Source organism: Pseudomonas grandcourensis (genome assembly GCF_039909015.1).
Classification (GTDB): domain Bacteria; phylum Pseudomonadota; class Gammaproteobacteria; order Pseudomonadales; family Pseudomonadaceae; genus Aquipseudomonas; species Aquipseudomonas grandcourensis.
Window position 1 is genome coordinate 2789535 of record NZ_CP150919.1, and the last position, 113883, is coordinate 2903417.

Below are 113883 nucleotides of genomic sequence, written 5' to 3' on the forward strand. Positions count from 1 at the left end.
CGATCACAACTGGCAACACGCGCTGCAAAAGACCTCTGCCGAGCGCCGCATCGCCCTGAATTGGGTCGCTCGCCTGCGTGAAGAACAGCTGGAACTGACCGCCACCAGCGAAGAGGGCATCAGCGCCAGCGTTACCCTGGCCGGCCCGTTCGGCGCCGCCAACAAGCCGGAGCAGGCGCTGGAGCAATTGCAGGATCTGCTCGGCCAATTGGGTACCACGCAGTACCACGCCATCGATATCAAGCTGGACGCGCCGCAGGCGTACTTCATCCCGAACTCGCAGCTCAAGGCCTTGCGTCGCGAAGTGATTGAAGCCTTGACCGAAGCGCGGATCGCCGCCCACCCGCGGGGCAGCCGCAAGGCCGAAACCACGCCGCCGCCGGTGTACCCGGATTCGCACCTGTCGTTCCTGGCCAACGTCTACAACCAGAAGGCCCGCGACTTCTATCACCGCCACGGCGTCAAGCTGATCGACGCGGCCTACGAGGCCCACGAGGAAACGGGCGAGGTGCCGGTGATGATCACCAAGCACTGCCTGCGGTTCTCCTTCAACCTGTGCCCGAAACAGGCCAAGGGCGTGACTGGCGTGCGCACCAAGGTCGCGCCTATGCAGTTGATCCACGGCGATGAAGTGCTGACGCTGAAGTTCGACTGCAAGCCTTGCGAGATGCACATCATCGGCAAGATGAAGGGCCACATCCTCAACCTGCCGCAACCGGGCAGCGTGGTCGGTCACATCAGCCCAGAAGACCTGCTCAAGACCATCCCGCGCTCACCGCACTGAGTGACCGGTGAGTGCGCCGCAACGGCGCGCTCACCTGTTCCGGCTTGAAACCTGCTTTTGCTCAAGTCTGGACGCTGGCGACAAACCTGGAGCTGGCGGTCGACACTATCCACAGGTTTCGGCGACGGCCTTTTCAGCTCGTTTGAATTCCTGTTTGACGTCGGTGGGGATGCGTTGCTTTTTCATTTCCTGACCGAGAAAGGGTTGTTCGCCTCGAGACTGGACCTCAGCGTCCTCGGCGGTTATCTGCGCCTCGATGGCAGCGGCGTGCTTGTCGATGACGGCATCGACCTCGGCTTCATTCCTGGCGGTATCGAGTGCCAGGACCAACTGGCCAGCCTCGGCTTTTTCGGCTTCGGCATAGGCTTCGACCGTCAACCCGGAGGCCAGGGCTCGCGCCTGGGTTTCCAGGCCATTGAGATGCTCCCGGGCGGCCTTGCAGACCGCTTCCTGTCGCTGGTCCTGGATGTGTTCCCAAGTGTTCAACCCATACATCGCTGTCCCGAGTACCAGAAGGGTTGCAGCGGCCCCCATTAATTTGCCTTTCACTTTTGGCGCCCTCAAATGGCAAGGGAAGGGTGTTGCACAAACGATTCCCGATTCAATTCGAGTTAGGAAAAGCGTAGCAGAGCTGTTCGGGGTGAATGTGCGCCGATAACTCCCCGGGATCCGGCTCGACACTAAGCGCCTGTTTTAATGAACAATTTTTTTTGATTGGGCTTCCCATAAGAGGAAAAGGTTGGTAAATTTGCGCCCACTCTTGCACCGGCCCTCAGGGAGCCAGTCGCGAGGGCAGGCAACAGGTCCTGTTGCCACTCAAGAAAGCGAGTGCCAGGCACTCATCGCAACAGATACAGGGGCGTCGCCAAGCGGTAAGGCAGCAGGTTTTGATCCTGCCATGCGTTGGTTCGAATCCAGCCGCCCCTGCCATTTTTTATTCCCGCATAACCAGATAACACTCGACCGACGGTGATTATTCGTCGATTCGCTAGTATTTGCGTTCGTTCTCCCTCTCCCGGATGTTCTCTCGCCAACCAGACTCCAGCCAAGGCTCGCGGGCGTTTTTTGGCGCGCTTGAAAAATATTTTCTGAGTTGATCTGGCCGTCCGTCACTGTTCCAGAGCAGCGCTGTAGTTGTTTCTACATAGCGCTTACACTGATGATGCCCGCCGTTTCCTAACTTTAAAGTCAAGAAAAGGACGCCTCACATGAAAGTCAGTGCACGTAACGTATTCAAAGGCAAAGTCAGCCAGGTCCAGCCCGGTGCGGTCAACGCCGAAGTGGTTCTGACCCTGGCGGGCGGCGAGCAACTGGTTGCCGTCGTCACCATGGAAAGCATCAAGAACCTGGGCATCGCCGTCGGCAAAGAAGCCGTCGCGCTGATCAAGGCGCCTTGGGTGATGTTGATGACCGAATCGAGCGACATTCGCCTGTCGGCACGCAACTGCCTGGAAGGCAAGGTACTGAGCGTTACCGATGGCGCGGTCAACGCAGAGGTGATCATCGAGTTGGCAGGCGGTTCGAAGGTCTATTCGATCGTGACCCGCGATGCCGTGGCAGAACTGGGGTTGGCAACCGGCGTCAGCGCCACCGCAGTGATCAAGGCTTCCCACATCATCCTGGGCGTTCCGGCCTGATCAAACGCAAGCATTGTTCACTGATCCCCGTGACCCATGTCCTGATGGTTCACGGGGATTTTTCGTTTTGGCCTTTCGATCATCATTACCGAAAGCGCTCCGGGATGGCTTCGGCAAACGGATACCAGGAAAAATATGGCCTTGCCTCGTCGATCACCCGCTTGACCGAGGGTCTTTGGGTCAACCTGTCGAAATAAGCACTCAAGTGGCGATGATCGTCGGGAAAGGGTACGAGGGTGCTGGCATAGAACAGCGCCGGGGCGGCGGCGCAATCGGCCATGCTGAAGGAGGGGCTGGCTGCCCAGGTGTTTGCGGCCAACTGGCGTTCAAGCATGCCGTACGCCGTCATCAGCGCAGCGCGTTCGCGAGTCAGGTCGCCGTTTGCGGCATTGATTCGGTCAGCGACGATCTTCTGCATCGGCACCTGGACGTGCAGGTCGAAAAAACGATCCCACAGGCGGACTTCCAGCGCGGCTTGCCAATCGTCCGGAATCAGATGCGCCTGGCCGGGATGAAGCCGGTCCAGGTACTCAATGATCACACTCGACTCGGGTACGTCCCGTTGACGGTCGTGATCACGGATCACCGGGAATTTGCAGAGTGGCCAAAGTACTTGTAGCTCGGCCCGGTCAGCCTCGTTACTCAGGTCGATGATCCTTTTTTCAAACTCGATTTCCAGTTCATAGAGCGCGATCAGCGCTTTGTGGCAGAACGATGAGAGCGGATGGAAATAAAGAGTCAGCGGCATCCTTCAATTCCTCGGTGAGATGGAAACCAGTTGATTATCCGTCGCCATCGGCCAATGCGCGAGGTGCTCCACTCTGGTGTCCGACGCCTGCTGATCGGGTTAGAGTACAAGTCTCTGGCCTGAACTTCAGGCATGCCACGTTTAGGGTCATATCGCCATGCACCAGATCGGACTCATTGTTTACCCCGGCTTCCAGGTTCTGGGCCTGGCCATGTGTGCCGCCTTCGAGTTGGCCAACAGTGCCGGTGACGAACCGTTGTACCGCATTGCCTTGCTGTCCGAGCCGGGTGGCCTGGTGCAAACGTCCGCCGGTTTTGCTGTGCAGACCGAAGCGTTCGACCAGCGCAGGTTCGATACGCTGCTGGTCCTGGGCGACAACCTTATCCGCCCGACCACGCCGGGCATGCTGGAGTTTCTGCGCCGCGCCAGCCTCAGCACCCGGCGTCTGGGCTCGATTTGCACGGGGGCGATTGCCTTGGCGGAGGCGGGTTTACTCGACGGGCGAAGGGCGACCACCCACTGGGCGCATGTGCCGGCGTTTCGCAAGGCGTACCCGAACGTGAAGGTCGAGGAAGACCGGATCTTCATCAACGACGGCAACGTCTGGACGGCTGCCGGCATGAGCGCGTGCGTGGATCTGGCGCTGGCCCTGGTGGAGAACGATCTGGGCGCCGATGTGGCACGCAAGGTAGCGCGGCAATTGGTGGTGTACCACCGGCGTTCGGGCGGGCAGTCGCAGTTTTCGGTGATGCTGGAACTGGCCCCCAAGACCGATCGCATACAGGCCGCGCTGAACTACGCCAAGCAGAATCTCAAGTCCGCGCTGTCAGTCGAAGAACTGGCCAACGCGGCCAACCTCAGCCCTCGGCAATTCAGCCGGGTGTTTCATGCCGAAACCGGCCAGTCTCCGGCCAAGGCCATCGAAAACCTGCGGGTCGAGTCGGCCCGGCTGATGATGGAAACCGGACGGCACTCCATCGATGTGGTAGCGACGGACACCGGCTTTGGTGACCGGGAACGTATGCGTCGGGCTTTTATTCGCGCGTTCGGGCAGCCGCCGCAGGTGATTCAGCGTGCCAGTCGGGGCTGAATCGTGATGTCCTGAAAGGTGGTGTATACGACATTCGGGTCTTTATATTATTGGCGTAATCTTAATCTCGTTGAAACTTTTCCCTCAATGAGATCACCGCCATGACCCTCGTCAAAGCCGCCGCCGTACAAATCAGCCCTGTTCTTTACAGCCGTGAAGGCACCGTCGAAAAAGTGGTGCAGAAGATTCTCGAACTTGGCGAGAAGGGCGTGCAATTCGCCGTGTTCCCGGAAACCGTGGTGCCGTACTACCCGTACTTTTCCTACGTGCAGTCGCCTTTCGAAATGGCCGCCGAACACCTCAAGCTGCTGGACCAGGCGGTCACCGTGCCTTCGGCCGCCACCGATGCCATCGGCGCTGCGGCCAGGCAAGCGGGCATGGTCGTTTCCATCGGCGTCAACGAGCGCGATGGCGGCACGCTGTACAACACGCAGTTGCTGTTCGATGCCGACGGCTCGTTGATCCAGCGTCGACGCAAGATTTCCCCGACCTACCACGAGCGCATGATCTGGGGCATGGGCGATGGCTCCGGCCTGCGGGCCGTCGACAGCGCGGTCGGGCGCATCGGGCAACTGGCCTGCTGGGAGCATTTCAACCCGCTGGCCCGTTATGCCTTGATGGCCGATGGCGAACAGATCCATGCGGCAATGTACCCGGGGTCGTTTGCAGGTCCCCAGTTTGCCTCGCAAATGGAAGTCAGCATTCGCCAGCATGCCCTTGAGGCCGCGTGCTTTGTGGTCAACTCCACGGCATGGCTGTACCCCGAGCAACAGGCGCAGATCATGGCCGACACCGGTTGCGCCATCGGCCCGATTTCCGGCGGTTGCTTTACGGCAATCATCAGCCCGGATGGCTCGGTCCTGGGTTCGTTGCAGGAAGGTGAGGGCGAGGTGATCGTGGACCTCGACATGGGCCTGATTGACAAGCGCAAGCGCATGATGGATTCCCGCGGCCACTACAGCCGCCCGGAACTGCTGAGCCTGCTGATCGACCGCACCCCGCAATCCCATGTGCATGAGCGCAGCGTGCATCCGAAACTGGCCGAGCAGTCCGGTCTGGAAGAAGTGATGGGTTAGTTCCGGGTAAACAAAAAGGGGACTTCATGGAAGTCCCCTTTTTGTTTGTCTGCGTTGCAGCTTTCGTTTCAGCGACGCCAGATGAAACGCGCCAACAGCGCATCGATGCTGAACTTGCCGGCACCCGACAGCAGCAGCGGCGTGAGGGCCACAAGGTAGATCAAAGGCAGCTTGAAGTTGCCATAACCCTTGTTGCTGATGGCATAGCCTTGAGCGAGTTCACTGAGGCTGTGCCAGTCGGCGGGCCAATGCACGGCGGCGGTTGCGACGAGGGTCACCACCATCAGGCTCAGCGCCGAAAAACGCGTACCCAGGCCCACCAGCAAGGTAATGGCGAAGATCAGTTCGGCCCACATCGACAGTTCCCAATTCAGCGTCGCTGGCAGGTGGTCAAACGGAAACGGGAAGCGCGCCTGGATATCGGTGAACCAGTTCTGGCCGTTGAATTTTTCCAGGCCGGACTCAAGGAATTCCCAGGCGAGGAACACCCGTAGTGCCAGAGGGGCAACCCAGTCGCCGGCACGGTCGAGGTTCAGGTGCAGGCCTTTGACGGCCGAAGAAATGGAGGTGCTCATGGACGTTGCTCTCTTTCAGGTCAGGGCGGCGGGGCAACGGCATGCCCCGTGGGTTGAGCGTTTTGATCGGCGTGGCCAATCGACAGGCGTATTTCATCAATGGGGTGTATCTGCGGTGTGTCGTTGTGGCGGGGTTTTGAGTGCGGGGTGTGTCTGGGGCGGGGCTGTATACATTGAGATACGTAACCGGTACCCCTGTGGGAGCGAGCTGTGGCGAGGGGGCTTGCCCCCGTTGGGCTGCGAAGCAGCCCCAAAACTTCTGATGTATCGAAGATCTTGTGAGTGCTGCGCACTCAAACGGGGGCAAGCCCCCTCGCCACAGCTCGCTCCCGCAGGGAAATTGCTATACATTTTCCGGCCGCCCACAGCATGGTGATACCGCTTCATGTCCCTCGCGCTCGAACGTCTAGTCGCTGGCACGCCGATCCCTTTTGCCGGTAATCGTGTCACTGTCGTCAGCCCCGAACTGGCGCAACGCTTTCAGCCCGGTGACCACCTGCTGGTGGAGCAGGTCAGCGGCGAGTTGCTGTTGATCCCCGTGGCGGACCAGCAAGCGGCCAACGTAGCGATCGAGCGCGCCCAGGCGGCATTTACCGCAATGTCGGCGGTTTCCGATCAAGCCATCAGCGCCTTCTTCGACCTGTTTGCCCAACGCCTGGAGACCCCGGAATGCTGGGCCTTGATCGAAGCCGCCAACCTGGCCGACATCGAACGGGCCAAGGCGCGCGGTCGCTCGACCACCCGGTTGCTGGCCGATGAGCGCATGCGTCGCGACATGATCGCTGGTCTGCGTGCTTGGCGTGATGCAGCCGCCAGCCGTGGCAAGGTGATCAGTTGCGTCGAGCACGATGGCTGGAAGGTCGAGCAAGTGGTCTCGCCGCTGGGCATCGTCGCGTTCGTCTTCGAAGGCCGGCCGAATGTGTTTGCCGACGCGGCCGGTGTATTGCGCACCGGCAACACCGCCGTGCTGCGCATTGGCAGTGATGCGTTGGGCACCGCCCAGGCGATCGTCACCCACGCACTGAACCCGGCACTGAGCGACGCCGGCTTGCCGGCCGGTGCCGTGTCGCTGGTGGAAAGTGTCAACCACGCCGCCGGTTGGGCGATGTTCGCTGACCGGCGCCTGTCATTGGCGGTGGCCCGTGGTTCGGGTCGCGCCGTCAGCCAGTTGGGCAGCATTGCGCAACAGGCCGGCACGGCGGTCAGCCTGCACGGCACCGGTGGCGCGTGGCTGATTGCCGACGCCGATGCCGACGTCCCTCGTTTTGCCGCGGTGGTGCGCAACTCCCTGGACCGCAAAGTCTGCAATACCCTGAACGTCTGCCTGATTCACCGCGACCGTGCCGCTGAGCTGGTGCCGCTGTTCCTCGACGCACTCAAGCAGGCTGGCACCGCACGGGGGCAGGGCTGCAAGCTGCACATCGTCGAAGGCAGCGAGTCGTATCTGCCGCAGGACTGGCTGGCTGCAACGGTCCAGGTGTACCGCGCCGAAGGCTATCAGAGCGAGGCGCAGGCCGAGCCGCTGCCGGAAGATCAATTGGGCCGTGAATGGGAGTGGGAAGAAACCCCGGAAGTCAGCCTGAAGATCGTCGACGACCTGGACGGTGCCATTGCCTTGTTCAATCGCTATAGCCCGCAATTCACGGTGTCCTTGATCAGTGAAAGTGCCGAGGCCCAGGAGCGTTTCTACAACGCGGTCAACGCGCCTTTTGTCGGCAATGGCATCACCCGTTGGGTCGACGGCCAGTACGCGCTGAACAAGCCGGAACTGGGGCTTTCGAACTGGGAGAGCGGACGCCTGTTTGCTCGCAGTGCGATTCTCTCCGGTGATGGCGTGTTCACCATTCGTAGCCGCATGACCCAGGTCGATCTGGGCGTCAAACGCTGAGATGGCCGAGTCTGTGACCGCTGCAAGGGCGGTCACTTTTTTGCAATGGCGGCGGTTCTGATCAAGCGGCCTTGATCGCTTTGGCCGATACGGCGCAAGTGCCCGGGTGCTCGACCAGCGACACGAAACTTCGGCTGTCGGCATCCAGTGCATCGATCGAACCGGTCTCGATGTCGTACACCCAGCCATGCAGGTTCAACAGGCCTTTTTCCTGGGCCAGTCGCACGCTCGGGTGCGTCTGGATGTTGGCCAGCTGGGCGATGACATTTTCCCGAACCATCGAACTGACCTTGGCCGCTTCATTGGCGTGAGACCGACCGTCGTTGATCACTTTCGCCGACTCGGCGTGCTGCAGCCAGCCGCTGACGGCGGGCAGGTGATCCATGCAGGTGCACTTGGCCACTGCCGTCATGGCGCCGCAGTCCGAATGGCCGCAGATCACGATGTCGGTGACGCCGAGCACAGCGACGGCGTATTCGACCGTGGCCGACACACCACCCGGATGGGGGCTGTAGGACGGCACGATGTTGCCGGCGTTACGGATCACGAACAGTTCACCGGGCTCTTGCTGGGTCAGCAGTTCCGGCACGACACGGCTGTCGGAACAGGTGATGAACAGTGTGCCTGGATGTTGAGTGGTGGCCAGGTGTTTGAACAGGTCGGTGCGTTGCGGAAAGGCTTCTTTCTGGAACTTCAAAAAACCGTCGATGAGCGCTTTCATGATCGCTTCCTCAGGGGTGAGCAGGGGCGGCCCGCACGGGGCGTGCGGGCCGGTATCAACTTAGAAAGGACGCAGGGGCAGGAACTTGCCGTCGAGGGTGATGACGGCGCGGGAGCCGCCTTCCGGGTCTTCGACTTTCTTCATGTCGAGCTTGAAGTTGATCGCGCTGATGATGCCGTCGCCGAACTGCTCATGAACCAGGGCTTTGAGGGTCGTGCCGTAGATCTGGATCATTTCGTAGAAGCGGTAGATGGTCGGGTCGGTCGGTACGCCCGAGAGGCTGCCACGCAGGGGGATGATCTGCAGTCGGGCCACGGCGTCGGCGTCCAGTTCGAGTTTGTCGCCGACCACTTTGGCGGCGGTTTCCGGCAGCGGGTGTTGGCCGAGCAGGGCGGCGGTGACGTAGGCGAGGCTCAAGCCGGTGCCGTCGGCCAGGTCCTGCCACGACAGGTTTTTGCGCGCCTTGGCATCAAGGACAGAAGTGGTCAGGGCCAGGCTAGGGTCGTTGTAGGCATGGGACTGTTGCATGGTGATTCTCCTATCGGAAGGGGTGTCGCTTGGGTGTGGGGCCATCTTCTGCCGATCAATCCATAGCGTCCAAGACCGATATACAATGCAAGCCATAAGCACTGCCTATAGATGGAGAATCCCATGTTGCTTCGACATTTGCGTTATCTGCTGGCGGTGGCCGACCACGGCGGTTTCACCCGCGCCGCCGAGGTGCTGCACGTGTCCCAGCCGACCCTGTCGCAACAGATCCGGCAGCTGGAAGAATCACTGGATGTGAGCCTGTTCGACCGCACCTCGCGCACGGTCAAGCCCACCGATGCCGGCGTGGCTTACATTGAATGTGCGCGGCGGGTGTTGGTCGAACTGGAAGCGGGCAAGCGTGCGTTGCATGACGTGAAGGATTTGTCCCGCGGGACCTTGCGCCTGGCCATGACGCCGACGTTCATGGCCTATCTGGTAGGGCCACTGGTGCGCGACTACAAGGCGCGTTACCCGAACATCCACCTGGAGATTTACGAGTTGTCGATGGACGAAATCGAGGCCGGGCTGGCGGATGATTCGCTGGATATCGCGATTGCGTTCGATCAGGTGAGAAATGCCGATATCGAATCGATCCCGGCCTTTACCGAAACCCTGGGGTTGATGGTCGGACGTGATCATCCGCTTTATGAACATCAGCACGCGTTGTCCGCCGAAGAGGTGGCCGAGCTCGAGTTTGCCCTGCTGACCCCGGACTACATCACCCGCACCTGCATCGATGAGTATTTCACTCAGGCGCAGATCACGCCCAAAGTGGTGATCGAAGTGAACTCGGTCAACACACTGCTGGAAGTCATCCGGTATTCGGCCATCGCCACCATCCTGCCGGAACCTATCGCCACTCAGGATCGGGCGTTGCGCAAATTGTCCATGCAGGGCGCAGCGCCTGAGCGCGGGGCCGCGCTGCTGCGGCGCAAGAACAACTATCACAGTGCGGCGGCGGTGGCGTTTGTAGAGCTGGTGTCGGGAATGGGGTTTTCTTGACTACTACAACTCCCCCTGTTGATCTTCGTTCAGATATAAAAAAGCCTGCTCCTTATCAGGAGCAGGCCTTGTTTATCAATGAGTCAGTAATGACTCATTTCAATTAGTAGAACCGGTCAATCACCCGAACTTCGTTCTGGTTCTGCATCGAGGCCCAGGCCTGTTTCAGGGTTTGCAGAACATTACCGATGAAGTCCTTGTCGGCCGCGGCTTTCTTGCCGACATAGCCCTGGCCGCGACGGTACATCTTCAGTCGGGCCAGCAGGTTCTGGTTGTTCTGGTCGAACTCTGCTTCATGGGCGTGCGGCGACAGGCAGTCGATATGAACCTGGCCACACTTGCTGATCCAGAGAATATGGTTGTCATGGCTGTCTTTCTTTGCAGCGAAGATACGAGCCAGTTCATCGATAGTTGGTTGATTGTTCAGATTCATCATAAAGCCCCTTGACCAATTGGTGATCTTTCAAAGTTGATTCGCTAATACAGGTAGCCCATCGGTTAGTTGATCCCTGGCACCGAAACCAGGACGTCAGCGTTCGACCGCCTTATCGGGCGGGGTCCTGCGTCTGTTGCATGTAGTCGTGTTGAATAACTGCTACGCAATAGCGTCACAACGAAGAGAAGCGGCGAAAACCTTAAGGCCACTGCCGACGCTTTCAGGGTCGGCCACAAGCTTCATGAGGATTGCTCGCCAAGTCTTCTCGCCCTTGTACTGGACGTTCAGGCCAGGTCAGCTTCTTCAATCTGCCTTGTGGGCAGCGTGTATCCGGGAAAAACAGCTCGGCGGTCAGACGAGCTTGCTCAAACGTGTTGCCTGTACTCCCGATCGGGGAGACGTCTGCATCATGCAAGGGCAAATCGGAGGCGTCAACGGTTTTGTAGTGAATATTTTCAGTCACTACATATTGTCGGACAAAGCTGTTGGGAATTAGCGCGGGGGGCGAGGTCGTGTCGGTCAGGACGACAAAGGCGGACACTCAAAGCGGTAAAAAGTGCAGGAATAGCGGTCAACTACCTGCTGATGCAAGGTGAGCCCACCAACGTTGAGCCCCGGCATCACGGCGGCCCAGAACCGGTGTGCCGGCTGGTTTGCCTCGATGTGGAAAATCTGCCATTGACCGGGGAATTGACTCAATAGGGTGGAAACGACAAATCGCGCGACACCCTGGCCACGGAAGCGTCGACTGACAAACAGATAGCCGATGTTGTAGTCGGCACCGGGTAGATGGACCTGGTTATCCACGGTCACGAATCCGGCCAGTTCACCGTCGACCTTGATCAGGAATGGTCGGGTGGCCGGGTTTCGCCAGTAGTCGGGCATGGGCAGGATGTTGAACAAACCGTATTCGCCCAGCTTCAGCGGCAACCATTCGCTGAAGTCGTAGGTGTAGAACTGCATCAGGTTCTCGATGGTTTCCAGCTCATCGCGTTGGGCGGCGTGCAGTTCTATCGAGGACATGCGGGTTGGCTCCTGTCTCGGCCACACAAGGATAGATCGTGCGATGAGTCTCTGTGGCGAGGGTTAAGTTTTGCTTGCCGGTTTTGCCCTGCGCTTGGTGCCGCTCGCTGCTTTGCGCGGGGTGCCTTTACGTTTTTTCTTCCATGGGGCTGCGGCGGAGCCGCCGGGTGGCGGGCCGCTGATGGTCAGGCTCAGCCCGGCACAGCGACTGACCTGTTTGCTCATCCACGCCGCCTGTTTGGTGACGAACTCTTCCAGGCTCATTTCCCCGCTTTGCACCATGTCCAGGGCTTGCTCCCAGATCGCCGTAGTGCCCGGATCGGCGATGGCCCGCGGTACGGCGTCGATCAGGCTGAACGCGGCCGGCGTGGCGGCCAGGGCCTTGCCGTTCTTGACCAGATAACCACGGTCGAGCAGGCCCTGGATGATCGACGCACGTGTCGCTTCGGTGCCGATGCCGGTGGTGTCCTTGAGCTTTTGCTTGAGCAGCGGGTCTTCCACCAGTTTGGCGACATTCTTCATGGCCTTGATCAGGTCGCCTTCCGTGAACGGCTTTGGCGGTTGCGTCCACAGGTCCTTGAATTGCACGCCGGCCACTGCGCAATCGATGCCTTCGGCCAGGTTGGGCAGAGTCTGCGGTGCCGGGGCTTCGCGCCCCTTGGCCGGAGCCAGTGCTTCGGGCAGGGCGCGTTTCCAGCCCGGCTCGATGATCTGCTTGCCGACAGCGCGCAGGGCCTCGCCAGCACAGTCGAAGTCGGCCTGGGTGCGATCGTATTCGTGATTGGGCAGGAACTGCGCCAGGTATCGGGCGCGGATCAGCGTGTAGACCGCTCGCTGTTTGCCCGCCAGGCGCTCGAGGTTCTTTGCCGCAGCGGTGGGGATGATGCCGTGGTGCGCGCTGACCTTGGCATCGTTCCAGGCCCGTGAGCGCCGTTGCGGATCAAGGTGATCGTGCAAGGCGTGCAACGCCGGATCGGCCTGGCGCAACGCCGCCAGAATGGCCGGTGCCTCGCTGTGCTGACTGAGGGGCAAGTAGCCGCAATCACTGCGCGGATAGGTAATGACCTTGTGGGTTTCGTACAGCGCCTGGGCGATGTCCAGGGTTTCCTGAGCGCCGAGGCCGAGCTTCTTCGAGCAGACCTCCTGCAGGGTGCCCAGGTCGAACGGCAGCGGGGCCACTTCGCGCATCCGTTCGGTGCGCAGCTTGATCACCCGCGCACTGGCCGCGCCGCTCATGGCGGCCGCCGCTTGTTGTGCCAGCGCCTGGTTCAGGCAGCGGTCCTGATCGTCGCAAAGCTCCGATGCCGCGCGCCATTGAGCGGTGAACGCGGTGCCGTTGTGCCGCAGTTGCACGTCGATGGCCCAATAGGGGACGGGCACAAAGTCGGCGATGCTGCGATCGCGATCCACCACCAGACGCAAGGTCGGCGTTTGCACCCGGCCCACCGGCAACACGCCTTGATAGCCAGACTGGCGCCCCAGCAAGGTGAACAGCCGACTCATGTTCATGCCGATAAGCCAGTCGGCCCGGGAGCGCCCCAGAGCCGAGTGATAGAGGCTGAAGGTCTCGTTCCCCGGTTTGAGGGCCGCGAGGGCCTTGCGGATGGAGGCATCGTCCAGTGCCGACAACCAGAGACGGCGGATCGGCCCGCGATAGCGGCAATGTTCCACCAGTTCCCGGGCGATCATCTCGCCCTCGCGGTCGGCGTCCGTGGCAATGATCAGTTCGGACGCTTCACCGAGCAGGCGCTTGACCGCCTTGTACTGGCTGGCGGTGCGCGGCTTGACGGTCATTTTCCATTTATCGGGAATGATCGGCAGGTCGGCCAGCACCCAGCGCTTGTAGCGCGCGTCGTAGGCATCCGGCGGTGCGGTTTCCAGCAGGTGGCCGATGCACCAGGTCACCGTGACGTCCGTTCCCAGCCAGCAGCCATCGCCCCGGCGCCGGGCGCCGAGGACTGCCGCAATGTCTTTGGCCTGGGAAGGTTTTTCACAGAGGTACAGCCGCATAACCACCATCGTCGATCAATATGCCAAGGGTGCACAGAATGGCGCTTGATGGGCGATGGAGCAATCTTTATCTGTATGGATGTACAGCTTGGTGTGTCGCACCCGTTCGGCTGCGAAGCCGTCGCGAGGGTAAAACTTGGGTTATACCTGATAAATCGTGGTTTCAGGTTTTGGGGCTGCTGCGCAGCCCATCGCAGGCAAGCCACGCTCCCACAAGCGATTTGCAGGTCCATCACCGTCATGAGGAACGTTTTCCATGAAAAGCTCCGGTCCTAGTCCTGTCATCACCATCGCCGAGCAGCCTGGCTGTCTGCTGGTGAGATTTCACGGCATTCAAGTGGCCGCCTCGGCGCGGGCCCTGGTGTTGCTGGAGGCCAACTACCCGCCGGTGTACTACGTGCCGCGAGAGGACATCGACGAGAAGTATTACGCACGCACCGACCACACCAGCTATTGCCCGTACAAGGGCGATGCCAGCTATTTCAGCCTGCAGGTGCCGGGGCATGAAAGTGCCAACGCGGTATGGAGTTACGAGGATCCCAAGGTGTCGGTGGAGCAAATCCGCGGATACCTGGCGTTCTACCCGGATCAGGTGAAGTTCGAGTTGCTTGATGCCGAGGTCTGATAGGGGTTGATCGGCGCGACGAGGGAGCCAGCTCCCTCGTCGGCAGGCATAACCTCAGTTCTTGTCGAGATCCACGTTGCGCGTCTCACGCAGGCAAATCATCCCCACCACCAGGCTCACCCCAGTGATCACCACCGGATACCACAGCCCGTAGAAGATGTCCCCGGTGTATACCACCAACGCGAACGACACGGTCGGCAGGAAACCGCCGAACCAGCCGTTGCCGATGTGGTAGGGCAGGGACATCGAGGTGTAGCGGATGCGCGTCGGGAACAGTTCGACCATCAACGCCGCCAGCGGGCCGTAGCACATTGCGGAGATGATGATCAGCGCGACGATCAGCGCCACGATCATCGGTTTGTTGATCTGCTGCATGTCCGCCTGTGATGGATACCCGGCCAACGTTACGGCACCGCGCAGGGCGGCTTCGTCGAAACCATCGATCTTCACGTCACCGACGCTGACCTGCACGCCGCTGCCGGCCGGGGCCGCTGCGCTCTGGTACGGCAGGCCCTGCTTGACCAGGAAGGTCTTGACCTTGTCGCACGGGCTGTCGAATTTCGCCTTGCCCACCGGGTCGAACTGGAAGGTGCAGGTGGCCGGGTCGGCCATCACGGTGATCGGTGCCTGGCGGCTGGCCTGGTCGATGGCCGGGTTGGCGTAGTGGGCCAGGGTCTTGAAGATCGGGAAGTACAGCGCGGTGGCCAGCAACAGGCCGAGCATCAGCACCGGTTTACGCCCGACCTTGTCCGACAGCCAGCCAAAGAAGATGAAGAACGGCGCACCGATGGTCACGCTGACAATCAGCAGGCCGTTGGCTACCGCCGGGTCCATTTTCAGGAACTGGGTGAGGAAGAACAGCACATAGAATTGCGCGGCGTAGAAGGTCACCGCTTGCCCGGCATTGATGCTGAACAGCGCGATCAACACCACCTTGAGGTTTTCCCACTTGCCGAAGGAGTCGCGAATCGGCTGTTTGCACAGCTTGCCTTCTTCTTTCATTTTCACGAAAGCCGGCGACTCGTGCAGGCTCATGCGAATCCAGGTCGAGATGCCCAGCAGCACGATGGAAAACAGGAACGGAATGCGCCAGCCCCAGACTTCGAACTGATCGCCGGTGAAGTAACGACAGCCCAGCACCACCAGCAGCGAGAGCAGCAGGCCCAGGGTCGCGGTGGACTGAATCCAGCTGGTGTGGAAGCCACGCTTGCCGATGGGCGCGTGCTCGGCGACATAGGTCGCGGCGCCGCCATATTCACCGCCCAGGGCCAGGCCCTGGAGCATGCGCAGTACCACCAGGATGATCGGCGCGGCGATGCCGATGCTGGCGTAGGTCGGCAGCAGCCCGACGCAGAACGTCGCCAGGCCCATGAGGATGATGGTGGCGAGGAAGGTGTATTTGCGCCCGATCATGTCCCCCAACCGCCCGAACACCAGCGCGCCGAACGGCCGGACGATGAAGCCGGCGGCGAAGGCCATCAACGCAAAGATAAACGCCGTGGTGTCGTTGACCCCGGCGAAGAACTGCTTGCTGATCACCGCCGCGAGGGCGCCATAGAGGAAAAAGTCGTACCACTCGAAGACCGTCCCGAGGGACGAGGCGAAGATGACTTTCTGGGTTTCCTGGCTGGTGCCCGCGCTGCGCACGGCTTCCAGGGTTTGAACGTTCTCTGACATACCGGTATCCCTCACAGTGATTGTTTTTGTTGTTCCACTGGTGTTGCGTGTTCCTTTTAGGGGTGATGCTTGATGTCCGTGAATCAAGAGCTGTCCTTGTGGGAGCGAGCTTGCTCGCGATGACGGTGGGTCAATCAACAATGATGTTGAATGTCACACCGTCATCGCGAGCAAGCCCGCTCCTACAGGGATTGTGTTTGCAGCGGAGTTGAGGATCATCTGCGCAGCCTTCTCGGCAATCATCAGCGTCGGCGAGCAGGTGTTGCCCGAGGTGATGCGCGGCATGATCGAGGCATCGGCAATGCGCAGGCCGGGAACGCCATGGACCTTGAGTTGCGCATCGACCACGGCGTCGGCGTCATTGCCCATGCGGCAGGTGCCCACCGGATGGAAAATCGTGGTGCCGATCCGTGCGGCGGCTTCGTGCAGTTGTTCTTCGCTTTGCAGGTTGTCGCCGGGCAGGTATTCCACCGGATTGAAGGCGCGCAGGGCCGGGGCGGCGACGATGCGCCGGGTCAGGCGAATGGCGTCGGCGGCGACCCGCAGGTCCTCCGGATGGCTCAGGTAATTGGGCTGGATCAGCGGGGCTTCCTGCGGATCGGCGGAGCGGATTTCCACCCGGCCACGGCTTTGCGGACGCAGATCGCAGACCGACGCAGTGAACGCCGGGAAGGCATGCAGCGGTTCGCCAAAGCGCTCCAGCGACAGCGGCTGCACGTGGTATTCGAGGTCGGCGGAAGTCTGTTCCGGCCCCGAGCGGGCAAAGGCGCCCAACTGGCTCGGCGCCATGGACAGCGGGCCACTGCGGTCATACAGGTAGCGCAGGCCCATGCCCAGCTTGCCCCACAGGCTGCCGGCAATCTGGTTCAGGGTGCGGGCGTTTTCCAGCTTGTAGATCAGCCGCAGTTGCAGGTGATCCTGCAGGTTGCCACCGACGCCGGGTAGCTCATGGGCGACGCCAATGCCAAGCCGCTCAAGCAGTGGACGCGGGCCGATACCGGAGCGTTGCAGGATGCTGGGCGAACCGACGGAGCCGGCACACAGGATGATCTCCTTGCGCGCCTTGAAGGTTTTCGCCTGGCCTTGCCAACGAGCGCTGACCGCCGAGGCGCGGCCATTGTCCAGCAGCACGCGGTCGACTTCGACACCGGTCAGCACGGTGAGATTGGGGCGCTGGCGAATGGGTTTGAGAAAGGCCTTGGACGCGTTCCAACGGATGCCGGCCTTCTGATTGACCTGGAAATAGCCGCAACCTTCGTTGTCGCCCTGGTTGAAGTCATCGATGCTGGCGATGCCGCTTTGCTCGGCGGCACTGCGGAACGCGTCGAGAATCGGCCAGGACAGGCGCTGGCGTTCGACCCGCCATTCGCCCGCGGCACCGTGAAACTCGGCGGCGCCGGCAAAGTGGTTTTCGCTCTGCTTGAACAGTGGCAACACCTCTTGCCAGCTCCAGCCAGGGTTGCCGTCGGCGGCCCAGCGGTCGTAGTCGCCGGCCTGGCCGCGCATGTAAATCATGCCGTTGATCGAGGAGCAGCCACCCAGTACCTTGCCGCGCGGGTAGCTCAGGGCGCGGCCTTGCAGGCCCGGTTGCGCTTCGGTCTTGAAGCACCAGTCGGTGCGCGGGTTGCCGATGCAGAACAGGTAGCCCACGGGGATGTGAATCCACGCATAGTTGTCGCGGCCGCCGGCTTCGAGCAGCAACACGCGATGTTGAGCATCGGACGATAGTCGATTGGCCAGCAGACACCCGGCCGGCCCGGCCCCGACCACGATGTAATCGTATTCATCTAGGGAAGCCTGCATCCCTGACCTCGTGTTGTTGTTCTTGTTGTCTGTCATCCTAGTTGTTAGCTTTCGTCAAAAGAATGTTAGTTTTTGCGCAGCCGCTGTGCGTTTTTAAACAGCATCCCGAACGGCAAAGAACAAGGACGCTTCATGTTCGACTGGAATGACCTGCGGTTTTTTCTCGAATTGCAGCGCAGCGGGCGTTTGCTCACGGCTGCCCGTCGCTTGAACACCACCCACGCCACCGTAGCGCGGCACATCGAGGCCATTGAGAAGAGCCTCGGCACGGCGTTGTTCGTCCAGCATGCCCAGGGTTACGAGATGACCCCGGCGGGCGAGGCACTGCTTAAGCACGCCGAAGCGATGGAGAACGTGGCGCTGCTGGCCCAGGAGGAAATCACCCAGTCCACCGCGCCGCTGGGCAAGATCCGCGTCGGGGTGACCGAAGGGCTGGGCATTATGTTCCTGGCCAGTCGCATGAACGGCTTGTTCGAGCGCTATCCGGGGCTGGAGGTGGAACTGGTGGCAGTGCCGCGTTTTGTCAGCATCCTCAACCGCGAGGCGGAAATCAGTATCCATCTGGAACGCCCGGCCGCCGACATGCTGGTCACCCGCAAACTCACCGACTATCGCCTGGCGCTCTATGCCAGCCAGGACTACCTCGACCGCTCGCCGCCGTTGCGCAGTCGCGAGGACCTGGGGCGTCATGCGTGGATTGGCTATGTCGACGACCTGCTGTTCAGCCAGGAACTGGTGTTTCTCAACAGCTTTTGCCGCAACCCGCAGGTGGTGTTTCACAGCACCAGTGTGATCGCCCAACAGCAGGCGGCGCGCTCAGGCCTGGGGATTGCCGTGCTGCCGTGCTACATGGCCAGTGCCGATCCCGGTCTGGTGCCATTGCTGCCGGACGAAAGCATCCAGCGCAGCTACTGGATCAGCACCCGCCGGGAGTTGCACAAGTCGGTGCGGTTGCGGGTGTTGTGGGATTATGTGGTGGAGTTGTGTGAGCGGGAGCAGGGGTTGTTGCAGGGGGCTGTTGCTCAGGGTGCCTGAACTGACGCCATCGCGAGCAAGCTCGCTCCCACATTGGATTAGCGTCGTTCGCAATATATGTGGCAACACTACCCCCTGTGGGAGCGAGCTTGCTCGCGATGGCGGCGGCACATCCAATATCCATCTTGAGGTTTAACCAACAATCTCGAACGCCGTGCTGGCCAACCGCTCACCGTTAACCATGACATGCACCGCATGGCGCCCCGCATAATGCCGGCGGGTGGTGAGTTCCTTGATCTGTTGGCCACGGCTGACGGCTTCGATGGCGTTGCCCGGCAGCGTCAGCGTCTTGAGCTTGAACACCTTCGCCGAGGTGCTGCCGTTGGCCTTGACGTAATCGATGGCGTAGTCGATCACCAGGCGCTGGCTGCTTTCAACGGTGGATTTGACGGCAAACGACAAGGTGATCTTTTCTCCCAGGCCAATCATCGGCGGTTCGACTTTCACATCAATAATCTCGACTTCAGGCTTGCCGCCCGCGCCGATGATCGCCAGTGCCCGCTGGTTGCCCTGTTTGATCAGGCTGCGCAGGGCGTGTCTGGCGATCCATGCGGTGTGCCGGTTGTCCAGCGACCAGCCTTCGATCAGGCCGAGTACCCAGTCGGGATGATCCTTGGTGATGTCGTTGAGGTGGTTGGCCACGGATTTGCGTACGTACAGACTGGTGTCGGCCTTGAGGTTGTCGAGGATGTTCGCGGCCAGTGTCGGATCGGCCTGGATGCCCTCCAGCCGGAATGACCAGGGCAGGCGTGGCCGGCATCCTTCGCTGGCCAGGCGCCGCACGTGCTCGTTGTCGTCCAGGGACCAGGCATGCATCAGCTTGAGCGAACGCTCGAGGTCACTGCGCAGAAAGTGACGGATTGCGAATTCCGAAGAGCCAAAGGCGGTGAAGTATTTCAGTGCGTCCATCGACTGCTCGAACGCATGGGCGCCGTAGCTGGCGACATAGTGCGGCAGGCACATGCTGACAAAGCCGCTGTTCAGGCGCGGGGCGAGGGCGCGCAGCACCTGCAGCGACGCCTCGTAGTCCAGCGGGAGCACGGCGTGCAGGCACTCGCTGACCCGGGCCATGCGCTGCATGACGCTGAGGTCTGCCAGGCCGGTTTGGGCCAGCTTCAGGAAGCGCCTGGCCTCGAATGGCGGATAGACCGCGGTCATTTCGCTGGCGATGTGCTGTAGGCGCTCGGTGTTGAAGATTTCCTTTAGCGCCGGAGATTGTTGGTCAGCCATGGTGGCTCCTTGGCAATTGTTGTTGATCCATCACACCGCGTTATCGTTCTTCGCGAGCAAGCCCGCTCCCACAGAAAGGCGTGTTAGCGACAAAGATCCAATGTAGGAGCGAGCCTGCTCGCGAAGAGGCCCTCGAAGTCACCTCAATTTTTGCCCGCTTGCTCCTGCAGTTGATCCGACTCGAATAACCTGCCCAGCTCGACCCGTGCTTCCTGCGCGGTCTGCATCACTTTCACGGCGTCGTCATACACCGCATGCTGGGCTTCAAGCACCTCTTCGTCGTGCTGCTTGAAACGCTTGATCCGCGCATCCGCCTGGGCCTGGGTCAATCCCAGGCCGATCAGGGTTTGCCGGCTCATTTCCAGGCTCGAATGGAAGGTTTCGCGCACGGCGTGTGCGCCGACGTCCATCAGTCGGTGCACATGCTGGCGGTTACGGGCGCGGGCGATGATTTTCATGTGCGGGTAGAGCTTGCGCACCAGTTCGGCGGTCTTGATGTTGGTGTCCGGGTCGTCGGTGGCGATCACGAAATACTCGGCTTCCCCGACCTTGGCCGCGTTGAGGATTTCCGGGCGCATCGGGTCGCCGTAGAACACCGGCACGCCACCAAAGCTGCGGGACAGTTCGATGGTTTCCACTGAGGTGTCGAGGGCCACGAACTTGATGTTCTGCGCACGCAATATCCGCGCAACGATCTGGCCCATGCGACCCATACCGGCGATCACCACCCGTGGCGCGTCGGCGTCGATTTCGCGGAACTTCTCCGGCACTTCCACCGGTTGCACTTTCGGGCTGACCAAGCGTGCGCAAAGCAGCAGCAACAGCGGCGTCACGGCCATGGACAGGGTGATGGTCAGCACCAGCAAGTCATATAGCTCTGCGGCGAACAGCCCGTGATCGCGCCCGATCTTGAACACCACGAAGGCAAACTCACCACCGGCCGCCAACACGATACCCAGACGGATCGCACTGACCTTGTTCAAGCCCCCGGCCAGGCGACCGACAATGAACAGCAGTGGCAGTTTGATCGCGATCAGCAGCAGGGTCAGGCCCAACACCGCCACCGGCATGCTCAGCAACAGGCTCAGGTTCGCGCCCATGCCGACGCTGATGAAAAACAGCCCGAGCAACAGGCCCTTGAACGGTTCGATCTGGGCTTCCAGTTCATGGCGATATTCGGAGTCCGCCAGCAGCAGGCCGGCGAGGAAGGCGCCCAGGGCCATGGAAATGCCGACCAGCTCCATCAGCCAGGCCGTGCCGATCACCACCAGCAACGCCGTGGCGGTGGAGACCTCTGGCAGCGCGGTTTTGGTCACCACGCGAAACACCGGCCGCAGCAGATAACGCCCGCCGATCACCACCACGGCGATGCTGGCCAGCACTTGCAGGCCGTGGTTCAGGTCTTCGCTGGCGGTGGTGCTGTGATCGCCACCGGCAAGCAACGGCACCATGGCGATCAAGGGGATCGCGGCGATGTCCTGAAACAGCAGAATCGCGAACGCCAGCCGCCCGTGGGGGCTGGTCAGTTCCTTGCGTTCAGCCAGGCTTTGCAGGCCGAACGCCGTGGACGACAGCGCCAGGCCCAGGCCCAGGACGATCGCGGTATTCAACGGCTGGCCAAACAGCCACAGCGCCACCACGCCAATCACAGTGCCGGTGAGCAACACTTGCGCCAGACCCACGCCAAACACTGATTTGCGCATCACCCACAGGCGTCGCGGCGACAGTTCCAGGCCGATGATGAACAACAGCAACACCACGCCGAGTTCGGAAATGTTCGCGACGCTTTGTGGATTGTCGATCAGGCCCAGCACCGACGGGCCGATGATCACCCCGGCAAACAGATAGCCCAGCACCGCACCCAGTTGCAGGCGCTTGGCCAAGGGGACGATGAGCACGGCCGCCATCAGAAACACGACAGCGGTTTGTAGCGGGTTGCCTTCATGGGGCATGAGAAAACTCCAGGACTCGGTACTGCGGGGGTGACAAGAATAAAGGCTGAGCCCTCCGGCGTCAGCAAAACGCTCGGGCCCGGATGTTACAGTTTGCATTAATTGGTTACATTTATAGAATTAGCTGATCAATCCAGCTGTCCTTCTCGAGTAGTCCCCATGGCGATCAACTTCGACCTCAACGATCTGCAGGCTTTCCGTGCCGTGGTCGAGCAGGGCAGCTTTCGCAAGGCCGCCGATACGGTGCGCATTTCCCAGCCAGCCTTGAGCCGGCGCATCGAAAAGCTTGAGGACGCCCTCGGCGTGCGGCTGTTCGAGCGCACCACACGCAAGGTCAGCCTGACCCAGGCCGGACGGGGTTTCATGCCCAGCGTCGAACGCCTGCTGGACGATCTGGACGTGGCATTGCTGGGCATCAGCGAAGTCGCTTCGACCCGGCTCGGCCATGTCACAGTCGCCTGTGTGCCCTCGGCGGCCTACTACTTCATGCCGCGGGTGATTGCGCACTATCACCGGCAGTTTCCACGGATCAAGGTCAAGGTGCTGGACTCCAGCGCCCACGACGTATTGAGCGCGGTGGTCAATGGCGAAGCGGATTTCGGCCTGAGCTTCATGGGCACGCTGGAAGCCGAAGTGGATTTCGAGCCTTTGGTGCAAGAAGGGTATGTGGTGGCGTGTCGGCGCGATCATCCGCTGGCGGGGCGAAGCAGTGTCACCTGGGACGAGTTCTATCAGCAGGACTACATCTCGCTGGATAAAACCTCGGGCAACCGTTTTCTGCTGGATCAGGCGCTGACCGGCGTGGTGCCGCAGCGGCCGAGTATCTGCGAAACCCGTCACGTGACCACCATGATCGGGCTGGTGGAGGCCGGGTTGGGCGTGGCGGCGGTGCCGTTGATGGCGATGCCGGCAGCGGACCATCCGATCCTGACGCGGGTGCCGTTGACCGATCCGCAGGTGATGCGCAGCGTCGGTCTGATCAAGCGCCGGGGTCGAACGCTGACCCCGGCGGCATTGGAGCTGGAACGGCTGGTGGTGGAGATGAAAGTCCTGCAGCCGTCGGTCAGTGGCTGACTGAGTCCAGCCCGGTCGCTTTCACGTCCGGTTGAGCCTGGGCCGAGGCCATGTATTGCAGCAAGGCCCTGGCTTCGGCCGGGTGCCGGGCACCTACCGGGATACCGGCGGCAAACCGGGTGACCGACTGCACTGACTCCGGAATCTTCGCCACGAAACTGACCCCCGGCACCGGCAACAATTCGCTGACCTGCTGGAAGCCCAGTTGATAGTCGCCAGTGGCAACCACCGAGCCCACGGGGATTTTCGCCACCATGGTCGACTTGGGCTTGAGCTGGTCTTCGATCCCCAGGCGTTTGAACAGCTGCTGCTCGATGTACACGCCGCTGGCGCTGTCGGAGTAGGCCACCGATTTGGCGTCGAGCAGGGTCTTTTTCAGGCCCTCGACGTTGCTGATATCCGGTTTCGGCGCACCTTCGCGCACCACCAGTCCAATGCGCGAATCCGCCAGTTCGACACGGGAAGCCGGGTCGACCTTGCCCTGCTTGATCAAGTCGTCCAGTGCGTAGCCGACCATGATCACCACGTCGGCTTGCTCACCCCGAGCCAGGCGATTGGGGATCGCTTCCGGGGCCTTGCCCATGGAGGGGCCGAGCGCGGTGTCGAGGGTGTTGCCGGTGGAGGCGGCGAATTTCGGGCCGAGGATCTTGTAGGCCGCCGTGAAGCCGCCGGAGGTCATCACACGGATCTCTTCAGCCTGGGCAATGCCGCTCAAGCCCAGGCTGGCCATCAATGCGAGGGCGGCAAGATTGACGGTTTTTTTCATGGTCATGTTCTCAATGAAGGGCCGGTTCACGACGCCACCGGTTGCAGATGATTCGAGGCGCGGCGATAGAGCATGAGCGTGGCGCACAGCGCGCACAGTGCTGCAAAGCTCATCCAGTAACCCGGCGCCGCCTTGTCGCCGGTGTACTGGATCAACAAGGTCGATATCGCCGGGGTGAACCCGCCGAACACGGCCGTGGCCAGGCTATAGGCGAGGGAGAAACCGGCCACCCGGACTTCCACGGGCATGATCTCCGTCAGCGCCGGGATCATCGCGCCGTTGTACAGGCCGTAGATGAACGACAGCCACAACAGCACCAGCAGCATGTGGATGAAGCTGGGCGCGTTCACCAGATAGGTCAGCACCGGGTAGGTGGTGGCGATGGCCAGCAAGGCCATGGTGATCAACACCGGGCGTCGACCGATGCGGTCCGAGAGTGCGCCGCCAATCGGCAGCCAGATGAAATTCGAAACGCCCACCAGCAATGTCACCAGCAGCGCATCGGACGTGCTCAGGTGCAGCACGGTTTTACCGAAGGTCGGCGCGTACACCGTGATCAGGTAGAAGGCGGTGGTGGTCAGGGCGACCATCATCATGCCAGCGAACACGGTCAGCCAGTTTTGCCCCAGGGTACGGAACACCTCACCCATGCTCGGGCGGTGTTTGCGGGTGGCGAACTCTTCGGTTTCCTCCAGGTTGCGGCGCAGCAGGAAGATGAACGGCACGATCATGCAGCCGACGAAGAACGGAATCCGCCAGCCCCAATCGGCTATCACACTCGGTGCCATCCACTGGTTCAAGGCGTAACCCAGCGCGGCGGCGACGATGATCGCCACTTGCTGGCTGCCCGACTGCCAACTGGTGAAAAAGCCCTTGTTACCAGGTGTGGCGATCTCGGCGAGATACACCGATACGCCGCCCAGTTCCGCACCGGCGGAAAAGCCCTGCAGCAGCCGCCCGATCAGCACCAGGGCCGGGGCGAACAGACCGATGGTTTCGTAACCGGGCACCAGCACAATCAGGATCGTGCCGCTGGCCATGATCGACAGGGTCACGATCAACCCTTTGCGTCGACCCACATCATCGATATAGGCACCCAGCACCACGGCACCCAATGGGCGCATCAGGAAGCCTGCACCAAACACCGCGAAGGTCATCATCAGCGAGGCGAATTCGCTGCTGGCGGGAAAGAACACGGCAGCGATCTGCGTGGCATAGAAACCGAAAAGGAAGAAGTCGAACTGTTCGAGGAAGTTGCCCGAGGTGACCCGGAAAATGGCGCTGGCGCGAGAGCGTCCGCGCGGGATTGAGGCTGTCATCGATAAATACTCCACCGCTTTTATGACGTGCGCCGACTGGACGCGGCGCACGGTTCTTATTGGGGCGGATAGTGGAGCAGGGGCATCGATATGTTAATTGCATTGTTGGCATGCATTGATGTGCAAAGTGGATCAATGCATCCAGGGATAGGGCTGTGCCTGCGTCAGGCTGGATGGCTCAACGATCAGATAAACGCCTCGATATGAGCCATCCCCCGGGCCACATACTCATCCTTCTCACCCACCGGGGCAAAATTGTTCAGCACTTCCCGGGCTGTTTCGCGGCCTTTCAACCGGGCCAGGATCCAGGCCGCGAGGTACGGCGACGCCAGGCAGCCACCGGCGGTGGCAATGTTGCCGTTGGCGTAGAAGGCCTGGTTGACGACATTGACCCCGGCTTCCACCACCCAGGGCTTGCTGATTGCGTCGGTGCAGGCCGGGGCATCGCCGAGCAACCCAAGCTTGGCCAGCAGGAAGGTGCCGGAACACTGGGCAGCCAGCAGTTGGCGTGCGGGATCGAATTGCAGTTGCTCCATGATCCCGGGAGTGGCAGCCACTTCCCGGGTCTTGCGGCCACTGCCCACCAGCACTGCATCCGCCTGACAGGCCTCGGCGAGATCGATGTGTGCATCGATGGTCAAACCATTCATCGACGTGACCTGCGGCGTCGGCGACGCGATGCTCACGCGCCAGTCCTTGTCCCCGAGCAGGGAAACCCTGCTGAGCATGCCGTAGGCGATCAGCGAATCCAGTTCGTTGAAACCGTCAAAGGTCAGAATGGCGATGTGCATGGCGAAATTCCGCTGAGTTTTCGACCAGCCTACGCGGGTGCAACTCAACGTAGCCGGTACAGTTCGAAAGATTATTATGATAACAGTCATGTAACGCGCCCCGGCACCAGGCGACGAAACGCTATTCGCTATGTGCCCGCACCACGCTCACGGTGCCCAGCCGATACTGATTGTTCCCGCTGCGCTTGGCCTCATACATCGCCAGGTCGGCAATGTGCAGCAAGCGGTCAATGCTCGGCGCATGATCGGGGAACACCGCGACCCCGAGGCTGGTGCCGATGTGGCGCTGGTCGTTGCCGATGGTCACGGGCGGGGAGAGTTCGACGAAGATTTGCTGGCAGATGCTGCGCGCTTCGTCTTGCAGGTTTTTGCCCTGGGGCAGACCCTGGAGAATGACCACGAATTCGTCGCCGCCGATCCGGGCGACGGTGTCGGTGCCGCGCAGGATGCGCTTGAGCCGTGTGGCGGTCGTGACCAGCACCCGGTCGCCGGCGGCATGACCATAATGGTCGTTGATGGCCTTGAAGCCATTGAGATCGACAAACACCAGCGCCACCCGCGTGGCACTGGCGCGCGCCAGCTCCAGGGCTTCGGACAGGCGCTCCTCGAGCACCAGGCGATTGGGCAGGCCGGTCAACGGGTCGTAATGGGCCAGGTGCTTGAGGTAGTTGGCCGAGGCCTTTTCTTCAGTGATGTCGCGTACCACGCCCATCATCTTGATCGTTTCGTCGTGGTCATTCTTGACCACGTTGCCGGTTTCCCGCAGCCAGCGGATCGTTCCGTCGGGCCAGACCACGCGGTATTCCTCGTCATGGTTTTCGCCGGTTTCCAGGCAACGCAGTTCGCCGGCCCGAACCCTGAGCCGGTCGTCCGGATGCACGCAGGAGCAGAACAGGGCGTAGGAGGGCGTCACTTCGCCGATCTTGAAGCCAAACATGCCGAAAATCGCGTCTGACCAATACAACCGGTCGGTGTCGACATCCCAATCCCAGGTGCCGATGCGGGCAAAGTACTGGCTGCGTTTGAAGCGCTCGGCGTCGCCGTCCTGGTGGATGTTCCGGCTTTCGGACAGGCGGGTGACGATGCTGCGATATTCGGCCAGTTGCTTTTGCAGCGAACGTTCGCGCCAGACCAGCGCGACGATCAGGGTGAGCGTCGTTGAACCAAGGATGACGCTGGTCCAGAGCAGGATCATTCGGGGATGGCCATCAGGGCGGTGAACCGTACGGGTAATTGTTGATTATTTTAGTTCAGCAAACAGCTTTGAACGCCGCGCGGGAGTCAGCAATGGTTGCCAATCGAGGGCAAATCTGGGAAAACGGCGCCCATCAGGCCCTTGAGGGCGAGAGAGCATACGAGTGAATTCAATGAATGACGAGCTTCAGGTAATCGATCTTCAGGTGGGTGACGGAAAAGCCGCCGTAAAAGGCGCGCTGATCACCACCCAGTACCGTGGCTGGCTGGAGGACGGGACCGAATTCGATTCTTCCTACAGCCGGGGCAAACCCTTCCAGTGCGTGATCGGCACCGGTCGGGTCATAAAGGGCTGGGACCAGGGCATCATCGGCATGCAGGTCGGTGGCAAGCGCAAGTTGCTGGTGCCGGCGCACCTGGCCTATGGCGAACGCACCATGGGCAAGATCACGCCGAATTCGAACCTGATCTTCGAAATTGAATTGCTGGAAGTGCTGACGCGGGATGATTGATCCTCAGGCCTGAAAGGTTTCCCGGTACGCGTAGAGGCCGGGCGTACCGCCGGTCATGACGAACAGCACGTTGTCCCCGGGGGCGAAGCGCCCTTGCTGCAGCTCGGCCAGCAAACCCGCAAAGGCTTTGCCGGAGTACACCGGGTCGACCAGCAGGCCTTCGGCACGCGCCATCAGGCGTACCGCGTCCTGCATGGCGGCGGTTGGCAGGCCATAGCCGGCGCCCAACTGGCTGCCGTCAATCACCATCTCATCAGCCTGCACCTCGGCGCTGCTGCCCAGGAGCGCCAATGTCTCTTGGGTCAATTGCAGAGTTCTCGCCGCTGATGAGTCCTGGTCGGACAACACCGAGAACGACTTGACCAAGGAAGTACCCCGGCCAAGCAAATGGAAACCCGCCGCGAGCCCGGCATGGGTCCCGGCGCTGCCGTTGGGGACCACCACTTGATTGAGCGTCAGATCCAGCTCCGCCTCTTGCAGGGCGATTTCCGCTGCACAGCGGGCATAGCCGAGGCTGCCCAAGGGGGTCGAGCCACCCGTCGGCAGCACCATGACCTTGCGTCCGCAATCCCGAAGCTGTGCCGCCCTGGCCTCGGCTTTGGCCAGTGAGTCGGTACCGCCGGCAAACACCTGCATCTGCGCGCCGAATAGCTGGTCGAGCAGCACATTGCCGTTGAGTTCGTAATCCACCTCGGCTTTGGCCACGGCCCGGGTCAGGAACAGCTCGCAGGCGATGCCCAGCCGGGCGCACACCGCGGCAGTCAGGCGCGCATGATTGGACTGGATGCCGCCCACGGTAATGATCGTATCGACCCCGGCTTGCAGCGCCGCGCCGATATGGAATTCAAGCTTGCGCAACTTGTTGCCGCCCGCGCCGATCAACATATGGTCGTCGCGTTTGAGAAACAGGCCGATACCCTGCTTGTCCAGCCCCAGCAGTTGTTCGATTCGCGCAGCCCGCTGAATGGGCGTGGGACCTTGCAGCAGGTCTGCCCGCGCAAAAGCACTCAGGGACTTGTCCAGTTGGGTCTGCATCGATCGAGCCTCGTTGTTCACCATGATCAGGCTGACTTTATGGAGAAAGGCCGGTGGGATAAACGCACTGCCGGTCATGACTGTTTTAACACGGTGTAACTAATCGGCCGGGCGGCGGGACTTTCCAGGCTGCTTTGGATAGGCTGGCCGGGCTTGAAACCACGATCTGAAGAGGAGAAGGCGGGTTGCCAATCAACGAATACGCCACGGCGATCGAACTGCTGGACGAGTCCTATCGGCACTGGACCGGTGAACCCCTGCCAGCCCCGCAGTTGCTGACCGGGCCTGAACGCCTGCACTGGCTGCACGCCCACGCGCCTTACAGTCTGCTGGCCCACGGCACGGAGGACGACCCTCTGTTCTTCTACGCCAACGAACAGGCGCTGGCCTGCTTCAAGTACCCGCGCCCGGAGTTTCTGGGCATGCCGTCACGGTTCAGCGCCTCGCCACTGGACCGCGCCGTGCGCCAGACCCTGCTGGAACAAGTCACGGCCCATGGCATTGCCCACGGTTACAGTGGCTATCGGGTGGACCGGCAGGGTAATGCCTTCATGATTCATGAAGGCAAGGTGTGGACGCTCATTGATCAACAGGGTGTGCGAGTAGGGCAGGCGGCGTTGTTCTGGCCGGATGCAGAGCGGGTCGGGCAATTGGGGTGTTGAACCAAGTCCTTTAGCAACTAGCTGGCTGGCGAATATTGATGTCAGGCCGACCTGTCATCGGGTTGTGACTTGCCAGGCTCCGCTCTATCGGTGAACATACGCGCCATATAGGGGTAGGGGGTATAGGTATGTCGCACATTCACGAACATAAAGATGACTTGATCAAGCGGGTCAGACGGATTGCCGGGCAGGTGGAAGCGGTAGAGCGAGCGCTTGAGACCGATGCCGATTGCGCCAAGACCCTGCACCTGGTCGCGGCCATTCGGGGCGCGGTCAATGGTCTGCTGGAGCAATTCATCGACGCCCATGCCCGCGAGCACGTGGCCCATCCGGACTTGAGCGATGAGGATCGCGCCCAGGGCGTGGAAGACTTGTTGCTGGCCATCCGCCGTTATGCCAAATAGAGGCCTGAATTCCATGAAACAGACACCCCAGGCTTCGCGTTTTGCCCACGACCATGTGTTTCTCGGCGCATCCCATGATGAAAACGCCCGTCGCACCTTATGGGTGGTGGCGCTGACGTTCGTGATGATGATTGGTGAAATTGCTGCCGGTTACATCACTGGTTCCATGGCGCTGCTGGCCGATGGTTTTCACATGGCCACCCATGCCGGGGCCTTGGGCATCGCGGCGGCGGCCTATGGATTCGCACGGCGCAATGCCAACAACGCGCGCTACAGCTTCGGCACCGGCAAGGTCGGGGATCTCGCGGGTTTTGCCTCGGCCATGGTGCTGGGGCTGGTGGCGATCGGCATTGCCGGTGAATCCGTTTATCGCCTGTTTCAGCCGACGACCGTGGCATTCACCGAAGCGACGGTGATTGCGGTGGTCGGGTTGGCAGTGAACATCGCCAGTGCCTTTTTGCTGGCGGGCGACCACGGTCATCATGGCCACGATCACGGACACAGCCATGACCACGGCCATCATCACCATCACGACAACAACCTGCGCTCGGCCTATGTCCATGTGTTGGCCGACGCCTTGACCTCGGTGCTGGCGATTGCCGCATTGCTGGCCGGGCGCTATCTGGGATGGGTGTGGCTGGACCCGGTGATGGGCATTGTGGGCGCCATCGTGATCGCGAAATGGGCCGTTGGATTGATGCGTGACAGCGCTGCGGTGTTGCTCGATGTCACGGATGAGCACGTTGCCGATGAAATTCGTGAACTGCTGGAGTCATCGGACGATGTGCGCATCAGCGATCTGCATGTCTGGCAGGTCGGCCCCCAGGCGCGGGCCGCGATTGTCAGCGTTGTGGCCGCGGCCAATGTCAGTGCCGACACCATTCGCGAACGCCTGGCGCCGGTCCATGAACTGTCGCACCTGACCGTCGAGTACCGCACGGCTTGAGCGGCTTTCGCTCAATCACTGAATAACGGAATCCGTCCATTCGTGGATGGGCGGTATTGCCGTTTCAGTTGCTCCAGTGCCGGTCGCATCGCCAGAAATTGCTTGAGCGTGGCACCTGCAATGCTCATCGCCAGGCGCTGCCCCGGGCATTGATGACGCCCCGCACCGAAGGTGAAGCTGCGCCGGTTCGGGCGGTCGAGCAGGAAGGTGTCGGGGTTGTCGTTGAGCTGCGGGTCGCGATTGGCCGAGGCCAGCAGCACCAGGATCACGTCGGTGGCGTTCAGCCTCACCCCGTCAACCTCGCAGGGGGCGGCGACGAAACGGCGGGTGTTCTGTACCGGCGGGTCGAAGCGCTGCACTTCGGCCAGCAGGTCTTCGACAGAGGTTGATTCGCTGCGCAGCGACGAATGATGAATCAAGGCCAACACGGTGCTGCCGATCAGCCCGGCAGTGGCCTCGAAGGTCTGGGAGCACAGGCCGATCAGGTTGGCGATCAGGGTTTGCGGTGCGCCGCAGGCGAAGCGCTGGCCGATACCTGCCAGCAAAGGGCTGTGGTTGTGCGGATCGTCGAGCAATTCGATGAAGTAACCGCTCAAGTGTTCGGCGGCAGCGTTGGCGGCGGTCAATTGTGCCGCGTCGCTCAAGGGCGACAGGCAGGCGACGAAATCCGCCGTCAACTCGCTGATGGCGCGGCCCTGGGCCGGGGTGAACCCCAACAACGCCGCCACCACGCACACCGGTCCACGAAACATGGCGTTGTACAGGCCAGCGGCATCCGCAGTCATCAATCGGGCGTTGACCAGAGCTTCGACTTCCCGTGTATCGATCAACTCCAGCCCCGGCGCAATCGCCGACCGTGGACAATGCTGGCGTTCACCTTCATTCATGCGCATCAATTGGCCGAACACCTGGCCGGCCATGCCATCGGCAATCACCCTGGGGACTGGCTCCTGCGCGGGGCGAACGTGGCAATCGGGATGGGCCAGCACGGCGGCCACCGCCCGGGCGCTACTGGCCACCCACAGGTTCAGCACCGGATGAAAAGCCAGCCCGCCCTCGGCACGCAGTTGTGCGTAGTAGGGATAAGGATCGGCATGGGTCGCAGCGATGATCGGGTCCATGGGTCACAGCCTTTTGTTGTTGGAAAGTGTTGCTACTATCTCCAGTCCGAAAGGGCATTGATTCGTCCGGGAGCGAAATATGAGCGCAGAACAACACGACATCGGCGTCTCGCAGGTGGCGGCAGCCATCGCTGAGCCGGCGCGGACGAAAATCCTCTGTTCGCTGATGGACGGCCACGCCCGTACCAGTACCGAACTGGCGGCGGTGGCCGAAGTCAGCGCGTCGACCGCCAGTGCCCACCTGGCCAAACTCAAGGAGCTGGCGCTGGTGCGGCTGCACGTCCAGGGACGTCACCGCTATTACAGCCTGGCGGACAAACGCGTGGCCCAGGCCCTGGAGGCACTGATGGTGATCGGCCAGTACGCCGCGCCGGGCTTCCGTGCGCGGACCCCGGATCGCCTGCAATTTGCCCGCACCTGCTACGACCACATGGCCGGCACCCTGGCGGTGCTGATGCATGACCGGATGCTCGAAGCGGGCTGGCTTGAGGAAACCGACGAACAGGCCTATCGCTTGAGCGACAGCGGTACGGCAATGTTTCAAGGGCTCGGGATCGAGGTGCAGGACTTGAGCACCTTGCGCCGCCGCTTTGCCTGCCCGTGCCTGGACTGGAGCATGCGCCGGCCACATCTGGGCGGGTCGCTGGGGGCGGCGTTGCTGCAAACGGCGCTCAAGCGCAAGTGGGTGACCCAGGATCTGGACAGTCGGGCGTTGGCGTTGACGGCGTTGGGGCGCAGGGAGATGGCAGGGCGGTTCGGGGTTGAGTTGCCCATTGAGCGCGATGGCAAAAGATCGCAGCCTGCGGCAGCTCCTACGGGGGTTGGGCGGCGGCCATTGTAGGCGCCGCCGCAGGCTGCAATCTTTTCATTCGGCCATGAAAAAGCCCCCCATCGGTCACCCGATGGGGGGCTTTTGTGCGTCTGGTGTCAGGTCAAACCTTGACGATCCAGCCCGCTGGCGCTTCGATATCGCCGGTTTGCACGCCGGTCAGCTCTTTGTAGAGCTTCTGGGTGACCGGGCCGACTTCGGTTTCGCTGTGGAACACGTGCAGGTGGTCGTTGTAGTCGATGCCGCCGATTGGCGTGATCACCGCGGCAGTACCGCAAGCGCCGGCTTCCTTGAAGTCGGAGAGCTTGTCGATGAGCACGTCGCCTTCGATCACTTCCAGGCCCAGACGAGTCTTGGCCAGCTCGATCAGCGACAGACGGGTGATGCCCGGCAGTACCGATGGCGAGTTCGGGGTCACGAACTTGTTGTCGTGGGTGATCCCGAAGAAGTTGGCCGAACCGACTTCCTCGATCTTGGTGTGGGTCATCGGATCCAGGTAGATGGCGTCGGCGAAGTGGGCTTTCTTGGCCTTGGAGCCCGGCATCAGGCTGGCGGCGTAGTTGCCACCGACCTTGGCGGCACCGGTGCCTTGTGGCGCGGCGCGGTCGTAGCTGGAGATCTGGAAGTTGTGCGGGGTCAGGCCGCCCTTGAAGTAGGCGCCGACCGGAATGCAGAAGATCGAGAAGATGAACTCGGGGGCGGTACGCACGCCGATGTTGTCACCCACGCCGATCACGAACGGGCGCAGGTACAGCGCGCCGCCGGTGCCGTAAGGCGGGATGAAACGTTCGTTGGCGCGGACCACTTCCTTGCAGGCTTCAATGAACTGCTCGGTTTCCACCTGCGGCATCAGCAGGCGGGCGCAGCTGCGCTGCATGCGCAGGGCGTTCTGGTCCGGGCGGAACAGGTTGATCGAGCCGTCCTTGCAACGATAGGCCTTCATGCCTTCGAAGCATTGCTGGCCATAGTGAAGGGCTGTGGAGCCTTCGCTGATGTGCAGCACGTTATCTTCGGTCAGGGTGCCTTTGTCCCACTCGCCATTGCGAAAGTACGACAGATAGCGCTTGTCGGTCTTGATGTAGTCAAAACCCAGCTTGTCCCAATTGATGCTTTCGTTACCCATGACACCCTCTATCACTGAACAACCGTCGAAACGGTTCAAGGCTTCTGACGTTTTTTGGATGGGGACAACAATACTTCATTCTTGGGCTAAATCGCAGCCCAGACGATAGGGGGAGAAGCAGATTTATTAGCCTGCTTATTAAACTTCCCGGTTATTCGTCGAAAAGATCGCAGCCTGCGGCAGCTCCTACGGGATCGGCGGCTACCTGTAGGAGCTGCCGCAGGCTGCGATCTTTTGATCTTTACAGATGCAACGCATGCCCCAGCGCGCGCAAGGCGGCTTCCTGCACCGCCTCACCCAGGGTCGGGTGCGCATGGATGGTGCCGCCGATGTCTTCCAGCCGCGCGCCCATTTCCAGGCTTTGCGCGAACGCCGTGGACAACTCCGACACCCCAACGCCCACCGCCTGCCAGCCGACAATCACATGATTGTCCCGACGAGCGACCACGCGCACGAAGCCGCTTTTCGACTCCAGGGTCATCGCCCGGCCGTTGGCGGCGAACGGGAAGCTCGACACGATGCAGTCCAAACCTGCGGCGTTGGCCTCGTCCGGGGTCTTGCCGACCACCACCAGTTCCGGGTCGGTGAAGCACACGGCGGCGATGGCGGTCGGGTTGAACTCGCGGGATTTACCGCTGATCAGCTCGGCGACCATCTCGCCCTGGGCCATGGCCCGGTGCGCGAGCATCGGTTCGCCGCTCAGGTCGCCGATGGCATACACGTTGCGCATGCTGGTCTGGCAACGGTGGTCGATCTTGATCGACGAACCGTTCATGTCCAGGTTCAGCGCTTCGAGGTTCCAGCCCTGGGTGTTCGGCTTGCGACCGACGGCCACCAGCACCTGATCGGTTTCCAGGTTCAGGGTCGCGCCGTTCGGGGCCAGTACTTGCAGGCTATTTTCTTTTGAATCGAAGCCTTGCACGCTGTGCTTCAAGTAAAGCTTCACGCCGAGTTTTCTCAGTTCGTCGTGCACAGGCTGGGTCAGTTCGGCGTCGTAGGCCGGCAGGATGCGCTCCTGCGCTTCCACCACGCTGACCTCGGCGCCGAGCTTGCGATAGGCAATGCCCAGCTCCAGACCGATGTAACCGCCACCGACCACGATCAGTCGTTTCGGCACGGAGGTCGGCGCAAGCGCTTCGGTGGACGAAATGATCGGGCCGCCAATCGGCAACATCGGCAGGTTCACGCTTTTCGAACCGGTGGCCAGCACCAGGTGCTCGCACAGAATGCGCGTGTCGCCAACATCGATGGTTTTACCGTCAACCACCTTGGCCCAGCCTTGAACGACCTGGACCTTATTCTTTTTCAGCAGCGCCGCGACGCCGGTGGTCAGGCGATCGACGATGCCGTCTTTCCATTCGACGCTCTTGGTGATGTCCAGCGTCGGCGCGGAAACGCTGATGCCCAGGGGCGAAAGCTGATGGTGGTGCCGGGTCTGATGAAATTGCTCGGCGACGTGAATCAGTGCCTTGGACGGAATGCAGCCGATGTTCAGGCAGGTGCCGCCCAACGATTGGCCTTCCACCAGAATGGTCGGGATGCCCAACTGACCGGCACGGATCGCCGTCACATAACCGCCAGGGCCGCCGCCGATGATCAGCAGCGTGGTGTTCAGAGTTTGCATGACTTACTCCACAAACAGGGTGGCGGGTTGTTCGAGCAGACCACGAATGGCCTGGATGAATAGCGCCGCATCCATGCCGTCGACCACGCGGTGATCGAAGGAGCTGGAGAGGTTCATCATCTTGCGGATCACGATCTGGCCTTTGATCACCATCGGCCGTTCGACGATCTTGTTGACGCCGACAATTGCCACTTCCGGCAGGTTCAGCACCGGCGTGCTGACGATGCCGCCCAAGGCGCCAAGGCTGGTCAGGGTGATGCTCGAGCCGGACAGCTCGTCGCGGCTGGCCTTGCCATTGCGTGCGGCAGTGGCCAAACGGGAGATTTCGGCCGCGTTGTCCCACAGGCTGCGGGCTTCGGCATGACGCACCACCGGCACCATCAAACCGATGTCGGCCTGGGTGGCGATGCCGACATGCACTGCACCAAGGCGAGTGATGACCTGGGCTTCGTCGTCGTAACGGGCATTGATCTGCGGGAAGTCGCGCAGGGCGACAACCAGGGCGCGGACCAGGAACGGCAGCAAAGTCAGCTTGCCGCGAGTCGCGCCGTGTTTTTCGTTGAGGTGCGCGCGCAACTCTTCCACGGCGGTGACGTCGATTTCTTCGACGTAGCTGAAGTGGGCGGCGCGTTGGGTGGCGTCCTGCATGCGCTGGGCGATCTTGCGGCGCATGCCGATCACCGGGATCTGCTGTTCGTCGGTGCGCTGGGTGTAGCCGCTGCTGACCGTCGATGCATTCGACTGACCCTGGGCCAGGTAGACGTCGAGGTCTTCATGCAGCACACGACCGGCCGGGCCGCTGCCACGGACCAGACGCAACTGAATGCCCAGGTCCAGCGCATGCTTGCGTACGGCCGGGGAAGCCAAGGGGCGTTCATCGGCTGCGCGAGCGACCATCGGGCCCTGGCATACGGCAGCTTTCGGCGCTGGGGCGGCAACCGGTTTGCTTTCCACCACGGCTTCGACTTTCGGCGCTGCGACTGGCGCTTGTTTCACAGGTGCCGGTTGCGCCGACTCCTTAACGTTGCCCGCGCCTTCGACTTCAATGCTGATCAGTACACTGCCGACCGCCATGACTTCGCCCGGCTGGCCACCGAGGGCAATGACCTTGCCATGCACCGGCGACGGGATATCGACCATCGCTTTGTCGGTCATGACATCGGCCAGCACCTGATCTTCGACGACCATGTCGCCGACCTTGACGTGCCATACCGACAATTCAACTTCTGCAATGCCTTCACCAATGTCCGGCATTTTAATAACGTGCGTGCCCATTCAGACCTCCATGACCCGTTTCAACGCCGCGCCCACTCGGGACGGGCCTGGGAAATACGCCCACTCTTGCGCGTGCGGGTAGGGGGTGTCCCAACCGGTGACGCGTTCGATCGGCGCTTCCAGGTGGTGGAAGCAATGCTCTTGCACCAGCGACACCAGTTCGGCACCAAAGCCGCAGGTACGGGTGGCTTCGTGCACCACCACGCAACGGCCGGTCTTTTTCACCGATTTGACGATGGTTTCCAGGTCCAGCGGCCACAGGCTGCGCAGGTCGATGACTTCGGCATCAACGCCGCTTTCTTCAGCAGCGACTTGCGATACGTACACGGTGGTGCCGTAGGTCAGCACGGTGACGTCCTTGCCCGGACGGGTGATAGCAGCGACGTCCAGCGGCACGGTGTAGTAGCCATCCGGCACTTGCGCGGCGGGGTGCTTCGACCACGGGGTTACCGGGCGGTCGTGGTGGCCGTCGAACGGGCCGTTGTACAGGCGTTTCGGCTCGAGGAAGATCACCGGGTCATCGTTTTCGATGGAGGCGATCAACAGGCCCTTGGCGTCGTACGGGTTGGACGGCATCACCGTGCGCAAGCCGCAGACCTGGGTGAACATCGCCTCGATGCTCTGGCTGTGGGTCTGGCCGCCGTAGATGCCGCCGCCGCAAGGCATGCGCAGGGTCATCGGTGCGGTGAACTCGCCGGCCGAGCGGTAACGCAGGCGGGCGGCTTCGGAAATGATCTGGTCGGAGGCCGGGTAGACGTAGTCGGCGAACTGGATTTCAGCTACCGGACGCAGACCGTAGGCGCCCATGCCCACGGCGACACCGACGATGCCGCTTTCGGAGATCGGCGCGTCGAACACCCGGGAGGTGCCGTACTTGTTCTGCAGGCCTTCGGTGCAGCGGAACACGCCGCCGAAGTAGCCCACGTCCTGGCCGAAGACCACGACGTTGTCGTCACGTTCAAGCATCACATCCATGGCCGAGCGCAGGGCCTGGATCATGGTCATGGTGGTCGTGGTCATGGCGGTTTCCAGCTCGATATTGTTGTTGTGATCGTTCATGTCAGATCCCCAACTCTTGGCGCTGGCGCTTCAAGTGCTCCGGCATCTCTTTGTAGACGTCTTCGAACATGGTCGCGGCGCTCGGAATCTGGCCGCCGGCGAGGGTGCCGTACTGCTCGGCTTCTTTCTGTGCGGCGATCACTTGGGCTTCGAGTTCGGCGCTGACGGCGGCGTGCTCTTCTTCGGACCAGTGACCGGTCTTGATCAGGTGCTGCTTGAGGCGCGCAATCGGATCACCCAGCGGGAAGTGGCTCCAGTCATCGGCGGGACGGTATTTCGACGGATCATCAGAGGTCGAATGCGGGCCGGCGCGGTAGGTGACCCATTCGATCATGGTCGGGCCGAGGCCGCGGCGCGCACGTTCGGCGGCCCAGGCAGAGGCGGCGTAGACCGCGTAGAAATCGTTGCCGTCGACCCGCAGGGAGGCAATGCCGCAACCGACGCCGCGACCGGCGAAGGTGGTGGCTTCACCACCGGCAATCGCCTGGAAGGTGGAGATCGCCCACTGGTTGTTGACCACGTTGAGGATCACCGGCGCGCGGTACACGTGGGCGAAGGTCAGGGCGGTGTGGAAGTCCGACTCGGCGGTGGCGCCGTCGCCGATCCAGGCCGAGGCGATTTTGGTGTCGCCCTTGATCGCAGAGGCCATGCCCCAGCCCACACCCTGGATGAACTGGGTGGCGAGGTTGCCGGAGATGGTGAAGAAACCGGACTCCTTGACCGAGTACATGATCGGCAACTGACGTCCCTTGAGCGGATCGCGCTCGTTGGACAGCAGCTGGCAGATCAGGCCGACCAGCGGAACGTCGCGGGCCATCAGGATGCTTTGCTGGCGGTAGGTCGGGAAGCACATGTCGTCGATGTTCAGGGCCAGGGCCTGGGCACTGCCGATGGCTTCTTCGCCAAGGCTCTGCATGTAGAACGACATCTTTTTCTGACGCTGGGCAACCACCATGCGGTTGTCGTAGATGCGGGTCTTGAGCATGGCACGCATGCCCTTGCGCAGGATCTCGCTAGAGACGCCTTCGGCCCAGGGGCCGAGGGCGTTGCCCTGGTCGTCGAGCACGCGAATCAGTCCACGGGCCAGGTCAGCCGTGTCAGCCGGTTCAACGTCGATTTGGGGTTTGCGCACCGTGCCGGCATCGGTCAGATGCAGGTAGGAGAAGTCGGTTTTACAGCCGGGACGGCCCGAGGGTTCGGGGACGTGCAGGCGCAGCGGTTCATACGCTTGGGTCATGGCTTCTACGCTCGATCTTGTGAATTTCTTGTAGTGAGCTGACAGTTTTCCTTCGGTAGAAGAAATCTTGTCCTACAACAATCATAGGCCCGGCCAAGAAGAATATTTCTCTCTGTTTCGTTGCGCTAAAGATCATTTGCAGATAAAAAACCTGCATAAGCACAAAAAACAGGTGGTTTTGTCTCATGCGTAAACTTGACCGTACCGACATCGGCATTCTCAACAGCCTTCAAGAGAACGCACGCATCACCAACGCCGACCTGGCGCGTTCGGTGAACCTGTCGCCGACCCCGTGTTTCAACCGGGTCAAGGCCATGGAAGAACTGGGGGTGATTCGCGAGCAAGTGACGCTGCTCGATGCCGACCTGTTGGGGCTGCATGTGAACGTGTTCATTCACGTCAGCCTGGAGAAGCAGGTGGAGGAGGCGTTGCAGCATTTCGAAGAGGCGATTTCCGATCGCCCCGAAGTGATGGAGTGCTACCTGATGGCCGGCGACCCGGACTACCTGATCCGGGTGCTGGTGCCGACCATCCAGTCGCTGGAGCGTTTCATGATGGACTTTCTGACCAAAGTCCCGGGGGTGGCGAACATCCGTTCGAGCTTTGCGCTCAAGCAGGTTCGGTACAAGACTGCGCTGCCGTTGCCGGCCAATGGGTTGACGCTGGGTAATTGAAGGTCAAAGGATCGCCGCTTTAGAGCTTGTTGATCGGGATTTTCAGGTAGGTCACGCCGTTGTCCTCGGCCGGCGGCAAGCTCCCCGCCCGCACATTCACCTGGATCGCCGGCAGTAATAGTGTCGGCATCCCCAACCCGGCATCGCGTCGGGTGCGCATTTCCACGAAGGCGTTTTCGTCGATGCCGTCTCGTACGTGGATATTGCTTTTGCGCTGTTCACCGACGGTGGTCATGCATTGGGACGCGCGTCCCTCGGGCGGATAGTCGTGGCAGACGTAGAGGCGCACGCTGGCGGGAAAGGCCAGCAGTTTCTGGATCGAGGCGAACATCTGATTGGCATTGCCACCGGGGAAGTCACAACGGGCAGAGCCGACGTCGGGCATGAACATCGTATCGCCCACCAGAATCACATCTTCGTCGATCAGGTAAGCCATGTCCGCCGGGGTATGGCCGGGCACGTGCAGAGCGGTCGCCTTGAGGTTGCCGATCATGAACGATTCGTTGGGGGCGAACAGGTGATCGAACTGGGAGCCGTCGACGCGAAAGGATGGCTCGAGATTGAACAGCGCCTTGAACACGTCCTGGACCTTGCTGATCGACTCGCCAATGGCGATTTTGCCGCCAAGCACCCCGCGCAGGTACGGCGCGGCGGACAGGTGATCGGCGTGGGCGTGGGTTTCCAGCAGCCATTGCACTTGCAAGTGACGGGCGCGGACGAAGGCGATGATTTTATCGGCCTGGGCGGTCGCGGTACGCCCGGCGGCTGCGTCGTAGTCGAGCACCGGATCGACAATCGCACACTGCCCGCCATCGGCCTCGTAGACCACGTAGCTGTAGGTCGAGGAGGCGGGGTCGAGGAAAGCTTCAATCAGCGCGGGCATGGACACGAACCTGTGCAGGGGGAGAAAAGTCAGTCATGGGTTGCAACACTTTATGTTTAAACATAATGTTCGCAGCTTAAGTGACGTTGAAGGCATCCTGCAAATGCAATCCAGTCTGAACGAATGTGAAGTCGCCCAACTGCGCGCCTCGGCCTCCAAGGCCTGTGCGCTGCTCAAGGCCCTGGCCAATGAGGATCGCCTGTTGATCCTGTGCCAGTTGACCCAGGGCGAACGCAATGTAGGCGAACTGGAAAAAATGACCGGCGTGCGCCAACCGACCCTGTCCCAGCAATTGGGGATCCTGCGCGATGAAGGACTGGTCGCCACCCGTCGTGAAGGCAAGTACATTTTTTACGGTCTCGCCAGTCACGAAGTGATCCAGGTGATGAAAACCCTCTCCGGGCTTTATTGCGGGGCGGTGCTTAAAAGCTGGGTTCAACCCTGAATGCAAGCCAGCACACAAATCCAATGAGATTTCGCTTCGACTAGCCTCAATCCTTGCGTGCAGTAAAAGGAACAAGCAATGAACGATCAACACTGGGGCCCATCCATCAGTGCAGATATCGTGGTCATCGGCGGCGGCACCGCAGGCATAGGCCTTGTCGCCAGCCTGCTCAAGCGTAGCCCGCACCTGAACATCACCGTGATCGAACCCGACTCCCGGCACTACTATCAACCGGCCTGGACGCTGGTCGGCGGTGGTGCCTACAACGTGGAAAACACCGTGCGGCCTATGGCGTCGGTGATGCCGCGCGGCGCCCATTGGCTGCAGGCGGCCGTGACGGGCATCGATCCCGACAAGCGCCAACTCACCCTCGGTGACGCGCGTACGGTCGGCTATCAAAACCTGGTGGTCTGCCCTGGCCTGCGCCTGGCCTGGGAGAAAATCGAAGGCCTGGAGGACACCCTCGGCCAGCACGGCGTGACCTCCAATTACAGCTATCGCCACGCGACCTACACCTGGGATCAGGTGCAGAAACTGCGCGGCGGCAAGGTTTTGTTCACCCAGCCGGCCATGCCGATCAAATGTGCCGGCGCCCCACAAAAGGCGCTGTACCTGTCCTGCGATCACTGGCGCAAGGCCGGTGTGCTGAACAACATCGACGTCGAATTCAATCTGGCGGGCGCGGCGCTGTTCGGTGTGGCGACCTTTGTCCCGCCGCTGATGAAATACATCGAGAAGTACAAAGCCCGGCTGGCCTTCAACTCCAACCTGGTCAAGGTCGACGGCCCGGCGAAAACCGCATGGTTCGACGTCAGGGATGCCGATGGCAATGTCACCCGCCAGGCAAAGACCTTTGATCTGCTGCATGTCGTGCCGCCTCAGGTGGCCCCGGATTTCGTTGCCCGCAGTTCGCTGGCCGATGCCGCCGGCTGGTGCGAGGTCGACCCCCACAGCCTGCAGCATCCGCGTTATCCCGGCGTCTTCGCGCTGGGTGATATCTGCGGCACCACCAATGCAAAAACCGCCGCGGCGGTGCGCAAGCAGATCGTGGTGGTGGCCGAAAACCTGCTGGCCTTGCGCAAGCAACAGCCGCTGCCGCTGAAGTACGACGGTTATGGCTCATGTCCGCTGACGGTGGAGAAGGGCAAGGTGATCCTTGCCGAGTTCGGTTACGCGGGCAAGTTGCTGCCGACCTTTCCCCTTGACCCGACGACCCCGCGTCGCTCGGCGTGGTGGCTGAAGGCGACACTGCTACCGTGGTTCTACTGGAACGGTATGCTCAAGGGCCGCGAGTGGCTGACACGTGTGTCCAAGGTCGACTGAGAACTCCCTATGTTACTGGCAAGTCTGTTTGGTGTAGTGATGGGGTTGGTGCTCGGCCTGACTGGCGCCGGCGGCGGTATCCTTGCGGTCCCGGCCCTGGTGTTGGGGTTGGGCTGGAGCATGACCCAGGCCGCTCCGGTGGCGTTGTTCGCGGTGGGCAGTGCGGCAGCGGTGGGTGCCATCGACGGCTTGCGCCATGGCCTGGTGCGTTATCGCGCGGCGCTGCTGATCGCCGCGCTCGGTGCGGTGTTTTCGCCGGTGGGCATCTACTTTGCCCACCAGTTGCCGGAAAAAATCCTGATGATCCTGTTCAGCCTGCTGATGGTCGTGGTGGCCGGGCGGATGTTGCGCCGCGAGCGCAAGGACGAGGGTCCCAGCGATCACGGTCAGGCCAACTGGGGCCAGAAGAACTGCATGCTCGATCAACAAACCGGGCGCTTTTCCTGGACCGCTAAATGCACCGCGACCCTCGCCGCGCTCGGGGCAGTGACCGGCGTGGTCTCGGGATTGCTGGGGGTGGGCGGCGGTTTTCTGATTGTCCCGGCCTTCAAACAACTGACCGATGTGCAGATGCGCGGGATCATCGCCACCTCGCTGATGGTGATCAGCCTGATTTCGGCCATCGGCGTGATCGGCGCGTTCCATGCCGGGGTGCGCATCGATGGTTTGGGCATTGCCTTCATCGTTTCCAGCATCGTCGGCATGATCATCGGCCGCAAGCTCTGCGCCCGGGTGCCGGCGCGGGCGTTGCAGATCGGGTTCGCCAGCATCTGCGTCGTGGTCGCCGGCTACATGCTGTTTCGGGCCAACGCCTAGCCGGTACCGGTTCCTGTGGACGCCAATGGGGTCCACAGGCCTACACCCTAAGTGGCGAGCCTCGCCGACCAGCGGTCTTACGCCATAGCGGTCACGCACCGCCGGCCCCTCCAAAGCACCTGAAAACCAGCCCCAAGGCAGCGTATGGCGCCGCCGGTCTGGTTTCGATAATCGCCTCCGACACTCAGTCCCCCGTTTCGGAGCGCGCCATGCACAACAATAAGAACGTCACGCATCGTTTTCTGCCTGCCATTATCGCCAGCCTGTCTGCCCTCGGCCTGAGCCAGGTGGCCCAGGCGGATATCATGCTGTACGACAAGGACCAGACCACGTTCTCCACCGACGGCTACATCAACGCCTTCTACGTGAACAGCGATGTCGACCGCGCCGGCGATCAGTTCGACCGTCGACAGGCGCGGGTCAAGATGGGCTTCTTGCCCAACTACCTGGGGTTCAACATGGGCAAGCAGGTCGACGATCTCAAGCTCGGCGCCCGTGCCTCGTTCTGGGTCACCATCAACGACAGCCAAACCAATGGCACCGACACCGCCATCGATGTGCGGCAGTTCTACGGCACCGTGGCCAACCCGGAATGGGGCGAAGTACTGATCGGCAAGGACTTCGGGCTGTTCGCCCGTTCCAACATCCTGCTCGACGAAATGCTCGCCGGTTATGGTCAGGTCAGCGATACGTTGGGGCTGGTGGATGGCGGCGGGGTGTCGTTCGGCAACATCGGCACCGGTTACCCGTATCCGTTCCCGACCTCGCAGATCACCTATCGCACCCCGGTGATGGACGGTCTGCGCGTGGCGGTCGGCATCATGGACCCGGTGGACACCAACGACAGCAGCCCGACGGGCAAGGCCTATCAGGAAAACCCGCGTACCGAGAGCGAAGTCACCTATCAGTTCGACCTGGCCGGGGCCCAGATCTACAGCTGGGTCAACGGCAGCTACCAGACCTCGGACAACACCGACTCCACGGTCGAGACCGTCACCTCCAAGGGCGTCGGTTATGGCGTGCAGGCGAAGATGGGCGGCTTGTCCCTGACCGGGTCCGGTTTCCAGGCCAAGGGCATCAACCCGTTTTTCACCAACAATGCCGGCGAGCCGACCCTGCGCAACGTCGACAGCGACGGCTACCTGTTGCAGGGCTCCTACAAACTGGGCAAGAACCGCCTGGCCTTGTCCTACGGCAAGACCAATGACGATGGCAACGGTGTGGTCGGCAGCGGTGCGGACTACGAGACCCGTGGCATCGCGTTGTTCCATGACGTGAACGACAACCTCAAGCTGGTGGCCGAGTACAACCAGTTCGAAATCAACGGCCACGACACCGACGAGCAGAACGAAAACACCGACACCTTTGCCGTGGGCGCGGTGCTGACCTGGTAACCCCGGGAGGTGGCCCTGGCCGTGCGCATCGCGGCGAGGGTCGCCAACCGTCTCATCCCATCGAAGCGGCTACCCGCTACCCAAGTAGCATTCGTCGCCCCCCACAGACTTCGTACACTCGTGCCTCATACACACGCACCTGCGGGAGGTAAGGATGCAGCAGAGCAATGGCGTCGTCAGTGCAATGTCCCAGGCCACCGATGCCCGGCAGGTCGCGCAGGAACTGGCACGACAGTTGTTGCATCCGCACCTGGGGTTCGTGCTGTTCTTCTGTTCCGCCGAGTACGACTTGCAGGCGCTGGGCCAGGCCTTGCAGCAAAGCTTCGGCGGTATTCGCCTGGCGGGCTGCACCAGCGCCGGAGAAATCACCCCCCTGGGCTACGGACGCAATTGCGTGACAGCGGTGGGCTTCGATCACCGGCACTTTTCCATCGCGGTCGAGCTGATCGACCAGATGGAGCACTTCAGCCTGATCGACGCCCAGCAAATGGTCGAGCGCCTGGTCAGTGGCTGTCGCAGCAACACCCTGGCGCCGATCAAGGGCAACAGCTTTGCCCTGACCCTGCTCGATGGCCTGTCCAGCCGCGAAGAAATGGTCCTGGCGGCCTTGAGCGCGGCATTGGGCGACATTCCGCATTTCGGCGGCTCGGCCGGCGACGACAACTACCTGACCCATACCCATGTGTACTTCGATGGCGAGTTCCACAGCGGCGCGGCCGTGGTGGTGCTGGTCAATACCTGGCTGGATTTCGAAGTGTTCACCACCCACCACGTGCTGCCCCGCGCCGAGAAGCTGGTGGTCACCGGGGCCGACAGCACCTTGCGCCGGGTCTTCGAGCTCAATGCCGAGCCGGCTGCCGAGGAGTACGCCCGGCACATCGGCGTGCCGGTGGCGCAACTCGATCACAAGGTCTTCGCCGCGCACCCGTTGGCAGTGCGGATCAACCAGCAGTACTACGTGCGGGCCATCCAGCAGGTGCATCCGGACCTGAGCCTGAGTTTCTACTGCGCCGTGGAAAACGGCATCGTCCTCACCGCCATGACCCCGGGCCCGATGCTGCCGAACCTGCAGAGCCTGTTCGAGGGGTTGCAGGAGCGCCTGGGCGATTTGCTGCTGACCATCGGTTGCGACTGTTTCCTGCGGCGTCTGGAACTCGAAGACGACGGCAGTCTTGATCAGATCGGCACGTTTTTGCGTGAGCAACGGGTGATGGGTTTCAACACCTACGGAGAACAGTTCAATGGCATGCACATCAACCAGACCTTCACCGGCGTTGCCATTGCCCGTGGCCGTGCCCCAGGACATCGCTGAACTGCAGGCCGAACTGGCCAGGCTGCGCCTGGAAAACCACAAACTGCAGCGCATCAATGGCGCGCTGATCGAACGGGTCGAGTCCGGGGGAACCCGCGGCAATGACCCGTACGCGGCATTCCAGCATTCGGTGGTGCTGGCCGAGCAAGTGCGCGAACGCACCGATGCCCTGAACCAGGCCATGGCCGAACTCAAGGCCGGTAATCATCTGCTCAGCGAAGCCCGCCAGCGCGCGGAAACGGCGCATCAACACCTGATCGATGCCATCGAAAGCATTTCCGACGCCTTCGTGCTGTTCGATGCCGAGCAGCGCATCGTGCTGTTCAACAGCCGCTTCAAGGCGTTCTGGCGCAACAGCCGGGTGCGGATCAACGCCGGCATGCGCCTGACCGAGGTCAAGCGGCTGATGCTGAACAACGGCCTGTTCACCGAAGAGCCACGGGGGCATGCCGACGAAAACCTGCTTTACCGCCTGCAGAACGGGCGCTGGCTGCAAGTCAGCGAGCGGCCGACCCAGGAGGGGGGGCGGGTGATTCTGTTCACCGACATTACCGACGTCAAACTCAGCGAAACCATGCGCCGTGAGCAGGCGGTGGCGCAGAAGTCGCACCTGTTGCAGCGGGCGGTCGACAACCTGTCCCAAGGGGTGGCGATGGTCAGCGCCGAAGGCATCCTGGAGTTGTGGAACCGGCGCTTCCTGGAGTTGAGCGGCCTGGCGCCGGTGGCGGCCCATCGTCCGTTTGCCGAAGTGATCGCCGACAGCGAGTTGAACCTGCTGACCCCGGCCAGCCGCGATAGCAACGGGCGACCGGTACGCGAATGCGAGCAGCGCCTGTACGATGGCCGGGTCCTGGAAATCCGCACCCATCCGCTGCCCACCGGCGGTTTCGTCAACACCTTCACCGACATCACCGAACGCTACCAGCACGCCGAGGCGCTGAGTGAAAGCGAGCACTGGATCCGCCTGATCACCGATCACGTACCGGCATTGATTGCCTACCTCAATGCCGACCTGGTCTACGAGTTCACCAACAAGGTCTACGAAGAATGGTACTGCTGGCCCCGCGGCGTGATGCTCGGCCAGAGCCTGCGCGAAGTGCACAGCGAGCAGCATTACCAGCGGCTGGAGTCCTACGTGACCAGGGCACTGGCCGGTGAGAGCGTGACCTTCGAGTTCGCCGAAACCAACGTCAACAACCAGGAGCGCTACATGCTGCGCTCCTATGTGCCCAACCGTCTGGCCAGTGGCGAGGTGGTGGGGATTTTCGTGCTGATCCGCGACATCACCGAACGCCGCCGCACCGCCGAAGCGCTGCATCAGGCTTATCAGAACCTTGAGCTGCGGGTACGCGAGCGCACGGCGGAATTGACCACCCTCAACGACCAGCTGCTGCGCGAGATCGATGAGCGTCGCCTGGTCGAGTCACGCTTGCGCGAGGCCAAGCAGGAAGCCGAGCAGGCCAACCTGTCGAAGACCAAGTTTCTCGCCGCCGTCAGCCACGACCTGCTGCAACCGTTGAATGCCGCGCGCCTGTTTACCAGTGCCTTGCTGGAACGGCGCGAGCCGATGTCCAGCGAGGTTCTGGTGCGCAACGTGAGCAATTCCCTGGAAGACGTGGAGAACCTGCTCGGCACCCTGGTGGATATTTCCAAGCTCGATGCGGGGGTGATCAAGGCCGACATTGCGCCGTTCGCCCTCAGTGAACTGCTGGACAACCTGGCCGCCGAATACACCCAGGTGGCGCGCAGTGAAGGCCTGCAACTGCACTTCATCGGCTGTTCGGCGCTGGTGCGCAGCGACATCCAGTTGCTCGCGCGGATTCTGCGCAACCTGCTGAGCAATGCGATTCGCTATACCTACAGTGGCCGCGTGGTGCTCGGTTGCCGGCGGCATCATCAGTGCCTGACGATCGAAGTCTGGGACAGCGGCATGGGCATTGCCGAGCATCGGCTGGAGGAGATATTCCAGGAGTTCAAGCGCGGTGATGTGCAACGACCCGATCAGGATCGCGGCCTGGGCCTGGGACTGGCGATTGTCGAGAAAATCGCCGGTATCCTCGGGCATCCCATTCATGTGCGCTCGTGGCCGGGCCGGGGTTCGATGTTCTCGGTCGAAGTGCCCTTGAGCGCCACCGCGCCGACACCGCCACCGACGTTGCAGATGAGCGAGCCGATGCTTGAGCGCCTGCGGGGTGCGCGGATATGGGTGCTGGACAACGACGCGACCATCTGTGCCGGCATGCGCACCTTGCTGGAGGGGTGGGGGTGTCGGGTGGTGACGGCGCTGTCGGAGGAAAACCTGGCACGGCAAGTGGACAACTACCACGCCGAGGCGGATCTGCTGATCGCCGACTATCACCTGGATAACGATCAGAACGGTGTCGATGCGGTGGCAAGAATCAATGCCCGTCGTGCCTCACCGATTCCGGCGATGATGATCACGGCCAACTACAGCAATGAACTCAAGCAGCAGATCCGCGAACTGGGCCACACCCTGATGCACAAGCCGGTGCGGCCGATGAAGCTGAAGACGGCGATGAGTCATTTGCTTGGCAGGCCTTGATATCTCGGCGTTTTTGCCACCGCTATCGCGAGCAGGCGCCTCGGTCTTGAATCAACGCCGCAGATAAGACCCGAAATCAATATCCCCGGCACTCAGGATCGCCTGCACCCGGTTGTGCACGTTGAGTTTGCGCAGGATCGCCGAGACGTGGGCCTTGACCGTGGTCTCGGCGATTTCCAGGGTGTAGGCGATCTGCTTGTTCGATTCGCCCTTGGTCATGCGTTCCAGCACCTGCAGTTGCTTGCGGGTCAGGGCCTGGAGCAGCTCGGGCGGGAAGCTCGGGGTGTCGTTCATCCGCCGGTGGGTGCTGCTTTTGCCGGTGCGGATGATGTCCGGAGGCAGGTAGACATTGCCATTGAGAATCTGCTGGATCGCATCGGTCATCTGGGCGCGGGGTGACGACTTGGTGATGAAGCCCACTGCACCGTAGGTGATGGCTTGCAGCACGATCTGTTTGTCCTGCTCGGCGGAGACAATCACCACCGGAATGGTCGGCGCTTCGTTACGCAGGTTGATCAGGCCATTGAGCCCGTGCATGCCGGGCATGTTCAGGTCGAGCAGGATCAGGTCCAGGTCGTCGTGTTCCTGGGTCAGGGCCAGGGCGCTGTCCAGGTCGGCGGTTTCCATCACTTCGCTGCCGGCAAAACCGTCGCTGATGACGTTGTGAATGGCTTCGCGAAACAGCGGGTGATCGTCGGCAATCAGGATTTTGTACATGGCCTTTCACCTCATTATTTTGATTATGGTGTGGCAACAACACGCACGCGTAAAGCTCAGGGAAAGGGTTCGGGCCGGGCTGGCGAAACCGGCAGGTTGGCCGCTTGCCAGGCGTCCAGGCCATCGCGATACCAATACAGAGTCTTATAACCCATGGTGGCTGCGCGCTTGACCGCATTCCAGCTCAGCCAGCAGTCGGAGCGGCAATAGAAGACCAGCGGTTGCGTCGGGTCGCCGGCGGTCAGCTTTTGAAGGTTGGCTGCGAAATAGTCCTGCCATTGCGGCGTCAGGTCGCCATCCCCGGTATTGGCCAGCCAATGGCTGCCGGGCAGGTTTTCATGGGGTTGGTCTTCGATGAATTGCCCTTGCAGCCACTGACGGCGGTAGACGTCGATCAGCACCGGGCGCGGGGTTTGGCTGAGCAGGGTTTGCAGGGCGGGGGTGTCGATGATGGTTGCGCCTTGCAGCTTGTCGGGCGTCGGGCTGCGGTACAGGCCGATGCGGTAGCCATCGGCGGAGAACAGCGCTGTGTCGGCCTGCGCAGTACTCAGCAGCAGGCCCAGGGACAGGGCGGCGAGAGCAGGGCGCAACAGGCAACGTCGGGCACGTGGCATGGGTCAGGTCCTTATAGTTATGGACCTATTACATGCCAGTCGGGGGGCGTTGGGAATGCGACGATAGACAGGGAAACCAGTACTAAAGTAGTAATTTCATCCAGTTCAATGAAGCTCCCCTGTGTTGTCAGTTGGCTTTGCGCAAGGCCGCATGCTGCGGGTTGAAGGTCAGCACGGCGAGCAACGCAAACAACAGCGTCAGCCCCGTGCACACCACCAGCGCCAGCGGATTGAAGCGTTCATACAGGGCGAAACGCACCAGCTCCACTGCGTGGGTGAATGGGTTCACCGCACACAGCCAACACAGCCACTCGCTGGCCTCGCGCATCTTCCACAGCGGATACAACGCCGAAGACAGGAAAAACAGCGGGAAGATCACGAAATTCATCACCCCGGCAAAGTTCTCCAGCTGGCGGATCGCGTTCGACAGCAGCAGGCCCAGGGCGCTGAGCATCAACGCCACCAGCAGCAGGGCCGGCAACGCCAATAACAGGCCCATGGCCGGTGGCTGCACGCCGTAGACCCAGGCAATCGCCAGGAACGCATACACCTGCAACAGCGAAATCAGCGAGGTGGCCAACAGTTTGCTGCACAGCAGAAAGGTGCGGGGCAGGGGGCTGGTCAGCAGCACGCGCATGCTGCCCATCTCGCGGTCGTAGACCATCGACAGTGAGCCCTGCATGCCGTTGAACAGCAGGATCATGCAGGCCAGGCCGGGGATGATGTAGACCTCGTACGGGATGTAGGTGTCGTAGGGTTCGATGATCGCGATCCCCAGCGCTGCGCGAAAACCGGCGGCGAACACCAGCAGCCACAGCAGCGGCCGCACCAGGGCGCTGAGAAACCGCGTGCGTTGCAGCACAAAGCGCAGCCATTCGCGCAGCACGATGCCGCTAAAGCATTGCCAGTAAGCGTTCATTGGGCAGCTCCTGATGTTGTCAGGCGGGTGAAGGCCGAACCGAGGTCACCGCCGTGTTCCAGGCTCAGGGCATCGGCCTGCCCACTGGCCACCAACCGGCCTTGATGCAGAATCAGCAAGTCATCGCTGGGCTGTACTTCGTCGAGCAAATGGGTGGTCCAGAGCACGCTGATGCGCTCTTCGCGACACAGGCTGCGGATGTGCTGGTTGAGCGCCAGGCGACTCGCCGGGTCGAGGCCGACACTGGCTTCGTCGAGCAGCAACAGGCGCGGCTCATGCAACAGGGCACGGGCAATTTCCACCCGGCGACGATGGCCGCCATTGAGCTCGCGCACCCGTTCGCGGCGGCGGTCGGTCAGGGCCTGGCGGGCCAGTTCGGCGTCGACCCGAAGGTCGGTCTGACGCCGGGACAGGCCATGCAATGCAGCGTGATAACGCAGGTTCTGCTCGACGCTGAGGTCCAGGTCCAGGGTGCTTTGCTGGAACACCACGCCCAATTGCCTGAGTGCCGGGCGTGCCGCGCTGCGCAATGAATTGCCACCGACGCGGATCTCGCCTTGCTGCAGATCATAGAGCCGGGTCAGCAGGGCAATCAGGGTCGACTTGCCCGCGCCGTTGGGTCCCAGCAGCGCGGCGAAACGCCCGGGCTCCAGGCCGAAACTCACTTTGCGCAAGGCCTCTCGGGCGCCGTAGGCAAAGCTCAGGTCACTGACTTCAAGGGCGTTCATGGTGTCACCACCACGCCCCAGGGGTAGCGCCCGACCTTCACCGATTTGCTGACCTTGAGGCTGTCGACATCGATCACCGAGACATCGCCGCTGACGCCATTGGTGGCCAGCAACTGTTTCTGATCCGGGGTGAACGCCATCTGCCAGACCCGTCGACCCACCAGCAAGTAATCGAGAATCTCGAAGGTCTTGGCATCGATCACGGCCACATGGTTGGCCGGGCCGAGGGCGACGAAGCCGTACTTGCCATCGGCGCTGAGCTTGATGCCGACGGGCTGGACCTTGTCGGGGTGCACGCCCTTGATCTGGAAGTTCAGGGTCTTGAGCACGGTGCGGCTGGCTACATCGAGAATGGTCACGGTGCCGCCGATTTCCGCCGAGGCCCAGAGCTGGGCGCCATCGGGGGAGAACTCGACGAAGCGCGGGCGCTGGTCCACCAGGGTGCTGTCGGCCAGGGTCTGGGTGCCGGTGTCGATCCAGTGCAGCATGTTGGTGGTCTCGCTGGTGTTGACCGCCCACTTGCCGTCAGGGCTGACGGCCATGCCTTCAGGTTCGACGCCGACGTTGATCTGGCCGAGCACCTTGGAAGTCTCGGTGTCGATCACCGTGACCAGCGCATCGTCTTCGTTGGAGACGTACAACCAGCGATTGTTCGGGTGCAGGGCGAATTGCTCGGGGTCTTTGCCCGAGGGCAACTCCTTGATGATCTTGCGCGTGGCCACGTCCATCACCTGGACCCGGTCCGAGTCACTGGCGCAGATGTACAGCAGCTTGCTGTCATGGGACAGCAGCAGGCCGCGTGGGCGCTGGCCGACGGGCAGGGTGTCGGTGACTTGCAGGGTCTGCAGGTCGATCAGGCTCAGGCTGTTGTCCTTTTCGTTGGAGACCCAGGCAGTGCTGGCAACGGCATGGCCAGCGGCGAGCAGCATGATGCAAGAGAGCAGGGTGCGGCGCATGGCGGATTCCTTGTTGTTGTGATGATCGGATCAGGGAAAACGGCAGCTGACCTCGGGTTTGTCGTAGCCCAGGCTGTCCATCTCGTTGAACGGGTGCAAAAAGCCATCCTGGGGTGAGGTGCTGACCAGCGCCCGTGGCTGGACGATGGGAATCGGCTGGCGCAACTGGCCGTTCCACGGCCGGTAGCTGAGCTTGCGGCCCTTGAAACCGTCGAGGGGCAACTGGTCGCTGATTTCCAGCGTACGGATCGCCATCGGCTCGGCCTGGCGCAGTTTGCTCACGGCGCTGGCGATACTGCGCACGGCCATCCAGGCGGCGAAATCGCGGTCATTCATCCAGCGCCCGGTCAGGGCTTCGAAGCGTTTTTGCAGCTGCGCGGCGCCGTAGGTTTCCACGGTCTTGTGCCAGCCCACCGGGGTCAGGCCCTGAGTGCCGGCGACCGGGCGCGGGTACCAGGTCTGATAGGGCACGTATTCACCGAAGTCGCCGCGTTCATCGGCCACCAGTACCACGTCGTACTCGGCGGTCTGGGTGAACAGCGGCATATCCGCCTGGGCGCTGCGGCGTTGGTCGTTATCGAAGCTCCAGGTTTTTTCCGCCACCAGTTGCAAGCCGAAGCGCTTGGCCCCGCGGCGCAGGGCGGCGGCATAGGCTTGATCGTCCGGCGTCGGGCCGACAATCAGCAGCGCCCGCTGCCATTTGCGCAGCACCAGAAACTGCGCCAGTGCATCGGCGAGCATCGCCCGGCTCGGCAAGGTGTGCAGCACATTCGCCAGGCAATCGGTGGTGCGCAGGCTGTCATCGGGGCTACCGGCGTTGAACAGCAAACTGTCGGGCAGCGCCGCACTCAATTGGCGCAGGCTGGTGGCGGGGGCATTCACCACAAACAGGCGCAGGCCTTGCTCATGCTGCACCTTTGCCGCTTCGAGCAAGGCCTCGGGGCTGTCAACACTGGCGCTGACCAGGCTGTAGCTGTGGTTGAGAAAGCGCCCGGTGCTGTTGCTGTCAGTGATCGCCAGTTCAGCGCCGCGCAGCCCGGCATCGCTGGGCTCCGGGATGACGTTCGACAGCAACGGGCCGGGGTCGGGGCGATAACCCAGGTAGCCGATCCGCACCTGCAAGGGCGCATCGGCGGCCTGGCTCTGGGTGGCCAGGCCGGCGGCGCAGGCAATCGCCAGCAGGTAGATCAGGGCGTAAGGGATGAGCGGGCGCATAGGGCACTCCATTACAGGTAGCGCCAGCTTAAGTAGCCCGTGAGGTTGAGGAAATATGCAGAAAGTACCGGTGGTGTCCATCCAGCGCCTTACTACCAAGGGACTAGGTGGCGACCACCAAAGCAGCATGGGGCGAGTGCAATGCCGTTTCTAAGATAGCTGCCATAGCCTCTGCCAAGAGGTTTTGCGTGCAATCCAGAGGGCATAACAATGACAACAAAACGCAACGCCTTGCTCGTGACCGGGCTATTGGCCAGTTTGATCAGCGCAGGTTCCGTCTGGGCCCACGGCAACGTGGTCCCACAAGCCGTGGCCACCCCGGGGCTGACCCCGATCAAGGACGCCGGTGTGCAACTCGATGCCGATGGCTGGGCCGCGGTGAACCCGTATCGTACCGCTCCAGAACATGACAAGGCGGTGGAGATCGGCGCCTCGGCCTACAACCAGAACTGCGCGGCCTGTCACGGCCTGGAAGCCAAGTCCGGCGGCATCGCCCCAGACTTGCGCATGCTTGATGTCGGCGAGTCGGGCGATGAGTGGTTCGTCGAGCGTGTCCGCCATGGCGCGGTGCGCGACGGTCGGGTGTACATGCCGAAGATGGCCGACTACCTGAGCCAGGAGGCCCTGTGGGCGGTGCGCACTTATCTGGACACTGTGCGCGTCGAGGAGTGACCCATGCGCCTGCTCGCGGTGTTGATCAGCGCTCTGTGGCTGTGCTGCCAGGCGGCGCAGGCGCAGGTTCGCAACTACGACGAAATGATCGCCGCCGGGGAGCTGAAGGTGGCGGTCTACAAGGACTTCGCCCCCTACAGCTTTGAAAGCGCCGGCAAACCCCAGGGTGTCGATGTCGAACTCGCCGAGGCCCTGGCCAGGGCGCTCGGCGTGCGCCTGACACTGATCTGGGCACCGGCCGGGGAAAGGCTCGACGACGACCTGCGCGACTACATCTGGCGTGCCAGTGCCTTGCACAACCAGCAACTGGCCGACCTGATGATGCGCGTGCCCTACGACCGTGACTACGCGCAGAAGCGCAATGAGTTCGGCGAACTGGTCAACGGCCAAGTGGTGATGTTCGGTCCGTACCAGAACGAACAATGGCAGGTTGCCTATGACCGCCGGCGGCTGGACAAGGTCGCCAGCGTCGCGGTGTTCGAGCATCACCCGATTGGTGTCGAAGTCGACAGCGTGCCGTCGTTCTACCTGACCTCGGTGTTCAACGGCATGCTCGCCGGCAAGACCCATCACTATCCCGGCGTGCCCCAGGCGTTTGCCGCGATGAAGGCCGGAGAGGTCGACGCGGTGATGGCCATGCGCGGCGAGATCGACTGGCAGGTCCATGAAGCGGCCGACCCGCAAGTGGCTCTGGCAGAAAATGCCTATCCGAACATGGGCAAGCAGCTCTGGGAAATCGGCATGGCGGTGCACGAAAGCAACCGTCAGCTGGCCTATGCCGTGGAAGAGGCGCTGGAAAGCCTGATCCGCGAGGGCTCGGTGAAGACCATCTACGGCCATTACGGCCTGCAATACGACGTGCCCGAGATGTATCAATAAGGAGCAGGCGATGAAATGGCGAGGGAGTTGTCTGTTGGCCTGCTGGTTGAGCCTGGCGGCACAGGCTGGCGCTATCGATCCCGGTAAAGACCCGGTGCCATCGGTGATGTGGGCCTTCTATCACCAGCAGTTTCTCGGCAATGCGCCGTTCGTTTTCGATGAGCGAGTCAAGTTGCTGGCGCCGCCGTTTGCCGAAGATGCCCGGCAGGTGCCGCTGGAAATCGACGCCCGGGCGTTCAAAGGCGAGGTGGTGAAAATCCTCGCCTGGGCAGAGCTGAACCCGTTGCCGAAAATCGTCGACTTCCAGCCGCTGAATTCGGTTTTGCCCTGGCTGTCGTTGCGCATTCGCATCGAACAGGCCACGCCCTTGCGCGCGGCGGTGTTGACCCGTGACGGGTTGTGGCATGTCGGTTCGACCCTGATCGACGCCGCAGGTGGCGGCTGCACCGCGCCGAGCGTGGTGCGGACTCAACCGGGCTGGGAGGAGCACATCGGCGAAGTGCTCGGCGGCCGCTATCCCCGGGGTGAATTCAGCCGTTTGCGATTGCAGGTGGCCCATCCCATGGACAACGGCATGGTCAGCGGCATTCCGGAATTCTTCATCAACCATGCCGAGCTGCGCGACCACAACGAGCAAGTGCTGGCCCGGCTGGAGCTGTTTCCCGCGGTCAGCGAAAACCCCAACCTGGCCTTCGACATCGAGGGGGCAGGGCAAACGCGCCTGCTGCTACGGGACAACAGCGGCAATGAGTTCGATGCGTCGATCCTCTGACCCAAAGAAGCGTGACCCCAAGAAGCGTGACCCCAAGGAGCGTGGCATGCGCTGGATCCTGTTGATGGTGCTGAGCGTCAGTCTGCCGGCCCTGGCCGATCTCGAGTACTCACTCAAGCCCCGGCAGATCGCCCAGGACACCTGGCTGCTGGAAGGCAGCACCGATAATTTTGCCAAGGCCAACGGCGGCAATATCGTCAACACCGCGTTCATCGTCACCGAGCGCGGAGTGGTGGTGATCGACACCGGGCCGTCCCGGCGTTACGGCGAAGCGATGCGCAAGGCCATTGCCGCCACGACCGACAAGCCGGTGATCGAGGTCTTGCTGACCCATCACCACCCGGACCATGTGCTGGGTAATCAGGCCTTCAGCGACGTACCGATCGCTGCCTTGGCCGGCACCACCGAGCTGCTGCACCAGCAAGGCGATGCCATGGCCGAGAATATGTACCGCATGGTCGGCGACTGGATGCGTGGCACCGAAGTGGTGCTGCCGACGCAGACGCTGACACCCGGCGTGAAAAGTTTTGGGAATCACGATCTGCGTCTGCTGAGCCTGGGTGGGCATACGGGCGCGGATCTGGCTATTCTCGACCAGCAAACCGGCGTGTTGTTTGCCGGGGACCTGGTGTTTTATCAACGGGCCCTGACCACGCCCAACAGTCCGGGGCTGGCGGTGTGGCTGGCGGACATCGCGACCCTGCAAGGCTTGCCCTGGACGCAGGTCGTGCCGGGCCACGGGCCGGTGTCGAGCGATCCACAACCCTTCGAGCAGATGCACGATTACCTGACCTGGCTTGATCAGCTGATGCGCGACGGCGCCGCCAATGGCAGCGACATGGCCGAGATGATCCGCAGCCCCATCCCCGAACGCTTCGCCGGGATCAACCTGAGCCGCTACGAACTGATCCGCAGCGTCAGTCATCTGTACCCGCGCTACGAGCGCGAGCGGATGACGCGGGTGGATTCCAACGCAAAAAAATGAGCAAACACAGCCCTCTGTGGGAGCGAGGGGGGTTCACAATCCTGCGTTTTCTCTCCCACCCTGTACCAAGGAACTAGCAATCTCCTCATTGCGGTCAATTGTTGCCAGGGCGGCGGCGCTCAAGAATCTGCTCCAGACCGGGAAAATTTTCCGGACATAACAAAAAATCCGCAGAGGAAGCCGTCATGACCCAACCCGCACGTCGCCAGCCCTTCGTCTTGAGCCTGCTGCTCAGTGCCATGCTGTTGTCCGGCCAGGCATTGGCCGGGGTTTCCGACCAGGACATTCTCCAGGACCCGAAGAACCCGGAACAGGTCGTGACCAACGGCCTCGGCGTTCAAGGGCAGCGCTATAGCCCGCTGGATATTCTCAATGTCGACAACGTCAAGGAGCTGCGTCCGGTCTGGGCGTTTTCCTTCGGCGGTGAAAAACAGCGTGGCCAGCAAGCGCAGCCGATGGTCAAGGACGGCGTGATGTACATGACCGGTTCCTACTCCCGGGTGTTCGCCGTGGATGCACGCACCGGCAAGAAACTCTGGCAATACGATGCACGCCTGCCGGATGACATCCGTCCTTGCTGCGACGTGATCAACCGTGGCGTCGCGCTGTATGGCGACCTGGTGATTTTCGGCACCCTCGACGCCAAGCTCGTGGCGCTGAACAAGGACACCGGCAAGGTGGTCTGGAGCAAGAAAGTCGCCGACCATAAGGAAGGCTACTCGATCAGCGCCGCACCGCTGGTGATCAACGGCAAGCTGATTACCGGCGTGGCTGGTGGCGAGTTCGGCGTGGTGGGCAAGATCGAGGCCTACGACCCGAAAAACGGAGATCTGCTGTGGACCCGGCCAACGGTCGAAGGCCATATGGGCTACGTCTACAAGGACGGCAAAGCGGTGGAAAACGGCATCTCCGGCGGCGAAGCGGGCAAGACCTGGCCGGGCGATCTCTGGAAAACCGGCGGCGCGGCCCCTTGGCTGGGCGGCTATTACGACCCGGAAACCAACCTGCTGCTGTTCGGTACCGGCAACCCGGCGCCGTGGAACTCGCACCTGCGCCCTGGCGACAACCTCTATTCCTCGTCGCGCCTGGCGCTCGACCCGGACGACGGCACCATCAAGTGGCACTTCCAGAGCACGCCCCACGACGGTTGGGACTACGACGGCGTGAACGAACTGGTGTCGTTCAACTACAGCGAAGGCGGCAAGGAGATCAAGGCGGCGGCCACTGCCGACCGTAACGGTTTCTTCTACGTGCTGGATCGTACCAACGGCAAATTCATCCGTGGCTTCCCGTTCGTGGACAAGATCACCTGGGCCACCGGCCTGGACAAGAACGGCCGGCCGATCTACAACGAGGCCAGCCGTCCCGGCGCCCCGGGCTCGGAAGTCAAGGGCAGTTCGGTGTTCGTAGCACCGGCGTTCCTCGGCGCGAAAAACTGGATGCCGATGGCTTACAACAAAGACACCGGGCTGTTCTATGTGCCGTCCAACGAATGGGGTATGGACATCTGGAACGAAGGCATCGCCTACAAGAAAGGCGCTGCGTTCCTCGGCGCAGGCTTCACCATCAAACCGTTGAACGAAGACTACATCGGCGTGCTGCGGGCCATCGATCCGAAAACCGGCAAGGAAGTGTGGCGCCACAAGAACTACGCGCCGCTGTGGGGCGGGGTGCTGACCACCAAGGGCAATCTGGTGTTCACCGGCACGCCTGAAGGCTTCCTGCAGGCTTTCAACGCCAAGACCGGCGAAAAGGTCTGGGAATTCCAGACCGGTTCCGGCGTGCTCGGCTCGCCCATCACCTGGGAAATGGACGGCGAACAGTACGTCTCGGTGCTCTCCGGCTGGGGCGGTGCGGTACCGCTGTGGGGCGGCGAAGTGGCCAAGCGCATCAAGGACTTCAACCAGGGCGGCATGCTCTGGACCTTCAAGCTGCCCAAGGACCTCGTTGCCAAGCACTGAGAAAAGCATTGCACATACTGTGGTGAGGAAGCTTTTGTGGCGAGGGGGCTTGCCCCCGTTGGGTCGCGAAGCGGCCCCCTGCATTTTTCCAGATTCACCAGGCTGCCTGGATTGACGACTGCTTCGCAGCCGAACGGGGGCAAGCCCCCTCGCCACAAGGATCACCTGTCCCGTATGGGAAAACCTACGACCAAATAACGAGAGCCCCTCCTGCCAACGATGCATTCGTCTGGCACGCGGGGCTCTCTAGTATCGGCTCATCGCCTGTCAGTACGACAGGCATCGACCCAGACAGAGGCCCACCATGATCTACGCACAACCCGGAACCCCAGGCGCCGTCATTACTTTCAAACCACGCTACGGCAACTTCATCGGTGGCGAGTTTGTCGCTCCGATCAATGGCGAGTACTTCACCAACACCTCGCCGGTCAACGGTGAAGTGATCGCCGAATTCCCGCGCTCCAGCGCCGCCGACATCGACAAGGCCCTCGACGCCGCGCATGCCGCAGCGGATGCCTGGGGCAAGACCTCGGCCCAGGACCGCTCCCTGGTGCTGCTGAAAATCGCCGATCGCATCGAGCAGAACCTTGAGGTGCTGGCCGTCACCGAAACCTGGGACAACGGCAAGGCCGTGCGCGAAACCCTGAACGCCGACGTGCCGCTGGCGGCCGACCACTTCCGTTACTTCGCTGGCTGCATCCGCGCCCAGGAAGGCGGGGCTGCCGAGATCAACGAACTGACCACGGCCTATCACTTCCACGAACCGCTGGGTGTGGTCGGGCAGATCATTCCGTGGAACTTCCCGCTGCTGATGGCCGCCTGGAAACTCGCCCCGGCCCTGGCCGCCGGCAACTGCATCGTGCTCAAGCCTGCCGAGCAAACGCCGCTGTCGATCATGGTCTTCGCCGAGCTGATCGCCGACTTGCTGCCAGCGGGCGTGCTGAACATCGTCCAGGGCTTCGGTCGCGAAGCCGGCGAGGCCCTGGCCACCAGCAAGCGCATCGCCAAGATCGCCTTCACCGGCTCGACCCCGGTGGGCGCGCACATCATGCATTGCGCCGCCGAGAACATCATCCCGAGCACCGTCGAACTGGGCGGCAAGTCGCCGAACATCTTCTTCGAAGACATCATGAATGCGGAGCCGGCGTTCATCGAAAAAGCCGCCGAAGGCCTGGTGCTGGCGTTCTTCAACCAGGGCGAAGTCTGCACCTGCCCGTCCCGGGCGCTGGTGCAGGAGTCGATCTACGAGCCGTTCATGGTCGAGGTGATGAAGAAGATCGTCAAGATCAAGCGCGGCAATCCGCTGGACACTGAAACCATGGTCGGTGCCCAGGCGTCCGAGCAGCAATACGACAAGATCCTCTCGTACCTGACCATTGCCCAGGAGGAGGGCGCCGAGCTGCTCACCGGCGGTGCGGCTGAACGTCTGGAAGGCGACCTGTCCAGCGGCTATTACATCCAGCCGACCCTGCTCAAGGGGCACAACAAGATGCGCGTGTTCCAGGAAGAAATCTTCGGCCCGGTGGTGGGTATCACCACCTTCAAGGATGAAGCCGAAGCCCTGGCGATTGCCAACGACAGCGAGTTCGGCCTCGGTGCCGGCCTGTGGACCCGCGACATCAACCGCGCCTACCGCATGGGTCGGGCGATCAAGGCCGGGCGCGTGTGGACCAACTGCTACCACCTGTACCCGGCGCACGCCGCGTTCGGTGGCTACAAGAAGTCCGGCGTTGGTCGGGAAAACCACAAGATGATGCTCGATCACTACCAGCAGACCAAAAACCTGCTGGTGAGCTACGACATCAATCCGCTGGGCTTCTTCTGATTCCTTAAAAACACTGAAAAACCTGTAGGAGCGAGCCTGCTCGCGATAGCGGTCAGCACATTCAACATTAATGTTGACTGTCGGACCGCTATCGCGAGCAGGCTCACTCCTACACTGTTTTGTGGCGTGCAAAACATCTGCGTAACACCCCCTACCAAATCACCCCGCCAACTCCTTCGAAAGTAGCATTCGGGCGCTCATCGCCCCGTGCATTAATGGCTCTACCGGAATCACCCGGGCACAAGAAGAGGAATGACCCATGTGGACTAAACCCGCGTTTACCGATCTGCGCATTGGCTTCGAAGTGACGATGTATTTCGCCAACCGTTGATTGATCACCCGGCCAGCGGATGCGTTGGCCGGGCCTGCCTTCTGGAGCATCCGCCATGCACATCCGCGTTCTCGGTTCCGCCGCTGGCGGTGGTTTCCCGCAGTGGAACTGCAACTGCCGCCAGTGCGCCGGTGTGCGCAATGGCAACCTGCGGGCACAGCGCCGTACGCAGTCGTCGATTGCCCTGAGTGACGACGGTGTGGAGTGGGTGCTGTGCAATGCTTCACCGGACATTCGCGCGCAACTCGAGAGTTTTGCGCCATTGCAACCGGCGCGGCGCCTGCGTGACAGCGCCATCGCCGGCATCGTGCTGCTGGACAGCCAGATCGACCATTGCACCGGTTTGCTCAGCCTGCGCGAAGGCTGCCCGCATGAGGTGTGGTGCACCGAGCGCGTGCATCAGGACCTGAGCAGCGGTTTCCCGTTGTTCAACATGCTTGGGCATTGGACCGGCGGATTGCTCTGGCAACCGCTCGGCCTCGATCGCCAGCCGTTCAGCATCGCGGCCTGCGGACATTTGCAATTTCGCGCGATTCCCCTGGTGAGCAACGCGCCGCCGTATTCGCCCAATCGCGGCAACCCGCAACCGGGCGACACCATTGGCCTGTTCATTGAAGACCTGCGCAACGGCGCCTCGCTGTTCTATGCCCCGGGCCTTGGCCGAATCGACGATGAAGTGCTGGGCTGGATGCAGCGTGCCGATTGCCTGTTGCTGGATGGCACCCTGTGGCGCGACGACGAGATGCGTATCTGCGAAGTCGGCCAGAGCATGGGCAGCGAAATGGGGCACCTCCCACAAAGCGGCCCCGGCGGGATGCTTGAAGTGCTGGAGGGCTTCAATCGCCAGCGCAAGGTGCTGATCCACATCAACAACACCAATCCCATTCTCGATGAAGACTCGGCCGAGCGGGCGCTGCTGGAGCGGCGGGGTATTGAAGTGGCTTATGACGGCATGAGTATTGAGCTGTAGCCGATGGCCTCTTCGCGAGCAGGCACCGCAAAAAGTCCCGGAGAACAAAATGACTGACACCCCCATGTCCCCCACAGAATTCGAAGCCACCCTGCGCGCCAAGGGCGCCTACTACCACATCCACCATCCCTACCACCAAGCGATGTACGCCGGCCGCGCCAGCCGCGAGCAGATCCAGGGCTGGGTCGCCAACCGCTTCTACTATCAGGTCAACATCCCCCTGAAGGACGCCGCGATTCTCGCCAACTGCCCGGACCGCGACGTGCGCCGGGAGTGGCTGCAACGGATTCTCGACCACGACGGTGTCCCCGGCAGTGAAGGCGGTATCGAAGCCTGGCTGCGCCTGGGCGAAGCGGTGGGGCTGGATCGCGAGCAGATCCTGTCCCAGGAACTGGTGCTGCCCGGCGTGCGTTTCGCCGTGGATGCCTACGTCAATTTCGCTCGCCGCGCCTGTTGGCAGGAAGCGGCCAGTAGCTCGCTGACCGAGTTGTTCGCGCCGCAGATCCATCAGTCGCGACTCGACGCCTGGCCGACCCATTACCCGTGGATCGACGTCGCCGGCTACGACTACTTCCGCACGCGCCTGAGCCAGGCGCGGCGCGATGTCGAGCATGGCTTGCGCATCACCCTGGCGCACTACGTGACCGCCGAGGGGCAACAACGCATGCTGGAGATCCTGCAGTTCAAGCTCGACGTGCTGTGGAGCATGCTCGATGCCATGAGCATGGCCTACGAGCTGGAACGCCCGCCGTATCACACGGTCACCGGCAACAACGTCTGGCACCGGGGGATCGCCCTGTGAGCCTGATCGATCGCCAGCAGTCGCCGGCCTTGCGCCGCGGTTTTCGTCTGCAGTGGGAGCCCCGTCAGGACTGCCACGTGCTGCTGTACCCCGAAGGCATGATCAAGCTCAACGCCAGTGCCGGACAGATTCTCGACCTGGTGGATGGCCAGCGCAGCGTGGCGGCGATCATTGATCGATTGAGCGCCAGTTTCCCCGGGGTTCCGGGGATCGACGAAGACGTGCTGGCGTTTCTGGAGGTGGCCCATGCGCAATTCTGGATCGAGTGAGACACTGCCGGGGCCGCCGTTGTGGCTGCTCGCCGAGCTGACCTACCGTTGTCCGCTGCAATGTCCCTATTGCTCCAATCCACTGGATTTTGCCCGGCACGGCGAGGAACTGAGCACGCAAGAATGGATTCGCGTATTCCGTGAAGCGCGGGACATGGGCGCCGCGCAATTGGGCTTTTCCGGTGGCGAGCCATTGGTTCGCCAGGACCTCGCCGAACTGATCAAGGCCGCCCGGGACATGGGCTACTACACCAACCTGATCACCTCCGGCATCGGCCTGACCGAGCAGAAGGTGCGCGACTTCAAGGTGGCCGGGCTGGACCATATCCAGATCAGCTTCCAGGCCGCCGACGAAGCGGTGAACAACATGCTCGCCGGCTCGCGCAAGGCCTTTGCCCAGAAACTCGCGATGGCCCGTGCGGTGAAAGCCCAGGGCTATCCGATGGTGCTGAACTTCGTCACCCATCGGCACAACATCGACCGGATCGCGCAGATCATCGAGCTGTGTCTGGAGCTGGAAGCGGACTTCGTCGAATTGGCCACCTGCCAGTTCTATGGCTGGGCCGAACTCAACCGCGTCGGCCTGTTGCCCACCCGTGAGCAACTGCAGCGTGCCGAGCGCATCACCAATGAATACCGCCAACGCCTCGAAGCCCAGGGCCACCCGTGCAAGCTGATCTTCGTCACCCCGGATTACTACGAGGAGCGTCCCAAGACCTGCATGAACGGCTGGGCCAACCTGTTTCTCGACATCACCCCCGACGGCACGGCCCTGCCTTGCCACAGCGCCCGGCAGTTGCCGGTGCAGTTTCCCAACGTGCGCGAGCACAGCCTCTCGCACATCTGGAACGACTCGTTCGGCTTCAACCGTTTTCGCGGCGATGCCTGGATGAAGGAGCCGTGCCGCTCCTGCGATGAAAAGCACAAGGACCTGGGCGGGTGTCGCTGCCAGGCTTTCATGCTGACTGGCGATGCCAGCAATGCCGACCCGGTGTGCAGCAAGTCCCCGCACCACGGGGTGATCCTCAAGGCCCGCGAGGAAGCGGACGCGCCGGGGTTGGGGATCGAACACCTGACGCTACGCAACGCGAAGGCTTCGCAGCTGATCTATCGCGGCTAGCCTGGCGATACAAATCACTGTCTGGGTCAATGACCTTGGTCTGATTGCATTCACAGCTGGATGGTTTAGTGTGGTTTCTACCTTCCAAAACAATAAGAACAGGCTTTCCAATGAGCCAGAGTCTCAACCAGCTGCGCAAGTTCGTTTCACCTGAAATCATCTTCGGTGCCGGTAGCCGGCACAGTGTCGGCAATTACGCGAAGACCTTTGGCGCACGCAAGGTCCTGGTGGTCAGTGATCCCGGCGTGATTGCCGCCGGTTGGGTCGCCGATGTCGAGGCCAGCCTGCAAGCGCTGGGCATCCAGTATTGCCTGTACTCCGATGTCTCGCCCAACCCTCGGGTCGAAGAGGTGATGCTCGGCGCCGAGATGTACCGGGAAAACCACTGCGACGTGATCGTCGCCGTCGGTGGCGGCAGCCCGATGGACTGCGGCAAAGGCATTGGCATCGTCGTTGCCCATGGCCGCAGCATTCTCGATTTCGAGGGCGTGGACACCATCCGTGTGCCCAGCCCGCCGCTGATCCTGATACCGACCACCGCCGGCACCTCGGCCGACGTCTCGCAATTCGTGATCATTTCCAACCAGCAGGAGCGCATGAAGTTCTCCATCGTCAGCAAGGCGGTGGTGCCGGATGTTTCGCTGATCGACCCGGAAACCACCCTGAGCATGGACCCGTTCCTGTCGGCCTGTACCGGCATCGACGCGTTGGTGCATGCCATCGAAGCCTTCGTGTCCACCGGCCACGGGCCACTGACCGATCCCCATGCGCTAGAGGCGATGCGCCTGATCAATGGCAACCTGGTGCAAATGATCGCCAACCCGACCGACATCGCCCTGCGCGAGAAGATCATGCTCGGCAGCATGCAGGCCGGGCTGGCGTTCTCCAACGCCATCCTCGGCGCCGTGCATGCCATGTCCCACAGCCTCGGCGGCTTTCTCGATCTGCCCCACGGCCTGTGCAACGCGGTACTCGTCGAGCACGTGGTGGCCTTCAATTACAACTCGTCGCCAGATCGCTTCAAGGTGATCGCCGAGACATTGGGCATCGACTGCCGAGGCCTGAATCACCGGCAGATCTGCGGGCGCCTGGTCGAACACCTGATCGCCCTCAAGCACGCCATCGGCTTTCACGAAACCCTCGGCTTGCATGGCGTCAGGACCTCGGACATTCCGTTCCTGTCGCAGCATGCGATGCACGATCCGTGCATCCTGACCAACCCGCGCGAATCCAGCCAGCGTGATGTCGAGGTCGTCTATGGCGAAGCCCTCTGACGAGCAACAACGGGCCCTGACGGGGCTGCTGGGGCTGGGCAGCCACTCGGCGCGCAAGAGTCATTACCCGGAGCTGGCCGCGCGCCTGGATGAGCTGGAAGCCGAGCGTAACCGCTACAAGTGGCTGTTCGAAAACGCGGTGCACGGGATCTTCCAGGCCAGCCTGCACGACGGCATGCGCGCCGCCAACCCGGCGCTGGCACGCATGCTCGGCTACCAGGACCCGCAGGAGGTGCTGTTCTCCCTGACCGACCTGGGCAGCACCCTGTTCGTCGACGGCGCGCAGGAGCTGGAAACCATTGGCGAAATCCTCAGGCACCAGCGCAGCCTGCACGGCTATGAAACCCGCTTGCGGCGCAAGGACGGCAGTCACCTCGATGTGTTGATGAACCTGCTGCTCAAGCCCGGTCAGGAAGGGCTGGTAGAAGGGTTCGTCTCCGATATCACCGAGCGCAAGCTGGCCCAGCGACGCCTGCAGCAACTCAATGACGAACTGGAGCAGCGCGTCGTCGCGCGCACCGATGAATTGCTCGAAGCCAACCGTAACCTTCAGCAGCAGATCACCCAGCGTAAACAGATCGCCCGGGCCTTGCGCGACGCCCGCGATGCCGCCGAGGCCGCCAATCACAGCAAGGACAAATACCTCGCCGCCGCCAGCCACGACCTGCTGCAACCGCTGAACGCCGCGCGGTTGCTGATTTCGACCCTGCGCGAACGCAAACTGCCGGAAGCCGAGCAGGTGCTGGTGGAGCGCACTCACCAGGCGCTGGAAGGGGCTGAAGACCTGCTGACGGATCTGCTCGACATTTCCCGGCTCGATCAGGCCGCGGTCAAGCCGGACGTTGCCTTGTACCGCCTTGACGAACTGCTCGGGCCGCTGGTGTCGGAGTTCCAGTCTGTCGCCCAGGCCGCCGGCTTGAACCTGCGGGTGCGTATGGCCGATTACGCCATCAGCACCGACTTGCGCCTGATGACGCGGATCCTGCGCAACTTCCTCAGCAATGCCTGCCGCTACACCGATGAAGGCAGCATCCTGCTGGCGGCAAGGCGTCGGGGCGAGATGTTGCGCCTGGAGGTCTGGGACACCGGGCGTGGCATCGCCGCCGACCGGCTCGATTCGATCTTCCTCGAGTTCAACCAGCTGGACGTCGGCCGCGCCGCCGACCGCAAGGGTGTGGGCCTGGGGCTGGCGATTGTCGAGCGCATCGCCAAGATCCTTGGCTACAGGATCGGCGTGTACTCGATGCCGGGGCGGGGTTCGATGTTCAGCATCGAGGTGCCGATATCCGACGAGGTTCCGTTGCCCGTGAGTCAGGCGGTGCCACAACCGGGCACCGGCAACCCGCTGCCGGGCCGCCGTTTACTGGTGATCGACAACGAAGTGAGCATTCTCGACAGCATGAGCGCGTTGCTCGGGCAGTGGGGCTGCGACGTTCTGGTCGCCACTGATGAAGAGGCTGCGTTGGCGGCGCTACGCGGGCAGGCGCCGGAACTGATTCTCGCCGACTATCACCTCGATCACGGGGTGGTCGGCTGTGATGTGGTGCGACATTTGCGCGAGCATTTCCACCAGGACATTCCCGCGGTGATCATTACCGCCGACCGCACCGACCATTGTCGGCGTGCGTTGCAGCGGCTCAACGCACCCTTGCTGAACAAACCGGTGAAGCCCGGCAAGTTACGAGCGGTGTTGAGTCAATTGTTGGGGGTGACTGCCTGAAACGGTCGGTACTGCAGGGTGAAGGCCAGTTCGGTGGATTGACCCTGTTCCAGCAAGCGTAATCCTGGTCGACCGGGCAGGTGGTGCGCATTGACCGGGTGGCTGACCGGTTCGATGCAGAAAAACCCCAGGCCCACAGGGCAGTAGAGCAGGTAGTAATCGCTGCCGGTAGCCTGGCAGTCGAGAGCGTAACCAAGATCTGCTTGCTCGATCAGGCAGTGGCCGTTCCATTCACAAAAACCGTTGTCCACCAAGGATTCGGGCAATGCCTTCGGTTGCTGGAAATCCCACTCGACCGGCAATGCGCTGAGTTCCGTCGGCAGTTTTGCCCCGTCGCACATCCACACGTGCCGGGCGGGTGCCTGTAGTCGGGTGTTCGGTGTGCGCGGCAGATAGGGATGCAATCCCAGACCATGCCACGCAGCGTGTTCAGCCAGGTGCGTGACGTGCATCTCGATGCTCAGCTTGCCCGCGCTCAAATGGAAACGTTGCCGGGCGCGATAAGCGAAGGGGGTTGTGCTGTCGAGTTGCAGGACCACTTCATTTTTCGACCGGGAAACCACGTCCCACGCCTGCTGCCAGGCGCTGCCGTGAATCGGCAGGGGATCGGTGAGGCTGTTGGGCGCCAGTGCCAGCCAGCCATCGGGGCAATCGAAACCGCCATCGGCGATGCGGTTGGACCAGGGGATCAAGGGAAAGCAGCCGAGCTTGCCGGGCAGGCCGCTGTTCAGGGCATGCTCATCTGCGTGGCGCAGCAAGGGCTGGCCAGTGCTGCGCACGGTCCAGTTGACGATGCTGGCGCCGAGTTCCGGGGCGAGGGTGAGGTGGGTGAGTTCGTCTTCGAGTTCGAGGAGTGTTGGCGTCATGTTGACCTGCTTCAAAAAGGTTGTGGCAAGGGAGGATGCGCCTCCCTTGCCTTGAACGTCACAACACCAAATGCGGCAACCACAGTGAGATTGCCGGAATGTAGGTCACGGCCATCAGCACCAGGAACAGCACGCCATAGAACGGCAGCAGGGCTTTCACGGTGGATTCGATGCTGACCTTGCCCACCGCCGACCCCACGAACAGTACCGCACCCACGGGCGGTGTGATCAAGCCGATGCCCAGGTTCACCAGCATGATCATGCCGAACTGCACCGGGTCCACGCCAATACCGAGGATCACCGGCATCAGGATCGGTGTGAGGATCAGGATCAGCGGCGCCATGTCCATGACCGTGCCGAGCAACAGCAGCATGACGTTGATGCACATCAGGATCACGTAGCGGTTGTCCGACAGGGTCAGGAACAGCGTGGTGATCTTCGCCGGGATCTGCATCAGGGTCATGATGTAGCCGAAGCTGGCGGCGAAACCGATCAGGATCATCACGATCGAAATCGTCCGCACGGTGCGGTGCATCAGTTTTGGCAGTTCGCTCCACTTGTAGTCGCGGTAGATGAACATGGTCACGAAGAACGACCACAGCACGGCAATCGCCGCCGATTCGGTCGCGGTGAAAATACCCGACAGGATGCCGCCGAGGATGATCACCATCGCCATCAGTCCCCACAGCGCTTCGCCGCAGATCTTCAGCGCTTCGCGCATCGGAATGACTTCCCCTTTCGGGTAGTCACGCTTCTTGGCGAAGATCAGGCACAGCACCATCAGGCACGCGCTCATCAACAGGCCCGGCACTACACCAGCCATGAACAGCGAGGCGATCGACACCGTGCCGCCGGCGGCCAGGGAGTAGAGAACCGAGTTGTGGCTGGGCGGTGTCAGCAGCGCTTGCACCGAACCGCTGACGGTCACCGCCGTGGCGAATTCCCGTGGATAGCCACGGCGCTCCATTTCCGGAATCAGCACCGAGCCGACCGAGGCGGTGTCCGCCACCGAGGAGCCGGAGATCGCGCCGAAGAAGGTCGAGGCCATGATGTTGACCAGCGACAAGCCGCCGCGCACGAAGCCCACCAGCACCCCGGCAAACGCCACCAGGCGCCTGGACATACCGCCCTCGGCCATGATCGCGCCCGCCAGGACGAAGAACGGAATCGCCAGCAGGGAGAACTTGTTCACGCCCCCGGCTACCTGAATCATCAGCGCCTGGAACGGGATGTCGATCCACCAGGCGCCGATCAGTGCGGCAAACCCCAGGGCGTAGGCGACCGGCATGCCGATCAGGATCAACGCGATAAAACTGCCCAACAGAATAAAAGCGTCCATTCAGGCAGCCCCTTCGTTTTCTTCAACGAGGTCGAAACGCACGACCCGACGGTTGCTCTGGTCACCGAGCAAGAGTTTCTCCAGGACAAACACCAGCGTCAGCACGCCACCCACCGGAATCGGCATGTACGTGATGCCCACCCGCAGGGTCGGCAGGGCGCTCATGAACTGGTTCCAGGTGGACAGGCACAGCTTGCTGCCCCAGATGGCCATGAACAGGCAGATGGTCGCCATCAGCAGTTGCGCGACAATGGCCGCGGCCTTGCGCAGGTGCGGCGGCATGCGGTCGGTGAGCATCGCCACCGCCATGTGCGAACCGGAGCGGTAGCTGGCGGCGGCGCCGATGAAGGTGAACACCATCATCAGCAAAATGGCCGTGGGCTCCGGCCAACTGGAGCCGGTGCCGAGCACGTAACGGGCAAAAATGCCCCAGGGGATCATCAGGGAAATGGCCAGGACCGACAGGCCGGCAACCCAGATGCAGGCCATGTAAATCCTGTCGTTGATACGCAGCAGCAGATTCTTCATCGGGTTCCACCGTAACCGGGCGCGCACTGACGTACACCAACGTCAGCGGCGCCGGGCCTTTCTTGAATGCAGGGAGGGTTACTGAACGGCTTCGATGCGCTTGATCAGATCGGCGTAGGGCGCGCCGTATTTCTCGCGGATCGACGCGGTGGCCTCGTAGAAAGGTTTCTTGTCGACGGTGATGAACTCGACGCCGGCGGCCTTGAGCTTCTCTTCGCTGCTGGCCGATTTCGCATCCCACAGGGTGCGTTCCTGGGCCTGGGCCGCCTTGGCGGTTTTCTTCACCAGGGCTTGTTGCTCGGGGGTGAGCTTTTCCCAGGTGATTTTCGACATCACGATCGGCTCGGGCAGGATCAGGTGGCCGGTCAGGCTGTAGTACTTGGCATTCTGGTAGTGGTTGTGTTCGAGCAGGGTCGGCGGGTTGTTTTCCGCACCGTCGATCACGCCGGTCTGCAGGGCGCTGAAGATTTCGCCGGTGTCCATCGCAATGCCGTTGCCGCCCATGGCGTTGATGGTCTCGATGAACATCGGGTTGCCTTGCACGCGGATCTTCATACCCTTGAGGTCTTCAAGGCTGCGCACCGGTTTCTTGGTGTAGAGGTTGCGCGTGCCGCCGTCCATCCAGGCCAGGGCGACCAGGTTGAATTCGGAGTTGGTGATCTTGTCGAGGATTTCGTCGCCGACCGCCCCGTCGATGACCTTGCGCATATGCGCCTGGTCACGGAACACGAACGGCATGTTGAACACGTTCACGTCCGGCACCACCGGCCCGACGATGCCGAGGCTGACCCGGGCCATCTGCACGGCGCCGACCTGGGCCTGTTCGATCACTTCTTTTTCCGAGCCGAGCACGCCACCGGCGAACATCTTGAAGGTCAGCGCGCCATTGCTGTCGGCCACCAGGGTTTTGCCCAGTTGTTCTTCAGCCACCACGGTCGGGTAACCGGCGGGGTGGATGTCGGCGAATTTGATTTCCAGTGCCTGGGCGGCACCGCTGAGGGAGAAGGCGAAGGGAAGTGCAGCGGCGAGCAAGGTGCGTTTGAAGTCCATGGGGGGTGTCTCCAGTTTTATTGTTTTTTTATTCAAGGCACAGCGATGCAGCAGGAGCGCTTTTTCTTTCGAGAAGGGTCAGTCGTTGAACAGGGGTTCGGGTAAACCTTTGACGCCGGGGTCGAGGGCGAACACGCCACCGGCCAGTGATTGCGGGTCATGGTCGTCGCCGGGGCGGATCGAGGTCACGAACAGCGTGTCCAGTCGAGGGCCACCGAAGGCGCACATGGTGGGTTTTTTCACCGGTACGGCGAGGGAACGGTCAAGTCGGCCGTCGGGGGTAAAACGGTGGATCAAGCCTGCGTCGTTGGCGCAAATCCAGTAGCAGCCATCGGCGTCGACCGCTGCGCCGTCGGGGCGACCTTCATACTGGTTCATGTCCACGAACACGCGGCGATTCGAAGGCGTACCGCTGTCGATGTCATAGTCGAAGGCCCAGATCTGCTGGACCTGAGGGTGAGAGTCGGACAGGTACATTGTGCGCCCGTCCGGGCTGAAAGCGAGGCCGTTGGGCACGATGAAACCGCTCAGTCGGGCCTCGAGCGGCCCGCGCTGCCCGGCGCTGTAGCGATACAACGCACCCTCGGCGGCGTTGGCGCCCATGTTCAGCACCATGCTGCCGGCCCAGAAGCGTCCCTGACGATCGCAGCGGCCGTCGTTCAAACGCATGTCGGTGCGGGCATGGTCGACCTGGGCCAGCCGTTCACTGTCGAGGCTGCCGTCGGTGCGCGGATGCAGGCGGAAGAACCCGCTCTCCATGCCGGCGACCCAGCCGCCGTCACGATGACGTGCGATGCAAGCGAGCATCTCCGGGGTTTTCCAGGCATCCACCTGTCCGGTTGCGGCACTCCAGCGCTGTAAACCGCCGGCGGGAATATCGACCCAGTACAGGGCGTTTTCCTCAGGTACCCAGACCGGGCTTTCACCGACCGCGTTGCGGGCGTCGACAATCAATTCAGCTTGCATGGCAACTCATTCCCTTGGTTTTTGTTGTGGGGATCAAGCAACGCGCGAAGGCTCAGTCACCGAACGGCCCGGCTGCACAGAAGGCGCCGCCCTGATAGAGCCGCGCCGGATCATCGGCGGCTGGCATCGGCTGGGCTTCGACTTTTTCGCGGAACACTTCGGAGCTGTCCTGCGGGGCAAAACCCAGGGCCGTGGCGTAGCGGTTGTCCCACCAGATGTCCTTGTTGTCGGACATGCCATAGACCACGGTGTGGCCGACATTCGGCGTGTACAGGGCGCGCTCGAGCAGTTGGGTCAGGTCGCCGAAGCTCAGCCAGGTGCTCATCATCCGGCGGTTGTGCGGCTCCGGGAACGACGAGCCGATGCGCACGCTGACGGTCTCGATGCCATAGCGGTCGAAGTAGAAGGTGGCCATGTCTTCGCCGTAGGACTTGGACAAACCGTAGTAACTGTCCGGGCGGCGAGGGGAGTGGGCGTCGATGACCTCGTCCTGGCTGTAGAAGCCGATCACATGGTTGGAACTGGCGAAGATCACCCGCTTCACACCGTGGCGCCGCGCGGCTTCGTAGATGTGGAACACGCCGCAGATGTTGGCGCCGAGGATCTCTTCGAACGAGCGCTCGGTCGACACGCCGCCGAAGTGCAGGATCGCGTCCACGCCTTCGACCAGTTGATGCACCGCCTGCTTGTCGGCCAGATCGCAGGGCACGACTTCTTCGCGGTCATCGATGGCCGGCGCGATGTCGACGATGTCCGACAGGCGAATGACATTGGCGTAGGGGCGCAGGCTTTCGCGCAGGACTTTACCGAGGCCACCGGCGGCGCCGGTCAGCAGCAGGCGATTGAAAGGGGGGCGGGCGGTTGCAGTGGTCGTCATGGGAATCCTGGGCGCGCGGTTATTGTTATTGATTCGTTGTAGGTTGTCGTACGACTAAGGCGAAGTATTGTTAGGGTTTCCGGGTCTTGTCAACGCGACATTGGTGGTAATTGACGGAGGGTCGTTTCCTGGAGGTCTGATGCAGTTCTTAAAGTTCCCGCGCACCTTGTGGGAGTGAGCCTGCTCGCGATAGCGGTCTGATTTTCAACATCGAAGTCGACTGACATTCCGTCATCGCGAGCAGGCTCGCTCCTACATTGGCATTGTGTTTACAGCAGGCTGATCGGATAGCTGATGAAAATCCGGTTCTCATCGAATTCGTTGGTGCTGAAGCTCTTGCGAATAGTCGCGTTACGCCATTTCACGTTGAGGTTTTTCAGCGCACCACTCTGCACGGTGTAGGCCAGCTCCGATTCGCGACCCCATTCCTCGCCGTCGGTGATTTTTCCCGTGTGCACGTTGTCACCGCTGATGTAGCGGTTCATCAGGGTCAGGCCCGGAACGCCGAGAGCGACGAAGTTGTAGTCGTGGCGCACCTGCCAGGATTTCTCCCGGGCGTTGTCATAGCTGGAGTTGTAGCTGTCGTTGGCCAGGGTGCCGCCGCTGGTGCCGTTGACCCGCATCCAGACGTCATCGCCGGTGAGTTTTTGCAGGCCGACGGAGAAGGTGTTGCCGCCATATTTGGCCGAGAGCAGGGCGAACGCGGTCTTGTTGTCGAGATCACCGGCCTTGGCGCTGCCGTCTTCCTTGCCGATGAAGTAGCCGAGGTTGGCGCCCAGGGTCCAGTCGCCGACGGGTTGGCTGTGGGTCAGGTTGAAGTATTGCTGCTGGTAGATGTCACTGAGTTCCGAGTACCAGACGCCGACCTGCGTGCGCTTTTCGTTGAACGCATATTCACCGCCGCCGAAGTTGAAACGGTCCGAGGTGAACGCCGCTTTGCCGTTCATGAACATGTCTTCCATACTCGCGTCGTTACGCGGGCTGTTTTTCCGGAATTGACCGCCATAAAGCGTCAGGCCGCTGATTTCGGTGGAGGTCACCTGAGCGCCCTGGAAGGTCTGCGGCAGCGAGCGGCCATCGTCGGAACGCAGGATCGGCAGCACCGGCATCCATTCGCCGACTTTCAATTCGGTTTTCGAGATCTTGCCTTTGAGCGCCACGCCGAGCCGGCCGAAATTGTCGGCGGGGCGGCCATCGCCGTGGATCGGCAACAGCTGCGTGCCACCGGTGCCTTTGCCGCCATCGAGCTTCTGCGAATACAGGCCCAGTACATCGACACCGAAACCCACAGGACCCTGGGTGAACCCGGAGCGGGCATCGAGAATGAAGTTTTGCGTCCACTCTTCAGCCTTGCCCTGAGGGTAGGCCGGGTTGGTGTAGTTGCGGTTGATGTAGGCGTTACGCAGGTTCAGCGTGGCCTTGGCGTCGTCGGTGAAACCTTCGGCCTGGCCAGTCATGGGCAGGACGAGGGCCAGGCCGCTGCAGCCGATCAGGCTCAGGGCATGACGACGGGCAAAGTCTGGACGCGAAGGACGGGCGGAGGAATTGCGGACGAGCTTGCTCACTGTGACGCTCCCTTGTTTCTTGTTTTTATTGTTGTCATACGTCGTCGTACAACATTGGGGGCGATATTTACGGGATTTTCGAGGGTTGTCAATCGGAAGTTATACGATGACTTGATGCAGGCTTCGGGATATCCGGGAACCTGTGGGATAAACCTGTGGGAGCGGGGTTGTCAGCTGGAAATCATGGGGGGCAGGGTGCCCAGCAGCGAGACCGCCGCGACCGCGCCAAGCCCCAGCATCCACTCCAACATCACGCTGGCGCGCAATGCTTGCAGACGCTGCTCGCAATCATTGATCCGCAAGCGATTGAACAACGCCAGGCCCAGCATCGTCGCCACCAACGTAGCCTTGATCAACAGGATCAAGGCGAACCCGCTGAACAACGGTGTCGGCCAGAACGCTCCGGTGAGCACCCGCACATTGATCAGCCCGGTGATCAGCAGCCCGGCGACCAGGCCGTAACCGACGCCGCTGAAGCGCTGCAACATCACGCGGATCGAATGCCCATCGGGTTGACGCAAGATCATCACCAGCAGCATCAGGCCGCCGAGCCAGGCGCCCACGCAGATCAAGTGAATGAGTTGATTGAGGATCAGCAACCGGCCTGCGGTGCCATCGAGCATGGCGCCGTGGCCGACCGGGGCCAGGGTGGCCAACAGCAAGCCGCTGAGGATCAGGCGCAGCGCAAGGCTGGCGCGCAGTGGTGTCAGCAGCAACGCCAGCAACAGCAGGTTGATCAGCAAATGCCAGCGCCAGACCTGACCGAAAAAGGTATTGCCCAGCACCAGGCCCAGGGTCGACGGATCGAAGGCCGCGTCCCAGGCCCCGGCCATGCTCGCGGTAATCAGCAACAACCAGCAGACCCCGCTGGCCAGCGCCACCACGGCCAGCCAACGGCAGGTGCGTGTCAGGCGCTGATCCAGTGCGGTTTCGCCATTTGCCAGCAAGGGCTTGAACAACCAGCCCCCGAACAGCATCAGCACCACGATGAAATGCAGGAAGCGGCACAGCACCAGCGCGCTCGCCATGAATTACTGGCCAACCTTGAAGGCGTAGGCACCTTCGCTTTTGTGGGTGTCGACGGACACGGCGTGCCATTCGACTTTGTAGGCGCCGGCGGTCAACGGCGCGGCCGGGGTGACGATCAGGGTCTTTTTGTCGCTGCCTTCGGTGGTCAGCGCTTTGACCGCCACTGGTGTGCCTTCGCGGGTCAGCGTGACTTTGGTGAAACTGGCCTCGATACCCTCGGAGAACTCCAGGCGCAATTGCGTCGGCGCGGCCACGGTGCTGTCGGCGGCCGGTGTCTGGCTTTTCAGGTGGGCATGGGCAAACACCGAAGAAGCGGCGAGCAGCGAGCCGAGCAGGGCAGTGACGGTCAGGGTTTTCTTGAGCAGCATCGTGGGGACCTCAGGCAGTTTCCAAGTGCGCAGAGTTTAGCTTTACGACAGCGCCAGTACGAAGTTTCGTTTTCCCCTGTCGCCGCGGTCCAGAGCGGATGCTAGTCTTGCTCAACGTTGTTGTCGGGGATCCGCATGGGCAATCACAAGATCGAGATTCGTCGCAGTAACGTCGAAAAAATCCTGCTGGGGGCGGAAAAGGTCTTCGCTGAAAAGGGCTTCGGCAGCACCGCCATGGCCGACATCGCCGCTGAAGTGCAACTACCGCGTTCCAACCTGCACTACTACTTCAGCACCAAGACCGAGTTGTACAGCGCCGTGCTGTTCGACTTGCTGGAAGTCTGGAAGCAGGACGCGCTGTGCTTCGAGATGTTCGATGACCCGCGTGTGGTGCTCAGCAGCTACATCCGCGCCAAGATGAACCATTCCCGCAGCCGGCCTTACGGTTCGAAAGTCTGGGCCAACGAAATCATCCACGGCGCGCCGACCCTCGGCGCAGCACTGGACGCGAGCCTGTACGACTGGGCCAAGATGAAGGAAGCGAAAATCCGTCAGTGGGTGGACGACAAACGCATCCTGCCGGTGGAGCCCTCGAGCCTGCTGTACATGATCTGGGCCTCGACCCAGCACTATGCCGACTTCGATCACCAGGTGAATATTCTCAATGATCATCAGCCGCTGTCCGATATGCAGTTCGAGAAGGCGGTGCAGACGGTGACCAGTGTGATTTTGCGTGGGATTGGGTTGGAGCCGTAGGGCATTATCATGATGCTGCAGTGCTTAGTTAGTTTCTGATTTGTTGTGCCGGATTTTTTGTTTTTTCATGAATTTCGACACTGTATCGCTTTATGGCAAGGATAGTCCTTTTTCTATAAGTTTTCAGGTCTTCAAGTTCGTGTCTCTTTCGGTTGGATGTATGAAAGTTATCTATTTTGTTGCTGAGTTGGTTGTATCTTATTCGTAGTCTTGGAGTTACGTAGGTTTTGAAGTTTTTATCGGCGACTTTTAGGTTGTCATATTTTATTCCGTAGGCCAATTCTCTTTGATATTGTGTCTCGGGTTTTTTAGATTTGTAAACGAGATTGATGGGGAGTTCGTGCTCGAATTCCTCTGGTTGAGAGCCTAACCTTGATATGCCGTGATTGCTCCCTGGTGGTTCTTTGCTTGTTGATTGTTTTGATAGATGGTTTGATCACGCATTAGGTGGTGCTTTTTTGGTTTTCTGAATAGTGGTAGCTGTTGGGTTAATATTATTAAACGGGTTTTTGGTGATTACCGAGGCTCGATAGAGTGGGTTTTTGACGATTATAGGCCTGTGACCTAAAAGCATTCTAATGCGACTGCTACCGCTCGGATCGCTAAAGTTTATTGGGTCATTTTCACAATACGCATACGAATTAATTCCCCCATCACCAAAAGGACTCAATTCATCCGGATTGTTAAAACGCATCAATGCCGGATTAAAAACCCGCTTCCCTTGTCCCAGCAAATAATGACCTGTAATACCGTCAAGGCACTCACCGTTAAACCCGAGCAAGCTGCTCAATCCACTTTCAGCCGGACGGTGTCCGTACGCGGAGTAAGCCATGCGCTCGCGACGGGTCGCTGAAAGGGTTTGCAATACCGAATGCGCCTGATCCGTTGCCAATAGAAGGGTGTCGGTGGCGCCGGCCAGGGTCTGCCGTTGCCCCAGGGGTTGTTCCCCATGGCGAAAGATCGTTTGCTGATCCTCTTCTCCCAGTTCCGTCACCAGGTCGTTCTCTTGATAGAAGCGTTGTGTGAATGTCTGCTCTTGGGCCTGCAAGCCCGCCAGGCGGTCCAGTGGATCGTATTTATAGCGACGCAGAATTTTCATGGGACGAATTCCCTTCGGCTATTTGACGGAATCAGCCTCTGACTTTTTTTGTGGGGCGTCTACTAGCAGAACTGATAGGCAGTGAGGTGTGTTGGCGATGATCGGGGGATATCAGCGCTGGGTGCGGTCGCAAGAGAATGGATTGAAGCTTTGAGGTTTGTGGTGGCTGTACTGGCCTCTTCGCGGGCAAGCCCGCTCCCACAGGTATCTCTGGTGTACACAACATTTGCGTACGACATAAACCACTGTGGGAGCGGCGGTGCGGCGATCCGACTTGCCCGCGAAGGCGCCGGATCAGGCGCCACTCATATCAAGGACTGACGTGATACGGATTCCTCGGATCATGATTCCAGTCCAGGAACGGCTTGCCGTTCTCCACAGGCACCATCTCGATACAGTCCTGCACCGGGCAGGTGATCTGGCACAAGTTGCATCCCACGCACTCCTCATCGATCACTTGATACTTGTGAGTGCCGTCCGCTTGCTTGAGGCTGGCCACGGCCTGGTGCGAGGTGTCCTCACACGCGATATGGCAGCGACCACAACCAATACACGCCTCCTGGTCGATTTTCGCGATCACCTGATAGTTGATGTCCAGGTACTTCCAGTCCGTGGTGTTGCCCACCGCGCGGCCGGAAAACTCCGAAATGCTGGCGTAGCCCTGACTGTCCATCCAGCGCGACAAGCCGTCCTTCATCTCCTCGACAATCCGGAAACCATGCAGCATCGCCGCCGTGCACACCTGCACCGAGCCACTGCCGAGCGCGATGAATTCCGCGGCGTCGCGCCAGTTGCCGATGCCGCCGATGCCGCTGATCGGCAGGCCCTGGGTCTGTGGGTCGCGGGCGATTTCGGCGACCATGTTCAAGGCAATCGGCTTGACCGCCGAGCCGCAGTAACCGCCGTGGGTGCTTTGGCTGCCGACCATGGGGTTGGCGACCATGCGTTCGAGGTTGACGCTGGTGATCGAGTTGATGGTGTTGATCAACGACACTGCATCGGCACCGCCACGGTGGGCGGCGCGGGCGGCGACACGGATGTCGGTGATGTTCGGCGTGAGCTTGACGATCACCGGCAACGAGCAATACGTCTTGCACCAGCGGGTGACCTGTTCCACGTATTCCGGCACCTGGCCGACCGCTGCACCCATGCCCCGTTCAGGCATGCCGTGGGGGCAACCGAAGTTCAGCTCGATGCCGTCGGCGCCAGTGGCTTCTACCAGCGGCAGGATGTGCTTCCAGGATTCTTCGACGCAGGGCACCATCAAGGACACGATCAGCGCACGGTCCGGCCAGTCCTTCTTGACCTGGGTGATTTCCCGCAGATTGATCTCCAGCGAGCGGTCGGTGATCAGCTCGATGTTGTTAAAGCCCAGTACCTCCCGGTTAGCCCCGAAGTGCGCCGAGTAGCGCGACGACACGTTCACCGCCGCCGGGTCTTCCCCCAGGGTTTTCCAGACCACGCCACCCCAGCCGGCCTCGAAGGCGCGGACCACGTTGTAGGCCTTGTCGGTCGGCGGCGCAGAGGCCAGCCAGAATGGATTGGGTGCTTTGATGCCGGCGAAGACAATCGATAGATCGGCCATTTACGCAGCCTCCACGTTGAGCATCAGTTGAGCATTGATCGCCTCGGCGGCGCGCTTGCCATGCTGCACGGCCTGCACGGTGAGGTCTTGATCGAGGCTGGTGCAGTCGCCGCCGGCATACACGCCGGGGATGCTGGTGCGCAGGTTTTCATCGACTTCGATGCGCTCGCCCTGACGCTTGAGTTCACGGGCCAGCGGATCGCTGAGAGCACTGCTGTCGAAGGCCTGGCCGATGGCCTTGAAGATCGCGTCGGCGGCCAGTTCGAAGGTTTCACCGGTGGTTTGCAGGCGGCCTTCGACCAGATGTGTACGGGCGAAACGCATGCCGCGCACGCGGCCGTGGTCGTCGAGCAGCACTTCTTCGGGTTGGGCCCAGGTCATCAGCCGCACCTGATTGGCCTTGGCAATCTCCTGTTCGTGATGGGTGGCGCCCATGTCCTCAACGCCGCGGCGGTACACCAGATTCACGTCGTGGGCACCGAGGCGGGCCATTTGCACCGCCATATCGATGGCGGTGTTGCCCGCGCCGAGGACGATGCAGTGGTCGGCCAGGGGCAGTTGGCTCAGGTCATCGGCCTGGCGCAGTTCGCGGATGTAGTCGGTGGCGGCGAGCAGGCCGGGCGCGTCTTCGTGGGCCAGGCCCAGCTGTTTGCTGGCATTGAGTCCGAGGCCGAGGAACACCGCATCGAACTGTTGGTGCAGTTCGCTGAGGGTCAGGTTCTCCCCGAGCTTCTGCCCGTGGCGGATTTCGATGCCGCCGATTTCCAAGAGGAACTCAAGCTCCTTTTGCGCGTAGTCATCCACCAGTTTGTATTTGGCGATCCCGTACTCGTTGAGGCCGCCAGCCTTTTCCCGCGCCTCGAAGATCACCACGTCATGCCCGTGCATGGCGCTGCGGTGGGCGCAGGACAAACCGGCCGGACCGGCACCCACCACGGCGATGCGTTTGCCGGTGGCGGCAGCACGCTGGAAGGGGTGGGCGCTGAAGTGGGCGTTGTCCACGGCGTAGCGTTGCAGCAGGCCGATCATCACCGGTGCACATTCGTGAGCGTTGTTACGCACACAGGCTTGCTGGCAAAGAATTTCCGTCGGGCAGACCCGGGCGCAACTGCCGCCGAGGATGTTGGCCGAGAGGATTTTCTGCGCCGCGCCTTGCACGTTGTCCTGCGCAATGTTGCGGATGAACGAGGGAATGTCGATCTCGCTCGGACAGGCACTGACGCAGGGCGCGTCGTAGCAATACAGGCAGCGCGAGGCTTCCAGGTGCGCCTGGCGCTCGTTGAGCGGCGGCGCCAGGTCGGTGAAGTGGCCGGCGAGGGCGGCCGCATTCTCTTGGGGATGCGGGAGATGGTCCAGGGTCTTGATCACGGTTTTGGCCTCACGGTTATTTGAGGTGCTGCCTCTGAATGGGCATTGTTTTTTGTGTTGTCTGGGCTGACGTCATCGCGAGCAAGCTCGCTCCCACAGGGATTTGTGAACACTGAAGATCCACTGTGGGAGCGAGCTTGCTCGCGATAGGCCGAAGGCCGCTCTCAGCGTTTCACAGCAACCGGCTGATTCAACTCAGCCCGCTTGCTCAGCAAATCAAACACCGCCGGATACGCCGGCCGCTCGATATACCGCCCGGCTCCACGCTCTGCCCGCAGGTCACCGTCGGCCCAGACCACGCGGCCCTGGCTGATGGTGTGGCTGGGCACGCCGCGCACGGTCTTGCCTTCGAAGATGTTGAAGTCCACCTGCTGATGGTGGGTCTTGGCGGAAATGGTCCGTGTGCCTTGCGGGTCCCACAGCACCAGGTCGGCATCGCTACCCACACGAATCGCGCCTTTGCGTGGGTAGAGGTTGAAGATCTTCGCTGTGTTGGTGGAAGTCAGCGCGACGAATTGCTGCATCGAAAAGCGTCCGCTGTTCACCCCTTCATCCCACAACACCGCCATGCGGTCTTCGATGCCGGCGGTGCCGTTGGGGATTTTGCTGAAGTCATCCTTACCGGCGGCTTTTTGCTCGGCGCAGAAGCAGCAGTGATCAGTGGCGGTGGTGTGCAGGTTGCCCGATTGCAGGCCATGCCAGAGCGCCTCTTGATGGCCGCGAGGACGGAACGGCGGGCTCATCACGTAACCGGCGGCGGTCTGCCAGTCCGGATCGCGGTAGACGCTGTCGTCCAGCAACAGGTGCCCGGCCAGCACTTCGCCGTAGACCGGCTGGCCCTTGCCCCGGGCGTAGGTGATTTCGTCCAGCGCTTCCTTGGTCGAGACGTGGACCAGGTACAGCGGCGTACCCAGGGTTTCGGCGATGCGGATCGCCCGGCTCGCGGCCTCGCCTTCAACCTGTGAAGGCCGCGACAGGGGATGCGCTTCCGGCCCGGTGATGCCCTGGGCCATCAGCTTGCGTTGCAGGTGATAGACCAGTTCACCGTTTTCTGCGTGAACGGTCGGCACTGCGCCCAGTTCAAGGCAGCGTTCGAAGCTCGCCACCAGGGTGTCGTCGGCGGCCATGATCGCGTTCTTGTAGGCCATGAAATGCTTGAAGCTGTTGACGCCGTGCTGGCTGACCAGCTCGGCCATTTCCTCGCGGACCTGTTCGCTCCACCAGGTGATGGCGACGTGAAAGCCGTAGTCCGACGCCGACTTCTCGGCCCAGCCGCGCCACTGATGGAAGGCTTCGAGCAAGGATTGCTGCGGATTGGGAATCACGAAGTCGATGATCGAGGTGGTGCCGCCGGCCAGTCCCGCCGCCGTGCCGCTGTAAAAGTCCTCGCTGGCCACCGTGCCCATGAAGGGCAGTTGCATGTGGGTGTGCGGGTCGATACCGCCGGGCATCAGGTATTGGCCGCTGCCGTCGAGCACTTCGGCGCCAGCAGGGACATCGAGATTTTCGCCGATGGCCTTGATCACGCCGTCTGCGCAATACACATCGGCGCGATAACTTTCATCATGGGTAATAACGGTGGCGCCACGGATCAACAGAGACATTCCGAGTTCCTCGCAGGCAATGACCGGCTTATGCCGGTTCTAGATGTTCTATACAAAAACAGTCAAGACAGATCGATTCCTGTCAGTGCTGTCAGGATTAAACGCTAGCTGCAGTTATTCGAATCGGCAAGAATATTTTTTATAAGCTTATTCAGTTATTAACTAATTGATATTTAACGATTAAATACAAGAGTCACCAAAATGGTGAGGCTGCTCACCATTTTGACGCACTTGACAGGATCGAAAAATAGTCAAGATTTCTTATGTGAAATCAGCTGTTTGAGTATGGTCTATGGTTGATGCGCAGCCATTGAAAAAAGATCAACGCACCAGTTTGAGTCCTGACTGTCCGGACAACTTGCCTGGCATTCCGCCTGAGTGGCCTGACAAGTAGTCGAGTCAGCGAATAAAGCTGATAAACATCAGTTGGTTGCAATGTGTTTATGGAACTGCCCGATGCTTGATCGGGGCACACGGCACGTTTATTGATGCCGCCAGCCCCTGATGAGCAACAATAATCAAAAGAACAGTGGAGCGGCCATGCAACAGATCAGATCGCAAGTGACCGAGCGCGACGGCTTGTTCGAGCTCGAAGCCGGCAGCGATGTCCTCGACAGTCCCCGTTACAACCACGACATTGCACCGACCAAGGTGCGCGAACGCACCTGGAACAAATGGCACATCACCGCGCTGTGGGTGGGGATGGCGATCTGTGTGCCGACCTACACCCTCGGTGGCGTGCTGACCGCGTACTTCGGCCTGAGCGTCGGTGAAGCGCTGCTGGCGATTCTGTTTGCCAACATCATCGTGCTGATTCCCCTGACGCTTAACGCCTTTCCCGGCACCAAGTACGGCATTCCCTTTCCGGTGCTGCTGCGCTCGTCCTTCGGCGTGCTCGGCTCCAACATTCCGTGCCTGATCCGTGCGCTGGTGGCGTGCGGCTGGTTCGGCATCCAGACCATGTTCGGCGGGCTGGCGATTCACCTGTTCCTCGGCTCGGTGTTCGAGGGCTGGAAATCCCTGGGCGGTACCGGCGAGGTCATCGGCTTCATGGTGTTCTGGGCACTGAACCTGTGGGTGGTGATTCGCGGCGCCGAGTCGATCAAATGGCTGGAAACCCTGTCGGCTCCGCTGCTGGTGCTGGTGGGCGCAGGCCTGCTGGTCTGGGCCATGCCCAACGTGTCGATGACCGAATTGCTGGCAATTCCGGCCAAGCGTCCCGAAGGTGCCGGCGTGGCCAGTTACTTCGCCGCCGGGCTGACGGCGATGGTCGGCTTTTGGGCCACGCTGTCACTGAACATCCCGGACTTCAGCCGCTACGCAAAAAGCCAGAAGGACCAGATTGTCGGGCAGATCATCGGACTGCCGCTGACCATGTTCCTGTTTGCCTCCCTCGGCGTGGTGATGACCGCGGCCTCGGTGAAGCTGGTGGGGGTGACGGTGTCTGATCCGGTGACGCTGATCGGCCATATCCAGAGCCCAGTGTGGGTCGCATTGGCCATGGCGCTGATCATCATCGCCACGCTGTCGACCAATACCGCAGCCAACATCGTGTCGCCGACCAATGACTTCCAGAACATCGCGCCCAAGGCGATCAACCGTACCAAGGCAGTATTGCTCACCGGGTTTGTCGGGTTGGCATTGATGGCCCATGAACTGCTGAAAAAACTCGGCCTGATCGTCTCGGACGTCAGTCTCGAAACCGTCTATTCCAACTGGTTGCTCGGTTATTCCAGCCTGCTGGGGCCAATTGCCGGGATCATGGTGGTGGATTATTTCCTGATCAAGAAACAGCAACTGGACCTTGCCGGCCTGTACCGCGATGACGTGTATCCGGCGTGGAACTGGAGCGGGTTCATCGCGTTTGGTGTGCCGGTGGTGTTGACGCTGCTGTCCCTGGGCAGCGATGCGTTCAGCTGGTTCTACAGCTATGGCTGGTTCACCGGCTCGGCGCTGGGTGGGGTTATTTATTACGGGTTGAATGCGATGCGGCCTAGCCCATCTGTTGCGAAATCTGCGGTGTGAACACTGGCCCCATCGCGAGCAGGCTCGCTCCTGCATGTGGAATGCATTCCCCTGTAGGAGCGAGCCTGCTCGCGATGAGGACTTCACAATCACCCAAAAATTGCCTGAAGAAACACACAAGAACAGCCTGAGGAGATCATCATGAACGCAGCCGTAGACGTTCTGCAGTCCAGCCATCAGCACATCAACCGCGACCGCCTGTGGCAATCGCTCATGGAACTGGCCAGGCTCGGCGCGACGGTCAAGGGCGGCGTGTGTCGCCTTGCCCTGACCGACCTCGACCGTCAGGCCCGGGACATCTTCGTCAAATGGTGTATCGATGCCGGCTGCACCGTCAGCATCGATGCCGTCGGCAACATCTTCGCCCGTCGCCCCGGGCGCAATCCCGAGCTGCCACCGGTGATGACCGGCAGCCACATCGACACCCAGCCCACCGGCGGCAAGTTCGATGGCTGCTTCGGGGTATTGGCCGGCGTCGAAGTGTTGCGCACCCTCAATGACCTCAACATCGAAACCGAAGCGCCGCTGGAAGTGGTGGTCTGGACCAACGAAGAAGGCTCGCGCTTCGCCCCGTGCATGATGGGTTCCGGCGTGTTCGCGGAAAAATTCACCCTCGAGGAAACCCTGGCCAAGGTCGATGCCGAGGGCGTGACGGTGGGCGAAGCGCTGAATGCCATTGGCTACGCCGGCCCGCGCAAAGTCAGCGGCCACAAAGTCGGCGCCTACTTTGAAGCCCACATTGAGCAAGGCCCGATCCTGGAAGACGAACGCAAGACCATAGGCGTGGTCATGGGCGCCCTCGGGCAGAAATGGTTTGACCTCAAACTGCGCGGCGTCGAAGCCCACGCCGGCCCGACCCCGATGCACCTGCGCAAGGACGCCTTGGTCGGCGCCGCGGTGATCGTCGGTGCGCTCAACCGCGCCGCCCTCAGCCATCAACCCCATGCCTGCGGCACCGTCGGTTGCCTGCAAGCCTATCCCGGCTCGCGCAACGTTATCCCCGGCGAAGTGCGCATGACCCTGGACTTCCGGCACCTGGAACCGGCGCGCCTGGACTCGATGATCGCCGAAGTGCGCGAAGTCATCGAAACCACCTGCGACGAACACGGCCTGACCTTCGAACTCACGCCAACGGCAGACTTCCCGCCGCTGTACTTCGACAAAGGCTGCGTCGAAGCGGTACGCGGCGCCGCCCAAAGCCTGGGCCTGTCGCACATGGACATCGTCAGCGGCGCAGGCCACGACGCAATCTTCCTCGCCGAACTCGGCCCGGCCGGGATGATCTTCGTGCCCTGCGAAGGCGGCATCAGCCACAACGAAATCGAAAACGCCGCGCCGGATGACCTGGCGGCCGGGTGTGCGGTGCTGTTGCGGGCGATGCTGGCGGCTTCGGCGGCGATTGCCGGCGTCAGTTAAGCAAGTGGCGGATTTACCCCATTGGGTGTGTAAGTACTTAAATAAAAGAAACGGCCTTCTGGCCGTTTTTTGTAGGCGAGAAAAGGCCGCAAGTAGATTCTTGCAGTGAATGCGTCGTTTCAGGCGCAGGAATATTCGAAACCACTGGATACTCAAAAAAAGCAGTTTCAAAAATCCGGTGTGTCGGTGAGTATGCCCGCTATTTGTGCATGTATTAACCGTCGTGCTGTCAGGTTCACCATGGAGAAATGGTTTATGACCATCAAGATCGAGGGGCTGATCGCCAACAAAGTTGGCTTCGCTTCTCACCAAAATGCTGTGCCGGTTCTGCGGGAGCTGACGGTGCACAACCACGGTGAGGCAGATTTCAACGATCTTGAACTGGAGCTTGTGGCAGATCCTCCCTTTCTCGAAGGTAAAACGTGGCGACTGGACCGTCTGAGTAAAGGTTCGACGGTTCATGTTTCCGAGCGCAATTTGGCGCTTAATGCCGGTTATCTTGCCAACCTTGCAGAAAGTCTTGCTGCAACCATCGTTCTGCGTCTTCGCTGCAAAGATGAAACGCTCTCCAGCCAATCGTTTCCGGTTGAGCTTCTGGCAAAAAATGAATGGGGCGGTATTAACTCCATGCCGGAGCTGCTGCCCGCGTTTGCAATGCCGAATGATCCTGCGGTCGATCGAATCTTGAAGTCTGCATCGGACGTTTTGCGTCGTGCAGGAAAAACAGATGGCATTGACGGGTACGAAAGCAAGTCCAGAACTAGGACATGGGAACTGGCCTCCGCGATATGGTCGGCTGTTTGCGGGTTAAGGCTGAGTTATGCGTTACCCCCTGCAAGCTTTGAAACCCAGGGGCAAAAGGTTCGAACACCGGGCCTTGTTCTGGACGGAGGTGTAGCAACGTGCCTGGATACGGCATTGCTTTTCGCGGCAGCTCTGGAGCAGGCCGGGCTAAATGCCCTGTTGATCATGACCAAAGGGCATGCGTTTGTTGGTGCCTGGCTTCAACCACAAGAGTTCTCTCAGCTCATTACGGACGAAGCCAGCGCGGTACGTAAGCGTATCGACTTGAAAGAATTGCTCGTATTTGAAACTACGCTCGCAACCCGTTTTCCTGTGCCGAGTTTCAGTCAGGCGATAAGCAATGCAGAACGGCAAATTAATGATGAAGACTTCATCATGGCCATTGATATACATCGGGCGCGTATGCAGCGCATCCGACCTTTGGCGTCGTCGGTATATCTGCCTAAGTCCGGTGCCACTGAAGAGCCAAAAGAAGTATCAGAGTCTTTGGAAGCAGCCCCCCCTTTGCCTGGCTTCGACATTGAGATATCTACCGATGCAGATTCCCCCGCCGGAAAGTTAACGCTTTGGCAGCGCAAACTTCTGGATCTCACCACACGCAACCGACTTCTTCACTTGCCGGATAGCGCAAAGGGTGTCCGACTGATTTGTCCTGATCCGGCGGAACTGGAGGATCAGCTCGCCAGCGGAAAGCGTATTCGTATTGTCTCGGTGCCAGATCTCGAAGCGGGAGGGCGAGATGCCGCTCTGTATGAGCAACAAAACCGGGAAAGTTTGCGCGATGAGTATGCCAGGACGGCTCTGTCTCGAGGCGAAGTACTTGCCACCCTGGAAAAGAGCAAGCTTGAAGTCGCGTTGATCGATCTCTATCGCAAGGCCCGGAGCGATCTTGATGAGGGGGGCGCCAATACGCTGTTTCTTGCCCTCGGTTTTCTAAAATGGAAAAAGTCGGCAGACGATCCGAAGACCTATTCGGCTCCCCTGATTCTGCTACCGGTGAAGCTTGATCGTAAAAGCGCTTTGTCGGGCGTGACCATGACGCTCCTTGAGGACGAACCGCGCTTTAACCTGACATTGCTTGAGTTGCTGCGACACGATTTCGAGTTGGTCATTCCGGGGTTGGAAGGGGAGCTTCCGAGCGATGAAAGCGGTATCGATGTAGCCGGCATCTGGAATACGGTCAGACGCGCGATCAGGGATGTGCCGGGATTTGAAGTCACCACGGAGCTCGTGCTGGGGACTTTTTCCTTTGCGAAATACTTGATGTGGCAGGATCTGGCAGCGCGTTCGGAACAGCTTTTGAAAAGCCCCATGGTCAAGCACCTGTTGGAAAGGAGCATTGGCGGTGAAGGCTATTCGACTGCGGGTGACTTTCCTCAACCCAACGAACTGGACAGGAAGGTCAACCCTGCAGATCTTTTTACACCTTTACCGGCGGATTCCTCTCAATTGGCGGCCGTCGTTGCTTCGGCCAGCGGTTGTGACTTTGTACTTGACGGGCCTCCTGGTACCGGTAAGTCCCAAACCATTGCAAACATGATTGCGCACAACCTTGCCTTGGGTCGCAGGGTCTTGTTCGTCGCAGAGAAAATGGCGGCACTGGATGTGGTTTATCGTCGACTTGAAGAAAAGGGGTTAGGCGAATTCTGTCTTGAACTCCATTCAAGCAAGACGTCGAAAGTAGAAGTGCTCAAGCAACTCGAGCGAGCGTGGGACGTTCGTGATGCGCTGACTGCTGAAGAGTGGACAGCTGAAACTACGAAGCTGCATAAGCTGAGAAATCGACTCAATGAAGTTGTTGGGCTGTTGCATCGCCGCGCACCAAACGGTTTGTCCGTGCATCAGGCCATTGGTCGGGTTGTTCGGGATGGCGATGCCTCGATACCACGTATTGGATGGCCAGAGGGCACAACTCATGACGCCTATGTCTACGCTCGCTTGCACGATGTCGCCAGACGTCTCGATCTGAATAGCCAGGCTGCACGAGAGCTGTCTGCAAGCTTTTCACTGTTGGCCCCTACGGATTGGTCGAACGGATGGCAGGAAGCAATTGTTGTTGCAGCGAGTGATCTTCCGGGCGCTATCGAGCGACTTAAGGTCGCCAGCACCAGTTTGCTGAAAGCAACCGACCTTCCACTGGCGGTCGCGAGTAGCGAGGATATCGAACGACTGGTGCAGTTTGTCGCCGTTCTGATTGATGCTTACGGCATTGATCTTTCATTCGCCTTTACGCTGAACGCGAGCGCGAAGATCGGTGCTGCCAAAAAAGCTGCTCAACTACTCGCAGAATATCGAGAAATCGAACAGTCGCTGTCCCTGCGGTATGCGCCGGATGCGTGTCGCACTATCAACCTTGAACAGGTTAAAAACGATTGGGATACGGCGAAGGCTAAATTCTGGTTCCTGGCTACGCTCGGTAAAAAGAAGGTCGCTAAAAGTCTGGCAAGGGCAGGGGGGGCCGACGGAGTTCCCCAAGTTGAGTCGGACCTGATCAAGCTCAACGAGCTGTGTAACTTGCTTACAGCTCTGGACGGCTTGGCTGCAGATGTGAGTTCCGTACCTGGATGGAACGGCGTGTCCAGTGATGCGCCAACCATGGCTGCAGCGTGCGAGTTGGGCGAACGGCTAAGGACGATGATCAGCTCGAGAGCCGAGTCTGCCGAAGATCTGATTTCCTTGCGCGCCGCTACTGAAAAGCTTGTCGTAAAAGCCAATGAGTTACTGGGCGGCGGGGGTTTCATTGCTTCGGCATTGCAGCAGTTGAAAAATGCACTCGCTGACTTCAACGAAACTGCCAAACGATTCAAAGATTTGGGCAACCGGCGATTTGAGGAAAAGCTGACGATTGAATCTCTGCTGGAGGCTGCCAATGCAATCATCCGCCAGGAATCAAAGCTGAAGGCCTGGTGTGATTGGTGTCGAGTCAGGGAGGAGGCGGTAGCGTCGGGGCTTCAACCTTTGAGTGATGCGTTGGCGTCGAACGCATTGCCCGAAGGTGGCACTGTCAATGCTTTCGAAACGGCCTATGCTCGCTGGTTTGCGACCGTGATGATTGATGCACAGCCGTTGCTGCGAAACTTCGTACCCGCCGAGCACACAAGCGATATCGAGGCGTTTGTTCGTCTTGATGAAGAGTTGTCCACACTCACAGTGCGGTACATACGAGCGAAACTGTGTGGTTTGATTCCATCGAAGAACGAGATTGGCAAGCAGGGCGGCTTTGGCGTTTTGAAGCATGAATTGCAGAAGTCCCGCCGCCACAAACCCGTGCGACAACTGGCTGTCGAGATGGGGGACGCTATGTCGAAGCTTGCCCCTTGTATGCTCATGAGTCCGCTTTCGATTGCACAGTATCTACCGACGGACCTGGCTCTTTTCGATCTCGTTATTTTCGATGAGGCTTCGCAAATCGGGCCTTGGGATGCCATTGGTTCGATTGCAAGAGGCAAGCAGATAGTGATTGCGGGAGATCCCCGGCAAATGCCCCCGACGAATTTCTTCAATCGTGCTGCGTCCGCGACAGAGGATGATACGTCGGAAGATATGGAAAGCATCCTGGATGAGTGTCTCGGCGCGGGTATTCCAAGCCATAGCCTTAGCTGGCACTACCGTAGTCGTCATGAAAGTCTGATTGCATTTTCAAACCACCGTTACTACGACAGTAACCTGATTACTTTCCCTGCAGCTGTGACCCGCGCAAGCGCAGTGGAATGGCGACGTGTCGATGGCGTTTATGCGAAAGGTAAAGGGCGACACAATCAGGCAGAAGCCGAGGCAATCGTTACTGAAACCGTGAAGCGTCTGTTGGACCCAGCGTTTGTCGCTGCCGGTCATAGCATCGGGATCATTACGCTTAACACGGATCAGCAGAGACTTATTACTGATTTGCTGGACAGGGCGCGGCAGCAGGTTCCGCAGATTGAGCCGTTTTTCCAGGATGATATCGCTGAACCTGTCGTGGTCAAGAACCTGGAAACTGTGCAGGGCGATGAGCGAGATTTGATCATGTTGGGTATTGGGTACGGTCCGACCGAACCCGGTGCTCAGGTCATGTCGATGAACTTCGGTCCCTTGAACAAGGAGGGTGGGTGGCGCCGCTTGAATGTTGCGATTACGCGTGCGCGTAGGGAAATGTTGGTTTTTTCGTCCTTCGATTCGTCAATGGTCGATTTGAACCGTACCAATGCCCGGGCCGTACGCGATTTGAAGCACTTTATCGAGTTTGCGCAACGTGGCCCAAAGGCACTTGCCGAGGCGGTGCAGGGATCTGTAGGTGGCTATGATTCGCCATTTGAAGAGGCTGTTGCTCAAGGACTAAGGCGCAAGGGTTGGCAGGTGGTGCCTCAAATTGGTGTATCTCGTTTCCGAATTGACCTGGGGATAGTCCATCCGGATCGACCGGGCGACTATCTCGTTGGTGTCGAATGCGATGGCGCGACCTATCACAGTGCAGCTACAGCGAGAGATCGTGACAAGGTTCGTAGCGCAATCCTTAAAGGACTGGGATGGAAGCTGGTTCGACTGTGGTCTACCGAATGGTGGATTGACAAGTCTGGAGCGCTTGATCGTTTACATGCGTCACTCGAGAGCCTGTTGCGTGAGTCGCGCGCAGTATCTGCGGTAGCACAGCCCCAGGATCTACCGGTTCCCAATCTGCTACTCGTTCAGGCTCCGTCGGCAGTCGCTACCGTTGATCAGGCAGAGGCGATTGTCAGTCCTCCCGTTCAGGATTTTCTTGTTGATGAGAAGGCAGAACTCAAGATTGCCGGCGCGTTTGTTGCTCAAGCCAAGCCTGAAATGAAGGGAGAATATCGCGCCACAGACTTCACGAATGTGAGCGATCGGATTAAGGCCGACGCCTTCTATTCTCCAGAGTACGACGTTGTTCTCTCGGATTTGATTGCTCATGTGCTAGCGCAAGAAGCTCCAATTCTCGATTCGTTATTGGTTCAGCGGATTGCCAGGGCTCATGGTTTTCAACGCTCTGGACGTCTGATTCGTGAACGGGTACTGGATCTGACGGAGAAAAATCATCACCTGAGAAGCGACCCCGTCGACGGCCTGTTCGTCTGGCATAACGAGAGCGACGTTGCCAGCTGGAACAGTTATCGGATTGCAGGCGCGTCAAATGATGCACGGTCAGTGGAAGAGATAGCCGCTGAAGAATTACTGGTCGTTGCGTCCTTGATTTCGGCAGGTGATAGACCGCAGGAAATCGCCAAGGCATTCGGTGTGAAGCGTTTGACGAGTGCTGCGCGTGAGCGAATAGAGTTGGTTATGAAGTCAGGAACAGGTGTATAGGTGGCGATTGCCAGCGGATCACTGATGACCTGATCTACTTGACGTGCACTGAATTTTTCAGTGCACGTCACAAACCTCAATCCTCATTCGTCATCCTGTTGAATCCCTCAATCAGTGGAGCAACGCGATGTCGTCCAACACCCAAGCGGTCAACCTGCTGCAAGCGATCCCACAGGTTTTCGAGAGCCTGACCCAGGTCCATGTCGCACTCGATCAACATGATCTCGATCCCACCCTCAAGCACTTGATCCACCTGCGCGCCTCGCAGATCAACCAGTGTGGTTTCTGCGTAAAAATGCACACCCGCGAAGCCCGGGAAGCCAATGAAAGCAACGAGCGCCTGGATCGCCTGATCGTCTGGCGTCACGTCAGTGATTTCAGCCCTGCGGAGCGCGCCGCGCTGGCGTGGACCGAAGCTTTGACCGTGCTGGATGAAAAAACCGATTACGCCAGCCTGCGCGCTGAACTGAGGGCGCATTTCAACGACCAACAGATCGGCGCCTTGACGGCCGAGATCGGGATGATCAACCTGTGGAACCGCTTGCAGGTGTCGAGGCACTGATTGATGAACTGCGCTGAAAACGTTGCCACTGTGTTCGAGCAGCATCGACCCTTTTTGCTTGGTCTGGCCTATCGCATTCTCGGTTCGCGCGCCGAAGCCGAGGATGCGGTTCAAGAGTTGTTCATCAAGTGGCTGGAGGCTGAACGGGCCTCCATCGCCACGCCAGCCGCCTGGCTGACCACGGCCTGCACCCGACACTGTATCGATGTGCTGCGCTCGGCGCACAAATCCAGGGTGGACTACATCGGCACCTGGCTGCCGGAGCCGATTCACACGACCCATCAGGACTCACCCGAACACAGGCTCGAACTGGCCTCGTCATTGTCCACGGCGTTCATGTTGCTACTGGAGCGCCTGACACCCAAGGAGCGCGCGGCGTACCTGCTCCACGAGATCTTCGACTTGGATTACCCGCAGGTTGCCGATGCGGTCGGGGTGCAGGAAGCCGCTTGCCGCAAACTGGTGTCTCGGGCCAAGGCAAGTCTTGGCAGCGGACACGCCCGTTACCAGCCCGAACCGGTGCGCCAATCCCAATTGCTGGGTGCGTTTCATTGCGCAATCGCCAGCGGCTCGACCGCTTCTTTGAGCACCATGCTGAGCGAAGACGTTGAGCTCTGCGCCGACAGCGGCGGCAAGGCCCCGGCCATTCGCGAAACCCTGTCGGGTATCACTCGCGTTCTGGATTTCATCGGTCAGTCATTGCATAGCTATTGGCAGGCGTGCGATTGGCTGCCCACTGAAATCAATGGTGCCCAAGGCGTCATCATCAAGGCCGACGGCTACATCACGGCATCGATGACCTTTGGCTTTGATGAGGCGGGGCGGGTGAGCCAAATCTTCATCATGCGTAATCCCGAGAAGCTGGCGAAGCTGGAGGCATCGTTGAATCTGCAATAGTCAAACGACCACCGGCCCATCCAGCTTTCCACTGACCGACAAATCCGCCAGGTGAATCGGCTTGCGCCGATGCCTGAGCATCCCGCCCTGGCGTTGATTCATCACCGCCGTCATCTCCGAGAGTATCGACAGCGCCACGTTTTCCGGTGCATCACCACCCAGGTCGAGGCCCATCGGGTAATGCAGGGTTGAGGTGCCCGGACCGATTTCAGCCAGCAAGCGCTCGGTGCGTTCCTTCGGGCCGAGTTGGCCAAGGTAGGCGGGCGAGGCTTGCAACAGTTGCCCGAGCCAGTGCCGGTCCTGGCGATAGCTGTGGGTCATCACGCTCACGGCGGCGCCGTCGGTCAGGGGGCGCAGGTCGAACGGGTTGTCGAGGCTGGCGAAGATCACCGCATCGGCCTGGGGGAAGCGTTCGGGGCGGGCGAAGTGGCTGCGACTGTCGATGACCGTGACATGCCAGTTCAGCAGTTTGGCCATGCGCACCAGCGGCTGCGCGTCGTGGCCGGCACCGAAGATCACCAGGCGAGGTGGCGGGGCGATGTATTCGAAGAACACTTCTACTTCGCCGCGGGCATCGGTGTAGAGGCGTATCGATGATTTTTTCTGCGCCAGTGTCTTGCGCAGGTCATGGCGGATCGCGATTTTCAGTGGCAGGTTGCGCAGGGTGCCATCGGTGTCGGACAGCAGGCGGTCACCGACTCGCGCCGAGGCATTGCGAGACGTGGCGATCACCGTGGCCATGGCGGCCGGTTGTTGACTGTCGCGCACGCGGCGCAACAGTTCGATTGCAGGTGAGGGCGATTTTGCGTGCAGGCGTTCGAGCATGACGAAGACCGTGCCGTTGCAACCCAGGCCAAAGGTCAGGGCACTTTGCTCATCGTCTTCGTCCTCGGTGGCACCCGTGCTATAGCGGCGCACTACGGGGTCGCCGGAGTCGGTGAGCCACCAGGCTTTTTTCGCCAGGTCCTGCTCCAGGCAGCCGCCGCTGACGGTGCCGACGGTACGGCCGTGCAGGGGAATGAGCATGCGCGCGCCGGGGCGGCGATAGGCCGAGCCTTCGACCTTGACCACGGTGGCGAGGATGGTTTCTTCGCCGGCCTGGGCGGCGGAGTCGATGGCTTGTAGAAGATCATTGAGGCCGGACATGGCAGTAAATCCTGAGCATTATGGAGATCCCTGTGGGAGCGAGCTTGCTCGCGATGGGGCCGGTAAATTCAACATCGATGTTGATTGATCGGACGCCATCGCGAGCAAGCTCGCTCCCACAGGAGTAAAGGTGTGGCTGGGAGGTCAGTCGTCCACACTCATCAACTGCCGCACCCCATCCCACGCCTCGGCCCGCATCCGCTGCACATCCAGCCCCGGAATCACGCCGTTATCGACCACGACCCGACCACCGACCAGGCTGTACTTCACCGCAATCGGCTCGCCCGCCACCACGGGCGCCACGGCAATGTCGTGGAAACCGAAGAAACGCGGATGGTCGAGACCGTAGATCACCAGATCCGCCGCCTGACCGACTTCAAGGGTCCCGACCGCACCCAGCCCCAGCACCTGCGCACCACCCGCCGTGCCCCAGTGAATGACATCTTCGGCGGTGGTGGCCGAGGCGCCTTGCCCGGCCCGATGAATCAGCCACGCGGTGTTCGCTTCACCGACCATGCTCCCGGACTCGTTGGACGCCACGCCATCCACGCCGAGGGAAATCGGCACCCCGGCCTCGAACATCTGCGGCACTGGCGCCACGCCGCTACCCAGGCGCGCATTGCTCACCGGGCAGTGGGAAATGCCGGTGCCGGTTTGCGCGAGCATGCGGATTTCACCGGGTTGCAGGTGCACCGCGTGGGCGAACCAGACGTCCGGGCCTAGCCATTCGTGTTCGGCGACGAACTCCACCGGCAGGCAGTTGTATTTCTCGCGGCAGAAATTCACGTAGTTCTGCGTCTCCGACAGGTGCGTGTGCAGGCGCAGGCCGAGGCCCCGGGCGGTGTGGGCCAGTTCCCGCAGCAGCGTCGGCGGCAGGGAAAAGGTTGGCGTGGTCGGCGCGACCACCACCCGGCGCAAGGCGTCAGGGGTGTCCTGGTGGTAACGGGATTTCAGGCGTTCGATGTCACCGACCATCTGGTCCAGGGTTTCCGGTTGCAGCGCGGTTTTCGAGAACCCCGGATGGGCGCTGGCCGATTCCAGCGCGCCGCCCCGGCACAGCACGAAACGCAGGCCGAATTCCTCGGCCATGTCGAACAGCAGGTCACCGGTCTCGGTGGTGCCGTTGGCATGATAGAGGTAATGGTGATCGGCGCAGGTGGTCACCCCCGACAGCAGCAACTCGGCCATGCCCAGTTGTGCGGCGATCCGCGCCAGTTGCGGGGTAAAGCGGTTGAGGCGCGGGTAGGGCACGCTGGCCAGCCAGCCTTGCAGGTCCTGGTTCAAACCCTCGGGCACGGCTTTGAGCAGGTTCTGGAACAGGTGATGGTGGGTGTTGATCCAGCCCGGATACACCACCGAGTGGCGCGCGTCGATCACCCGCTCGCCGGGTTGCGCTTCAAGGCCGGCGGCCATTTCGGCGATGCGCCCGTTGACGATGCGGATATCCACGGCGCCGGCCCGGGCCCGTGGGCCGCGCAGGCCGGTCATGACCGCCAGCGGGTTCTTGATCAGGATGTTTTGCAGTTGAGTCATGGTCGGCTCCAGTCAGAGGCTGTGGGTGGCGGATTTGCTGGCGGCGGCATCAGACACGCTGACACCGTTGAGGGTGGCGTTGAGCAACACCGACACCAGGCAGGCGATGACCACGCTGCTGTGCAGGAAAGGCTGCGACCACTCGGGCAATTGCTTGAACAGGGCAGGGGCCAGCACCGGCACGAGGGCGGCGGCGATGGTGAAGCCGACGATCAGCACGTTGTAGCGATTGTGTTCATAGTCGACCTTGGCCAGGGTCTGGATCCCCGCCGCCGCGACCACGCCGAACATGGCGATCCCGGCACCGCCGAGGGCCGCGGTCGGCATCGAGGCGATGATCGCGCCGGCCTTGGGCACCAGCGCTACCGAGCACATCAGCAGGCCGCTGATGGCGACGACCCAGCGACTGCGTACGCCGGTGAGGATCACCAGCCCGACGTTTTCCATGAAGGCAATGAACGGAAACGCCGCGAACATCCCGGCGATGGTGCTGGCCAGGCCATTGGCGCGCAGGCCGTTGATCACCTGTTTTTCTTCCACCGGTTTGTCGACGATGTCGCCGATGGCCACGAACAGCCCCATGGACTCGACCATCTGCACAATCATCACCACCACCATGGTGGCGATGGGGATCAGGCTGAAGGTCGGCAGGCCGAAGTAGAACGGGTAGGGCACGGTGAGCCAGGGCGACTCCTGCACGCTGTGAAAGCTGCCCATGCCCAGCCCGTAGGCCAGCGCCGCACCCACCAGCATTCCCACCAGCACAGCCATGTTGCGCAGCATCGGGCTGCCGTAGCGGTTGACCAGCAGGATGCTGAGCAACACCACCGCCGCGACAGCCAGGTATGCCGGCGCGCCGAAGTCGCTGGCATGCCGCCCGCCGCCGACCCACTCATAGGCAATCGGAAACAACTGCAAGCCGATCACGGTGACGATGCAACCGGTGACCACCGGTGGAAAAAAGCGCCGTAATCGACCCACGAACGGCGCCATCAGCATGGTGAAAATCCCCGCGCCGATCACCGCGCCGCAGACCCCGGTGAAACCGACTTCCGGATTGCTGCCGATGGCGATCACCGGCCCCACGCTGCTGAACGCCACGCCCTGGAGGATCGGCAGGCGCACGCCGAATTTCCAGAAACCGACGGTTTGCAGCAGGGTGGCGATGCCGGAGCAGAACAGTGTGGTGCTGATCAGCACCACCGTGTCGGCCTGGGACATCTTCAAGGCGCTGGCGACAATCAACGGCACGGCGATGGCGCCGATGTACGAGACGGCCATGTGCTGCAGGCCGAGGGTGAGCATTTGCCGCACCGGCAGAATCCGGTCGACGGGGTGGATGGTGGACGTTGCAGGGGTATTGGCTGACGACATGGGGAATCACCTCTTGCTGTTTTTATGCTGTAGAGAGGGGTATTCGTTCTGATGCCTGCGGCTTGGAGAGCACTGACAATCCTTTGTAGGAGTGAGCCTGCTCGCGATAGCGGTGTGTCAGCTACATCAATGTTGGCTGTCAGGGCCCCATCGCGAGCAGGCTCGCTCCTACAGGTTTTGTGTTTTGCCTGATGCATCAGTCATTCGTGTGCCCGGAACCGCCATCCACCGGCTCCGATGCCTTTTTTCAGCCTGCCAGGCAGGCGGCAAAGCCCTGGTTCAGGGCCGCGCGGTCCAGGTCGCGGCCGATGAACACAATCTTGCTGGAGCGCGGTTCGGTGCCCCATGAAGTGGACGCCCGGAACTCGACGAGGCTGTGCACCCCTTGCAGGACGTAGCGCTGGTCCTGATCGGCCACCGCCAGCACGCCCTTCATGCGGTACAGGTTGTCGGCCTGCTCGGTGCGCAACTTCGTGATCCAGCGATGGAAGTCCCCCAGGTTCACCGCGCCCTCCACGGCGATACCCACCGAGGACACGCTCGGGTCGTGCTCATGGTCGGGTTCGTCATGGGCGTGGTGATGGTCATCGCCGTGGTGATCGTGCTCGGCGCCGATCTCCATGAGTTTTTGCGTGGACTCGAAGGCACCGATGCCAAGGATCTTTGACAGATCGATCTCGGCGTAGCTCGAGGTCACCAGATCCGCCGTGGCATTCAGGCCCCGGATCTTGTCGCTCAGGGACGCCACTTCGGCGGCGCTGACCAGATCGACCTTGTTGATGACGATGCGGTCGGCGCAGACGATCTGATCCACCGCCTGGTTGTCCACGCCATCGAGTTGCAGGTCTTCCAGGTGCTGGGCGATGTGCTTGGCGTCGACCATGGTGACGATGGCGTCCAGTTCCACTTCATCGGCAATCGGGTCGTTGATGAAGAAGCTCTGGGCCACCGGGTACGGGTCGGCCAGGCCGCTGGTTTCGATCAGGATGTGGTCGAGCCGCACGGGCCGCGCCACCAGTTCGCGGACGATGCGCACCAGGTCTTCGCGGACCTCGGCTGTGCAGCACACGCAGCCGTTGACCATCTCGTAGATTTCTTCGGTTTCGGAACTGAGCACCAGGTCGCCGTCGATGCCGACTTCGCCGAATTCGTTTTCGATCACGGCGATCTTGCGCCCGTGGTTTTCCTTGAGGATGTAGTTGAGCAGGGTGGTTTTGCCGGCACCGAGGAAGCCTGTGAGGATGGTCACCGGGATTTTGGTGTTGGGGGTTGGGGCGTTGAATGGGGTGTTCATGTGATGCTCCTTAAAAACTAAATGGTCGGAGTGCTATCAACTGTGGGAGCGAGCTTGCTCGCGATGAGGCCATATCAGCCGGCATTAATGCTGACTGACCCACCGCTATCGCGAGCAAGCTCGCTCCCACAGGTTTTGTGTTTGGCTGGAGGGCTGTTGGGTTCTCCCCAGCGCAACGCTGTCCCGGCGTCGAGGCCGAACAGGTCGAGGACACGGCCGAGGCTGTGGTCGACCATTTGCGCAAGGTCTTGGGGGCGGGCGTAAAAGGCCGGGACGGGCGGGGCGATGATCCCGCCCATCTCGGTGACGGCGGTCATGTTGCGCAGGTGGGCGAGGGTCAGCGGGGTTTCCCGGGCCATCAGCACCAGGGTGCGACGTTCCTTGAGGGTGACGTCGGCGGCGCGGCCGATCAGGCCCGATGAGGTGCCCGTGGCGATTTCCGCCAGGGTGCGCATGGAACAGGGCGCCACCACCATGCCCAGGCACCGGAACGAACCGCTGGCGATCCCGGCGGCCACGTCATCGGCGCGGTGGTAATGGCTGGCCAGCGCGGTGACGTCGGCCAGTTTGTAGTCGGTTTCGTGGGCCATGGTCAGCAGGGCGGCGCGGCTGATGATCAGATGGCTTTCGATGTCCAGTTCGGCGAGCAATTGCAGCAGGCGCACGCCGTAGATGAAACCCGACGCACCGCTGATGCCGACCACCATGCGCTGGCGGTTCATGATTGCAGGCCTGCGAGCAGTTGGCGGGCGCGCTCGACCACGTCCTGGTCCAGCTGCGCCTTGATCCCGTCGAAACCCGAACCTCGAGTGGCGTCCAGGCCCATGCGCGAGGTGGTGCCGTTGACCGAGGACGACGGGTCCAGCGGGCTGCCGGGCAGGCCATCGATGATGAAGATGTCCTGGTGCGGCTGGAAGTGCGTGGCCAGCGCCCACAGCACCTGGCTGTCGTCGCTGATGTCGATGTCGCTGTCCACCGCGATCACGGTCTTCAGGTACGGGTCCCAGCCGAGCAGGGCGAGCATGATTTGCCGCGCCTCGCCGTCGCGGCTTTGGTCCAGGGCGACGTAGCAGTGGAAATGGGTGCCGGAATTGGGGTAGTGCACGGCGGTGACGGCGGGGAAGCGTGCCTTGAGCTTCTCGCTCATTTCCGCTTCCCGTGGCAACCGTGCCAGGGTCAGGTGTTCGGCATAGCGCCCGCCCACCACGTCCACCAGCCAGGCGTCCTTGCGCCGCATCAGGGTGTCGACCCGCAGCACATTGTTGGTCGAACGATCCGAGGAATAGCCGCTGAACTCACCGAACGGGCCTTCTTCGGCATAGGCCGTCGGATCGATGGCGCCTTCCAGGACAAACTCCGCGCAGGCCGGCACGCCGATGCCGTAGCGCGGGGTTTTCACCAGCTCCAGCGGCGCGCCGAACAAACCGCCGGCCACCGCGCGCTCATCGCTGCCGAACGGCAAGCGTGCAGCCGCCGCCAGCATGAACAGCGGGTGTGCGCCGACCACCATGGCCACGCGCAATTCTTCGCCGCGCTCCCGGGCGGTTTGCAGCATGCGCCACAGGTGACCGCGTGAATGCAGGCTGGTGGCGAGGGTCTGTCGGGCGTGGCGCATCGAGCGGTGATAGCTCATGTTGGCGATGCCCGTGACCGGGTCTTCGGCGATGATGATCGCGTTGGTGATGTAGGGGCCGCGATCACTGTCGAAGTGCTTGAGCATCGGCAGCAGTGCGAGGTCCACGGCTTCGCCTTCGAAGATTTCATCCAGCACCGGGCCGGTTTCCACGTAGCGCGGGGCGATGGGGCTGTTGGCGCGCTTCTGGAAAGTCTCGTGCAATTGCGCCGGGGCAACGCCGAACATCCGGGCGATGCGGGTGCGGGAGGCGAACAGGTTGGTGGCCACCGGCGCGCCGAAGTTGCCGACTTTTTCGCAGATCAGCAACGGATCGCGGCCCTGGGTGGAGAGGGCATCGACCAGGGCGGTGACGTCCTGATCGGCTGAAAGGGATTGCTGGACGGTGAGCACATCGTCCGGATATTGCCGGCGATAGGCGTCTAGAAAATCGTGAAAATCCTGGGTGTCGCCGAGCGTGGAGAGGGTCATGGTTTCACCTCGTTGTAGGAGCGAGCTTGCTCGCGATGGGCGTCAACGATGACACCGTGCTGGCTGGAAACCCGCGATGACCTCACGTCCATCGCGAGCAAGCTCGCTCCTACAGGTTTGCGGGGTTACAGGTAAGTCGTAGTCAGACGAATGTCCGCCTCGATCAGGTCCTTGGGCGGTGGCGTCGGTTCGATGCCGCACAACCGGGCAATGTTGTTGCCCAGATAGTCCTCAAGGTGATCCTCATCGATGCCCAGGCCTTGCGGCGCAGGCGAGCACAACACCTCCAGTTCCCGCAGCCACATCCCCGGTTCGTTAGGCGGCGAGTCGGTGCCAAACACGATCTTGTTGCGCGGCAAATCCTTGGCGAACTCGACGATCCGCGACTGGAAGCACCAACCGGATTCGCAGTACACGTTCGGCGTGTCCATGGCCATCCAGAACGCTTCGAACGAGTAGTTGCCGCCGGTCTGGATGCCGAAGTGGCCGATGATGAAATTGACCATCGGGAACTCGCGGATGATCGGGTAGAACATCGTCGGGATGGTGTATGGACCGTCCCCGGTGTGGATCAGCACCACGATGTTGTACTTGGCGCAGACCTTCATCGCCGGGCGCAACCAGTCCAGCGCCCGGTCCGGGCGGTAGCCGTGCATGTTGGCGTGCAACTTGAGCATCTTGAAGCCGTATTCCTTGATGTGGAATTCCAGCTCCGCCGCGCCGTTTTCCGGTCCCCAGCGCGGGTTGAAGTTGAAGTTGCCGATGAAACGGTCCGGGTATTTCACGCACAACTCGGCGACGTAGGACATGTAGTCACGCACACCCTCACGGCCCCGGCGGTTGCCGTCGCGATAGCCGGTGTTGCCCGGTGGCGGCTGGATGAAGCCCATGTCGATGCGGCGCGGCTTGCCGTTGATCATGTACGGGCCGTCCATCAGCTTGAGCATGCGCTCGCCGGTGAAGGGTTCGCCGGTGTGGCGCCAGGCCTCGTCGACCAGGTTGGTGGGGTGCAGATGGGTATCGATAATCATCGGTTCAGCTCCTGGCCAGTTGCGTGGTGACGGGGCGCTTTAGCTGCGCCTCTGCTTCGCAAACGGTGCGTGGCGGCGGGGTCGGTTCGAGGCCGATCATCCGGGCGGTGTTGTTGCCCAGGTATTCTTCGAGGGTGTCCTCGTCGAGGTTCAGGCCCTGCGGCGGCTCGTGGCACAGCACCTCCAGCAGGCGCAGCCACATGCCCGGTTCGTTCGGCGGGGTGTCGGTACCGAAGAGGATCTTGTGGGTCGGCAGGACCTTGGCGAACTCGACGATCCGCGATTGCAGGCACCAGCCCGACTCGCAGTAGACGTTGGGCAACTCCATCGCCCATTGCATCGGTTCGAACACATAGACGCCGCCGGTCTGCACACCGAAGTGGGCCATGATGAAATTGACGTTGGGGAATTCCTTGATCATCGGCACCCATTCCGACGGGATGCTGTAGGGCCCGTCGCCGGTGTGCAGCTTGACCGGGATGCCCAGCTCGGCGCATTTCTCGAAGGCCGGGCGCACCCAGTCCAAGGCGCGGTCCGGACGGTAGGCGTGCATGTTGGCCTGCATCTGTACCATCTTGAAACCGTGTTCCTTGACGTAGCGCTCGATCGCTTCGACGCCGTTCTCCACGCCGCAGCGTGGGTTGTAGACGAAGCAGCCGATGAAACGGTCCGGGTAGGTCTGGACCATTTTCAGGGTGTAGGCCATGTAGGCGTCGATGGACTCGCGACCGGTCAGGTCGCCGTCGGTCCAGGTGTAGATGGTGTTGCCCTGGGGTGGCTGGATGAAAGCTTTGTCGATGCGGCGAGGTTTGCCGTTGACCATGTACGGGCCATCCATCATCTCCAGCAGACGCTCGCCGGTGAACGGGTCACCGTCATGCCTCCAGGCGAGGTCCACCAGATCGGTGGGATAGCAGCTGATATCGATGATCATTGAAGTCGATCTCCTGATAGCGGGGAAGGGAACCTTGCGGTTCACAGCAGCCACGTCCCGGGCAATCGGCCATTTCTATGCGCAAAGAATCACGCATTCCCTCGCCTGGTCGCATCCGGCTCGGGACGCTGGCTGCTTGGGGGGAAGTATTGGAAGGGGGTGTCGGGTTCGTACAATATTAATTGGGCGAGGGGTTGATATGTGTTCGATATGGGGATGGCAGGATCAAAAGATCGCAGCCTTCGGCAGCTCCAACAGGAGACGAGCGTAGGAGCTGCCGAAGGCTGCGATCTTTTGATCTAAAGCAATGTGTTTTCAGCCAACTGCCGAACCGCCTCAACCACAGGCGCCACCCGTTCGGCCTGCCCCGGTGGCCACACCGCATACAGGTTGTAATGCGCCGCAATCTGCGCCTCGTTCAGCGCCACCAACCGACCGCTGCGCAAGGCATCTGCCGCCAACAACCCACGCACCAGTCCCGCACCGACGCCGGCCTCGGCAGCCGCTATCAGATTGGCCGCATTATCAAACACCACCCGCGCCGGCGGTTCGGAGGGATCCATGCCCGCCGCATCCAGCCAGGGAATCCACGAGCGCCGCGTGTAACCCAGCAATGGCAATTTAAGGATCTGCGCCGGGCTCAACGGCAGCTCCAGACCATGGCGCTCCAGCAGCGCCGGTGAGGCCACCGCCATCACCCGGTCCCCGCAAATCTGCGTCATCTCGCAGTCGTCCCAATCGCCATAACCGTAGCGCAGGGCCAGGTCCACCCGTTCGAATGCACTGCGGTCCGAGCGTGGCATCGACAACAGCACCACCTCATGATCGGGCAACAGGTCCAGCAACTGCGGCAGGCGCGGATTGAGCCAGCTCTGGGCCAGTTCGCTGTCGATGTCGAGGGTCAGGCGCTGGGCCACGCTGCGGTTCTTCACCGAAGACAGCGCCCGGTCGATCTGCGCCAAACCGTCGGACAGCACACTGGCGAACAGTTGCCCGGCGTCGGTCAGGTTGCTGCCGCCGCCTTCGCGCACGAACAGCGGCTGGCCGATGAAGTCTTCAAGGGCGCGGATCTGCTGGCTGATGGCGCTGTGGGTCAGGTCGAGTTTGCGCGCCGCACTGGAGAAACTGCCGCTGCGCGCCGCCTGGATGAACGCGCTCATGGACTGCACCGACGGGTATCGCTTGTACATGCTGTTAGTCCTACTTACACAGGATGGCAGAAATCGTCGCTGGCCCGATTTTCCCAAGGCTTCCAATAATCGATCACCAGGCCTGCACAAAGACGGGCCGCTCTCTTGGAGCCTGACAATGATCGAATTCACGGTAAACGGCGAACGACGCGAGCTGGCAGAGACATCGCCCTCCACGCCCTTGTTATGGGTGTTGCGTGACCACTTGAAACTCACCGGCACCAAGTTCGGCTGCGGCATGGGCCTGTGCGGTGCCTGCACCGTACACCTGGACGGCGTCGCGGTGCGCTCCTGCCAGCTGCCGGTCGCCGCCGTGGCGGGGCACCGCATCACCACCATCGAAGGCTTGTCGCCGACTGAGCAGCATCCGTTGCAACTGGCCTGGGTTGCCGAAGATGTGCCGCAATGCGGTTACTGTCAATCGGGTCAGATCATGTCCGCCGCCGCGCTGCTCAACACAGGTGCCGCGGTGACCGACGATTCGATCAGCAATGCCATGTCCGGCAACCTGTGCCGCTGCGGTACCTACGGTCGGATCAACAAAGCGATCAAGCGCGCGGCCAACGCGCCGAAGGAGGCGTGATGACGATCTCCCCGATGGATCTTTCGCGGCGCGTGTTTCTCAAGCAGACCGCGACCGTTACCTGCGGTCTGGCCATTGCGTTTTACCTGCCTTCGAGCCTGGCCGCGACCGACCCGAAAGCCCCGGCGCCGGCCGGCGAATTCGAGCCCAACGCCTGGGTGCGAATCCTGCCTGACGGCACGGTGAAGCTGGTGGTGCACAAGCACGACTCCGGCACCGGAACGCACACCGCGTTGGCCGCTTGCGTGGCCGAGGAACTGGACGTCAACCCGATGACCGTGCAGGTGATTTCGCCGGAAGATCCGTTCTTCGAAACCTACATTCACCCGATCTGGAAAGTCTTCTCCACCGGCGGCAGCACCAGTGTTTCGCTGGAATACGACCGCCTGCGCATGGCCGGTGCCACGGCCAGGGCGTTGCTGATCGCGGCGGCTGCCGAACAGTGGAAAGTCAGCCCCGACAGCTGCATCACTGAAGAAGGCCGTGTGGTTCATGGGGTGAGCAAACGCAGCCTGGGCTACGGCGAACTGGTGGGCGTCGCCGCGCATCTGCCGGCCCCGGCCAAGGTCTCGCTCAAGGACCCGGCGCAGTTCAAGTACATCGGCAAACTGCGGCACAAGCGCGATGCCCAGGCCAAGGTTTGCGGGCGCTTCAAATACAGCATCGACGTAGAGTTGCCGGACATGCTGGTGGCGGTGATTCAACGCGCTCCCGTGCTGGGGGCGAACGTTGTGTCGGTGGACAGCGCGGCTGCGCTGCAGGTACCGGGCGTTCGCAAGGTGATCAAAGTGCCGGGGCGTCCCGATGTCCTTGGCGGCAACGTCGAAGGCGTGGCGGTGTTGGCGGACAGCTACTGGGCCGCGCATCAGGGCCGCGAATTGCTCAAGGTGCAGTGGAGCGACTCGCCGCTGGCGGGTTTCGACAGTGATGAACTGGCCAAGGCCCAGATAGCGGCGCTGGCGGACAAAGGCGCGCAACGGGTGTCCGCGATGGCGGCGGGTGATGTGAACGCACAATGGCCGGGCGCCGCGAAGCTGCTCGAAGCCGATTACCGCATGCCCTACAAGGTGCAGAATCCGCTGGAACCGATCTGCATCACCGCGCAGGTCAAGGACAACGCCATCACCTATTGGGGCGGGGTGCAGGTGCCGTCATCGGCGCTGGAAGCGGCGCAAATCGTGTGTAAGATCACCAAGGACAACGTCACCATCAACGAGCTGGTGTCTGGCGGCAGTTTCGGCGCGCGGGAGGCCAAGTATTGGTTGTTCGAAGTCGCCTACCTGGCGCAGCAAGCCAGGGTGCCGGTGAAACTGATGAACAGCCGCGAAGACGAAATGCGTTCATTGTTCATGCACCCGGCCACGCTGCACCGGGCCAAAGGTGCGCTGGATGCGCAGGGCCGCTTGACCGCGTTGCGGCTTGAGGCGGTGTCGCCGGCCTCGCCGGAACAGTGGGAGCCGGGCTATTTCGAGCGCCCCGACAAAATGGACTACAGCACCACGGAAGCCATCACCGCGTGGGATTTCGCCTATCGCCCGGCTAACCTCGACCTGACGTGGGTCAGGCACGAGAGCCAGGTGCTCAGCGGCTGGTATCGCTCGGTGAGCTTCATTCCCAACGTGTTCGCCGTGGAAAGCTTCATGGATGAACTGGCCCATGGCGCCGGGCAAGACCCGTTGGCCTTCCGCCTGGCCAACATGCAGGACCGGCCACGGCATGTCGCCGTTTTGAAAAGCGCCGCCGAACGCGCCGGTTGGGGCCAGCCGCTGCCCGAAGGCACGGCGCTGGGGATCGCCACCAACCAGGGATACACCAGCTTCATTGCGGTGGTTGCGCGCCTGTCGCAAAAGGACGGCGCGATCAAGGTCGAGAAGCTCACCTGTGTGGTCGATTGCGGCCTGGCGGTGTCGCCAGGCGGCGTCGAAGAGCAGATCTACGGCGGCTTGATGTGGGGGCTCGGCCACGCACTGTTCGACCGGATGGACATCAAACAGGGCAGGGTGGTGCAGAGCAACTTCCATGATTACCGGGTGACGCGCATGTCGGATATGCCGGCGGTGGACATCCTGGTCGTCGATGGCGAACCAAGTAAACCCGGTGGCGTTGGCGAGCTGGGCAGCCCGTCGGTGGCCCCGGCCATTGCCAATGCCCTGTTCAGCCTGACCGGGGTGCGTCAGCGCTCTACACCGCTGAACCTGGGATAACGGGCATGGACCTGCGCTTGCTGAGGTACTTCATGGCCCTGGCCGAAGAGCTGCATTTCGGCCGGGCCGCCACCCGCCTGCATATCTGCCAGCCACCCCTGAGCCAGCAGATTCGTCTGCTGGAGGAGGAACTGGGCACGCCGTTGTTCGAGCGCAGCCATCACCGGGTCGAGTTGACCGCCGCCGGGCAAATGCTCAAGGAGCAGGCGCCGTTGGTGTTCGAACAACTCAACCGCGCGTTGGACCTGACGCGCCAGACTGGCCGTGGCCAGTTGGGCGAACTGGAAATCGGCATGATCAGCTCAGTGATGGTCGGCGTGCTGCCACGGGCCTTGCACCTGTTTCGCGAGCGTTATCCGCAGGTGAACTGGCGCCTGCATGAGATGACCCCGGCGGCGCAGGTCAAGGCGCTCAAGGAGAAACGCATCGACGCCTGCGTGTTCCGGGTCGGCTATGACGATCCGCAGTTGCGCAATGAACTGCTGATCTACGAGCCGATCCGGGTGGTCATGCCGGTTGATCATCCGCTGGCAAAGCGCGAAGCCCTGGCGCCGTCGGATCTGGCTCAGGAGCCATTCGTCGCCTTGGAATTGAAGCAATCGCGGTTCGCCGATTTTCTGTTCCAGTGCTGCATCCAGGCCGGCTTCACCCCGCAGATCCGCCAGCAGGTGATCGAGGTGCAAACCTTGCTCAGCCTGGTGCGGGCCGGTTTCGGCGTGGCGTTGCTGCCTGCATCCATCGAGCAATTGGCGCCGGCGGGCCTGGTGTTCCGGCGCCTGACCCCGGCGTTGCCGGAGGTGCCGCTGTATGCCACGTACCGCGCGGACGATGATTCGCCGGTGCTCAAGCTGTTTCTCGATACGTTGCGCGAGCTGGTCGTACAAGATCGAATGGTTTGACACAAATCCTGTGGGAGCGAGCAACCTCGCTCCCACAGGAGTATTTGCACTATCGTAAACCCGGGCGGTCTTAGTCCTCACAGGGTCCCAACATTTGTGGAGTCGTAATGAGCCATGACGTCCTGACCACGGAAACCGATCGCCGCCAGTTGCAGCAAATCATCGCCGACCAGTCCGACGGAGTGATTCTGCTGGACCCCAACCAGCGCATCCTGTGGGCCAATGATGCCGCGCTGGCCATGCACGGCGCAGTGCAAATCAGCGATCTGGGCAGCAACGCCAAGGCCTATGTCAAACGCTTCGCCCTGCGTTATCGCAACAATCACCTCGTGCCGGCCGACAGCTACCCGATCAATCGGGTGGCCCGTGGCGAGACGTTCAGCGATGTGCTGGTGGAGGTGACATCGGCGGGGGACAAAGAGCGCACGTGGGTCCATCGCGTGCGCAGCCTGGTATTGGCTGACAGCCGTGGCAAGCCGGAATCGCTGGTGTTGATCATGGACGATGTCACCGACCGGGCCAGCACCGGGCAATTGACCGCCCGTGAGCGCGATGTGCTGGGCCTGATCTGCGAAGGCCTGGCCGACAAGGACATCGCCGCGCGCCTGAAACTGGCGCCGAACACGGTGCGCAACCATGTGGCAACGGTGTATTCCAAGCTCGACGTGCACAGCCGCAGCGAGGCGATTGTCTGGGCTCGGGAGCGGGGACTGTTCTCTGGTGAATCCCGGTCGAAGGGGCAGGGTTAAGGTACAAACGCACTATCGGTCAGCGCATTGATCGAAGAACTGCGTTACGAACCGGACAGCAGTTCCCTGCAACGGCCTGATCCGGTGATGTAAGAACTGTCAGCTTTTACGGGTGTTGGCCACGGATTGGGCTATAAATGATTCGCAGATATTTATTTTTTTGACAGGTGCATGGACTTTGCGCGCCGGTTTTGTTGTCACAAAAAATGTGTCTATCACTTATCGCGGGTCAACCTATGAAAACTCTTGGGAAACGCGTTATCTCACCTTTGTCGCTGACATTGTGCCTGGCGATCCTCGGCGGCTGTGCCAGTCCGCCACCTCCTCCAGCGGTCACTCCACCCCCTCCTGAACGCACCTGCCAGGCGATGGATAAAACCGATGTCCTGGGCGATGTACGGGCTGAAGACGGGCAGGTGACCCGAGTCACCACCACGACTCGTTGCGTCACGCAGTAAATCCGGGTGTTGCGCTGTACAACAACCCCGACTTGCTCGGGGTATATCTCTGTGGGAGCAGGCTCGCTCCCACAGGGATTTGTGCTGTTCAGACGATCAGGACAGGAACCCGCCATCCACATTCAGCGAAACGCCGGTGGTGTAGCTCGACGCATCGCTGGCCAGGTACAACACAGCGCCGGCCATTTCGCTCGGGTCAGCCACGCGCTTGAGCGGGATCTGTTGCAACGCGGTGTTCAGGATGGCTTCGTTTTTCACCAACGCCGAGGCGAACTTGGTGTCGGTCAGGCCCGGCAGCAAGGCATTGCAGCGAATCCCGAATTGCGCGCATTCCTTGGCGAAGACTTTGGTCATGTTGATGACCGCTGCCTTGGTCACCGAGTAGATGCCCTGGAAGATGCCCGGCGAAACGCCGTTGATCGAGGCCACGTTGATGATGCTGCCGCCGCCGTTTTCGCGCATCAGCTTGCCGGCTTCGACCGACATGAAGAAGTAGCCGCGGATGTTCACGTCGACGGTTTTCTGGAAGGCGCTGAGGTCGGTGTCCAGCACGTTGCAGAACTGCGGGTTGGTCGCGGCGTTGTTGACCAGGATGTCCAGGCGGCCGAACTGTTCCTTGATGCCGGCGAAGACCTGACTGATCTGTTCCATTTCGCCGATGTGGCAGGCAACGGCGGTTGACTTGCCGCCGGCGGCGATGATGGCGTCGGCGACGTGCTGGCAGCCTTCGAGCTTGCGGCTCGACACGATCACGTGGGCGCCTTGCTGGGCCAGCAGTTTGGCGATGGCTTCACCGATGCCACGGCTGGCGCCGGAGACGAAAGCGATCTTGCCGTCGAGGTCGAACAACTGAGTCTTGGACATGGGATTCCCTTGTTATGAAGCCTTGTGATGTTGCTGATCAGAGGCTGGATTTCGAAATGACCTGCAGGCTCATCTGCTCCAGCAGCTTGTTCATGTGAATGAACTGCGCAAAGCGTTTGTCCTGGGTCTGGCCATGGTAGAAGCGGTAGTAGATCTGCTGCACGATGCCGGCCAGGCGGAACAGGCCGTAGGTGTAGTAGAAGTCGAAATTGTCGATGCGGATGCCCGAGCGTTCGGCGTAGTAGTCGACGAACTCGCGGCGGGTGAGCATGCCCGGCGCGTGACTCGGCTGGCGACGCATCATCTGCACCGGCGCCGGATCATCGGCTTCGATCCAGTAGGCGAGGGTGTTGCCCAGGTCCATCAGCGGGTCGCCGAGGGTGGTCAGTTCCCAGTCGAGCACACCGATGATCTGCATCGGGTTGTTCGGGTCGAGGATCACGTTGTCGAAGCGGTAGTCGTTGTGCACGATGCTGGAGGTCGGGTGGTCGGCCGGCATCTTGTCGTTGAGCCAGGCCTTGACCACGTCCCATTGCGGTGCATCGGGGGTCAGGGCCTTTTCGTAGCGATCGCTCCAGCCTTTGATCTGCCGCGCCACGTAGCCTTCGGGTTTACCCAGGTCACCCAGGCCGTAGGCGTTGTAGTCGACGCGGTGCAGTTCCACGAACTTGTCGATGAAACTCTTGCACAGGGCTTCGGTTTTCGCCGAATCCAGGCCCAGTTCCGGCGGCAGGTCCGAGCGCAGGATGATGCCGTTGACCCGTTCCATGACATAGAACTCGGCACCGATCACCGATTCGTCGGTGCAGTGCACATAAGCTTTCGGGCAGTACGGAAAACCGTCGCGCAGTTGATTGAGGATGCGGAATTCACGGCCCATGTCATGAGCCGACTTGGCCTTGTGGCCAAAGGGCGGGCGACGCAGGACGAATTCCTGTTCGGGGTATTCCAGCAAGTAAGTGAGGTTTGAAGCGCCGCCCGGAAACTGGCTGATCCGTGGCAAGCCGCTGAGCCCCGGAATATGGGCCTTGAGGTACGGATCGATCACGCTGGCATCGAGCTCTTCGCCGGTGCGGATACGGGTGGACTGGTCGTTAAGCGCCATGCTTATCCCTTCTGCTTATTCTGGGGGCCTTGAACTATTGGCTAATCTAATGGTGAGACGCGAGTGCCACAAGCGTGGCACGGTCTTATAGGTTAGCGTGTTGCAGGATAATCAGCGTTCCTGATGTGCGAGAGCACGCCCGGCGGACTATGGTTCAGGGGACCGGGTGCCACCAGGAAGGAGGATTGAAATGGGCTGTCCGCAAGTCTGTGCCAGCGCCACCCTGCAATGCAGCTTTGGCGCGGCGCCAGCCGTACTCAACGTGCTGCCGGTCAATCGCACACTGACCGCTGGCCTGCCGGCGGCGAACATCATGGATCACATCCCGCTGGTCAACATCATGCCCTTCGGTGTGTGCACGAGCCTGGCCAACCCGACGGTCGCGGCCGCCACCGCGGCGGCGTTGGGTGTGCTGACACCGATGCCCTGCATCCCGGCGACCGCCACGCCGTGGATACCGGGCGGGGCACCGACTCTGCTGCTGGGCGGCATGCCGGCCATCGATGCCAACAGCACCCTGATGTGCAACTGGGCCGGGGTGATCAAGATTGTGATGCCCGGGCAGATGCAGATGCTCATTCCCTGACTCTCACAAGCCTTCAGGCCTCGGCAGGATCACTCCAGCGCCTGAACCACCAGCGTACCCTCGAGATCGGCTTGCCCTCGGCGCCTAAGGGTCGCCCATCGGCGGCGAAACCCTGTTCCGGTTCCAGCAACTGACCATTGATATAGCGCGCCTCGACGGCGGTTTTTCCGTTGGGATGAAAGCGCTGATACCGTCCCTCGCGCACGCCATCACGGTAAAACTGTGTCTCGGCCAGTTGCCCGTCAGGGAAGTAGTTGTTCGCTTCACCGTGGAGCAGGCCCTGGCGATAAGTCGCCTTGCGTTGCAACCCGCCTTCGGGCGCAAAGAAACTGGCCACGCCGTGCAACTTGTCGCGCACATAAGGCAGTTGCGCCGAGACATTGCCATTGGGGTAATACAGCAGGCTCGTGCCCTGCAGCTCGCCCTGGCTGTAGCTCAGGTTCGCCTGAGGTCGACCGGCGTCCTTGATGCGTAGCGGGCCTTCCAGCCGGCCTTCAAGCAAACGCCCATCGAGTTGGCTGTCGCCACGCTCCAGATCAAGTTTGCTCGATGTCATTGGGTAACCCTCCTCAGTTGACCTTCACCAGCCCGCCCTTGATGGTCAGCATGCCGCCGCCGTCGACGGTTTGCTCGGCGGCGGCCTTGTTCATCAGGCTGATCCCGGCATCGTTGGTCAATGTCGTGCCCGCCTTGTTTTCCAGCGCAGTGCCGGCCTGGTTGCTCAAGGAGGTGCCGGCTTTCTGGCTGATCGAAGTGCTGGCCTCGGCGGCCAGGTCCGCGCCGCTCTTGATCGCAAAACTGCCGCCGCTTTCCAGGGTCAGGGTGCCGGTCACCTTGATGGTCAGGTTGCCGTCCACGGTCAGGCTGTAGTTGCCGGTGACCTTGTGGTCGTAGTTGCCGCCGGTGCTGTGAGTCTGGTCGGCGCCGACTTTCACCGTGCGGCTGTCCTTCACGTCAAGGCTGTCGCTGCCGGTCTGGATGGTCACGCTGCGTTTGCCTTTCTCCAGGGTCACGGTCTCGTCGCCTTCCTTCACCGTGCGCGTGCGCGCGTTCTGCACCGTCAGGGTCTCGTCGTGGCCGACGGTGGCAGTGGTGTCGTTGAGTACGTTGATCTTGAGATCCTTCTGCGCCTGCAGGAACACCTCTTCGGCGTCCTTCTTGTCCTCGAAGCGCAACTCGTTGAAACCACCGCCGCCCTTGGACGACTGGGTCTTGATCCCGGACTGGGTCTGATTGGCCGGCAGCGCATAGGGCAGGGCGTTGTCACCGTTGTAGACGCAACCGGTCACCAGTGGCCGATCGGGGTCGCCGTCGATGAAGGTCACGATCACTTCCTGGCCGATGCGCGGGATGAACTGCATCCCGAACCCCTTGCCGCTCCAGGGCAACACCACGCGCACCCAGCAGGAACTGGCTTCGTCGTTCTTGCCATCGCGGTCCCACGGGAACTGCAATTTGATGCGGCCGTATTCGTCGGTCCAGATCTCTTCGCCGGATTTGCCAACCACAATCGCCGTTTGTGTGTGCATGCGAGGCTTGGGTGTGATTCGAGTCGGGCGATAAGGCGTGGCTTTGGGGATCGCTTCGAAGCGGTTGCGGTAGTTATCGTGGCTGGCTTCGTGAGTCACCGCCGTCACCACCCAATCGATGTTCAGGCTCGCATCATCATGACCGGCGAGGGTGAACCAGTGCCCTGGCACCAGCCAGCGGCAGTCGCTTTCGCCGACAAAACGCTTCTCCTGACTGCGCAAGCCTTCAACCCGCTGCTTGGTCAGCGCATCGCCGCGGGCCTTGGCGTTGTAGCTGCCCGGATGCTCGTACATCGACCGCGGCCCGGCGACTGCTTCGGCCTGGCTGTAGAGGGCGGTGGTCGGGGTGGTGAACTCGTAATCCGTTGCCCGATAGACCCCGGCCACCGCCTGCACGCAGACTTGCCCGGAGCGAATGCCGTGCAGTTCGCGTTCGCCCATTTTCTGGCCGACGTAATTGACTTTTGGCCCGTTGGGGATCTGTACGAAAGCATCATTACTGTCACCCAGCACCAGTGTGTGCTTGCCGTCCTCGTGGGTGAAAAACCAGAAAATCCCTTCCTCTTCCAACAGGCGCGAAACGAACGCGAAGTCGGTTTCGCTGTATTGCACGCAGTACTCGCGCGGGGTGTAGCTGCCGGTGAGTTTCAGGGTGAAATCGGTGAAACCGTGAAGCTTGAAAATCGTGGTGACGATGTCTGAAGTACTGAGGTTCTGGAACACCCGGTTGTTGCTGGCCAGGGTCAGCCACCAGAGCCATGGCTTTAGAACAAGCTGATAGCGCTCGGCAGTGGCGTCGGCGGGGAGCTGGCGGATTTCGGCGACCAGTGCGTCGAAGGGCCGGGTTTTCGCGTCGTTGTGCAGGGTGGTGGTGACGTGAGTGGCGACGGCGGTGGACAGGGTGAGTGCGGCGCCGTCGTTGAGGCCATTGAGGGTTTGCGAGCCGAGTGCGTTGAGCGCTTCTTCGCCGGACAGCGACTCAGGGTAAAGTGCCGACAGCGAAGAAGCGGTGAGGGAAAGGGACGTGTTACTGTCGGTGAACCTGGGCATCGCGAGCCTTTAAATACTTATGGGATAACAAACTTATATGACATTTATTTAGACATCTTAGGGATTGGTTTTTGAGCGCTACCTTTTGTTTTTTGCATGGCTTTCGCTTGAAGTTCACTCCAGTTCAGATTTTTCCATTGCGAAAAAAATATAACTTCTATTCCCACAACAATTCCGTTTTTGTCGTAGTCAGCAAGAACTCCTTCATCGATAGGCAGGGTGTAGGCGATCTTCTCTTTAGAGAGCTTCATGTAGGCTGAGTTGGAGTCTGGGTTGTTGGTAATTTGCGTTG

The 113883-nt window shown here is 61.2% G+C and carries 102 protein-coding genes and 1 tRNA gene (2 of these 103 running past the window's edge); 46 read left to right on the forward strand and 57 right to left on the reverse strand.

Features of this window, described 5'->3' with window-relative positions:
* Positions 1–784 carry the 3' end of a U32 family peptidase gene (locus tag AABM52_RS12590; protein ID WP_347912068.1) on the forward strand. It extends 1205 nt beyond the left edge of the window, so 784 of the gene's 1989 nt are visible here — the last part of the coding sequence; its start codon lies beyond the left edge, outside the window; the stop codon is at positions 782–784.
* Positions 785–889: 105 nt separating this feature from the next.
* On the opposite strand, the gene AABM52_RS12595 is transcribed toward AABM52_RS12590, so the two are convergent.
* The gene (locus tag AABM52_RS12595) at positions 890–1318 is read right to left on the reverse strand and encodes a hypothetical protein (protein WP_347912620.1); all 429 of its coding nucleotides are present in this window, start codon (positions 1316–1318) and stop codon (positions 890–892) included.
* A gap of 321 nt (positions 1319–1639) precedes the next feature.
* Between AABM52_RS12595 and AABM52_RS12600 the strand changes: the two genes are divergently transcribed.
* Both AABM52_RS12600 and AABM52_RS12605 read left to right on the forward strand, forming a co-directional pair.
* Positions 1640–1714 (forward strand) — tRNA-Gln (locus AABM52_RS12600).
* A gap of 278 nt (positions 1715–1992) precedes the next feature.
* A complete protein-coding gene (locus AABM52_RS12605; RefSeq protein ID WP_347912069.1) occupies positions 1993–2421 on the forward strand; it encodes a TOBE domain-containing protein in 429 nt (142 codons plus the stop codon).
* Between the two features lie 85 nt (positions 2422–2506).
* Here AABM52_RS12605 and AABM52_RS12610 read toward each other — a convergent pair whose 3' ends face one another.
* The gene (locus AABM52_RS12610) at positions 2507–3169 is read right to left on the reverse strand and encodes a glutathione S-transferase family protein (RefSeq protein ID WP_347912070.1); all 663 of its coding nucleotides are present in this window, start codon (positions 3167–3169) and stop codon (positions 2507–2509) included.
* Between the two features lie 157 nt (positions 3170–3326).
* On the opposite strand from AABM52_RS12610, the gene AABM52_RS12615 reads away from it, so the two are divergent.
* Entirely contained in the window at positions 3327–4259 is a 933-nt protein-coding gene (locus AABM52_RS12615) for a GlxA family transcriptional regulator (protein WP_347912071.1), read from the forward strand.
* 101 nt (positions 4260–4360) lie between these two features.
* Positions 4361–5335: a nitrilase-related carbon-nitrogen hydrolase gene (locus AABM52_RS12620; RefSeq protein WP_347912072.1), complete on the forward strand. Its 975-nt coding sequence runs from the start codon at positions 4361–4363 to the stop codon at positions 5333–5335.
* A 68-nt stretch (positions 5336–5403) separates the two neighbouring features.
* Here the strand turns inward: AABM52_RS12620 and AABM52_RS12625 are convergent, their stop codons facing one another.
* Positions 5404–5910: a DoxX family protein gene (locus AABM52_RS12625; protein ID WP_347912073.1), complete on the reverse strand. Its 507-nt coding sequence runs from the start codon at positions 5908–5910 to the stop codon at positions 5404–5406.
* Between the two features lie 385 nt (positions 5911–6295).
* Here AABM52_RS12625 and AABM52_RS12630 point away from each other — a divergent pair, with 385 nt between their 5' ends.
* Complete coding sequence (locus AABM52_RS12630; RefSeq protein ID WP_347912074.1) at positions 6296–7798, forward strand: aldehyde dehydrogenase family protein; 1503 nt, start codon at positions 6296–6298, stop codon at positions 7796–7798.
* A gap of 61 nt (positions 7799–7859) precedes the next feature.
* Here AABM52_RS12630 and AABM52_RS12635 read toward each other — a convergent pair whose 3' ends face one another.
* Together AABM52_RS12635 and cynS are read right to left on the reverse strand one after the other, a co-directional pair.
* A complete protein-coding gene (locus AABM52_RS12635) occupies positions 7860–8519 on the reverse strand; it encodes a carbonic anhydrase (protein WP_347912075.1) in 660 nt (219 codons plus the stop codon).
* Positions 8520–8579: 60 nt separating this feature from the next.
* Positions 8580–9047: a cyanase gene (cynS, locus tag AABM52_RS12640; protein ID WP_007997334.1), complete on the reverse strand. Its 468-nt coding sequence runs from the start codon at positions 9045–9047 to the stop codon at positions 8580–8582.
* A gap of 123 nt (positions 9048–9170) precedes the next feature.
* Between cynS and cynR the strand changes: the two genes are divergently transcribed.
* Entirely contained in the window at positions 9171–10052 is an 882-nt protein-coding gene (gene cynR, locus AABM52_RS12645) for a transcriptional regulator CynR (protein WP_347912076.1), read from the forward strand.
* Between the two features lie 103 nt (positions 10053–10155).
* Here the strand turns inward: cynR and AABM52_RS12650 are convergent, their stop codons facing one another.
* The 3 genes from AABM52_RS12650 to AABM52_RS12660 all read right to left on the reverse strand — a co-directional run bounded on the left by AABM52_RS12650 (position 10156) and on the right by AABM52_RS12660 (position 13521).
* Complete coding sequence (locus AABM52_RS12650; protein WP_032829393.1) at positions 10156–10485, reverse strand: hypothetical protein; 330 nt, start codon at positions 10483–10485, stop codon at positions 10156–10158.
* Positions 10486–11007: 522 nt separating this feature from the next.
* On the reverse strand, positions 11008–11511 hold the full coding sequence (locus tag AABM52_RS12655; protein WP_347912077.1) for a GNAT family N-acetyltransferase: 504 nt from the start codon (positions 11509–11511) through the stop codon (positions 11008–11010).
* Positions 11512–11574: 63 nt separating this feature from the next.
* Positions 11575–13521: a DNA topoisomerase III gene (locus AABM52_RS12660; protein WP_347912078.1), complete on the reverse strand. Its 1947-nt coding sequence runs from the start codon at positions 13519–13521 to the stop codon at positions 11575–11577.
* Positions 13522–13777: 256 nt separating this feature from the next.
* Between AABM52_RS12660 and AABM52_RS12665 the strand changes: the two genes are divergently transcribed.
* Positions 13778–14146 carry a DUF427 domain-containing protein gene (locus tag AABM52_RS12665; protein WP_223594803.1) on the forward strand — a complete coding sequence of 123 codons (369 nt, stop codon included), beginning with the start codon at positions 13778–13780 and terminating at the stop codon, positions 14144–14146.
* 54 nt (positions 14147–14200) lie between these two features.
* Here AABM52_RS12665 and AABM52_RS12670 read toward each other — a convergent pair whose 3' ends face one another.
* A complete protein-coding gene (locus tag AABM52_RS12670; protein WP_347912079.1) occupies positions 14201–15823 on the reverse strand; it encodes an MFS transporter in 1623 nt (540 codons plus the stop codon).
* Positions 15824–15976: 153 nt separating this feature from the next.
* On the reverse strand, positions 15977–17626 hold the full coding sequence (locus tag AABM52_RS12675; protein ID WP_347912080.1) for a GMC family oxidoreductase N-terminal domain-containing protein: 1650 nt from the start codon (positions 17624–17626) through the stop codon (positions 15977–15979).
* A 132-nt stretch (positions 17627–17758) separates the two neighbouring features.
* Between AABM52_RS12675 and AABM52_RS12680 the strand changes: the two genes are divergently transcribed.
* On the forward strand, positions 17759–18661 hold the full coding sequence (locus AABM52_RS12680; protein ID WP_347912081.1) for a LysR family transcriptional regulator: 903 nt from the start codon (positions 17759–17761) through the stop codon (positions 18659–18661).
* Positions 18662–18793: 132 nt separating this feature from the next.
* On the opposite strand, the gene AABM52_RS12685 is transcribed toward AABM52_RS12680, so the two are convergent.
* Positions 18794–19891: a DNA alkylation repair protein gene (locus AABM52_RS12685; protein WP_347912082.1), complete on the reverse strand. Its 1098-nt coding sequence runs from the start codon at positions 19889–19891 to the stop codon at positions 18794–18796.
* 143 nt (positions 19892–20034) lie between these two features.
* Entirely contained in the window at positions 20035–21843 is a 1809-nt protein-coding gene (locus AABM52_RS12690; protein ID WP_347912083.1) for a monovalent cation:proton antiporter-2 (CPA2) family protein, read from the reverse strand.
* Between the two features lie 159 nt (positions 21844–22002).
* Here AABM52_RS12690 and AABM52_RS12695 point away from each other — a divergent pair, with 159 nt between their 5' ends.
* Complete coding sequence (locus AABM52_RS12695; RefSeq protein ID WP_347912084.1) at positions 22003–22917, forward strand: LysR family transcriptional regulator; 915 nt, start codon at positions 22003–22005, stop codon at positions 22915–22917.
* On the opposite strand, the gene AABM52_RS12700 is transcribed toward AABM52_RS12695, so the two are convergent.
* From AABM52_RS12700 to AABM52_RS12715, 4 genes are all read right to left on the reverse strand, one after another.
* The gene (locus AABM52_RS12700; protein ID WP_347912086.1) at positions 22907–23683 is read right to left on the reverse strand and encodes a substrate-binding domain-containing protein; all 777 of its coding nucleotides are present in this window, start codon (positions 23681–23683) and stop codon (positions 22907–22909) included. The two genes, AABM52_RS12695 and AABM52_RS12700, sit on opposite strands and share 11 nt — an antisense overlap.
* A gap of 26 nt (positions 23684–23709) precedes the next feature.
* The gene (locus AABM52_RS12705) at positions 23710–25002 is read right to left on the reverse strand and encodes an MFS transporter (protein WP_347912087.1); all 1293 of its coding nucleotides are present in this window, start codon (positions 25000–25002) and stop codon (positions 23710–23712) included.
* Between the two features lie 185 nt (positions 25003–25187).
* Positions 25188–25793 carry a DJ-1/PfpI family protein gene (locus AABM52_RS12710; RefSeq protein ID WP_347912088.1) on the reverse strand — a complete coding sequence of 202 codons (606 nt, stop codon included), beginning with the start codon at positions 25791–25793 and terminating at the stop codon, positions 25188–25190.
* 121 nt (positions 25794–25914) lie between these two features.
* Positions 25915–26988 carry a sensor domain-containing diguanylate cyclase gene (locus tag AABM52_RS12715; protein WP_347912089.1) on the reverse strand — a complete coding sequence of 358 codons (1074 nt, stop codon included), beginning with the start codon at positions 26986–26988 and terminating at the stop codon, positions 25915–25917.
* Between the two features lie 172 nt (positions 26989–27160).
* On the opposite strand from AABM52_RS12715, the gene AABM52_RS12720 reads away from it, so the two are divergent.
* Complete coding sequence (locus tag AABM52_RS12720) at positions 27161–27499, forward strand: FKBP-type peptidyl-prolyl cis-trans isomerase (protein WP_223535973.1); 339 nt, start codon at positions 27161–27163, stop codon at positions 27497–27499.
* Positions 27500–27502: 3 nt separating this feature from the next.
* Here the strand turns inward: AABM52_RS12720 and AABM52_RS12725 are convergent, their stop codons facing one another.
* Positions 27503–28534, reverse strand: a complete 1032-nt coding sequence (locus AABM52_RS12725) for a D-cysteine desulfhydrase family protein (protein WP_347912090.1) — start codon at positions 28532–28534, stop codon at positions 27503–27505.
* A 185-nt stretch (positions 28535–28719) separates the two neighbouring features.
* Here AABM52_RS12725 and AABM52_RS12730 point away from each other — a divergent pair, with 185 nt between their 5' ends.
* From AABM52_RS12730 to dmeF, 3 genes are all read left to right on the forward strand, one after another.
* On the forward strand, positions 28720–29196 hold the full coding sequence (locus AABM52_RS12730) for an MEKHLA domain-containing protein (RefSeq protein WP_347912091.1): 477 nt from the start codon (positions 28720–28722) through the stop codon (positions 29194–29196).
* 128 nt (positions 29197–29324) lie between these two features.
* Positions 29325–29600, forward strand: a complete 276-nt coding sequence (locus tag AABM52_RS12735) for a metal/formaldehyde-sensitive transcriptional repressor (protein ID WP_347912092.1) — start codon at positions 29325–29327, stop codon at positions 29598–29600.
* A 13-nt stretch (positions 29601–29613) separates the two neighbouring features.
* The gene (gene dmeF, locus AABM52_RS12740) at positions 29614–30546 is read left to right on the forward strand and encodes a CDF family Co(II)/Ni(II) efflux transporter DmeF (RefSeq protein WP_347912093.1); all 933 of its coding nucleotides are present in this window, start codon (positions 29614–29616) and stop codon (positions 30544–30546) included.
* An 11-nt stretch (positions 30547–30557) separates the two neighbouring features.
* Here dmeF and AABM52_RS12745 read toward each other — a convergent pair whose 3' ends face one another.
* On the reverse strand, positions 30558–31667 hold the full coding sequence (locus tag AABM52_RS12745) for a cytochrome P450 (RefSeq protein WP_347912094.1): 1110 nt from the start codon (positions 31665–31667) through the stop codon (positions 30558–30560).
* Between the two features lie 79 nt (positions 31668–31746).
* Here AABM52_RS12745 and AABM52_RS12750 point away from each other — a divergent pair, with 79 nt between their 5' ends.
* Positions 31747–32508, forward strand: a complete 762-nt coding sequence (locus AABM52_RS12750) for a metalloregulator ArsR/SmtB family transcription factor (protein ID WP_347912095.1) — start codon at positions 31747–31749, stop codon at positions 32506–32508.
* Positions 32509–32599: 91 nt separating this feature from the next.
* On the opposite strand, the gene AABM52_RS12755 is transcribed toward AABM52_RS12750, so the two are convergent.
* The 5 genes from AABM52_RS12755 to AABM52_RS12775 all read right to left on the reverse strand — a co-directional run bounded on the left by AABM52_RS12755 (position 32600) and on the right by AABM52_RS12775 (position 38814).
* Entirely contained in the window at positions 32600–33619 is a 1020-nt protein-coding gene (locus tag AABM52_RS12755; protein WP_095057795.1) for a branched-chain amino acid aminotransferase, read from the reverse strand.
* Between the two features lie 241 nt (positions 33620–33860).
* A complete protein-coding gene (gene lpdA / locus AABM52_RS12760) occupies positions 33861–35243 on the reverse strand; it encodes a dihydrolipoyl dehydrogenase (RefSeq protein ID WP_347912096.1) in 1383 nt (460 codons plus the stop codon).
* A 3-nt stretch (positions 35244–35246) separates the two neighbouring features.
* A complete protein-coding gene (locus AABM52_RS12765; protein ID WP_347912097.1) occupies positions 35247–36518 on the reverse strand; it encodes a dihydrolipoamide acetyltransferase family protein in 1272 nt (423 codons plus the stop codon).
* Positions 36519–37577, reverse strand: a complete 1059-nt coding sequence (locus tag AABM52_RS12770) for an alpha-ketoacid dehydrogenase subunit beta (RefSeq protein WP_015095444.1) — start codon at positions 37575–37577, stop codon at positions 36519–36521.
* 1 nt (position 37578) lies between these two features.
* Positions 37579–38814, reverse strand: a complete 1236-nt coding sequence (locus AABM52_RS12775; protein ID WP_347912099.1) for a 3-methyl-2-oxobutanoate dehydrogenase (2-methylpropanoyl-transferring) subunit alpha — start codon at positions 38812–38814, stop codon at positions 37579–37581.
* Positions 38815–38999: 185 nt separating this feature from the next.
* On the opposite strand from AABM52_RS12775, the gene bkdR reads away from it, so the two are divergent.
* Entirely contained in the window at positions 39000–39488 is a 489-nt protein-coding gene (gene bkdR, locus AABM52_RS12780) for a Bkd operon transcriptional regulator BkdR (RefSeq protein ID WP_007976593.1), read from the forward strand.
* Positions 39489–39507: 19 nt separating this feature from the next.
* Here bkdR and AABM52_RS12785 read toward each other — a convergent pair whose 3' ends face one another.
* A complete protein-coding gene (locus AABM52_RS12785; protein WP_347912101.1) occupies positions 39508–40371 on the reverse strand; it encodes an MBL fold metallo-hydrolase in 864 nt (287 codons plus the stop codon).
* 103 nt (positions 40372–40474) lie between these two features.
* Here AABM52_RS12785 and AABM52_RS12790 point away from each other — a divergent pair, with 103 nt between their 5' ends.
* From AABM52_RS12790 to nahK, 6 genes are all read left to right on the forward strand, one after another.
* Entirely contained in the window at positions 40475–40816 is a 342-nt protein-coding gene (locus tag AABM52_RS12790) for a helix-turn-helix transcriptional regulator (protein ID WP_008052731.1), read from the forward strand.
* Positions 40817–40894: 78 nt separating this feature from the next.
* Positions 40895–42139, forward strand: a complete 1245-nt coding sequence (locus tag AABM52_RS12795; RefSeq protein ID WP_347912102.1) for an FAD/NAD(P)-binding oxidoreductase — start codon at positions 40895–40897, stop codon at positions 42137–42139.
* A 9-nt stretch (positions 42140–42148) separates the two neighbouring features.
* Entirely contained in the window at positions 42149–42955 is an 807-nt protein-coding gene (locus tag AABM52_RS12800) for a sulfite exporter TauE/SafE family protein (protein ID WP_347912104.1), read from the forward strand.
* Between the two features lie 209 nt (positions 42956–43164).
* Positions 43165–44349, forward strand: a complete 1185-nt coding sequence (locus AABM52_RS12805) for a porin (protein WP_347912105.1) — start codon at positions 43165–43167, stop codon at positions 44347–44349.
* A 154-nt stretch (positions 44350–44503) separates the two neighbouring features.
* Positions 44504–45661: a nitric oxide-sensing protein NosP gene (nosP, locus tag AABM52_RS12810; protein ID WP_347912106.1), complete on the forward strand. Its 1158-nt coding sequence runs from the start codon at positions 44504–44506 to the stop codon at positions 45659–45661.
* The gene (gene nahK, locus AABM52_RS12815) at positions 45630–48224 is read left to right on the forward strand and encodes a hybrid sensor histidine kinase/response regulator NahK/ErcS' (RefSeq protein WP_347912621.1); all 2595 of its coding nucleotides are present in this window, start codon (positions 45630–45632) and stop codon (positions 48222–48224) included. Before nosP ends, nahK begins: the two co-directional genes overlap by 32 nt.
* A gap of 51 nt (positions 48225–48275) precedes the next feature.
* Here nahK and AABM52_RS12820 read toward each other — a convergent pair whose 3' ends face one another.
* The 6 genes from AABM52_RS12820 to AABM52_RS12845 all read right to left on the reverse strand — a co-directional run bounded on the left by AABM52_RS12820 (position 48276) and on the right by AABM52_RS12845 (position 53373).
* Positions 48276–48941, reverse strand: a complete 666-nt coding sequence (locus AABM52_RS12820) for a response regulator transcription factor (protein ID WP_046037303.1) — start codon at positions 48939–48941, stop codon at positions 48276–48278.
* Positions 48942–48997: 56 nt separating this feature from the next.
* Complete coding sequence (locus AABM52_RS12825; protein WP_347912107.1) at positions 48998–49555, reverse strand: PQQ-dependent catabolism-associated CXXCW motif protein; 558 nt, start codon at positions 49553–49555, stop codon at positions 48998–49000.
* 127 nt (positions 49556–49682) lie between these two features.
* On the reverse strand, positions 49683–50474 hold the full coding sequence (locus AABM52_RS12830) for an ABC transporter permease (protein ID WP_347912108.1): 792 nt from the start codon (positions 50472–50474) through the stop codon (positions 49683–49685).
* A complete protein-coding gene (locus AABM52_RS12835) occupies positions 50471–51202 on the reverse strand; it encodes an ABC transporter ATP-binding protein (RefSeq protein ID WP_347912109.1) in 732 nt (243 codons plus the stop codon). Before AABM52_RS12835 ends, AABM52_RS12830 begins: the two co-directional genes overlap by 4 nt.
* The gene (locus AABM52_RS12840; RefSeq protein ID WP_347912110.1) at positions 51199–52158 is read right to left on the reverse strand and encodes a YVTN family beta-propeller repeat protein; all 960 of its coding nucleotides are present in this window, start codon (positions 52156–52158) and stop codon (positions 51199–51201) included. The genes AABM52_RS12835 and AABM52_RS12840 overlap by 4 nt, the downstream gene beginning before the upstream one ends.
* A gap of 30 nt (positions 52159–52188) precedes the next feature.
* Complete coding sequence (locus AABM52_RS12845) at positions 52189–53373, reverse strand: ABC transporter substrate-binding protein (protein ID WP_347912111.1); 1185 nt, start codon at positions 53371–53373, stop codon at positions 52189–52191.
* Positions 53374–53583: 210 nt separating this feature from the next.
* On the opposite strand from AABM52_RS12845, the gene pedF reads away from it, so the two are divergent.
* The 13 genes from pedF to AABM52_RS12910 all read left to right on the forward strand — a co-directional run bounded on the left by pedF (position 53584) and on the right by AABM52_RS12910 (position 66953).
* Positions 53584–54045: a cytochrome c-550 PedF gene (gene pedF / locus AABM52_RS12850; RefSeq protein ID WP_347912112.1), complete on the forward strand. Its 462-nt coding sequence runs from the start codon at positions 53584–53586 to the stop codon at positions 54043–54045.
* 3 nt (positions 54046–54048) lie between these two features.
* A complete protein-coding gene (locus tag AABM52_RS12855; RefSeq protein ID WP_347912113.1) occupies positions 54049–54924 on the forward strand; it encodes a transporter substrate-binding domain-containing protein in 876 nt (291 codons plus the stop codon).
* A gap of 10 nt (positions 54925–54934) precedes the next feature.
* On the forward strand, positions 54935–55696 hold the full coding sequence (locus AABM52_RS12860; RefSeq protein WP_347912114.1) for a quinoprotein dehydrogenase-associated SoxYZ-like carrier: 762 nt from the start codon (positions 54935–54937) through the stop codon (positions 55694–55696).
* A gap of 46 nt (positions 55697–55742) precedes the next feature.
* On the forward strand, positions 55743–56681 hold the full coding sequence (locus AABM52_RS12865) for a quinoprotein relay system zinc metallohydrolase 1 (protein WP_347912115.1): 939 nt from the start codon (positions 55743–55745) through the stop codon (positions 56679–56681).
* Between the two features lie 185 nt (positions 56682–56866).
* Entirely contained in the window at positions 56867–58642 is a 1776-nt protein-coding gene (locus tag AABM52_RS12870) for a PQQ-dependent methanol/ethanol family dehydrogenase (RefSeq protein WP_347912116.1), read from the forward strand.
* Between the two features lie 304 nt (positions 58643–58946).
* Positions 58947–60467: an aldehyde dehydrogenase family protein gene (locus tag AABM52_RS12875; protein WP_347912117.1), complete on the forward strand. Its 1521-nt coding sequence runs from the start codon at positions 58947–58949 to the stop codon at positions 60465–60467.
* A 259-nt stretch (positions 60468–60726) separates the two neighbouring features.
* Positions 60727–60798 (forward strand): pyrroloquinoline quinone precursor peptide PqqA, encoded by a 72-nt coding sequence (pqqA, locus tag AABM52_RS12880; protein WP_003253598.1) that lies wholly within the window; start codon positions 60727–60729, stop codon positions 60796–60798.
* A 55-nt stretch (positions 60799–60853) separates the two neighbouring features.
* The gene (gene pqqB, locus AABM52_RS12885) at positions 60854–61768 is read left to right on the forward strand and encodes a pyrroloquinoline quinone biosynthesis protein PqqB (protein ID WP_347912118.1); all 915 of its coding nucleotides are present in this window, start codon (positions 60854–60856) and stop codon (positions 61766–61768) included.
* A 49-nt stretch (positions 61769–61817) separates the two neighbouring features.
* Complete coding sequence (gene pqqC, locus AABM52_RS12890) at positions 61818–62570, forward strand: pyrroloquinoline-quinone synthase PqqC (protein ID WP_347912119.1); 753 nt, start codon at positions 61818–61820, stop codon at positions 62568–62570.
* Entirely contained in the window at positions 62567–62839 is a 273-nt protein-coding gene (pqqD, locus tag AABM52_RS12895) for a pyrroloquinoline quinone biosynthesis peptide chaperone PqqD (protein ID WP_310059085.1), read from the forward strand. Before pqqC ends, pqqD begins: the two co-directional genes overlap by 4 nt.
* The gene (pqqE, locus tag AABM52_RS12900) at positions 62817–63959 is read left to right on the forward strand and encodes a pyrroloquinoline quinone biosynthesis protein PqqE (protein WP_347912120.1); all 1143 of its coding nucleotides are present in this window, start codon (positions 62817–62819) and stop codon (positions 63957–63959) included. The genes pqqD and pqqE overlap by 23 nt, the downstream gene beginning before the upstream one ends.
* A 110-nt stretch (positions 63960–64069) precedes the next feature.
* Positions 64070–65233, forward strand: coding sequence for an alcohol dehydrogenase-like regulatory protein ErcA (gene ercA, locus AABM52_RS12905; RefSeq protein WP_347912121.1), 1164 nt, complete (start codon positions 64070–64072; stop codon positions 65231–65233).
* On the forward strand, positions 65217–66953 hold the full coding sequence (locus AABM52_RS12910; RefSeq protein ID WP_347912122.1) for a NahK/ErcS family hybrid sensor histidine kinase/response regulator: 1737 nt from the start codon (positions 65217–65219) through the stop codon (positions 66951–66953). The genes ercA and AABM52_RS12910 overlap by 17 nt, the downstream gene beginning before the upstream one ends.
* On the opposite strand, the gene AABM52_RS12915 is transcribed toward AABM52_RS12910, so the two are convergent.
* From AABM52_RS12915 to copC, 9 genes are all read right to left on the reverse strand, one after another.
* Positions 66929–67819: an aldose 1-epimerase gene (locus tag AABM52_RS12915; protein WP_347912123.1), complete on the reverse strand. Its 891-nt coding sequence runs from the start codon at positions 67817–67819 to the stop codon at positions 66929–66931. The genes AABM52_RS12910 and AABM52_RS12915 overlap by 25 nt on opposite strands.
* Before the next feature lie 58 nt (positions 67820–67877).
* Positions 67878–69158, reverse strand: a complete 1281-nt coding sequence (locus AABM52_RS12920; RefSeq protein WP_102671357.1) for a TRAP transporter large permease — start codon at positions 69156–69158, stop codon at positions 67878–67880.
* Entirely contained in the window at positions 69159–69686 is a 528-nt protein-coding gene (locus AABM52_RS12925) for a TRAP transporter small permease (RefSeq protein WP_347912124.1), read from the reverse strand.
* A gap of 78 nt (positions 69687–69764) precedes the next feature.
* On the reverse strand, positions 69765–70736 hold the full coding sequence (locus tag AABM52_RS12930; RefSeq protein WP_347912125.1) for a TRAP transporter substrate-binding protein: 972 nt from the start codon (positions 70734–70736) through the stop codon (positions 69765–69767).
* 78 nt (positions 70737–70814) lie between these two features.
* On the reverse strand, positions 70815–71702 hold the full coding sequence (locus tag AABM52_RS12935; RefSeq protein ID WP_347912127.1) for an SMP-30/gluconolactonase/LRE family protein: 888 nt from the start codon (positions 71700–71702) through the stop codon (positions 70815–70817).
* 52 nt (positions 71703–71754) lie between these two features.
* Positions 71755–72579 carry an NAD(P)-dependent oxidoreductase gene (locus tag AABM52_RS12940; protein ID WP_347912129.1) on the reverse strand — a complete coding sequence of 275 codons (825 nt, stop codon included), beginning with the start codon at positions 72577–72579 and terminating at the stop codon, positions 71755–71757.
* Between the two features lie 269 nt (positions 72580–72848).
* Positions 72849–74144, reverse strand: coding sequence for an OprD family porin (locus AABM52_RS12945; protein ID WP_347912130.1), 1296 nt, complete (start codon positions 74142–74144; stop codon positions 72849–72851).
* Between the two features lie 170 nt (positions 74145–74314).
* Positions 74315–75172 (reverse strand): copper homeostasis membrane protein CopD, encoded by an 858-nt coding sequence (gene copD, locus AABM52_RS12950; RefSeq protein ID WP_347912131.1) that lies wholly within the window; start codon positions 75170–75172, stop codon positions 74315–74317.
* 3 nt (positions 75173–75175) lie between these two features.
* On the reverse strand, positions 75176–75541 hold the full coding sequence (gene copC, locus AABM52_RS12955; RefSeq protein WP_347912132.1) for a copper homeostasis periplasmic binding protein CopC: 366 nt from the start codon (positions 75539–75541) through the stop codon (positions 75176–75178).
* Positions 75542–75676: 135 nt separating this feature from the next.
* Here copC and AABM52_RS12960 point away from each other — a divergent pair, with 135 nt between their 5' ends.
* Positions 75677–76297 carry a TetR/AcrR family transcriptional regulator gene (locus AABM52_RS12960; protein ID WP_008017494.1) on the forward strand — a complete coding sequence of 207 codons (621 nt, stop codon included), beginning with the start codon at positions 75677–75679 and terminating at the stop codon, positions 76295–76297.
* Between the two features lie 436 nt (positions 76298–76733).
* On the opposite strand, the gene AABM52_RS12965 is transcribed toward AABM52_RS12960, so the two are convergent.
* From AABM52_RS12965 to hydA, 4 genes are all read right to left on the reverse strand, one after another.
* Entirely contained in the window at positions 76734–77396 is a 663-nt protein-coding gene (locus AABM52_RS12965; protein ID WP_347912133.1) for an RHS repeat-associated core domain-containing protein, read from the reverse strand.
* A 310-nt stretch (positions 77397–77706) separates the two neighbouring features.
* Entirely contained in the window at positions 77707–78981 is a 1275-nt protein-coding gene (gene preA / locus AABM52_RS12970; protein ID WP_347912134.1) for an NAD-dependent dihydropyrimidine dehydrogenase subunit PreA, read from the reverse strand.
* On the reverse strand, positions 78982–80349 hold the full coding sequence (locus AABM52_RS12975; protein WP_347912135.1) for an NAD(P)-dependent oxidoreductase: 1368 nt from the start codon (positions 80347–80349) through the stop codon (positions 78982–78984).
* Between the two features lie 164 nt (positions 80350–80513).
* Entirely contained in the window at positions 80514–81953 is a 1440-nt protein-coding gene (hydA, locus tag AABM52_RS12980; RefSeq protein WP_347912137.1) for a dihydropyrimidinase, read from the reverse strand.
* Positions 81954–82493: 540 nt separating this feature from the next.
* Here hydA and AABM52_RS12985 point away from each other — a divergent pair.
* From AABM52_RS12985 to sigJ, 5 genes are all read left to right on the forward strand, one after another.
* Positions 82494–83978, forward strand: a complete 1485-nt coding sequence (locus AABM52_RS12985) for an NCS1 family nucleobase:cation symporter-1 (RefSeq protein WP_347912138.1) — start codon at positions 82494–82496, stop codon at positions 83976–83978.
* 141 nt (positions 83979–84119) lie between these two features.
* Complete coding sequence (locus AABM52_RS12990; protein ID WP_347912139.1) at positions 84120–85394, forward strand: Zn-dependent hydrolase; 1275 nt, start codon at positions 84120–84122, stop codon at positions 85392–85394.
* A 255-nt stretch (positions 85395–85649) separates the two neighbouring features.
* Positions 85650–91499 carry a DUF3320 domain-containing protein gene (locus AABM52_RS12995; protein WP_347912140.1) on the forward strand — a complete coding sequence of 1950 codons (5850 nt, stop codon included), beginning with the start codon at positions 85650–85652 and terminating at the stop codon, positions 91497–91499.
* Positions 91500–91626: 127 nt separating this feature from the next.
* Positions 91627–92061 carry a carboxymuconolactone decarboxylase family protein gene (locus AABM52_RS13000; RefSeq protein ID WP_347912141.1) on the forward strand — a complete coding sequence of 145 codons (435 nt, stop codon included), beginning with the start codon at positions 91627–91629 and terminating at the stop codon, positions 92059–92061.
* A gap of 3 nt (positions 92062–92064) precedes the next feature.
* Entirely contained in the window at positions 92065–92958 is an 894-nt protein-coding gene (gene sigJ, locus AABM52_RS13005; RefSeq protein ID WP_347912142.1) for an RNA polymerase sigma factor SigJ, read from the forward strand.
* On the opposite strand, the gene AABM52_RS13010 is transcribed toward sigJ, so the two are convergent.
* From AABM52_RS13010 to AABM52_RS13050, 9 genes are all read right to left on the reverse strand, one after another.
* Positions 92959–94104 (reverse strand): XdhC family protein, encoded by a 1146-nt coding sequence (locus tag AABM52_RS13010; RefSeq protein WP_347912143.1) that lies wholly within the window; start codon positions 94102–94104, stop codon positions 92959–92961.
* 144 nt (positions 94105–94248) lie between these two features.
* The gene (locus AABM52_RS13015; protein WP_347912144.1) at positions 94249–95637 is read right to left on the reverse strand and encodes an amidohydrolase family protein; all 1389 of its coding nucleotides are present in this window, start codon (positions 95635–95637) and stop codon (positions 94249–94251) included.
* Positions 95638–95649: 12 nt separating this feature from the next.
* Positions 95650–97011 (reverse strand): nucleobase:cation symporter-2 family protein, encoded by a 1362-nt coding sequence (locus AABM52_RS13020; protein ID WP_347912146.1) that lies wholly within the window; start codon positions 97009–97011, stop codon positions 95650–95652.
* 247 nt (positions 97012–97258) lie between these two features.
* Positions 97259–98305 carry a GTP-binding protein gene (locus AABM52_RS13025; protein WP_347912147.1) on the reverse strand — a complete coding sequence of 349 codons (1047 nt, stop codon included), beginning with the start codon at positions 98303–98305 and terminating at the stop codon, positions 97259–97261.
* A 74-nt stretch (positions 98306–98379) separates the two neighbouring features.
* The gene (locus tag AABM52_RS13030) at positions 98380–99027 is read right to left on the reverse strand and encodes a UbiX family flavin prenyltransferase (RefSeq protein ID WP_347912148.1); all 648 of its coding nucleotides are present in this window, start codon (positions 99025–99027) and stop codon (positions 98380–98382) included.
* Complete coding sequence (locus AABM52_RS13035) at positions 99024–100409, reverse strand: UbiD family decarboxylase (RefSeq protein ID WP_347912149.1); 1386 nt, start codon at positions 100407–100409, stop codon at positions 99024–99026. The genes AABM52_RS13030 and AABM52_RS13035 overlap by 4 nt, the downstream gene beginning before the upstream one ends.
* 125 nt (positions 100410–100534) lie before the next feature.
* Positions 100535–101440 carry an amidohydrolase family protein gene (locus AABM52_RS13040; RefSeq protein WP_053158646.1) on the reverse strand — a complete coding sequence of 302 codons (906 nt, stop codon included), beginning with the start codon at positions 101438–101440 and terminating at the stop codon, positions 100535–100537.
* A 4-nt stretch (positions 101441–101444) separates the two neighbouring features.
* Positions 101445–102374 carry an amidohydrolase family protein gene (locus tag AABM52_RS13045; protein WP_347912150.1) on the reverse strand — a complete coding sequence of 310 codons (930 nt, stop codon included), beginning with the start codon at positions 102372–102374 and terminating at the stop codon, positions 101445–101447.
* A 299-nt stretch (positions 102375–102673) separates the two neighbouring features.
* Complete coding sequence (locus AABM52_RS13050; protein ID WP_347912151.1) at positions 102674–103564, reverse strand: LysR substrate-binding domain-containing protein; 891 nt, start codon at positions 103562–103564, stop codon at positions 102674–102676.
* A 118-nt stretch (positions 103565–103682) separates the two neighbouring features.
* Between AABM52_RS13050 and AABM52_RS13055 the strand changes: the two genes are divergently transcribed.
* The 4 genes from AABM52_RS13055 (at position 103683) to AABM52_RS13070 (ending at position 107999) form a co-directional block, all read left to right on the forward strand.
* Positions 103683–104147 carry a (2Fe-2S)-binding protein gene (locus tag AABM52_RS13055; RefSeq protein WP_347912152.1) on the forward strand — a complete coding sequence of 155 codons (465 nt, stop codon included), beginning with the start codon at positions 103683–103685 and terminating at the stop codon, positions 104145–104147.
* The gene (locus AABM52_RS13060) at positions 104147–106351 is read left to right on the forward strand and encodes a molybdopterin cofactor-binding domain-containing protein (RefSeq protein ID WP_347912153.1); all 2205 of its coding nucleotides are present in this window, start codon (positions 104147–104149) and stop codon (positions 106349–106351) included. The genes AABM52_RS13055 and AABM52_RS13060 overlap by 1 nt, the downstream gene beginning before the upstream one ends.
* A gap of 5 nt (positions 106352–106356) precedes the next feature.
* Positions 106357–107250: a LysR substrate-binding domain-containing protein gene (locus AABM52_RS13065; protein WP_347912154.1), complete on the forward strand. Its 894-nt coding sequence runs from the start codon at positions 106357–106359 to the stop codon at positions 107248–107250.
* 107 nt (positions 107251–107357) lie between these two features.
* Positions 107358–107999, forward strand: coding sequence for a LuxR C-terminal-related transcriptional regulator (locus AABM52_RS13070; protein WP_347912155.1), 642 nt, complete (start codon positions 107358–107360; stop codon positions 107997–107999).
* A gap of 554 nt (positions 108000–108553) precedes the next feature.
* Here the strand turns inward: AABM52_RS13070 and AABM52_RS13075 are convergent.
* Both AABM52_RS13075 and AABM52_RS13080 read right to left on the reverse strand, forming a co-directional pair.
* Positions 108554–109321, reverse strand: a complete 768-nt coding sequence (locus AABM52_RS13075) for an SDR family oxidoreductase (RefSeq protein WP_347912156.1) — start codon at positions 109319–109321, stop codon at positions 108554–108556.
* 37 nt (positions 109322–109358) lie between these two features.
* The gene (locus AABM52_RS13080) at positions 109359–110426 is read right to left on the reverse strand and encodes a phosphotransferase family protein (RefSeq protein ID WP_347912157.1); all 1068 of its coding nucleotides are present in this window, start codon (positions 110424–110426) and stop codon (positions 109359–109361) included.
* Positions 110427–110616: 190 nt separating this feature from the next.
* Between AABM52_RS13080 and AABM52_RS13085 the strand changes: the two genes are divergently transcribed.
* Positions 110617–111012, forward strand: coding sequence for a DUF4280 domain-containing protein (locus AABM52_RS13085; protein WP_046037262.1), 396 nt, complete (start codon positions 110617–110619; stop codon positions 111010–111012).
* Between the two features lie 13 nt (positions 111013–111025).
* On the opposite strand, the gene AABM52_RS13090 is transcribed toward AABM52_RS13085, so the two are convergent.
* The 3 genes in view from AABM52_RS13090 to AABM52_RS13100 are tightly spaced (at most 44 nt apart) and all read right to left on the reverse strand, a layout consistent with a single transcriptional unit that may run on beyond the window.
* Positions 111026–111568 carry a toxin-antitoxin system YwqK family antitoxin gene (locus tag AABM52_RS13090; protein ID WP_347912158.1) on the reverse strand — a complete coding sequence of 181 codons (543 nt, stop codon included), beginning with the start codon at positions 111566–111568 and terminating at the stop codon, positions 111026–111028.
* A 13-nt stretch (positions 111569–111581) separates the two neighbouring features.
* The gene (gene tssI, locus AABM52_RS13095) at positions 111582–113591 is read right to left on the reverse strand and encodes a type VI secretion system tip protein TssI/VgrG (RefSeq protein ID WP_347912159.1); all 2010 of its coding nucleotides are present in this window, start codon (positions 113589–113591) and stop codon (positions 111582–111584) included.
* Between the two features lie 44 nt (positions 113592–113635).
* Positions 113636–113883, reverse strand: the 3' portion of a protein-coding gene (locus tag AABM52_RS13100) for a DUF2283 domain-containing protein (protein ID WP_008017511.1). Its footprint extends 4 nt past the window's final position; the window shows 248 of its 252 coding nt (coding positions 5–252); its start codon lies off the right edge, out of view; the stop codon is at positions 113636–113638.

Coding starts and splice junctions, on each gene's coding strand:
- AABM52_RS13040 (WP_053158646.1), bottom strand. CDS start 101,440: ATGATTATCGATACCCATCTGCACCCCACCAACCTGGTCGACGAGGCC.
- AABM52_RS12625 (WP_347912073.1), bottom strand. CDS start 5,910: ATGAGCACCTCCATTTCTTCGGCCGTCAAAGGCCTGCACCTGAACCTC.
- AABM52_RS12960 (WP_008017494.1), top strand. CDS start 75,677: ATGGGCAATCACAAGATCGAGATTCGTCGCAGTAACGTCGAAAAAATC.
- AABM52_RS12965 (WP_347912133.1), bottom strand. CDS start 77,396: ATGAAAATTCTGCGTCGCTATAAATACGATCCACTGGACCGCCTGGCG.
- AABM52_RS12650 (WP_032829393.1), bottom strand. CDS start 10,485: ATGAATCTGAACAATCAACCAACTATCGATGAACTGGCTCGTATCTTC.
- AABM52_RS12805 (WP_347912105.1), top strand. CDS start 43,165: ATGCACAACAATAAGAACGTCACGCATCGTTTTCTGCCTGCCATTATC.
- AABM52_RS13000 (WP_347912141.1), top strand. CDS start 91,627: ATGTCGTCCAACACCCAAGCGGTCAACCTGCTGCAAGCGATCCCACAG.
- AABM52_RS12670 (WP_347912079.1), bottom strand. CDS start 15,823: ATGTCAGAGAACGTTCAAACCCTGGAAGCCGTGCGCAGCGCGGGCACC.
- AABM52_RS12875 (WP_347912117.1), top strand. CDS start 58,947: ATGATCTACGCACAACCCGGAACCCCAGGCGCCGTCATTACTTTCAAA.
- preA (WP_347912134.1), bottom strand. CDS start 78,981: ATGGCCGATCTATCGATTGTCTTCGCCGGCATCAAAGCACCCAATCCA.
- AABM52_RS12995 (WP_347912140.1), top strand. CDS start 85,650: ATGACCATCAAGATCGAGGGGCTGATCGCCAACAAAGTTGGCTTCGCT.
- AABM52_RS12940 (WP_347912129.1), bottom strand. CDS start 72,579: ATGACGACCACTGCAACCGCCCGCCCCCCTTTCAATCGCCTGCTGCTG.
- AABM52_RS12990 (WP_347912139.1), top strand. CDS start 84,120: ATGAACGCAGCCGTAGACGTTCTGCAGTCCAGCCATCAGCACATCAAC.
- AABM52_RS13020 (WP_347912146.1), bottom strand. CDS start 97,011: ATGTCGTCAGCCAATACCCCTGCAACGTCCACCATCCACCCCGTCGAC.
- AABM52_RS12860 (WP_347912114.1), top strand. CDS start 54,935: ATGAAATGGCGAGGGAGTTGTCTGTTGGCCTGCTGGTTGAGCCTGGCG.
- AABM52_RS12745 (WP_347912094.1), bottom strand. CDS start 31,667: ATGGACCCGATCATCGCTGCGACCCATGCCGATCCTTATCCCTACTAC.
- AABM52_RS12920 (WP_102671357.1), bottom strand. CDS start 69,158: ATGGACGCTTTTATTCTGTTGGGCAGTTTTATCGCGTTGATCCTGATC.
- cynR (WP_347912076.1), top strand. CDS start 9,171: ATGTTGCTTCGACATTTGCGTTATCTGCTGGCGGTGGCCGACCACGGC.
- AABM52_RS12785 (WP_347912101.1), bottom strand. CDS start 40,371: ATGCCCGCGCTGATTGAAGCTTTCCTCGACCCCGCCTCCTCGACCTAC.
- AABM52_RS12605 (WP_347912069.1), top strand. CDS start 1,993: ATGAAAGTCAGTGCACGTAACGTATTCAAAGGCAAAGTCAGCCAGGTC.
- AABM52_RS12825 (WP_347912107.1), bottom strand. CDS start 49,555: ATGCCACGTGCCCGACGTTGCCTGTTGCGCCCTGCTCTCGCCGCCCTG.
- AABM52_RS13070 (WP_347912155.1), top strand. CDS start 107,358: ATGAGCCATGACGTCCTGACCACGGAAACCGATCGCCGCCAGTTGCAG.
- AABM52_RS13035 (WP_347912149.1), bottom strand. CDS start 100,409: ATGACCCTCTCCACGCTCGGCGACACCCAGGATTTTCACGATTTTCTA.
- AABM52_RS12985 (WP_347912138.1), top strand. CDS start 82,494: ATGCAACAGATCAGATCGCAAGTGACCGAGCGCGACGGCTTGTTCGAG.
- AABM52_RS12915 (WP_347912123.1), bottom strand. CDS start 67,819: ATGACGCCAACACTCCTCGAACTCGAAGACGAACTCACCCACCTCACC.
- pqqC (WP_347912119.1), top strand. CDS start 61,818: ATGACTGACACCCCCATGTCCCCCACAGAATTCGAAGCCACCCTGCGC.
- AABM52_RS12615 (WP_347912071.1), top strand. CDS start 3,327: ATGCACCAGATCGGACTCATTGTTTACCCCGGCTTCCAGGTTCTGGGC.
- AABM52_RS12735 (WP_347912092.1), top strand. CDS start 29,325: ATGTCGCACATTCACGAACATAAAGATGACTTGATCAAGCGGGTCAGA.
- AABM52_RS12910 (WP_347912122.1), top strand. CDS start 65,217: ATGGCGAAGCCCTCTGACGAGCAACAACGGGCCCTGACGGGGCTGCTG.
- AABM52_RS12635 (WP_347912075.1), bottom strand. CDS start 8,519: ATGAAAGCGCTCATCGACGGTTTTTTGAAGTTCCAGAAAGAAGCCTTT.
- AABM52_RS12620 (WP_347912072.1), top strand. CDS start 4,361: ATGACCCTCGTCAAAGCCGCCGCCGTACAAATCAGCCCTGTTCTTTAC.
- AABM52_RS12695 (WP_347912084.1), top strand. CDS start 22,003: ATGGCGATCAACTTCGACCTCAACGATCTGCAGGCTTTCCGTGCCGTG.
- bkdR (WP_007976593.1), top strand. CDS start 39,000: ATGCGTAAACTTGACCGTACCGACATCGGCATTCTCAACAGCCTTCAA.
- sigJ (WP_347912142.1), top strand. CDS start 92,065: ATGAACTGCGCTGAAAACGTTGCCACTGTGTTCGAGCAGCATCGACCC.
- AABM52_RS12870 (WP_347912116.1), top strand. CDS start 56,867: ATGACCCAACCCGCACGTCGCCAGCCCTTCGTCTTGAGCCTGCTGCTC.
- pqqB (WP_347912118.1), top strand. CDS start 60,854: ATGCACATCCGCGTTCTCGGTTCCGCCGCTGGCGGTGGTTTCCCGCAG.
- AABM52_RS12720 (WP_223535973.1), top strand. CDS start 27,161: ATGAATGACGAGCTTCAGGTAATCGATCTTCAGGTGGGTGACGGAAAA.
- AABM52_RS12705 (WP_347912087.1), bottom strand. CDS start 25,002: ATGACAGCCTCAATCCCGCGCGGACGCTCTCGCGCCAGCGCCATTTTC.
- cynS (WP_007997334.1), bottom strand. CDS start 9,047: ATGCAACAGTCCCATGCCTACAACGACCCTAGCCTGGCCCTGACCACT.
- AABM52_RS13060 (WP_347912153.1), top strand. CDS start 104,147: ATGACGATCTCCCCGATGGATCTTTCGCGGCGCGTGTTTCTCAAGCAG.
- AABM52_RS12775 (WP_347912099.1), bottom strand. CDS start 38,814: ATGACCCAAGCGTATGAACCGCTGCGCCTGCACGTCCCCGAACCCTCG.
- AABM52_RS13075 (WP_347912156.1), bottom strand. CDS start 109,321: ATGTCCAAGACTCAGTTGTTCGACCTCGACGGCAAGATCGCTTTCGTC.
- hydA (WP_347912137.1), bottom strand. CDS start 81,953: ATGTCTCTGTTGATCCGTGGCGCCACCGTTATTACCCATGATGAAAGT.
- AABM52_RS12765 (WP_347912097.1), bottom strand. CDS start 36,518: ATGGGCACGCACGTTATTAAAATGCCGGACATTGGTGAAGGCATTGCA.
- AABM52_RS12750 (WP_347912095.1), top strand. CDS start 31,747: ATGAGCGCAGAACAACACGACATCGGCGTCTCGCAGGTGGCGGCAGCC.
- AABM52_RS12685 (WP_347912082.1), bottom strand. CDS start 19,891: ATGGCTGACCAACAATCTCCGGCGCTAAAGGAAATCTTCAACACCGAG.
- AABM52_RS13015 (WP_347912144.1), bottom strand. CDS start 95,637: ATGACTCAACTGCAAAACATCCTGATCAAGAACCCGCTGGCGGTCATG.
- AABM52_RS12835 (WP_347912109.1), bottom strand. CDS start 51,202: ATGAACGCCCTTGAAGTCAGTGACCTGAGCTTTGCCTACGGCGCCCGA.
- copC (WP_347912132.1), bottom strand. CDS start 75,541: ATGCTGCTCAAGAAAACCCTGACCGTCACTGCCCTGCTCGGCTCGCTG.
- AABM52_RS12725 (WP_347912090.1), bottom strand. CDS start 28,534: ATGCAGACCCAACTGGACAAGTCCCTGAGTGCTTTTGCGCGGGCAGAC.
- AABM52_RS12935 (WP_347912127.1), bottom strand. CDS start 71,702: ATGCAAGCTGAATTGATTGTCGACGCCCGCAACGCGGTCGGTGAAAGC.
- AABM52_RS12845 (WP_347912111.1), bottom strand. CDS start 53,373: ATGCGCCCGCTCATCCCTTACGCCCTGATCTACCTGCTGGCGATTGCC.
- AABM52_RS12830 (WP_347912108.1), bottom strand. CDS start 50,474: ATGAACGCTTACTGGCAATGCTTTAGCGGCATCGTGCTGCGCGAATGG.
- AABM52_RS13055 (WP_347912152.1), top strand. CDS start 103,683: ATGATCGAATTCACGGTAAACGGCGAACGACGCGAGCTGGCAGAGACA.
- AABM52_RS13010 (WP_347912143.1), bottom strand. CDS start 94,104: ATGTCCGGCCTCAATGATCTTCTACAAGCCATCGACTCCGCCGCCCAG.
- pqqE (WP_347912120.1), top strand. CDS start 62,817: ATGCGCAATTCTGGATCGAGTGAGACACTGCCGGGGCCGCCGTTGTGG.
- AABM52_RS12700 (WP_347912086.1), bottom strand. CDS start 23,683: ATGAAAAAAACCGTCAATCTTGCCGCCCTCGCATTGATGGCCAGCCTG.
- AABM52_RS12690 (WP_347912083.1), bottom strand. CDS start 21,843: ATGCCCCATGAAGGCAACCCGCTACAAACCGCTGTCGTGTTTCTGATG.
- AABM52_RS12595 (WP_347912620.1), bottom strand. CDS start 1,318: ATGGGGGCCGCTGCAACCCTTCTGGTACTCGGGACAGCGATGTATGGG.
- AABM52_RS12665 (WP_223594803.1), top strand. CDS start 13,778: ATGAAAAGCTCCGGTCCTAGTCCTGTCATCACCATCGCCGAGCAGCCT.
- AABM52_RS13085 (WP_046037262.1), top strand. CDS start 110,617: ATGGGCTGTCCGCAAGTCTGTGCCAGCGCCACCCTGCAATGCAGCTTT.
- AABM52_RS12855 (WP_347912113.1), top strand. CDS start 54,049: ATGCGCCTGCTCGCGGTGTTGATCAGCGCTCTGTGGCTGTGCTGCCAG.
- lpdA (WP_347912096.1), bottom strand. CDS start 35,243: ATGCAAACTCTGAACACCACGCTGCTGATCATCGGCGGCGGCCCTGGC.
- AABM52_RS12715 (WP_347912089.1), bottom strand. CDS start 26,988: ATGATCCTGCTCTGGACCAGCGTCATCCTTGGTTCAACGACGCTCACC.
- AABM52_RS12925 (WP_347912124.1), bottom strand. CDS start 69,686: ATGAAGAATCTGCTGCTGCGTATCAACGACAGGATTTACATGGCCTGC.
- AABM52_RS13025 (WP_347912147.1), bottom strand. CDS start 98,305: ATGAACACCCCATTCAACGCCCCAACCCCCAACACCAAAATCCCGGTG.
- AABM52_RS13050 (WP_347912151.1), bottom strand. CDS start 103,564: ATGTACAAGCGATACCCGTCGGTGCAGTCCATGAGCGCGTTCATCCAG.
- AABM52_RS12710 (WP_347912088.1), bottom strand. CDS start 25,793: ATGCACATCGCCATTCTGACCTTTGACGGTTTCAACGAACTGGATTCG.
- AABM52_RS12790 (WP_008052731.1), top strand. CDS start 40,475: ATGCAATCCAGTCTGAACGAATGTGAAGTCGCCCAACTGCGCGCCTCG.
- pedF (WP_347912112.1), top strand. CDS start 53,584: ATGACAACAAAACGCAACGCCTTGCTCGTGACCGGGCTATTGGCCAGT.
- AABM52_RS13090 (WP_347912158.1), bottom strand. CDS start 111,568: ATGACATCGAGCAAACTTGATCTGGAGCGTGGCGACAGCCAACTCGAT.
- AABM52_RS13030 (WP_347912148.1), bottom strand. CDS start 99,027: ATGAACCGCCAGCGCATGGTGGTCGGCATCAGCGGTGCGTCGGGTTTC.
- AABM52_RS12770 (WP_015095444.1), bottom strand. CDS start 37,577: ATGAACGATCACAACAACAATATCGAGCTGGAAACCGCCATGACCACG.
- AABM52_RS13080 (WP_347912157.1), bottom strand. CDS start 110,426: ATGGCGCTTAACGACCAGTCCACCCGTATCCGCACCGGCGAAGAGCTC.
- AABM52_RS12800 (WP_347912104.1), top strand. CDS start 42,149: ATGTTACTGGCAAGTCTGTTTGGTGTAGTGATGGGGTTGGTGCTCGGC.
- nosP (WP_347912106.1), top strand. CDS start 44,504: ATGCAGCAGAGCAATGGCGTCGTCAGTGCAATGTCCCAGGCCACCGAT.
- ercA (WP_347912121.1), top strand. CDS start 64,070: ATGAGCCAGAGTCTCAACCAGCTGCGCAAGTTCGTTTCACCTGAAATC.
- AABM52_RS12655 (WP_347912077.1), bottom strand. CDS start 11,511: ATGTCCTCGATAGAACTGCACGCCGCCCAACGCGATGAGCTGGAAACC.
- AABM52_RS13065 (WP_347912154.1), top strand. CDS start 106,357: ATGGACCTGCGCTTGCTGAGGTACTTCATGGCCCTGGCCGAAGAGCTG.
- AABM52_RS12930 (WP_347912125.1), bottom strand. CDS start 70,736: ATGGACTTCAAACGCACCTTGCTCGCCGCTGCACTTCCCTTCGCCTTC.
- AABM52_RS12795 (WP_347912102.1), top strand. CDS start 40,895: ATGAACGATCAACACTGGGGCCCATCCATCAGTGCAGATATCGTGGTC.
- AABM52_RS12675 (WP_347912080.1), bottom strand. CDS start 17,626: ATGCAGGCTTCCCTAGATGAATACGATTACATCGTGGTCGGGGCCGGG.
- AABM52_RS12820 (WP_046037303.1), bottom strand. CDS start 48,941: ATGTACAAAATCCTGATTGCCGACGATCACCCGCTGTTTCGCGAAGCC.
- AABM52_RS12610 (WP_347912070.1), bottom strand. CDS start 3,169: ATGCCGCTGACTCTTTATTTCCATCCGCTCTCATCGTTCTGCCACAAA.
- copD (WP_347912131.1), bottom strand. CDS start 75,172: ATGGCGAGCGCGCTGGTGCTGTGCCGCTTCCTGCATTTCATCGTGGTG.
- AABM52_RS12630 (WP_347912074.1), top strand. CDS start 6,296: ATGTCCCTCGCGCTCGAACGTCTAGTCGCTGGCACGCCGATCCCTTTT.
- dmeF (WP_347912093.1), top strand. CDS start 29,614: ATGAAACAGACACCCCAGGCTTCGCGTTTTGCCCACGACCATGTGTTT.
- AABM52_RS12680 (WP_347912081.1), top strand. CDS start 17,759: ATGTTCGACTGGAATGACCTGCGGTTTTTTCTCGAATTGCAGCGCAGC.
- AABM52_RS13045 (WP_347912150.1), bottom strand. CDS start 102,374: ATGATCATCGATATCAGCTGCTATCCCACCGATCTGGTGGACCTCGCC.
- AABM52_RS12755 (WP_095057795.1), bottom strand. CDS start 33,619: ATGGGTAACGAAAGCATCAATTGGGACAAGCTGGGTTTTGACTACATC.
- AABM52_RS12840 (WP_347912110.1), bottom strand. CDS start 52,158: ATGCGCCGCACCCTGCTCTCTTGCATCATGCTGCTCGCCGCTGGCCAT.
- tssI (WP_347912159.1), bottom strand. CDS start 113,591: ATGCCCAGGTTCACCGACAGTAACACGTCCCTTTCCCTCACCGCTTCT.
- AABM52_RS12865 (WP_347912115.1), top strand. CDS start 55,743: ATGCGCTGGATCCTGTTGATGGTGCTGAGCGTCAGTCTGCCGGCCCTG.
- AABM52_RS12660 (WP_347912078.1), bottom strand. CDS start 13,521: ATGCGGCTGTACCTCTGTGAAAAACCTTCCCAGGCCAAAGACATTGCG.